Below are 88,910 nucleotides of genomic sequence, written 5' to 3'. Positions count from 1 at the left end.
CCTTTTTTTTGTGGTGTTTTGTTGCGGTGGGCGCGCCCGGCGTACCGATATCCGGGGGGGGGGGTCGGAGAACAAAAAGAGCGGAGAGGACACCCCCCCCCCCCCCCCCCCCCCCCCCCCGGCGTTACGTTTCTGCTCAACCGGCGCAGCGGTCAGCTGTCCTCGTGGGAGACCGCGCGGCGCGCGTCGGCGTCCAGGACGCCCCAGCTGATGAGCTGCTCGGTCAGGACCGAGGGCGACTGGTCGTAGATGACGGCGAGGGTGCGCAGGTCGTCCTGGCGGATCGAGAGCACCTTGCCGTTGTAGTCCCCGCGCTGGGACTGGATGGTGGCCGCGTAACGCTGGAGGGGGCCCGCCTTCTCGGGCGGAACCGTGGCCAGCCGCTCCAGGTCCAGGACCAGCTTCGGCGGGGGCTCGGCGGCGCCGCCCGGGGTGGTGCCCGGCAGCAGCTCCTGCACCGGCACGCCGTAGAAGTCCGCCAGCTCGGCGAGGCGCTGCACGGTCACGGCGCGGTCACCGCGCTCGTAAGAACCGACCACGACGGCCTTCCAGCGCCCCTGGGACTTCTCCTCGACACCGTGGAGGGAAAGGCCCTGCTGGGTGCGGATGGCCCGGAGCTTGGCCCCGAGCTGTTTGGCGTATTCGCTGGACATATAGCTCCCCGGCACTGGGTCGACGCGGCCGGCTTGGTTTCCGTGCCGCGCGGCTGGTAACTCACTGTGAGGTTACGCAGCGTTACACTCTCACGTCAAGCCGAACGGTCCGCACCGACTGTTCCTCGACGGCCGGGGCCGGTTGGGCCAAGGGGGTGAGGTGGGGCGCCCGAGGGGTGCCTGTTAGTGTTGATGGCGCAATCCCGACGTCCTTTAAGGTCCGTCCCGTGAGGCGGAGAAGGAGGTCCGTTTCGTATGGACAAGCAGCAGGACAAGCAGCAGGACGCGCAAGCGTCGGATGCGCGGCCCGTTCTCGAGGGCCCCGACATCGCGCGGGTACTGACCCGCATCGCCCACGAGATCGTCGAGCGCGCCAAGGGTGCCGACGACGTGGTGCTCCTGGGCATTCCGACCCGGGGTGTCTTCCTCGCCCAGCGGCTCGCCGTCAAGCTCGAGGAAATCACCGAGCGCAAGGTGCCGTGCGGCTCGCTGGACATCACCATGTACCGCGACGATCTCCGGCTGCACCCGCCGCGGGCCCTGGCCCGCACCGAGATCCCCGGTGACGGCATCGACGGCCGGCTCGTCGTCCTCGTCGACGACGTGCTCTTCTCCGGCCGCACCATCCGCGCCGCGCTCGACGCCCTGAACGACATCGGGCGGCCGCGTGCGGTGCAGCTCGCGGTCCTCGTCGACCGCGGACACCGCGAACTGCCGATCCGCGCCGACTACGTCGGCAAGAACCTCCCCACGTCGCTGCGGGAGACGGTCAAGGTCCTGCTCGCCGAGGAGGACGGTCGCGACACCGTGCTGCTCGGTGTGCGGCCGGCCGCCCCGGGCGAGCAGGAGTAGCCCGCGGGGCGTACGCCGCTGTCGTACGTCCCGCCGCCGCGCCCACGCCTGCCCGCTCGCGCCCTTCGGGGCCCCGCCACGAGCGCCTGCCGCCGCGGGCCCCGCCTCACCCGCTGAACTTCCCTACGGAGCCTGACAGATGAAGCGTCACCTCATCTCGGCCGCCGATCTGACCCGCGACGACGCCGTCCTGATCCTCGACACCGCCGAGGAGATGGCCCGGGTCGCGGACCGGCCGATCAAGAAACTTCCGACCCTGCGCGGTCGCACCATCTGCAACCTCTTCTTCGAGGACTCGACCCGGACCCGGATCTCGTTCGAGGCCGCGGAGAAGCGCCTGTCCGCCGACGTGATCAACTTCGCGGCGAAGGGATCGAGCGTCTCCAAGGGCGAGTCCCTGAAGGACACCGCCCAGACGCTGGAGGCGATGGGCGTGGACGCCGTCGTCATCCGGCACAGCGCCTCCGGCGCCCCCTACCGCCTGGCCACCTCCGGCTGGATCGACGCCCCGGTCATCAACGCCGGTGACGGCACCCACCAGCACCCCACCCAGGCCCTGCTGGACGCCTTCACCATGCGCCGCCGGCTGGTCGGCCGCGACGCCGGGCTCGGCCAGGACCTGACGGGCAGGCGCATCACGCTCGTCGGCGACGTCCTGCACAGCCGGGTCGCCCGCTCCAACGTCGACCTGCTGCACACCCTCGGCGCCGAGGTCACCCTGGTCGCGCCGCCCACCCTGGTGCCGGTCGGCGTCGAGACCTGGCCCTGCGAGGTGTCCTACGACCTGGACTCCACGCTGCCCAAGTCCGACGCCGTGATGATGCTGCGGGTGCAGCGCGAGCGCATGAACGCCGCCTTCTTCCCCACCGAGCGCGAGTACTCCCGCCGCTACGGCCTGGACGGCGAGCGCATGGCGCGGCTGCCCGAGCACGCCATCGTGATGCACCCCGGCCCGATGGTGCGCGGCATGGAGATCACCGCCGAGGTCGCCGACTCCGACCGCTGCACGGTCGTCGAGCAGGTCGCCAACGGCGTGTCGATCCGGATGGCCGTCCTCTATCTGCTGCTCGGTGGCAACGAGCCCGCCGTCACCCACACCCGTACCGAGGAGAAGTAAGAGCATGAGCAAGATCCTGATCCGTGGTGCGAAGGTGCTCGGCGGCGAGCCGCAGGACGTCCTGATCGACGGCGAGACCATCGCCGAGGTCGGGCAGAACCTGTCGGCCGAGGGCGCCGAGGTCGTCGAGGCGGCCGGCAAGGTGCTGCTGCCGGGCCTGGTCGACCTGCACACCCATCTGCGCGAGCCGGGCCGCGAGGACTCCGAGACCGTGCTGACCGGCACCCGCGCGGCCGCCTCCGGCGGCTACACCGCCGTGTTCGCCATGGCCAACACCTTCCCCGTCGCCGACACCGCCGGTGTGGTCGAGCAGGTCTACCGGCTCGGCCAGGAGCACGGCTACTGCGACGTGCAGCCGATCGGCGCCGTCACCGTCGGCCTGGAGGGCAAGAAGCTCGCCGAGCTGGGCGCCATGCACGAGTCCGCCGCCGGGGTCACCGTCTTCTCCGACGACGGCAAGTGCGTCGACGACGCCGTGATCATGCGCCGCGCCCTGGAGTACGTGAAGGCCTTCGGCGGTGTCGTCGCCCAGCACGCGCAGGAGCCGCGGCTGACCGAGGGCGCCCAGATGAACGAGGGTGTCGTCTCCGCCGAGCTGGGCCTGGGCGGCTGGCCCGCCGTCGCCGAGGAGTCGATCATCGCCCGTGACGTGCTGCTCGCCGAGCACGTCGGCTCCCGGGTGCACATCTGCCACCTCTCGACCGCCGGGTCCGTCGAGATCGTCCGCTGGGCCAAGTCCCGCGGCATCGACGTCACCGCCGAGGTCACCCCGCACCACCTGCTCCTGACGGACGAGATGGTGCGCACCTACAACCCCGTCTACAAGGTCAACCCGCCGCTGCGCACCGAGCGTGACGTGCTGGCGCTGCGCGAGGCCCTCGCCGACGGCACCATCGACATCGTGGCCACCGACCACGCCCCCCACCCGCACGAGGACAAGGACTGCGAGTGGGCCGCCGCCGCCATGGGCATGGTGGGCCTGGAGACCGCGCTGTCGGTGGTCCACGAGACGATGGTGGTCACGGGTCTGCTGGACTGGGCAGGGGTCGCCGACCGCATGTCCTTCAAGCCCGCCGAGATCGGGCAGGCCAAGGGGCACGGGCGTCCCGTCTCGGCCGGTGAACCCGCCAACCTCACGCTCGTCGACACGGCATACCGTGGGCAGGTGGACCCCGAGGGCTTCGCCTCGCGCAGCCGCAACACCCCCTACGAGGGACGTGAGCTGCCGGGCCGTGTCACGCACACATGGCTCCGGGGCAAGGCCACCCTCGTCGACGGGAAGCTCACGTGACACCTTTCATCCTGCTGGCCGCCGAGAAGAAATCGGCAGAGGTCACCGACTGGGCCGCCCGGCTGGGCTGGGTTCTCGGACTCGCCCTGTTCGTGGCGCTCGTCTACTGGCTGATGCGCGAGGGCTGGAAGTGGCGCGGCACGCTCCAGGGCGACCTGCCGGAGCTGCCCAGCGCGCCGACCGAGCCCGGCGAGGCCAGACTGACGATGAGCGGCCGTTACCACGGCTCGACCACGGCCGGGCAGTGGCTGGACCGCATCGTGGCGCACGGCCTCGGCACCCGCAGCCGGGCCGAGCTCACCCTGACGGACGCGGGACTGGACGTCGTACGCCCCGGAGCGGCGGACTTCTTCGTCCCGCGCGAGGCACTGCGTGAGGCCCGGCTCGACAAGGGCATCGCCGGCAAGGTCCTCACCGAGGGCGGACTGCTCGTGGTGACCTGGGAACACGGCGACAAGCTGCTCGACTCCGGCTTCCGCTCCGACCGTGCCGCCGAGCACGGCGAGTGGGTGGCCGCCATCAACTCCATGATCGAAACCAACAGCACGGAAGGCGCCGAACGATGACGACCTCCAACCAGGGAGCCGCCTCGCAGAGGCACAAGGCGGCTCCCGCCGTACTCGTCCTGGAGGACGGTCGTACGTTCCGCGGCCGCGCCTACGGGGCCGTGGGGGTGACCTTCGGCGAGGCCGTGTTCTCCACCGGCATGACCGGCTACCAGGAGACCCTCACCGACCCGTCGTACCACCGCCAGGTCGTCGTGATGACCGCCCCGCACGTCGGCAACACCGGCGTCAACGACGAGGACCCCGAGTCCAAGCGCATCTGGGTCTCCGGCTACGTGGTGCGCGACCCCGCGCGCGTGCCGTCCAACTGGCGCGCCAAGCGCTCGCTGGACGAGGAGCTGCGCCACCAGGGCGTCGTCGGCATCTCCGGCATCGACACCCGCGCCCTCACCCGCCACCTGCGCGAGCGCGGCGCCATGCGCGTCGGCATCTTCTCCGGCAACGCGCTGCCCGACGAGGGCACCATGCTCGCCGAGGTCCGCCAGGCCCCCGAGATGGCGGGCGCCGACCTCTCCGCCGAGGTCGCCACCAAGGAGACGTACGTCGTCCCCGCGATCGGCGAGAAGAAGTACACCGTCGCCGCGGTCGACCTCGGCATCAAGGGCATGACCCCGCACCGCATGGCCGAGCGCGGCATCGAGGTGCACGTGCTGCCCGCCACCGCGACCGCCGAGGACGTCTACGCCGTCAACCCCGACGGGGTGTTCTTCTCCAACGGCCCCGGCGACCCGTCCACCGCCGACCACCCGGTCTCCGTCATGCGGGCGGTCCTGGAGCGCGGCACCCCGCTCTTCGGGATCTGCTTCGGCAACCAGATCCTCGGCCGCGCCCTCGGCTTCGGCACCTACAAGCTGAAGTACGGCCACCGCGGCATCAACCAGCCGGTGCAGGACCGCACGACCGGCAAGGTCGAGGTCACCGCCCACAACCACGGCTTCGCCGTCGACGCCCCGCTCGACAAGGTGTCCGACACCCCCTACGGCCGCGTCGAGGTCTCCCACGTCTGCCTCAACGACAACGTGGTGGAGGGCCTCCAGCTGCTCGACCAGCCGGCCTTCAGCGTCCAGTACCACCCCGAAGCGGCAGCCGGCCCGCACGACGCCGCCTACCTGTTCGACCGCTTCGTCTCCCTGATGGAGGGCCAGCGTGCCTAAGCGCACCGATATCCAGTCCGTCCTGGTCATCGGCTCCGGCCCGATCGTCATCGGCCAGGCCGCCGAGTTCGACTACTCCGGCACCCAGGCGTGCCGGGTGCTGAAGTCCGAGGGCCTTCGGGTCATCCTCGTGAACTCCAACCCCGCGACGATCATGACCGACCCCGAGATCGCCGACGCCACCTACGTCGAGCCGATCACCCCGGGCTTCGTCGAGAAGATCATCGCCAAGGAGCGCCCCGACGCGCTGCTGCCCACCCTGGGCGGCCAGACGGCCCTGAACACCGCCATCGCGCTCTCCGAGAACGGCGTCCTCGCCAAGTACGGCGTCGAGCTGATCGGCGCCAACGTCGAGGCGATCCACAAGGGCGAGGACCGCGACCAGTTCAAGGTGGTCGTGGAGGCGGTCAACGCCAAGATCGGCCACGGCGAGTCCGCCCGCTCGGTCATCTGCCACACCATGGACGACGTCCTCAAGGGCGTCGACACCCTCGGCGGCTACCCGGTCGTCGTCCGCCCGTCCTTCACCATGGGCGGCGCCGGCTCCGGCTTCGCGCACGACGAGGACGAGCTGCGCCGCATCGCCGGCCAGGGCCTCACGCTCTCCCCGACCACCGAGGTGCTCCTGGAGGAGTCCATCCTCGGCTGGAAGGAGTACGAGCTGGAGCTGATGCGCGACAAGCACGACAACGTCGTGGTCGTCTGCTCCATCGAGAACTTCGACCCCATGGGCGTGCACACCGGTGACTCCATCACCGTCGCCCCGGCGATGACGCTCACCGACCGCGAGTACCAGATCCTGCGCGACATCGGCATCGCCGTGATCCGCGAGGTCGGCGTCGACACCGGCGGCTGCAACATCCAGTTCGCGGTCAATCCCGAGGACGGCCGCGTGATCGTCATCGAGATGAACCCGCGCGTGTCGCGGTCCTCGGCGCTCGCCTCCAAGGCCACCGGCTTCCCGATCGCCAAGATCGCCGCCAAGCTCGCCGTCGGCTACACCCTCGACGAGATCCCGAACGACATCACCCAGGAGACCCCGGCCTCCTTCGAGCCCACGCTCGACTACGTCGTCGTCAAGGCGCCCCGGTTCGCCTTCGAGAAGTTCCCGCAGGCCGACTCCTCGCTGACCACCACCATGAAGTCGGTCGGCGAAGCCATGGCCATCGGCCGCAACTTCACCGAGGCCTTCCAGAAGGCACTGCGCTCCCTGGAGAAGAAGGGCAGCCAGTTCACCTTCGTCGGCGAGCCCGGCGACAAGGCCGCCCTGCTGGCCGAGTCCGTCCGCCCCACCGACGGCCGGATCAACACCGTCATGCAGGCCATCCGCGCGGGCGCCACCCAGGAGGAGATCTTCGAGTACACGAAGATCGACCCCTGGTTCGTCGACCAGCTCTTCCTGATCAAGGAGATCGCGGACGAGCTCGCCGAGGCCGACAAGCTCACCCCCGAGCTGCTCGCCGAGGCGAAGCGGCACGGCTTCTCCGACCACCAGATCGGCGAGATCCGCGGCCTGCGCGAGGACATCGTCCGCGAGGTCCGGCACGCCCTCGGTGTCCGCCCGGTCTACAAGACGGTCGACACCTGCGCCGCCGAGTTCGCCGCGCGCACGCCGTACTTCTACTCCTCCTACGACGAGGAGAACGAGGTCGCCCCGCGCGAGAAGCCGGCCGTCATCATCCTGGGCTCCGGACCGAACCGCATCGGCCAGGGCATCGAGTTCGACTACTCCTGCGTCCACGCCTCCTTCGCGCTGTCCGACGCCGGGTTCGAGACCGTCATGGTCAACTGCAACCCGGAGACCGTCTCCACCGACTACGACACCTCCGACCGGCTCTACTTCGAGCCGCTCACCCTGGAGGACGTCCTGGAGATCGTCCACGCCGAGCAGCAGGCCGGACCGGTCGCGGGCGTCGTCGTGCAGCTCGGCGGCCAGACCCCGCTCGGCCTGTCGCAGGCGCTGAAGGACAACGGCGTGCCGATCGTCGGCACCTCCCCGGAGGCCATCCACGCCGCCGAGGACCGCGGCGCGTTCGGCCGGGTCCTCGCCGAGGCCGGACTGCCCGCCCCCAAGCACGGCACCGCCACCACCTTCGCCGAGGCCAAGGCCATCGCCGACGAGATCGGCTACCCGGTCCTCGTCCGTCCGTCGTACGTCCTCGGCGGCCGCGGCATGGAGATCGTCTACGACGAGACCCGGCTGGAGTCGTACATCGCCGAGTCGACCGAGATCAGCCCCACCCGGCCGGTCCTCGTCGACCGCTTCCTGGACGACGCCATCGAGATCGACGTCGACGCCCTCTACGACGGCGAGGAGCTCTACCTCGGCGGCGTCATGGAGCACATCGAGGAGGCCGGCATCCACTCCGGCGACTCGGCGTGCGCCCTGCCCCCGATCACGCTCGGCGGCTTCGACATCAAGCGCCTGCGCGCCTCCACCGAGGCCATCGCCAAGGGGGTCGGCGTGCGCGGCCTGATCAACATCCAGTTCGCGATGGCCGGCGACATCCTCTACGTCCTGGAGGCCAACCCGCGCGCCTCGCGCACGGTGCCCTTCACCTCCAAGGCGACCGCCGTGCCGCTGGCGAAGGCCGCCGCCCGTATCTCGCTGGGCGCCACCATCGCCGAGCTGCGCGCCGAGGGCCTGCTCCCGGCCACCGGCGACGGCGGCGAGCTGCCGCTGGACGCGCCGATCTCCGTCAAGGAGGCCGTCATGCCGTGGTCGCGCTTTCGCGACATCCACGGCCGCGGCGTGGACACCGTCCTCGGCCCGGAGATGCGCTCCACCGGCGAGGTCATGGGCATCGACTCGGTCTTCGGCACGGCGTACGCCAAGTCGCAGGCCGGCGCCTACGGCCCGCTGCCCACCAAGGGCCGCGCGTTCATCTCCGTCGCCAACCGCGACAAGCGCTCGATGATCTTCCCGGCCCGCGAGCTGGTCGCCCACGGCTTCGAGCTGATGGCCACCTCCGGCACCGCCGAGGTCCTCAAGCGCAACGGCATCCACGCCACGGTCGTGCGCAAGCAGTCCGAGGGCACCGGCCCGAACGGCGAGCGGACCATCGTCCAGCTCATCCACGACGGCGAGGTCGACCTCATCGTCAACACCCCGTACGGCACCGGCGGCCGCCTCGACGGCTACGAGATCCGCACGGCGGCCGTGGCCCGCTCGGTGCCGTGCCTGACGACGGTCCAGGCGCTCGCCGCCGCCGTCCAGGGCATCGACGCGCTCAACCACGGGGACGTGGGCGTCCGATCGCTCCAGGAACACGCCGAACACCTGACCGCGGCCCGCGACTAGCAGCCGAAGAGGGGGACACCGGAAACGGTGTCCCCCTCTGTATGAGGACGGAACATGTACAAGCTCTTCTTCCAGCTGGTCTTCAAGCGCCTGGACCCCGAGCAGGCCCACTATCTGGCCTTCCGCTGGATCCGCCTCGCGGCGCGCGTCCCGGTCCTGCGCACCTTCGTCGCCGCCGTGCTCGCGCCCCGCTACAAGGAACTGCGCACCGAGGCCCTCGGGCTGCGCATGCACGGCCCCTTCGGGCTCGCGGCCGGCTTCGACAAGAACGCGGTCGCGATCGACGGTATGTCGATGCTGGGCTTCGACCACGTCGAGATCGGCACGGTCACCGGTGAGCCGCAGCCAGGCAACCCCAAGCAGCGGCTGTTCCGCCTGGTCTCCGACCGGGCCCTGATCAACCGCATGGGCTTCAACAACGAGGGCTCCCTCGCCGTCGCCGCCCGCCTCGCCTCCCGCAACCCCGTCTTCAGGACGGTCGTCGGCGTCAACATCGGCAAGACCAAGGTCGTCCCCGAGGAGGAGGCCGCCGCCGACTACGTGAAGTCCGCCGAGCGTCTCGCCCCGTACGCCGACTATCTGGTCGTCAACGTCTCCTCGCCGAACACCCCCGGTCTGCGCAACCTCCAGGCGACCGAGTCGCTGCGCCCGCTGCTGACCGCCGTCCGCGAGGCCGCCGACCGTGCGGTGACCGCGCGCCGGGTGCCGCTGCTGGTGAAGATCGCGCCGGACCTGGCCGACGAGGACATCGACGCCGTCGCCGATCTCGCGGTCGAGCTGGGCCTGGACGGCATCATCGCCACCAACACGACCATCGCGCGCGAGGGCCTCGGTCTGACCTCCACGCCCGCCCTGGTCCAGCAGACCGGCGGACTGTCCGGCGCCCCGCTCAAGGCCCGCTCCCTGGAGGTGCTGCGCCGCCTCTACGCGCGCGTGGGCGACCGCATCACCCTGGTCGGCGTCGGCGGCGTGGAGAACGCCGAGGACGCCTGGCAGCGCATCCTGGCCGGCGCCACGCTGGTCCAGGGCTACAGCGCCTTCATCTACGAGGGGCCCTTCTACAGCCGCGCGATCCACAAGGGCCTCGCCGCCCGGCTGCGCACCAGCCCCTACGCCACCCTCGCCGACGCGGTCGGCGCCGACGTGAGGAAGCCCGTATGAGCCTCGACCCCTTCGGTACCCGTCTGCGCCGGGCCATGGACGAGCGGGGGCCGCTGTGCGTGGGCATCGACCCGCACGCCTCCCTGCTCTCCGAGTGGGGCCTGAACGACGACGTGGCGGGCCTGGAGCGGTTCAGCCGCACGGTCGTGGAGGCCACGGCCGACCGGATCGCCGTCCTCAAGCCGCAGATGGCGTTCTTCGAGCGCTTCGGCTCGCGCGGCGTCGCCGTGCTGGAGAGCGCCGTCGCGGAGGCCCGCGCGGCCGGCGCCCTGGTCGTGATGGACGCCAAGCGCGGCGACATCGGCTCGACCATGGCCGCCTACGCCGAGTCGTTCCTGCACAAGGACGCCCCGCTGTTCTCCGACGCGCTGACCGTCTCCCCGTACCTCGGTTACGGCTCGCTGAGCCCGGCCGTGGCGCTGGCCCGGGAGAACGGCACCGGTCTGTTCGTGCTCGCGCTGACCTCCAACCCGGAAGGAGGCGAGGTCCAGCACGCGGTCCGCGCCGACGGGCGCACGGTCGGCGCGACGATGCTGGCGCACCTGTCCGCCGAGAACGTGGGGGAGGAGCCCCTGGGTTCCTTCGGCGCGGTCGTCGGCGCCACCCTGGGCGATCTGTCGGAGTACGACCTGGACATCAACGGCCCCCTCCTCGCGCCCGGCATCGGCGCTCAGGGAGCCACCGCGGCGGACCTTCCCCGGGTCTTCGGGGCGGCCGTGCGCAACGTCGTGCCGAACGTCAGCCGGGGTGTGCTGCGGCACGGGCCCGACGTCAGCGCGCTGCGGGCGGCCGCGGACCGGTTCGCGGAGGAGATCCGGGAAGCGGTGGCCGCCGCCTGACCGCGCCTGGACGCGCGTTCGAGCGTCCGGAGTACGGACCGGGAGGGACTTGAGCCTGGATACATCCTCAAATCCGGGGCAGTATGTCGTAAATGTCCCGTCCTGACAGAGGCTGACCAGGACTTTTCCTCTGTTCTCGCTGACTCTGGCGGTGTGGACCGCTAGTCTCCGACGAGTGGGGGCACCTCCCACGCCCCTCAAAGGCAGTGGGGGAGGGCAACCGTGTTGCTCGTGCCTCCCCTGGTGTGGGGCGACTAGGTTCCTCACCGGTCCGTATCCGACAGTTCGACATCCGAGGTGACGTAGGCGTGGCTCTTCCGCCCCTTACCCCCGAACAGCGCGCAGCCGCGCTCGAAAAGGCCGCCGCGGCTCGCCGGGAGCGGGCCGAGGTCAAGAATCGACTCAAGCACTCCGGCGCCTCCCTGCACGAGGTCATCAAGCAGGGCCAGGAGAACGACGTCATCGGCAAGATGAAGGTCTCCGCCCTCCTTGAGTCCCTGCCCGGCGTCGGCAAGGTCCGCGCCAAGCAGATCATGGAGCGACTCGGCATCTCCGAGAGCCGCCGCGTGCGGGGCCTCGGTTCCAACCAGATCGCCTCCCTGGAGCGCGAGTTCGGCAGCACCGGTTCCTGACGCACGGGGCTCCCCGGGACCGTGTCCCGGGCATCCCGCGATTGCTGGAATAATCGCTGCATGGCTGCAACATTCCGGGGGACGACCCCCGAGCCCCCGGACGTACGTCCGCGGCTGACCGTGCTCTCCGGCCCCTCCGGGGTCGGCAAGAGCACGGTCGTCGCCCATATGCGCAAGGAACACCCCGAGGTCTGGCTGTCGGTCTCGGCGACGACCCGTCGGCCGCGGCCCGGTGAGCAGCACGGTGTTCACTACTTCTTCGTCACCGACGAGGAGATGGACAAGCTGATCGCCAACGGCGAGCTGCTGGAGTGGGCCGAGTTCGCGGGCAACCGCTACGGCACTCCGCGGGCCGCCGTGCTGGAGCGTCTGGAAGCGGGCGAGCCGGTGCTGCTGGAGATCGACCTCCAGGGCGCCCGGCAGGTCCGCGACTCGATGCCCGAGGCCCAGCTGGTGTTCCTGGCCCCTCCCTCCTGGGAGGAGCTGGTGCGCAGGCTGACCGGCAGGGGCACCGAGCCGCCCGAGGTGATCGAGCGCCGGCTGGACGCGGCGAAGGTCGAACTGGCGGCGGAGCCGGAGTTCGACGAGACGCTGGTCAACACCTCCGTCAAGGATGTGGCGCGTGAGCTGCTAGCCTTGATGGATGTTGTGTGATCGCACCGTGATCACTATCAATCTTTTCCCACCCATCGGAAGGTAGAGCGTGTCCTCTTCCATCTCCGCGCCCGAGGGCATCATCAACCCGCCGATCGACGAGCTCCTCGAGGCCACCGACTCGAAGTACAGCCTCGTGATCTACGCGGCGAAGCGCGCCCGTCAGATCAACGCGTACTACTCGCAGCTCGGCGAGGGCCTCCTCGAGTACGTCGGTCCGCTCGTCGACACCCACGTGCACGAGAAGCCGCTCTCGATCGCCCTGCGTGAGATCAACGCGGGTCTGCTGACGTCCGAGGCCATCGAGGGCCCGGTGCAGTAACCCGTTCGGGTGAGCGGTCGTACGATCTGCTCACAGCTGGTTTTTCCACAGGCCCGGCAGCACGTCTGCCGGGCCTGTGGTGTGTCATTGGGTTGACGTGGTTGACGTGGTTGACGCGGTTGTACGTTTCCGAGAACCCGGGGAGAGACGGTGGACAAGCCGAAGGTCGTGCTGGGGGTCAGCGGCGGCATCGCCGCCTACAAGGCCTGCGAGCTGCTCAGAAGGCTGACGGAGTCCGGTCACGACGTACGGGTCGTGCCCACCGCCTCCGCCCTGCACTTCGTCGGTGAGGCGACCTGGTCGGCCCTGTCCGGCAACCCGGTCTCCACCGAGGTCTGGGACGCCGTCCACGAGGTCCCGCACGTCCGCATCGGCCAGCACGCCGACCTGGTCGTGGTGGCACCGGCCACCGCCGACATGCTCGCCAAGGCGGCCCACGGCCTCGCCGACGACCTGCTGACCAACACCCTGCTCACCGCGCGCTGTCCCGTCGTCTTCGCGCCCGCCATGCACACCGAGATGTGGGAGCACCCGGCCACCCAGGAGAACGTGGCCACGCTGCGCCGCCGCGGGGCCGTCGTGATCGAACCCGCCGTAGGCCGTCTCACCGGCGTCGACACCGGCAAGGGCCGGCTGCCGGACCCCGGCGAGATCTTCGAGGTCTGCCGCCGTGTCCTCGCCCGCGGGGCCGCCGAGCCCGACCTGCGGGGCCGCCATGTCGTGGTGAGCGCAGGGGGTACCCGTGAGCCCCTCGACCCCGTCCGCTTCCTCGGCAACCGCTCCTCCGGCAAGCAGGGCTACGCCCTGGCCCGCACGGCCGCCGCGCGCGGGGCCCGGGTCACCCTGGTCGCCGCGAACACGGTCGGTCTGCCGGACCCGGCGGGCGTCGACGTCGTACCGGTCGGCGCGGCCGTCCAGCTGCGGGAGGCCGTTCTGAAGGCGGCCGCCGACGCCGACGCGGTGGTGATGGCCGCCGCCGTGGCCGATTTCCGCCCTGCCGCCTACGCCGCCGGGAAGATCAAGAAGAAGGACGGCCAGGAGCCCGAGCCCGTCGCGCTCGTGCGCAATCCGGACGTCCTCGCCGAGATCTCCGCCGAGCGCGTTCGCCCCGGACAGGTGATCGTCGGCTTCGCCGCCGAGACCGACGACGTCCTCGCCAACGGCCGCGCCAAGCTGGAGCGCAAGGGCTGTGACCTGCTCGTCGTCAACGAGGTGGGGGAGCGCAAGACCTTCGGTTCGGAGGAGAACGAGGCCGTGGTGCTGGGCGCCGACGGCTCCGAGACCGCCGTACCCCATGGACCCAAGGAAGCCCTCGCCGACACGGTGTGGGATCTGGTCGTGGCCCGACTGGGTGAACGGTCTGGATGAACCGCGTGTTTCGTCTGGAGCCTGGCTCGATTCGGGTGTGGCGCCCCTGTTCAAGCGTGTGCGACTTTGGGCAGAATGCCAGTGCCGCAGGTCACAGGGCTCCCGAGAGGCGAGACACCTGAGCCGGTGGCCTAGCGCGACCGATAAACTGTTCTCGGACGACGCCGGGCGCAGCCCCCGTCCCGTCCGCCCATGATCAGCCAGCAGCCGCTGCAACCCCAGGGAGCGTTGTGTCCCGTCGCCTGTTCACCTCGGAGTCCGTGACCGAGGGTCACCCCGACAAGATCGCTGACCAGATCAGCGACACCATTCTCGACGCGCTGCTGCGCGAGGACCCCACGTCCCGCGTCGCCGTCGAGACCCTCATCACCACCGGTCTGGTCCACGTGGCCGGTGAGGTCACGACCAAGGCCTACGCGCCGATCCCGCAGCTGGTCCGGGACAAGATCCTGGAGATCGGCTACGACTCGTCCAAGAAGGGCTTCGACGGCGCCTCCTGCGGCGTCTCGGTGTCGATCGGCTCGCAGTCGCCGGACATCGCGCAGGGCGTCGACACGGCGTACGAGTCCCGGGTCGAGGGCGACGACGACGAGCTCGACAAGCAGGGCGCCGGCGACCAGGGCCTGATGTTCGGCTACGCGTCCGACGAGACGCCCACCCTGATGCCGCTGCCCATCTTCCTCGCGCACCGCCTCTCCAAGCGGCTGTCCGAGGTCCGCAAGAACGGCACCATCCCCTACCTGCGCCCCGACGGCAAGACGCAGGTCACCATCGAGTACGACGGCGACAAGGCCGTCCGCCTCGACACCGTGGTCGTCTCCTCGCAGCACGCCTCGGACATCGACCTGGAGTCGCTGCTCGCGCCCGACATCCGCGAGTTCGTCGTCGAGCCGGAGCTCAAGGCGCTGCTCGACGAGGGCATCAAGCTCGACACCGAGGGCTACCGCCTGCTGGTCAACCCGACCGGCCGCTTCGAGATCGGCGGCCCGATGGGCGACGCCGGCCTCACCGGCCGCAAGATCATCATCGACACCTACGGCGGCTTCGCCCGCCACGGCGGCGGCGCCTTCTCCGGCAAGGACCCGTCCAAGGTCGACCGCTCCGCCGCCTACGCCATGCGCTGGGTCGCGAAGAACGTCGTCGCCGCGGGCCTCGCCTCCCGCTGCGAGGTCCAGGTCGCGTACGCGATCGGCAAGGCCGAGCCCGTCGGCCTGTTCGTCGAGACCTTCGGCACCAACAAGGTCGAGACCGAGAAGATCGAGAAGGCCATCGACGAGGTCTTCGACCTGCGTCCGGCCGCGATCATCCGCGACCTCGACCTGCTGCGCCCGATCTACGCCCAGACCGCCGCGTACGGCCACTTCGGCCGTGAGCTGCCCGACTTCACCTGGGAGCGCACGGACCGCGTGGACGCGCTGCGCACGGCGGCCGGCCTGTAAGGCCCGCACGGCTCCGCCGAGGCCCGGTGCCCCCGTTCTCGGGGGTGCCGGGCCTCGGCCTTTCGGCGGCGGCGGGGCGTCGGCGCGCAAACGGCTGGCACCGGCCCCGGACGATCTCTACGCTGAGAGCCGTCTCCCGGTGCGCAGGCCGCGGTTGCTTCGGTGGAGCACGCCCGGTGCGTGCGGTGAAACTGGAATCTCTACTCCTCCGCTGCCACCCCGATCTCGGGGGACGACGCCGACGTGGCCCGGTGCGCGGGCCGCGGATCCTTCCGGGAAACAATCCCTCGCAGGTTCGAATCCTGCTGCCGGTCCCCGACCGGTATGGCCGAGCGGTCCAAGGCAGACACGCCCCAGGGCGTGCGTGTTTCCGCGGCCGACCCGAACTCGGGCCGCGTCGGTGTCAGTGGCATTTGGTAAGAATGCAAGCGTGAGCGGGGAGAACGAGCCGGTGGAGGGCGGTGCCGAGGGGGCGCCGCCCGAGCAGCTCGCGCTCATTCGCGAGACCGTCCGCCGAGCCAACACCCCCAAGGCCAAGCCACGGACCTGGCGCGGGGCCGCCCTCGCCAAGGAACTGCCCGTCGCCCGCGTGCTGGTCGACAAGGGTGTGCTGCACCTCGACCGGTACTTCGACTACGCCGTGCCGGAGGAGCTGGACGCCGACGCCCAGCCGGGTGTGCGCGTGCGCGTGCGGTTCGGGGCCGGGCGGCACCGGGTGCGCGAGGGGCGCCGCGAGGGCGGCGGCCTGATCGACGGGTTCCTGGTCGAACGGCGGGCCGAGTCCGACTACTCGGGGCCGCTGGCCGCGCTCGCCCAGGTCGTGTCCCCGGAGCCGGTGCTCGGCGAGGAACTGCTCTCCCTCGCCCGGGCCGTCGCCGACCGGTACGCCGGCAGCCTCGCCGACGTGCTGCAGCTCGCCGTACCGCCACGCAGCGCGCGGGCCGAGCAGCGACCCTCGCCCGCACCGCTGCCGCCCCCCGCCCGGCCCGAGCCGGGCCCCTGGACGCGCTACGAGCACGGTCCCGCCTTCCTGGAGTCGCTGGCCTCGGGAGGCTCTCCGCGGGCCGTGTGGAACGCGCTGCCGGGCCCGTACTGGAGCGAGGAGCTCGCCCGGGCGGTCGCCGCGACCCTCGCCTCCGGGCGGGGCGCGCTCGTCGTCGTGCCCGACGGACGGGTCGCCGCGCGGGTCGACGCCGCGCTGACCGCGCTGCTGGGCGAGGGCCGGCACGCCCTGCTCACGGCGGACGCCGGGCCGGAGAAGCGGTACCAGGAGTGGCTGGCCGTTCGGCGGGGGAGCGTGCGGGCGGTCGTCGGGACCCGGGCCGCCATGTTCGCGCCCGTCCAGGACCTCGGGCTCGTCGCCCTCTGGGACGACGGGGACGACAGCCACAGCGAACAGCACGCGCCGCAGCCCCACGCCCGCGAGGTGCTGCTCCTGCGGGCCGCGCAGGACCGCTGCGGCTTCCTGCTCGGCGGGCTCAGCTGCACCGTGGAGGCCGCGCAGCTCGTCGAGAGCGGCTGGGCGCGGCCGCTGGTCGCCGGCCGCGAGCGGGTGCGGGCCCTCACCCCGCTGGTGCGCACGGTCGGGGACCAGGACCTGGCCCGTGACGAGGCCGCCCGCGCAGCCCGGCTGCCGACCCTGGCGTGGCAGGCCGTCCGGGAGGGGCTGCGGCACGGACCGGTGCTGGTGCAGGTGCCCCGGCGGGGGTACGTGCCGCGGATGGCGTGTGCCCAGTGCCGCGCGCCCGCCCGCTGCCGGCACTGCGCCGGGCCGCTCCAGGGCGGCGAGGCGGGGGCGACGCGGTGCGAGTGGTGCGGCAAGGAGGAGAGCGCGTGGCACTGCCCCGAGTGCGGGTCCTTCCGGCTGCGCGCGCAGGTCGTCGGGGCCCGGCGCACCGCCGAGGAACTGGGGCGGGCCTTCCCCAAGGTCCCGGTGCGCACCTCCGGGCGCGAACACGTGCTGGACACCGTGCCGGGGACCCCGGCGCTCGTGGTGAGCACGCCCGGGGCCGAACCGGTCGCCGAGGGCGGCTACGCGGCGGCGCTGCTGCTGGACGGCTGGGCGATGCTCGGGCGGCCCGATCTGCGGGCCGGTGAGGACGCGCTCAGACGCTGGATCGGCGCGGCCGCGCTGGTCCGGGAGCAGTCCGCGGGCGGCACGGTGGTGGTGCTCGCCGACCCCGCGCTGCGCCCGGTACAGGCGCTCGTGCGCTGGGACCCCGTGGGACACGCGGTGCGCGAGCTCGCCGAGCGGGCCGAGCTGGGCTTCCCGCCGGTCTCCCGGATGGCCGCGGTGTCCGGCCCGCCCGAGGTGGTCGCCGACTTCCTCGGCGCGGTCGACCTGCCCGCCGGGGCCGAGGTGCTGGGCCCGGTGCCGCTGCCGGTCACCCCGCCCGGCCGCCCGCGCCGTCCGGGGGCACCGCCGCCCGGCGAGCACTGGGACCGCGCGCTGGTCCGCGTCCCCACGGGGAGCGGGGCGGCCCTGGCCGGGGCGCTGAAGGCCGCTCAGGCCGCGCGCATGGCCCGGGGGAGCGCGGAGGGGGTCCGGGTGCGGATCGACCCTCCGGACATCGGCTGAGGGCGGTCCGCGCCACGGCGGTGCCGTACCCCGACACGACACTGCCCTCCCGGGCCGTCGTGCGGCGGGAGGGCAGTCGGAACCCGGACGTCAGCCGTTGCGGGGGCCGGGGAGGGTCGTCGGCCGCGGTTCCTCGCGCAGGGACGGGCTGCCCGCGGTCGGCTGGGTGGGCATGGAACGGGCCGCGGGAACGGTCGGCACGGCGGGCAGCCCGGTGGGGACGTTGACCGTGCGGGTGCCCGTCGACTCCGCGGTCTCGGCCTCGGCGGCCGCCTGGGGCGTGACGCGGCGGGAACCGTAACGGCGGTGCACCGCCTGCTTGGTGACGCCGAGCGCGGAGCCCACCGCGTCCCAGGAGAAGCCGAGCGAGCGGTCGAAGTCCACCGCGGCGGTCACCAGGGTCTCGACACTGTCCCGCAGTTCCTGGGCGAGGCGGACCGTGGGGGCGGGGGCGCGTCCGTAGACGACGAAGCCCGTGGAGGGGCCGGTGCGGCGCGGACGGTAGACGTTGCCCAGCTGGGCGGTGAGTGTGCGCAGTGCGTCCACCTGCCGGCGGACCCGCTCGATGTCCCGCACCAGCAAGTGCAGGCTGGCCCGAGCCTGGGCGTCGTGGGTTGCGTGGTCGGCCATGAACAAGCCTCTCGAACCGGCGTTGAGGAGAAGGATTCGGGGCGGAGAACAGCCCCTTGTGGTCAACTCTTTCTTGACCAACGCTCCTGAGCCCCGCTGGTCACGGGGTGGGGGCGTGCGGGCATATGCGTACGCCGCCCTGCCACCCGCGCACCCCCGCCGCCGGCTCCTCCCGAGAGGGCGCCGGATCCCGGCGGCATCGCCGCCTGCCGCGCCCCGGCGCAGGACCCTCTCATAGACTTGTGCGTTGCCCCGTCCGACCCCGCCCGAGAGGCCCCAGCCCACCCATGAAGCTTGTCTTCGCCGGTACCCCCGAGGTCGCCGTTCCCGCCCTGGACGCTCTCATCGCCTCCGGGCGGCACGAGGTGGCCGCCGTCGTCACCCGGCCCGACGCGCCGGCCGGGCGAGGACGCAGGCTCGTCGCGAGCCCCGTCGCCGAGCGGGCGGAGGAGGCCGGCATCGAGGTGCTCAAGCCGGTGAAGCCGCGCGACCCCGACTTCCTGGAGCGGCTGCGGGAGATCGCGCCCGACTGCTGCCCCGTCGTCGCCTACGGCGCCCTGCTGCCGCGCGTCGCCCTCGACATCCCCGCCCAGGGCTGGGTCAACCTGCACTTCTCGCTGCTGCCCGCGTGGCGCGGGGCCGCGCCCGTGCAGCACTCCCTCATGGCGGGCGACGAGATCACCGGCGCCTCCACCTTCCTGATCGAGGAGGGCCTGGACTCCGGCCCCCTCTACGGCACCGTCACCGAGGTGATCCGTCCCACCGACACCAGCGGCGACCTGCTCACCCGGCTCGCGTTCGCGGGCGCCGGGCTGCTCGCCGCGACCATGGACGGCATCGAGGACGGCGCCCTGAAGGCCGTACCGCAGCCCGCCGACGGCATCACGCTCGCGCCGAAGATCACCGTCGAGGACGCCCACATCGACTGGGCCGCGCCCGCCCTGCGCGTGGACCGGGTCGTACGGGGCTGCACGCCCGCGCCCGGCGCCTGGACCACCTTCCGCGGCGAGCGCCTGAAGCTCATCCACGTCACCCCCGTCCCCGACCGCACCGACCTCGGGCCGGGCCGTCTCGCCGTCGGCAAGAACAGCGTCCACGTCGGCACCGGCTCCTACGCCGTCGAGCTGCTATGGGTGCAGGCGCAGGGCAAGAAGCCGATGAAGGCCGCGGACTGGGCGCGTGGTGTGCGGATCGCGGAGGGGGAGACGGTCGGGTCCTGAGCCGCCCGGCCCCCGGCCGCGCGCGTATCCGTCCCGCGGCCGCCGTACCGGGCCTGGGCGCGGCCCGGTTCCCGCGCTCGCGCATCCGCCCGGCGGCGGCCCGGTTCCCGCTCTCGCGCGCCCGCCCGGCGGCCGACGTACGCTGGGCGCAGACCGTATACAGAAATCCGGAGCACCTTTTCGTGAGCGACACCCCCCGTCGGCCCCGTACGACCGGCAAGCCCTACCGGCGGCCCAAGAAGGACCCCGTCCGCATCCTCGCCTTCGACGCGCTGCGCGCGGTGGACGAGCGGGACGCGTACGCCAACCTCGTGCTGCCGCCGCTGCTGCGCAAGGCGCGGGAGAAGGAGGGCCCGGAGAACTTCGACGCGCGGGACGCGGCGCTGGCGACCGAGCTGGTCTACGGGACGCTGCGCCGGCAGGGGACGTACGACGCGATCATCGCGGAGTGCGTGGACCGGCCGCTGCGCGAGGTCGACCCGCCCGTCCTGGACGTGCTGAGCCTCGGGGCGCACCAGCTGCTCGGCACCCGTATCCCCACTCACGCGGCCGTGTCGGCCACGGTGGAGCTCGCGCGGGTGGTGCTCGGCGACGGCCGGGCGAAGTTCGTCAACGCCGTGCTCCGGAAGATCGCGCAGGACGACCTCGACGGCTGGCTGACCCGGGTCGCCCCGTCCTACGACGAGGACCCGGAGGACCACCTGGCCGTGGTGCACTCCCACCCCCGCTGGGTCGTCTCGGCGCTGTGGGACTCGCTGGGCGGCGGCCGCGAGGGCATCGAGGAGCTGCTCGCCGCCGACAACGAGAGGCCCGAGGTCACCCTCGTCGCCCGGCCCGGCCGGGCCACGACCGAGGAACTCCTCGGTGAGGAGGCCGCGGTGGCGGGTCGCTGGTCGCCCTACGCCGTGCGGCTCACCGAGGGCGGCGAGCCCGGCGCGATCGAGGCCGTGCGGGAGGGCCGTGCGGGTGTCCAGGACGAGGGCAGCCAGCTGGTGGCGCTCGCCCTGGCCAACGCCCCCATCGACGGCCCCGACGAGAAGTGGCTGGACGGCTGCGCCGGGCCCGGCGGGAAGGCCGCCCTGCTCGGCGCCCTCGCCGCGCAGCGGGGTGCCGCGCTGCTGGCCAGCGAGAAGCAGCCGCACCGGGCCGGGCTGGTCGCCAAGGCCCTCGACGGCAACCCCGGGCCGTACCAGGTGATCGCCGCCGACGGCACGCGACCGCCGTGGCGGCCCGGTTCCTTCGACCGGGTGCTGATGGACGTGCCCTGCACCGGCCTCGGCGCCCTGCGCCGCCGTCCCGAGGCGCGCTGGCGGCGCCGCCCGGAGGACCTGGACGGGTTCGGGCCGCTCCAGCGGGGGCTGCTGCGCACGGCTCTGGAGTCCGTGCGGGTGGGTGGGGTCGTCGGCTACGCCACCTGTTCGCCGCATCTCGCCGAGACGCGGGCGGTGGTCTCCGATGTGCTCAAGCAGTTCCCGGACGCGGAGCTGATCGATGCGCGGCCGTTGCTGGCGGGGGTGCCGGGGTTGGGGGACGGGCCTGATGTGCAGTTGTGGCCGCATGTGCATGGGACTGACGCGATGTATCTGGCGTTGATCCGGCGGGTCGGGGGTTGATCCGCGGGGCCCTGCGGGGCGGGGCGTAGGGGTCGGTTCTTGTCGGGGTGCGGGCGCGGGTCCGCTGCGGCTTTTGCGCAGTTCCCCGCGCCCCTTGGACGGGGTCTCGGGCCGTTGTTCGGGTGCGGGTCCGTTGTGGTTTTTGCGCGGTTCCCCGCGCCCCTTTGGAGGGGGTTCGGGTTGCATGTCCGGTGCGGGTTCGTTGTTGTTTTGCGCAGTTCCCCGCGCCCCTGAGTGAGGGCCCCGCGTGCTGCGGGGGTTAGTTTGCTGGGGTTTGTTGGGTGGTTTCCTGGGGGGATCGGGGGAACGTGGTGGGGTCTTCCTTCGAGAGCTGGTTGGGCCACCAGACCTTTGGGCCCACGTCGAGGAAGAGGGCGGTGACCAGGACCGAGCGGACGATGAAGGTGTCGATGAGGACGCCCAGGGCGACCGCGAAGCCGATCTCGGCGAAGGCGACCATCGGCAGGGTCCCCAGGGCGGCGAAGGTGCCCGCGAGCACCAGGCCGGCCGAGGTGATGACCGCGCCGGTCGCCGCGAGGCCCGTGACCACGCCCTGCCGCGTGCCCTGGCGCATCGCCTCCTCGCGGATGCGCGTGGTGAGGAAGATGTTGTAGTCGATGCCCAGGGCGACCAGGAACACGAAGACGAACAGCGGGAAGTCCGTCGACTCGCCCGCGTAGTCGAAGATGTGGCGGAACGCGAACGCGCTGATGCCGAGGGCCGCCGTGAACGACAGGATCACCGTGCCGATCAGCAGCAGCGGGGCGATCAGCGCCCGCAGCAGGACGCTCAGGATCAGCAGCACCACGAGCAGCACCAGCGGGATGATCACGATGTTGTCGTGCGTGGTCGCCTTGTCCATGTCGAGCAGCGCCGCCGTGCCGCCGCCGACCTGGGCGTCCGCGTCGGGCACCGCGTGCACGGCGTCCCGGACCCGCTCCACGGTCTGCTTCGCGGCCTCGCTGTCGGCCGGGTCGGTCATGGTCGCCTCGAACAGCACCTGGCCCTCGTGCACGGGTTTGGTGCCCGGTGGCAGCCCGAGCGAGGTCGGCACGACCCCTTCGGTCCCGGCGACGGCCAGTCCCACCTGCCGGGCCTGGGCCTCGTTGGAGATGATGACGAGCGGATCGCCGCTGCCTGCGGGGAAGTACTCCTCCGAGATCTCCTGACCCGTGATCGAGTCCGGTTTCCCGGTGAACGCGTCCGCGTTGGAGATGCCCTCCGCGCGCATCTGGATCAGACCGAGCGAGCAGACCCCCAGCACCAGCGCCGTGATCACCCAGACCATGCGCGGCCGGACGGACATCCGGCGGCCCATCTTGGCCCACACGCCCCGCTCGTGCGGGTTCGGGGCACCGAGGTGCGGGATCACCGGCCAGAAGATCCACCGGCCGAAGATCACCAGCAGGGCCGGGAACAGCGTCATCATCGCCACCAGGGCGACGGCCACACCGATCGCGGCGACCGGGCCGAGGCCGCGGGTGGAGTTCATCTCCGCCGCGAGCAGCACGAGCATGCTCAGCACGACGGTCGCGCCGGAGGCGATCACCGCCGGGCCCGCCCGGTGCAGGGCGAGCGCCATCGCCTCGTGCCGGTCCTCGTGCCGGCGCAGTTCCTCGCGATACCGGGCGACGAGCAGCAACGCGTAGTCCGTGCCCGCGCCGAACACCAGGACGGTCAGAATGCCCGCGCTCTGGCCGTTCACGGTCAGGCCCGCGTGCTCGGCCAGGAAGTAGATCACCGCCTGCGCGGTGAACAGCGCGGCGATCACCGCCACCAGCGGCACCAGCAGCAGGGTGGGGCTGCGGTAGGTGATCAGCAGCATCACGATGACGACGCCCATCGCGGCGAGCAGCAGCGTGGAGTCGATGCCCTCGAAGGCCTCCGAGAAGTCCGCCGAGGTGCCGCCCGGTCCGGTGATGTGCACCTGCATCCCGCCGCCGCTCTCCCCGACGACGTCCCGGATGGAGTCGACGGCGGGCGCGATCCGGTCCCAGCCCTGCTCGTCCATCGTGATCGGCACGTACACCTGCGCGGCCCGTGGGGCGACCTCGCGGTCGTAGACCGGCCCGCGCGTCTCGTCGCCGATGATCCCGTGCGCCGTGAGCTGCTTCAACTGCGCCACGTCGTCCTGGATCTGCGCCCGGTCCTCGACGGTGAGTCCGCTGTCACGGGCGTAGATCACGACGGCCGGGATCTGCTCGGGCCGGAAGTCCTTGGACGCCTCCAGCACCTGTGTGGACTCCGCGGAGCCCGGCAGCCAGGAGGCCGCGTCGTTGTCCTGCGCGTCGGCCAGCTTCGACGCGAAGGGCGCGGTGAGGAACAGCAGGATCAGCCAGAGCACGAGCACGACCCACTTGGCCCGCCGCCCGCAGACGAGATGCGCGATACCCCGGTTGCCTGTCATGGAGACCTCCGCACGAGCACTCTGGGCGCGCGCGTCCGTGTCCGATGTGCGGCTGCCGCCGCGTGGGCGCGACCAGCCCCACGGAACCCGCGGTCGAACCGATGCACAAGCCCCCCGGAACCCCTACGCTCCCAGGCCGGCGCAGCGCATAGGCTAAGGACATGGCCGCGCAGATCAACCCCAGCATCCTGTCCGCCGACTTCGCCCGCCTCGCGGACGAGGCCAGGGCGGTGGACGGAGCCGACTGGCTCCACGTCGACGTCATGGACAACCATTTCGTCCCGAACCTCACGCTCGGCGTGCCGGTCGTAGAGTCTCTGGCCCGTGCGACGGACACTCCGCTGGACTGCCATCTGATGATCGAGGCCCCCGATCGCTGGGCGCCCCAGTACGTGGAGGCGGGTGCCTCCTCGGTCACCTTCCATGTCGAGGCGGCCGCCGCTCCGGTGCGGCTCGCGCGGGAGATCCGGGCGAAGGGCGCCAGAGCCTCGATGGCGCTGAGGCCGGCGACGCCCATCGAGCCCTACGAGGACCTCCTGCCCGAGCTCGACATGTTGCTGATCATGACCGTCGAACCGGGCTTCGGCGGCCAGGCGTTCCTCGACATCATGCTTCCGAAGATTCGCCGCACCCGCGAGTTGATCAGCAAGCACGGCCTCGAGCTGTGGCTCCAGGTCGACGGAGGTGTCTCGGCCGCCACGATCGAGCAGTGCGCGGAGGCCGGCGCCGATGTCTTCGTGGCGGGTTCGGCGGTGTACGGGGCCGAGGACCCGGCCGAGGCGGTGCGGGCCCTGCGCGCGCAGGCGGAGCAGGCCACGGCCAAGGCCTCCTGGGCCTGTGACCACTGAGTAAGTCCTCCTTGGCATGCGACCACTCGGCCAAGGAAACGTGAACGGCGCCCATCAGGGCGGATCAAGTGCGCCGGATCTGCAAGGATGAACGGCGAATCCAGAGTGTGAACAGCAGTGAGGAGATCGCCGTGTCGGGTATGTCGGCGGGCCGGTCAGCCATGCGGATGGGACCCGCTGAGCTGGTGCAGGCGGCGGCCATGGCCCGCCGCTTCTACCTCGAGGGCAAGTCCAAGATCCAGATCGCCGAGGAGTTCGGCGTCAGCCGCTTCAAGGTGGCCCGGGTCCTGGAAACCGCCCTCGAACGGGATCTCGTACGCATCGAGATCCGCGTGCCGGCCGAGCTGGACGCCGAGCGTTCCGACGCTCTGCGCGCCCGCTACGGCCTGAGACACGCCGTCGTGGTCGAGTCCCCGGCCGAGGCCGAGGAGACCCCCGACCCCGAGAACCTCGGCGAGGTCGCCGCCGACCTGCTCGGCGAGCTCGTCAACGAAGGGGACGTCCTCGGCCTGGCCTGGGGCCGTTCCACGATCCACATGGCGGCGGCGCTGGACCGGCTGCCCCCGTGCACGGTCGTGCAGCTGACGGGCGTGTACGACGCCGGGACCGCCGAGCGCGGCTCCGTGGAGGCCGTGCGGCGTGCCGCGCAGGTCTCCGGCGGCGACGCGCACCCCATCTACGCGCCGATGTTGCTGCCCGACGCGGCCACCGCGTCCGCGCTGCGCAACCAGACCGGCATCGCCCGGGCCTTCGAGTACTTCGACAAGGTCACGGTCGCCTGTGTGTCCATCGGCTCCTGGGAGCCGGGCATCTCGACGGTGCACGACATGCTCAGTGACGAGGAGCGGGCCCACTACGCCTCGCTCGGTGTCGCCGCCGAGATGTCCGCCCATCTGTTCGACACGCAGGGCCGCCGGGTCGGCCGGGACCTGGGGGAGCGCTGCATCACGGTCAAGGCCGACCAGCTCCGCCGGATCCCCGAGGTCGTGGCGATCGCGGGCGGTCAGCGCAAGGCGTCCGCGATCGACGCGGTGCTCCGCTCCGGGCTCGTCACCTCCCTGGTGACCGACACCTCGGCCGCCGACTACCTGATGACCGCGGGCCCGACCCCCAAGCCCGCCCTCAACCGGGCCGACCCGGACGGAGTCTGACGGAGTGTGACCCGGGGACGGCCGTGGCAGCATCGACGACAAGCTGCCGCGGTTCGTCCCCCGGGCGCTGCCCTGCCCGCTCCCGCCGCTGACGGGGTGCTCCGGCACCAGGGTCGGCACGCCGACGAGCGCGGCTGCTCCGACCGCTACGACAGCTTCCGGGTGGTGCTGAGATGACGGCGTACGTAGTCGAGCTCGACCTCGACGGGGTGACGGACAAGGCGGGCCTGATGGACCGCTGTGCCGAGACCCTCGCCCTTCCCGCGTGGTTCGGCCGCAACTGGGACGCCCTCGCGGACAGCCTCGCCGACCCCGGCGTGTGGCCCGACGAGGTCGGCGACCGCGATCTGCTGCTGCTCGTGCGCGGCTGGCGGCCGTACGCCCGGGTCCGGCCGCAGGAGTGGGAGACCGCCCTCGACGTGTTCACCCAGGCCATGGGCGGCATGCCGGCCCTCACCGTGCGGCTCGCCCTTGGAGGATCCTCCCAATGACTCCCTGAACAGCCTGGACGAACCGACCGTGTATCGCGAACCAGTCGACATGGGACAATGAAGTACGTGCTCATTCCCCCTGGCTGACCTGTCCGGGGGCCGCCTCTGATCGACTGGGATGTGCAGCACGTGCGTTTCCTCAACGACGTCCAGCCCTCGTACGACCTGACCTACGACGACGTCTTCATGGTGCCGAGCCGCAGCGCGGTCGGCTCCCGGCAGGGTGTGGACCTCAGCTCCCCGGACGGCACGGGCACCACGATCCCGCTCGTCGTCGCCAACATGACCGCCATCGCCGGCCGCCGCATGGCCGAGACCATGGCGCGCCGCGGTGGTCTCGTGGTCATCCCGCAGGACATCCCGATCGAGGTCGTCACCGAGGTCGTCTCCTGGGTCAAGAGCCGCCACCTGGTGCTGGACACCCCGATCGTGCTGGCGCCGCACCAGACGGTCGCCGACGCGCTGGCCCTGCTGCCCAAGCGCGCGCACAACGCCGGGGTCGTCGTCGACGAGCACCACCGGCCGATCGGTGTCGTCACCGACCAGGACCTCACCGGCGTGGACCGCTTCACGCAGCTCGAGGTCGTCATGTCCAAGGACCTGCTGCTGCTCGACGCGGACATCGACCCGCGCGAGGCGTTCACCACCCTCGACACCGCCAACCGGCGCTACGCCCCGGCCGTGGACGGCGAGGGCCGGCTGGCCGGCATCCTGACCCGCAAGGGCGCCCTGCGCGCCACCCTCTACACCCCGGCCGTGGACGCCCAGGGCCGGCTGCGTATCGCGGCCGCCGTCGGCATCAACGGCGATGTGGCCGGCAAGGCCAAGCAGCTGCTGGACGCGGGCGTGGACACGCTGGTGATCGACACCGCGCACGGCCACCAGGAGTCGATGATCAGCGCGATCAAGGTGGTGCGGGCGCTCGACCCGCGGGTGCCGATCGTCGCGGGCAACATCGTCTCCGCGGAGGGCGTCAAGGACCTGATCGACGCGGGCGCGGACATCATCAAGGTCGGTGTCGGCCCCGGCGCGATGTGCACCACCCGGATGATGACCGGCGTCGGCCGGCCGCAGTTCTCCGCGGTGCTGGAGTGCGCCGCCGAGGCGCGGAAGTACGGCAAGCACGTCTGGGCCGACGGCGGTGTGCGTCACCCGCGTGACGTGGCGATGGCCCTCGCGGCCGGTGCCTCCAACGTGATGGTCGGCTCCTGGTTCGCCGGCACCTACGAGTCGCCCGGCGACCTCCAGCACGACGCCAAGGGGCGGGCCTACAAGGAGTCGTTCGGCATGGCCTCGGCGCGGGCCGTGCGCAACCGCACCTCCGAGGAGTCGTCCTACGACCGGGCCCGCAAGGCGCTGTTCGAGGAGGGCATCTCCACCTCCCGCATGTTCCTCGACCCGGCCCGGCCGGGCGTCGAGGACCTGGTCGACTCGATCATCGCGGGCGTCCGCTCCTCGTGCACCTACGCCGGCGCCAACTCCCTGGAGGAGTTCGCCGAGAAGGCCATCGTCGGCATCCAGAGCGCGGCCGGCTACGCCGAGGGCAAGCCGCTGCACGCCAGCTGGAGCTGACACTCCGACACCTTCCACGACGGCCCCCGCCACCCGGCGGGGGCCGTCGTCGTCCGTGCGCCCGACCGCCCCGCGGACCGTACGAAAACGCCCGAACGCAACACTCGACAGCCTTCGTGCAACGAAAGTCCACCGCTGTGCGAGGAACGCAACGATCTTGCGGACATGCGCAAGGTTGCTGCATTACGACGGCAACGTCCCGGCTCATAGGGTGCTGCGCTGTACGAGGTGTGGCGGGGAGTCCGCTCGGTGCGGTTCCCCGCGGGGCGGGGTGCCGCCGTGTCCCCGTCCCCCAGATCGGCAGCGATAAGGAGCCGCGCGTGCTCGACCAAGGCGCACCCATGCAGGACCGCAGAGAGACCGTTCCCGTGTCCCCCGGGATCGGTGCGCGCCTGCTGCGCAGGAAGCCCGTGGAACAGCTGGTCGCCGAGGGCGGCCAGGGTGAAGGGGGTTCGCTGCGGCGCTCCCTCGGGCTGTGGCAGCTCACCATGATCAGCATCGGTGCCACTCTGGGCACCGGTATCTTCGTCGTCCTCGGCGACGCCGTTCCCGAGGCCGGTCCGGCCGTCACCCTGGCGTTCGTCATCGCCGGTCTGACCGCCCTGTTCTCGGCCCTGTCCTACGCCGAGCTGGCCGGCTCCATCCCCGTCGCCGGCTCCTCCTACTCGTACGCGTACGCAACGATGGGCGAACTCGTCGCCTGGGTCTGCGGCTGGTGCCTGGTGCTGGAGTACGGCGTGTCGGTGGCCGCGGTCGCCGTCGGCTGGGGCGAGTACCTCAACGAGCTGCTCGACGGCACGATCGGTGTCACCATCCCCGCCGCGCTGTCCTCGGCGCCCGGCGAGGGCGGCATCGTCAACCTGCCCGCCCTGATCGTCGTCCTGCTGGCGATGGTGTTCCTGCTCGGCGGTGTCCGGGAGTCCGCCCGCGCCAACACCATCATGGTCGCGGTGAAGATCGTCGCTCTCGTGCTGTTCTGCGCGGTCGGCTTCATGGGCTTCAAGTCCGGCAACTACCAAGACTTCATGCCGCTCGGCATGGCCGGTGTCAGCGCCGCCGGTGCCACCCTGTTCTTCTCGTACATCGGCTTCGACGCCGCCTCCACCGCCGGTGAGGAGGCCAAGAACCCCAAGCGGGACCTGCCGCGGGCGATCATGCTCTCGCTGATCATCGTGACCGCGCTGTACGTGCTGGTCGCGGGTGTCGCCGTCGGCGCCTGGCACTGGACGAAGTTCGAGGGCTCCGAGGCCTCCCTCGCCACGATCATGAACGACGTCACCGGCCAGACCTTCTGGGGCACGCTGCTCGCGCTCGGCGCGGTCATCTCCATCGCGAGCGTGGTGCTCACCGTGCTCTACGGCCAGACCCGCATCCTGTTCGCGATGTCCCGCGACGGCCTGGTGCCCAAGGCGCTCGGCAAGGTCGACGTCCGCACCGGCACCCCGCGGCTGAACACCGTCGTCGTCTCCCTGTTCTGCGGTGTGCTCGCGGCGATGATCCCGCTCGGCAAGCTCGTCGACGCCACCAGCATCGGCACGCTGTTCGCCTTCGCCCTGGTCAACATCGCGGTGATCGTGCTCCGCTACAAGCGGCCCGGCCTGGAGCGCACCTTCAAGGTCCCGTTCGGTCCGGTGCTGCCGGTGCTGGGCTTCCTGTTCTGCGCCTGGAACATGTTCAGCCTCGACACCGTCACCTGGGTGGTCTTCGGGTGCTGGATGGCCGTGGGTCTCGTGTTCTACTTCCTGTACGGCGTTCGCCGTTCCCGTCTCGAGACGCCCGAGGCGTCCGTAGCTGAAGTGAAGTGAACCACCCGCAGTGCTGAACGATCTCGACGAACGCATCGTGCACGCCCTCGCCGAGGACGCCCGCCGCTCCTACGCGGACATCGGGCAGCTCGTCGGCCTGTCCGCGCCCGCCGTGAAACGGCGCGTGGACCGGCTGCGGGCGACCGGGGCCATCACCGGATTCACCGTGCGGGTGGATCCGGCGGCGCTCGGCTGGGAGACCGAGGGGTTCGTCGAGATCTACTGCCGGCGCAACACCTCGCCGGAGACTATTCAGCGGGGGCTTGAGCGGTACCAGGAGGTTGTGGCCGCGTCCACCGTCACGGGTGAGGCGGATGCGGTCGCTCAGGTCTTCGCCTCCGATATGCGGCACTTCGAGCGGGTGCTCGAGCGGATCGCCGGGGAGCCGTTCGTTGAGCGCACCAAGTCCGTGTTGGTGCTGTCGCCGTTGCTTCGGCGGTTCTCCTCGGGCTCGCCCACATGACCGCTGCGCGCGGCTAGCCGAAGTCCCCTCCTCGCGCAGGGCCCCTGCGGGTGCGGGTGCGGGTGCGGGTGCGGGGGTGCGGGTGGTGGGTGGCTTTCGCGCAGTTCCCCGCGCCCCTTAATGGTGGGTGTGGGTGGTGGTCGGCTTTTGCGCAGTTCCTCGCGCCCCTTTGTGGGTGGGTGCGGGTGGCGGGTGGGTTTTGCGCAGTTCCCCGCGCCCCTTAATGGTGGGTGCCGGTCGTGGTCGGCTTTTGCGCCAGTGCCCGCGTCCCTTGGAGGTGGGTGTGCTGGGGGTGTGGTCAGGGGCGCGGGGAACTGCGCGAACAGCCACCGACTGCCCGCGGATGGCCGATAGGCGGCAGAGGCAGCTGCGGCGTGGCTTTTTGGGGGCGCGGGGAACTGCGCGAACGGCCACCGACTGGCCGCGGACGGTCGACGAGGGGCGCGGCGAACTGTGCGGGTGGGGGGTGGGGGTCAGTCGGCCGGTTTGCGGGCCAGGGTGTTGTTGCCTATCGAGTTGTGCACGCTGAAGCTCACCGCGTCGGAGCGGTAGCGGTCGTCGGACCACTCGACGGGCCGGCCCTCGCGGGTAGTGGTCACCCGGCGAACCCGCAGCAGCGGACTCGTGCGGCGGATGCCGAGCAGCTCCGCGTCCTGCGCGCCCGCGGCGACCGCGTCGATCACATGCTCGCCGTACGCGAAGACCAACCCCGTCTCGTCGTACAGGCGTTGGGTGACCGACGGACAGTCGGGCTCGATCGCCACGACCGCGGGCGCGATCCAGTCGGCGTACACCGTGCGCTCCAGCAGCACCGGCTCGCCGTCCAGCCCACGCACCCGCAGCACGTGCAACACGGGCGTTCCCTCGCGCAGTTGGAGGCGTACGGCGTCCTCCTTGGAGGCGGCCCGGCGCTCCTGGGCGACGACATGTCCGGTCGCCTCACGGCCCATCGCACGCGCCCACTGGGCGAAGCTGCGCAGTTCGGCGAAGCTCTGGCTGCGGCGGCTGGCCAGCACCACGCGACGGGCGCCCTGCCGGGAGCCGATGAGTCCCTCGGACGTCAGCGCGGCGACCGCCTGGCGGACCGTGCCGCGCGACACGCCGTACTGGGCCGCGAGGTCCGTCTCCGCTGGCAGCAGGCTGCCGACGGTGTACTCCTCGCGGTCGATCGCGCGCCGCAGTGCCTCGGCGATCTCCTCGTGTCGTGCCGCCATGCTTCCCCTCTGAGTCGGTTGCTGTGCACAGCGTGACCAGCTTAAACGAGGGGCAGGGGTGCTCGGCGGCGGTCGGGAGTGTGCATGCAATCCGGGTTCAGGGTTCCGGCGCCGTTCACCGACGCGACATTCGGACCGGGCGTACTGAGGCCAACTTGTTCAGACAAGTTGATCCCGAACGTCTCCATCACCCTCGTGCGCCCCCTGGAGAAACCCGTGTCCGTGTCCCTGTCGAGAACCGCTCCTCTCGGCGCCCTCCTCGCCGTCGCCGCGCTCGCCCTGAGCGCCTGCGGCGCCGCTCCCGACAACGAGTCCACCACCGCCGACGGCAAGAACGCCGCCACCGCCACCTCCGGCGCCGACTTCGGCGGCATGGACGCCCTGGTGAAGGCGGCCAAGAAGGAGGGCACGCTGAACGCGATCGCGCTGCCCCGCGACTGGGCCAACTACGGCGCCCTCATCGACGGCTTCGAGAAGAAGTACGGCATCGAGGTCGAGGTCGAGGCCCCCGACGGCTCCAGCCAGGACGAGATCAACGCCGTCACCTCCCGCAAGGGCCAGGACCGCGCCCCCGACGTCCTCGACCTCGGCAGCTCCTTCGCGCTGAGCGCCGCCCAGCAGGGTCTGCTCGCGCCGTACAAGGTCGCGGCGTTCGCCGACCTCCCCGAGGGCCAGAAGGACGCGCAGGGCCGCTGGTACAACGACTACGGCGGCTACATCTCCATCGGCTGCGACGCGAAGCGCGTCAAGCAGTGCCCGCAGACCTTCGCCGACCTGCTCCAGCCGCGCTACAAGGGCCAGGTCGCCCTCAACGGCAACCCCACCAAGTCCGGCTCCGCCTTCGGCGGCGTCTGGGCGGCCGCGCTCGCGAACGGCGGCTCCTTCGACGACATCCAGCCCGGCCTCGACTTCTTCAACGAGCTCAAGAAGAACGGCAACTACACGCCCGTCGAGTCCACCCCGGCCACCGTCGAGAAGGGCGAGACCCCGATCAGCATCGACTGGGACTACCTCAACGCCGGTTACGCCGAGGAGTTCAGGTCCAAGGGCCTCGACTGGCAGGTGTCGGTTCCCTCCGACGGCCAGTTCTCCCAGTACTACTCCCAGGCCGTCAACAAGGACGCCCCGCACCCGGCGGCCGCCCGGCTGTGGGAGGAGTACCTCTACAGCGCCGAGGGCCAGAACCTGTGGCTGAACGGCTTCGCCCGCCCGGCCCTGATGCCCGCCATGGAGAAGGCCGGCACCCTCGACAAGACGGCCGCCGCCAAGCTGCCGAAGGTCGACGGGACGCCCTCCTTCCCGACCGAGGAGCAGCAGGGCAAGGCCAAGACCGTCCTCGGCGAGGGCTGGGCGAAGGCCGTCGCCGGATGACGAGCGCCCTCACGCGGGCCGACCCGGTCTCCGCCGCTTCGGTGAAGCGGCGGCGCCGGTCCCTCGGCTGGGTGGCCGTCGTCCCGCTGCTCGCCTTCACCGCGCTCGCCTTCGGGCTGCCCGCCCTGGCCATGCTGGACGGCGCGTTCACCGTCAAGGACCCGGCCACGGGCGCGACTTCGTACAGCGCCGACAACCTGACCCACTCGCTGCAGGGCGCCTACCTCACCGCCCTGCTCGGCAGCGTCGAGCTGTCCGCCGTCTCCGCCGCGCTCGCCGCGCTGCTCGGGCTGCTGATCGCCCAGGCCGTGGTCACCTCCCCGTTCCGCGCGCTGCGCGAGGCCGTGCTCACCGCCTCCGGCGTCCTCGCCAACTTCGGCGGGGTGCCGCTGGCCTTCGCCTTCGTCGCCACGCTCGGCAACGCCGGTGTGCTGACCCGGCGGTTCGGTCTCACCGACAAGGGCTGGGACCTGTACAGCTTCTGGGGGCTGGTCCTCGTCTACCTGTACTTCCTGATCCCGCTCATGGTGCTCACCGTCACCCCGGCCCTGGAGGGTCTGCGCTCCCAGTGGCGCGAGGCGGCGCAGAACAACGGAGCGACCCCCGCGCAGTACTGGCGGCACGTGGCCCTGCCCGTGCTGACCCCCACCCTGCTCGGCGGGTTCGTGCTGCTGTTCGGCAGCGCCTTCGCCGCGTACGCCACCGCCGCCGCGATGGTCGGCAGCTCCGTCCCGCTGGTCACCCTCCAGATCGCCGACGCGATCTCCGGGAACGTCCTGGTCGGCCAGGAGAACGTGGCGCTCGCCCTCAGCCTCGACATGGTCCTGGTCGCCGCCCTCGTCATGGCCGTGTACCTGCCCCTGCAACGACGGAGTGCCCGATGGCTCGCCTGAACCTGTGGCGGTGGGGTGTGCTCGGCCTCGCGGCCCTGTACTTCCTGGTGCCGCTCGCCGCGTCCGTGGTCTTCACCGTCGACGTGCCCGGCGAGGGCCTCACCTTCGACGCCTACACGCGGATCCTCTCCGCCGAGGGTTTCGGCGCCGGCCTGCTGCTCTCGCTGGGCCTCGCCGCCGTCACGATCGCCGTGGTCCTGGTCCTGATGGTGCCCGCCATGGTCGCGCTGCGCCTCGGCGCGCCCCGGCTGCGGCCGGTCGTGGAGATCGTGTGCTCGCTGCCGCTGGTGGTGCCGCCGATCGCGTTCGTCGCGGGCATCGGGACCGTCCTCAAGTGGGGGCCCGAGCATCTGTCCCGCACCCCGCTGTTCCAGACCTTCGTCGCGATCCAGAACGCCGACTTCCCCGTGGTGCTCGTGCCGGCGTACGTCGTGATGGCGCTGCCGTTCGCGCACCGGGCCCTCGACGCCGGGCTTCGGGCGGTCGACGTGCGCACCCTCGTCGAGGCCGCGCGCAGCTGCGGGGCCGGCTGGCCGCAGGCCCTCGTCCGGGCCGTGCTGCCCAATCTCCGCGGAGCGCTGCTCAACGCCTCCTTCCTCACCCTTGCCCTGGTGCTGGGCGAGTTCACCGTCGCCCAGCTGCTCGGCTTCCAGCCCTTCGCCGTGTGGATCGTGAACGCCAGCGGCTCCCAGGCACAGCTGTCCGTCGCCGTGTCCGTGCTCAGCCTGCTCGTCACCTGGGCCCTGCTTCTCGTGCTCGCCGGCATCGGCGGGCGGACCCGTACTACCTCCCGGGGATGAACCCATGACCGTTCTCGACAAGACAGCGACGCAGGCCGAAGCCTCCGCGGCACCGGCCGCCACCGTCGAATTCCGGCGCCTGAGACGGCAGTTCGGGGCCACCGTCGCCCTCGACGGCCTCGACCTGACCGTCCGCCCCGGCGAACTCCTCGCCCTGCTCGGCCCGTCCGGCTGCGGCAAGACCACCGCGCTGCGCATGCTCGCCGGATTCGAACACCCCGACTCCGGCGCGGTGCTGGTGGACGGCGAGGACATCACCGCGGTCCCCGCGCACCGGCGCGACGCGGGCATGGTCTTCCAGTCGTACAGCCTCTTCCCGCACCTCAGCGCGCTGGACAACGTGGCCTTCGGGCTGCGCATGCGCAAGGTGCGCACGGCCGAACGCCGTTCCCGCGCTGCCGAGTTGCTGGACCTGGTCGGCCTCGCCGACAAGGGCGAGCGTTATCCGCACCAGCTCTCCGGCGGGCAGCAGCAGCGCGTCGCGCTGGCCCGCGCCCTCGCCCTGCGCCCGCGCGTGCTGCTGCTCGACGAGCCGCTGTCGGCGCTGGACGCCAAGGTGCGGCTGACCCTGCGCGAGGAGATCCGGCGCCTCCAGCAGGAGCTGGGCATCACCACCCTGTTCGTCACGCACGACCAGGAGGAGGCGCTGTCCATCGCCGACCGTGTCGCCGTGATGCGCGCCGGCCGGCTGGAGCAGTGCGCCGCGCCCGCCGAGCTGTACGGCAGGCCGGCCACCGCCTTCGTCGCCGAGTTCGTCGGCACGATGAGCCGCCTCCCCGGCACCGTCCGGGGCACCGACGTGGAGGTGCTCGGGCAGCGGCTGCCGATCGACGGGGACGCCCCGGCCGGCCGTGAGGCCGACGTGCTGGTGCGGCCCGAGGCCGTGCGGGTGCGCGCCGAGGAGCGGGGCGGCGCCGAGGTCGTGGCCACCGCCTTCCACGGCGCGGTCGTCCGGGTCACCGTGCGGCTCGGCGACGGCACGGAGGTGAAGGCGGACCTGCCCGCGTACGAGGCCGCCGGGCTCGGAACCGGAGCCGTCGTAGGCGTGTCACTGCCGGAGCGCCCGGTGCTGGTGGCGGAACGTACCGCCCGGTGACGAAAGAGAGAGCCCCCCACACCATGACCACCCCCCACGCCGACATCGCCAACCTCCCACGCCCCGAAGCCGGTTCCGCACGGCGGCCCTGGGCCGTGCTGTTCGACATGGACGGCACGCTCGTCGACACCGAGCGGCTGTGGTGGGCCGCGGTGGAGCGGGTGGCGGGCCGGACGCTGACCGAGGCGGACCGCCCGCAGGTGCTCGGCCGGGCGGTCGAGGACACCGCCGCCTGGCTCGCCGCCACCACCGGCCGTCCGGCCGACGGCCTCGCGGCCGCGCTGCACCGGGAGTTCGCCGACCGCGTCCGCACCGGCATCGTGCCCCGGCCCGGCGCGCTCGGCCTGCTCGACGCGCTGGCCCGCGAGCGCGTCCCCACCGCCCTGGTGACCGCCTCCCCGAGGGAGATCGCCGACACCGTCGTCGAGGCGCTGGGCGGCGCGGGCCGCTTCGACGTCTCCGTCACCGCCGACGACACCGGCCGCACCAAGCCCGCCCCCGACCCGTATCTCGCGGCCTGCCGCGCCCTCGGCGTCGACCCCGCGCACTGTGTGGCCGTGGAGGACACCGAGACCGGCGTGGCCTCGGCCGAGGCGGCGGGCTGTACGGTGCTCGCCGTGCCCTCGCTCGCGCCGATCGACAGCGCGCCCGGCCGGGAGGTCGTCGACACCCTGGAGGGCGTCACCCCGCAGGGGCTGCGCGGCATGCTGCCGCACCGGCTGCGGGTGATGACCTGGAACCTGTGGTGGGGCGGCAGCCAGGTCGACGACCACCGGGCCAAGCAGCTCGCCGCCCTCGCGGAGAGCGGCGCCGACGTGGTCGGACTCCAGGAGACCTTCGGCACCGCGGCCCAGGAACTCGCCGAGGCGCTCGGCTGGCACCACCACCGGGCGGGCGAGAACCTCGGCGTCATCAGCCGGTACCCGATCACCGCCCGCTTCGGCGATCCCGAGGTCGGCTTCTACGGCGCGGCCGGGGTCCGGATCGACGTGGCGGGCAGGCCGGTCGACCTCTGGACGGCCCACCTCGACTACACGCCCTACGGCCCGTACGAGGCGGCCTTCGACGGGCTGGAGACGGCCGGGCTGATCGCGCACGAGGGCGTACGCCTGGCCCAGATGCGGGACACGCTGCGGCGCATCGAGGAGGCGGCCGAACCCGGTGTGCCGGTGGTACTGGTCGGCGACTTCAACTGCCCGTCCCACCTGGACCGGCCGGACGTCGCCTGGCCGGTGACCCTGGCCGCCGAGGAGGCGGGGCTGCGCGACTCCTACCGCGAGGCCCGCCCCGACCCGGCGGCCGACCCCGGCCACACCTGGTCGCCGGTCCACACGCTGCACGAGGACGGCAGCGGCCGCCCCGAGCCGCAGGACCGGATCGACTTCGTCCTGTACCGAGGGCTCACGGTGCTGGACTCGCGGACCCTCGTCCGGGGCACGCCGCGCTGCTGGCCGGACGTGGCCGCCAACGAGTGGCCGTCGGACCACGCCGCGGTGATCACCGACTTCTCGGTGCCGGTGGCCGGTGTCACCGAAGGCACCCTCACGCCTCGGTGACGGTCTCCGGTGCCGTGCCGGTGGCTGGTGTTACCGGGGGCAACCATTGCGACCTGAGGGGTCGTCCCGTAGGTTGTGCCGCACTTTCTACCCGCGGGTAACACCCGGGTGAGTCCGGCCCACCGACCGTCCTGCCGCACCGGGGAGTCCATGCGCCCGCCCTTCGGCCGTCACGCCACCGTCCGATCCCGGATCGTGGCGCTCGCCGTCGCCCCGGTGCTCGCCCTGATGACGCTGTGGAGCTTCACCATGGTGTCCGTCACGGGCGAACTGCGGGCCCTGGTACGGCTGGAGGGCGTCTACGAGGACTTCGGCACCCCCGTCGACACGGCCGTCGGGCAGATCCAGATCGAGCGCCGCTACGCCGCCGCCTACCTCGGCGCGCCGCACAGCAACGACGCGGCCCTGGATCTCATGGCACAGGAGCGCCGCACCGACCGGGTGGTGGCCGCCCTGCGCGACGCCGTGCGCGAGGGCGACCGCGACCGGCTGTCCGACCGTCAACGCCAGGTCCTCGACGCCATGGTGAGCGCGGCCGGACGGCTGGACGGCCTGCGTGAACGGGTGCTCTCCCGGCAACTGTCCTGGGAAGCGGCGGTGGCGGAGTACAGCGCGCTCGTCGAGCCCGGCTTCGACGTCCAGTCCGCCCTCACCGCGCTCCAGGCAGGACAGCTCGCGCGCGAGGCACAGGTCGTCATCGAGCTGGTGCGGGTACGCGAGTTCGTCTCGCGGGAGGACGCCCTGGTCGCCGGGGCGCGGGCGGCGGGCGGGCTCACCGACGCCCAGTACGACACACTGACCGCGACCATCGAGGACCGCCGGATCTTCGAGCGGACCTACGTCCCCGATCTGCCGGCCGACTCGCGTGCCCTGTTCACCGGGTTCCGGGCCGGGGCGCTGCACCGGGAGCTGACCCGGGCCGAGGACGCCCTGCTGCGGGCAGGTGCGGACGGGGCCGGGCGGGCCGTCGCCGCGGACTCCTGGCGCACCACCACCGACCGGGCCGTCCGCCAGTACATGCTGCTGTGCACCGCGTCGGCCGAGAACTCCGCCGAGCGCGGGCGGTCCTTCGCCTACCGCGAGCTGACCAAGGCGGCCGTCGTCGGGGCGCTGGGGCTGGCCGCCGTAGGCCTGTCGCTCTGGTTCGCCGTACGCGGTGCCCGGCGGGTCTCCCGGCGGCTGGAGGCGCTGCGGGACGCGGCCGACCTGGCCGCGGGCCAACTCCCGTACGTCATGCGGCGGCTGGGCGCGGGGGAGGACGTGGACGCGGCGGCCGCGGCGCCGCCGCTGGCCGACGCCACGGCGGGCGGCGACGAGATCGCCCAGGTCGGACGCTCCTTCGACACAGCCCGGCGCGCGGCGGTGGAGGCCGCCGTCGTCCAGGCGGCCCTGCGCCGCGGGCTGTTCGCGGTGCTGCTCACCATCGCCCGCCGCAACCAGGCACTGGTGCACCGGCAGTTGAAGCTCGTCGACTCGCTGGAGCGGCGCACCGAGGACCCGGACGTGCTGCGGGAGCTGTTCCGCATCGACCACCTGACCACCCGGATGCGGCGGCACGCGGAGAACCTGATCATCCTCGCCGGGGCGGCACCCGGCCGTCGCTGGCGCAATCCGGTGCCCGTCGCCGACGTGGTCGCCTCCGCGGTGGGGGAGATCGAGGACTACGCACGCGTGGAGGTGCCGCCGATGGAACGCGTCGGTGTCGCCGCGGACGCCGTCGCCGACGTGGTGCACCTGATCGCCGAGCTCGTCGAGAACGCCACCGTGTTCTCGCCGCCGCACACCCGCGTCACCCTGCGCACCGGCCGGGCCGGGGGCGGCTTCGTCCTGGAGATCGACGACCGGGGGCTCGGCATGGACGCCGAGCAGATCGACGAGGCCCACCGCACCATCACCCGCCCCGACGCCTTCGACCCCACCCGCCACGACCGGCTCGGCCTGTACGTCGTCGGCCGCCTCGCCGCCCGGCACGGCATCACGGTCACCCTGCGCGACTCGCCGTACGGCGGGACGACGGCGGTGGTGCTGCTGCCGAGCCGGGTGCTGGCGGAGGCGGGGCCGGAGCGGGGCGTCGGTGCGGGGGGCGGCGTAGCGGAGGGGGCGGGCGCGCGGGACGTCGCACGCCAGGCGGATCAGGACCGCCCCGAGCCGACCCCCGCCCAGGTCCCCACTCCGACCCCCACGCCGACCCCCACGCCGACCCCCACCCCGGCCCCCCAGGGAGCCCCCACCCCCCTCCCTCAAGAAGCCCCCACCTCCGCCCCGCCCCTCCCTACCCGCGTCCGCCAGGCCTCCGTCACGGCCCGCCCCGCGCCCGCCCCCATGCCCGCCCCGGCGGAGCGCGAGGTGACGGCCGAGGAGATGCGGGCCGTGTTCGGCGCGTTCCAGCGCGGACTGGACCGGGGACGCCGGGGGCTGCCCCTGCCCACGGACGACGGCCCCGCCGCGGACGACGGGCCGCACAGCCACACCGGGAAGCCGAACAGCCACACCGGGAAGCCGCACAGCCACACCGAGGAAAGGGACGGACAACGACCATGAGCACTGAGCCCACCCAGCGGCCCGGCACGGACCTCGGCTGGCTGCTCGACGACCTCGTGGCCAGGACCGGCCAGGTCCGCCAGGCCGTGCTGCTCACCGCGGACGGTCTCCCGCTGAGCACCTCGGAGGGCATGCCGACCCGCGACGTGGAGCACCTCGCGGCCGTCTGCTCCGGCTTCCACGGGCTGGCCCGCTCGGTGGGGGAGCGGTTCGAGGCGGGCGAGGTGCGGCAGACGATGGTGATGCTCGACGACGCCTACCTCTTCGTCACCCCGGCCGGTGACGGCACCCGCCTCGCCGTGCTCAGCGAGGCGGCCACGGACGTGGGGCAGCTTGCGCACGAGATGGCGCTGCTCGTCCGCCGGGTCGGCCGGCACATGAACGCCGGCACGCGGTCGGCGGCCGACCCGGGGACCCCCTGATCCGGTCGTGTCCGACGAGCACTGGTACGAGGACGAGACGGGCGCGATGGTGCGCCCCTACACGGTCACGCACGGGCGGACCCGGCCCGCGCGGGGCATCAGCGTCGATCTGCTGTCCCAGGTCACGGCCCTGGAGCCGGAGGCGGGCGGCAGGCCGGGCGTCGACCACGCGCGCACCCGGCTGCTCGCCCTGCTGGGGTCCCGCCCCCGCCCGGTCGTGGAGCTCGCGGCGGACGCCGATCTGCCGCTGACGGTCGTCCGGGTGCTGCTGGGCGACCTGGCCGAGGCCGGTCTCGTGCGGATCGACGCGCCCCGACGGGCCGCCGGCCCCGCCGCACAGGCCGACCCCGAGCTGCTGCGCGAGATCGTGGACCGCCTGCGCGATCTGTGAACCAGGACGTCCCGCCGTCCCCACCTCTTCGGCAGGCGATCCGCGATCCGTGAAACCCACGACGCCCGCCGCCCGGGCCCCGGTGCCGTCGCCCGCCCACACCACCCCTGAACAGGCACATCGGCCGAATCCGGCCCAGGCCGCCCGCGCCCGGCGATCCCGGTTCCCGCCGGGCGGGGCGAGAGGCGCGCGAGGGGCGCGCAACGAATCGCCGCGAGAGCCCCGACGCACGCAACGATCAGCGCACCGGCGCGCAACGGCTTCTCCTTGTCCCGGTCGCTCGGCCACCCGTACCTTCTATGTGGCCCCCACACCCATTCGTCCCGGTGAGGAACACGCATGCGCACCGCCCTGCTCCAGAGCTCCGGCCGCCCCGGCTCGACCGTCGAGAACCTCAAGGTCCTCGACGAGGCCGCGGGCCGCGCCGCCGCCGCGGGTGCCGGGCTGCTCGTGACGGCGGAGATGTTCCTCACCGGCTACGCGATCGGCGACGACATCGCCCGGCTGGCCGAGCCCGCCGACGGCGAGGCCGCCGACGCGGTCGCCGAGACCGCGGCCCGGCACGGCCTGGCCGTCGCCTACGGCTACCCCGAGCGGGACGGCGACACGGTCTACAACGCGGTCCAGCTGATCTCCGCCGAGGGCACGCGACTGGCCAACTACCGCAAGACCCATCTCTTCGGCTGCTTCGAGCGCGACCACTTCACCCCGGGCGACACCCCGGTCGTCCAGGCCGAGCTGAGCGGCCTCACCGTCGGCCTGATGATCTGCTACGACGTGGAGTTCCCGGAGAACGTCCGCGCCCACGCCCTGGCCGGCACCGATCTGCTGCTGGTGCCCACCGCGCAGATGCACCCCTTCCAGTTCGTCGCCGAGTCGGTCGTACCGGTCCGCGCCTTCGAGAACCAGATGTATGTCGCGTACGTCAACCGGGTCGGGCCCGAGGGCGAGTTCGAGTTCGTCGGCCTGTCCACGCTGGCCGGCCCCGACGGAGTCGCCCGCACCCGCGCCGGCCGCGACGAGCAGCTCGTCCTCGCCGACGCCGACCCGGTGTTCCTCGCCGAGTCCCGCGAGAACAACCCGTATCTGAAGGACCGGCGTCCCGGCCTCTACGGCTCCCTCGTCTGAGCCGCTCCCCAAGCCTCCCCCCAGTCTCGTTCCGCGCAAGGAGTCCGTACCCCATGACGTCCACCGTGCCCAACGCCGTCGAGCACGTCGACGAGCCGCAGCAGCCGCCGATCACCATGTTCGGCCCGGACTTCCCCTACGCCTACGACGACTTCCTGGCGCACCCGGCGGGCCTCGGCCAGATCCCCGCGACCGAGCACGGCACCGAGGTCGCGGTCATCGGCGGCGGCCTGTCCGGCATCGTCGCCGCGTACGAGCTGATGAAGATGGGCCTCAAGCCCGTCGTCTACGAGGCCGACCGGATCGGCGGCCGACTGCGCACCGTCGGCTTCGACGGCTGCGACGATTCGCTCAACTGCGAGCTGGGCGCGATGCGCTTCCCGCCGTCCTCCACCGCCCTCCAGCACTACATCGACCTGGTGGGCCTGCAGACCCGGCCCTTCCCCAACCCGCTGGCCGAGGCGACCCCCTCGACCGTGGTCGACCTCAAGGGCGAGTCGCACTACGCCGAGACGGTCGACGACCTGCCCCAGGTCTACCGCGACGTCGCCGACGCCTGGAACCGCTGCCTCGAAGAGGGCGCCGACTTCTCCGACATGAACCGCGCGATGCGCGAGCGGGACGTGCCGCGCATCCGCGAGATCTGGGCGAAGCTCGTCGAGAAGCTGGACAACCAGACCTTCTACGGCTTCCTGTGCGACTCCGAGGCGTTCAAGTCCTTCCGCCACCGCGAGATCTTCGGCCAGGTCGGCTTCGGCACCGGCGGCTGGGACACCGACTTCCCCAACTCCATCCTGGAGATCCTCCGCGTCGTCTACACCGAGGCCGACGACCACCACCGCGGCATCGTCGGCGGCTCGCAGCAGCTGCCGGAGCGCCTGTGGGAGCGCGAGCCGGAGAAGATCGTCCACTGGGCGTACGGCACCTCGCTCGCCACACTGCACGAGAACGGCGAGCCCCGCCCGGCCGTGACCCGGCTGCACCGCACCGCGGGCAACCAGATCACCGTGACGGACGCGGCCGGCGACATCCGCACCTTCAAGTCGGCGATCTTCACGGCCCAGTCCTGGATGCTGCTCTCCAAGATCGCTTGCGACGACGCGCTGTTCCCGATCGACCACTGGACCGCCATCGAGCGCACCCACTACATGGAGTCCAGCAAGCTCTTCGTGCCTGTGGACCGCCCCTTCTGGCTGGACAAGGACGAGGAGACCGGCCGGGACGTCATGTCGATGACGCTGACCGACCGCATGACCCGCGGCACCTACCTGCTGGACGACGGCCCGGACAAGCCCGCCGTCATCTGCCTGTCCTACACCTGGTGCGACGACAGCCTCAAGTGGCTGCCGCTGTCCGCGAACGAGCGGATGGAGGTCATGCTGAAGTCGCTCGGCGAGATCTACCCGAAGGTCGACATCCGGAAGCACATCATCGGCAACCCGGTGACTGTCTCCTGGGAGAACGAGCCCTACTTCATGGGCGCGTTCAAGGCCAACCTGCCGGGCCACTACCGCTATCAGCGCCGCCTGTTCACGCACTTCATGCAGGACCGGCTGCCCGAGGACAAGCGCGGCATCTTCCTCGCCGGCGACGACATCTCCTGGACGGCCGGCTGGGCCGAGGGCGCCATCCAGACCGCGCTGAACGCGGTGTGGGGCGTCATGCACCACCTCGGCGGCGGGACCGACGCCACCAACCCCGGCCCCGGCGACGTCTACGACGAGATCGCCCCGGTCGAGCTGCCCGAGGACTGACCGGGCCCGCGCACCGAGGCGCGGGCGGCCGGACCGAGACGCCGGCCGCCCGCGCCTTCTCGAACACCGGGGAGTCCGTCCCCGGAGCAGCGCGCCGCGCTCAGTCCCGCAGCGGCGTGAGCAGCATCCGCCCCGCGAAGCCCACGGCCGCGTCCAGCCGCTGGGTGAACTCCCCGGCCACATCGGGGAGCCGGCGCAGCGCCCACAGGGCACGCGCGGCGGCCCAGGTGGCGTCGCGGGCGCGGTCCAGGCTCCAGGCGCCGATCAGATGCGTGAGCGGGTCGGCGATCTGGAGCAGGTCGGGACCCGGCATCAGCTCCTCGCGGACCCGCTCCTCCAGCGTCACGAGGAGCTCGCCCACCCGGTCGAACTCGTCCTCCAGCTCGGCGGGTTCGCACTCCAGACTGCGGCAGGCGTCCACCACGGCCAGCGCCAGATCGTGCCCGATGTGCGCGTTGATCCCCGCGAGCGCGAACTGAAGGGGACGTACTCCGGGATGGCGGCGGAGCTGGAACAGCGGCCGCCAGCAGGCGGGCGGACGGCGGTCGTCGGCGGCCGCGTCCACCGCGTCCAGATAGCGCCGCGCGAACCGCACGTCCAGGGTGACCGCGGCGGCCGGGTCGGTGAACCGGCCCGTGTCGATGTGCCGGTCGACCTCCTCGGTGACGGCCAGATAGACACGGTTGAACACGGCGACCCCGTCCCGTTCGGGAAGCGCCGCGTCCAGCGCGCGCATCCGGGAGACGACCGTGTCGACGGGTGTGGTGAACTGTTCCAACTGCGCCATGGGGGCAGGGTCCCAGCCATAGGCTGACCGGAGTGCCGGCGGGCCCGACGCTTCCCCAGAACGGGGGAACGTCCCCCGCCGCGCGGGAGGGGGAGAACACTGTGGCAGGCTCACGCGCCCGTCGGCTGACCGAGCGCAGACGGGCGGTGCGGCGCCACGCGCTGGTGGGCGCCGCGTCGTTGGTGGTGGCCGTCGGCACCGTCACCGGCCTGGTCGCCGCCGCCGACGACCGGTCCCGCTCCGACGAGGCCCGGCCGCCGCGGCTGACCGGAACACCCCGCGTCGCGCAGCCCTCGGTCCGCCCGTCGCCGTCCCCGTCCACGTCGCCGAGCCCGTCCCCCTCGCCCAACGCGTCCGAGAAGCGCGTCCGGCCCCGGGTCACGACGAAGGCGCCGTCTCCCGCACCGAGCAGGACGCCCAGCGCCGCTCCGGCCGACGCCCGGCTGTACCGGCATCCCGACTCCCAGGTGCTCGCATGGGTGCGCGCCCACCCCGACGACCCACGCCGGCCGGTGATCGAGTCGCGTATCGCCGGGCACCCGGCGGCGGTGTGGTTCGCCGACTACACGCCCGGTGCCATCACCGACCGGGTCGCCGCCGTGACCTCGGGCGGCGCCGCGCAGGGCCGCGTGCCGGTCCTCGTGCCGTACGTGATCCCGGGCCGCGACTGCGGCGGGTACTCCGGGGGCGGGGCGCCCGACCTGGCCGCCTACGACGCCTGGATCGACGCCTTCGCGGCCGGATTGGGCTCGGGCGAGGTCATGGTGATCCTGGAACCCGACTCCGTCGCCGACTCCGACTGCCTCAGCGAGGACGAGCGCACCGGCCGCTTCGCCTCGCTCGCACGCGCGGGCCGGGTACTGAAGGCGGCCAACCCCCGTGCCCGTGTGTACTTCGACGCGGGCCACTCCGACTGGAACACCGCCGCCGAGCAGGCGGCCCTGCTGCGCCGGGCCGGCGCAGCCTCGCCGGTGTCCTCGGACGGCGTCTTCAGCAACGTGTCCAACTTCCAGGCCACCGCCGAGGAGATCGCCTACGACCGCCGGGTGCTGGACGCCCTCGGCGGCCCGGCCGGCCTCGGGGCCGTCATCGACACCAGCCGCAACGGCAACGGCGCCCCGGCCGACGGCGAGTGGTGCGACCCGGAGGGCCGAAGCCTCGGCCGCACCCCGGACCTGGCCACGGGAGAGGCACGGATCGACGCCTATCTGTGGGTCAAGCTGCCGGGGGAGTCCGACGGCTGCAAGGGCACCCCGGGCACCTTCACCGCCTCCTACGCCTACGAACTGGCCCGCTGACCCCCCTCACCCGGAACGGGCGTGCGGGCGGCCGGCGAACCGGTGTGCTGAGCGGGCGCTTAGGATGTGGTGGTTGAACCGTCCACCACAGGAGACCCTCTCGTGACCGCCGAAGCCCCGACCGCACCCGTCCTGTCGTACGGCCGGCTCATGCCCGTCACCGTCCACTTCGACGACCTCGACGCCCTCGGACTGCTGCACAACGCCCGCTATCCGCTGCTCGTGGAGCGCGCCTGGGCCGAGCTGTGGCAGGGGCACGGCATCACCTTCGAGGGCGACTGGGCGGCGGCCGGGGACGCCTGCAACGCGGTCAAGGAGCTGACCATCGGCTACGACGCCCCCGTCACCCGCCCCGGCACCTACGCCGTGCACCTGTGGCTGGACCGCCTCGGCACCACGGGCCTCACGTACGGCTTCCGCTTCTGCTCGGCCGACGGCGCCACGACCTACGCGCACGGCACCCGCGTCCTGGTCCGGCTCGACGCCGCGACCCTGCGCCCGGCGCCGTGGAGCGAGGGATTCAGGGCCGCGGGCCGGGAACTGCTTCGGCCGGCCGGCTGACCTTCGGACGGTTGCGGTCCCCGGCCCGCAGCACGCCCGCGAGCGGGGCCAGCGCGCCCGCCAGCACCGTCACCACGGCGAACGACACCGTCAGGCTGGTCACCTGGGCCAGACCGCCGGTCGCACCCGGCGCCACCAGCCCCGAGGTGTACGTGATCGTCGCGACACCGGCGATGGCCAGGCTGGGGTTGGGCCCGCTGCGCCCGGCCGCCGCGAAGCACAGCGGGACGACGACCGCGACGCCGAGCCCCATCAGCGCGAAACCGGTGATGGCCACGGCCGGGTGACCCGCCAGCACGATCAGCAGCCCGCCGAGCCCGGCGACCACACCGCCCGCGCGGACCGTACGGACGGCGCCGTACCGGTCGACCACCTTGTCGCCGGCGATCCGGGCCAGCGCCATCGTCAGCGTGAATCCCGTGGTGCAGGCGGCGGCGAGGCCCGGTGAGGCGTCCAGCCGGTCCTTCAGGTACACCGCCGACCAGTCGAGGCTCGCGCCCTCCGCGAACACCGCGCAGAAGCCGACCGCCCCGATCAGCAGGGCCGGGCGCGGCGGCAGGGCGAACCGCGGCGGCGGCTCCTCGTCCTCGGCGGGCTGGAGGTCCAGCACCCAGGCGCAGGCCACGAACCCGAGCACGGTCAGCACGCCCGCCGCCACCACGTGGTGCAGCCGGGCGTCCACGTCGAGATGGGCGGCCAGCGTGCCGCCCACCGAGCCGATCAGGGCGCCCGCGCTCCACATGCCGTGCAGGCCCGACATGATCGACCGGTCCAGCCGGTTCTCCACCTCCACGCCCAGCGCGTTCATCGCGACGTCCGACATGCCTGCCGTGGCGCCGAAGACGAACAGCGCGAGACAGAGCGTGACCAGGTTCGGCGCCTGGGAGGGCAGCACCAGCGCCAGCGTCCACAGCGCGAGCAGCCCGCGCAGGGCGGTACGGGCGCCGAAGCGATGGGTGATCCTGCCCGCGAGCGGCATGGCCAGCGAGGCGCCGAGCGCGGGGAACGCGAGGGCCAGACCGAGCTGTCCGGGACCGACCGAGGCATGGTCCTGGATCCAGGGCACACGGGTCGCGAACGAGCCGGTCACCGCGCCGTGCACGGCGAACACGGCGGCCACCGCGTAGCGGGCGCGCACCACCGCGCGCCGGTCGACGACACCGGACACCACGTCGTCCATCATCCGTCCCTCCCCCTGGGCCGGCCCCTGCGGCCCGCTCCGCCGCCGTAAACTATCAGGGACCCTGCCTGATAGATAGTGGATTCGACGGGCCCTCCATGGCTCCGGCCCGGCGGCCCGCGCAGGAAGCCTTTGTCAGCCGGCCGTGATCCTTACGGCCCCGCGCGTCTGGGAGGATCCCGGCATGGCCGCATCCCCGAGCACCGCCCGAGCCCTCAACGACCGGCTCGCCCTGCGTCTGCTGCAGGAGGAGGGCCCGCTCACGGCCCCGCAGCTCAAGCGGCTCACCGGACTGTCCCGGCCGACGGTCGCGGACCTCGTCGAACGGCTCACCGCCGCCGGGCTCGTCACCGTCGTCGGCGAGGCCGGGGAGCAGCGGCGCGGCCCCAACGCCAGGCTGTACGGCATCGTCGCCGACCGCGCCCATCTCGCCGCCCTGGACGTGCGCACCGAGGGCGTCACCGTGCTCGTCGCCGACCTGCTGGGCCGCGTGCTCGCGGAGGCGGCCGTGCCGATCGGCGGGGACACCGGCACCGGGTCCGCGGTCGAGCAGTCCGTGGCCCTGGTCGAACGGACGCTGAAGGAGGCCGGTGCGGACCGGCTGCACACGGTCGGGATCGGCGCGCCCGGCCTGATCGACCCGGCGGGCGGCGAACTGCGCGACACCACCAAGCTGCCCGAATGGCACCGCCGTCTGGTGGCCGCCCTCCAGGAACGGCTGCCCGAGGCCCGGGTAAGCGTCGAGAACGAGACCAACCTCGCGGCCCTGGCCGAGCAGCGCGAGGGTGCCGCCCGCGACCGTGACACCTTCGTCCTGCTCTGGCTCGGCCACGGCACCGGCGCGGCCGTCGTCCTCGACGGTGCCCTGCGTCGCGGCGCCTCCGGCGGCACCGGTGAGATCGGCTTCCTGCCCGTCCCCGGCACGGACGCCCTGCCCTCGCGCACGGACTGCGGCGGCGGCTTCCACGCCCTGGCCGGAGCGGAGGCGATCGAGCGGCTGGCGGACGAGCACGGGGTGCGGGGAGAGGCGGCCGGGGCGGAGCCCCGGGCCGCCGCACAGGTGCGGGCGGCCGTGTCAGAGGGCTCCGGTGCCTTCCTCGACGCCCTCGCCGCGCGGCTCGCGATCGGGGTCGCCTCCGTCGTCGCGGTGCTCGACCCGGGCTGCGTCGTCCTCGGCGGCGAGATCGGCCGGGCCGGGGGAGAGGAGCTGGCCCGGAGGGTCGAGGAGCAGGCCCGTCGTATGTCGCCGCTGGACACCGAGGTCCGCCCCGGCGCACTCGGCGGCGCCGCCGTCCTGCGCGGCGCGCTGCTCACCGCCCGCGACCGCGCCCAGGACGAGCTGTTCGCGCCACGGGAGCGGTGAGCCCCGCCCCCGCTCCGGGCCCACCGCCGTTTCCCGCCCGGCGTGACGCCGATACCCGCCGGCCCGTCGGGCGGCACGGGAGCAGCGCGCCTCGCACCAGCCCGTTCCCGCCCCCACGGGACCCCGAGGGCCGCCCGCCCGCGCCCGTCTCAGGCCCTCCGCCCGCCGAACCTGCGCTCCAGGTAGGCCTCGAACGTGCCCTTGCCCACGGAGTGCTCCGGGGTGAGGTGGCCGCCCGCGCGGAAGGCACGGTAGGCGGCGCCCCACAGGGGCACGTTCAGCGGGGCCCGGCGGCGGCCCCTGGCGGCCAGGTAGGAGCGGGTCAGTGACTCGAAGCCGCGCACCTCGGGCCCGCCCATGTCCTCGACCCGGCCCGCGGGAGCGCCGACGGCCAGCTCCGCCAGCCGGTCGGCGACCTCGGCGACCTCGATCGGCTGGTCGCTGACACCGGCGGGCAGCGGCATCACCGGCGACTTGGCCAGCGCCTCGAACAGCTGGACCAGCAGATCGTGGAACTGGGTCGCGCGCACGATCGTCCAGCCCAGCCCCGACTGCTCGACGAGCCGTTCCACGACGAGCTTGGTCCGGTAGTAGGGGAAGGGCACCCGGTCCACCCCGACGATCGAGATGTACACCAGATGGCCGACCCCGGCCCGCCGCGCCGCCTCGATCAGATGCGCCGCGGCCTTCTCGTCGGCCCCGCCGCGCGGCGAGGTCGCGCAGTGCACGATCGTGTCGACACCCGTCACGGCCGCGTCCAGACCGCTGCCGCCCTCGAGCAGGTCGACCGCGTACGGCTGGGCGTGCCTGCTGAGCACCCGTACCTCGTGGCCGTCCGCCCGCAGCCGCTCGGTGACGAGCCGGCCGAGGGTTCCGGTACCGCCGGTCACCAGGATCGTGGTCATGCTGTTCAGCCCCTTAGGGAGGTCCGGCACCCCTCGTCGGGCGCCCTTCACCAGCTATGACCGGACGGCCCCCGGAAATGTGACAACCCGGGGGCGGCGTTTCAGGAACCGGTCAGCTGGCGCCGCAGGAAGTCCAGCTTCTGCGGGTTCAGTACGTTGTGCACCTCGCTGATCAGTCCGTCGCGCTGCTCGACCGCCGCCACCGAGACGATCTGCCCGCCCTCCCAGGCGATCAGCGCGGCAGCGCCGTTGACCTCGGCCGTCGTGAAGGTGATCCCGCTCAGGTAGCGCTCGGAGATGCCCAGCAGGAAGCGGACGACCTTGTCGCGGCCCTCGATCGGCCGCAGGGCCGCGCTGACCTTGCCGCCGCCGTCGCTGAAGAAGGTGACGTCGGCGGCGAGGATCTTCTCCAGGCCCGCCAGGTCGCCGTCGCGGGCCGCGTTCATGAAGGAGACGACCAGTTCCTCCTGGAGCTCCGGCGCCGGCTCGAACCGGTGTTCCTCGTCGGCGATCCGGCGGACCGCCCGGCGGTAGACCTGGCGGCAGTTCGCCTCACCGAGGTCCAGGACGCCCGCGATCTCCCGGTGGCCGTAGCCGAACGCCTCGCGTAGCACGTACACCGCGCGCTCGGTCGGGGTCAGCCGCTCCAGCAGGACGAGCATCGCCACGGACACGGCCTCGCGCTGCTCGGCGGACTCCAGCGGGCCGAGCGTGCCGTCGGAGGTGACCACCGGCTCCGGCAGCCAGGTGCCGGTGTAGGTCTCGCGCCGGGCCCGCGCCGAGGTCAGCCGGGTGAGGCAGAGGTTGGTGACGACCTTGGCGAGCCAGGCCCCGAGACGGTCGATCTCCGCGCGGTCGGCGCCGCTGAAGCGCAGCCAGGCGTCCTGGACCGCGTCCTCCGCCTCGTCCGCGGAGCCGAGCAGCCGGTAGGCCAGGCCGAACAGCCGGGGTCGGTGCGACTGGAACTCGTCGGCGAGCGCGGTGACGGTCATGCCTTCACCCTGCCACGAAGGCCTCCCCGCCGGAGAGACGGGGAGGCCTGGGCGGCGGGGAGACCTTCGTGGTGCGCAGCCTTCCGGCGGTGCGGGCTTGAGAAGACCCGGCGGCGGGGCAAGGGCCGTCGTCACCCGCCGCCGGGCCCGTCCATCGGGGTTCAGCAGGCGCCGAGGTCCTGCCACACACCCCATTCACCGGTGGTGCCGGGCTCCTCGCCCTGCGTCCACCACTTGGCCTTCCACGAGTGCCCCTTGTGGGCGACCGTAGTGCCGCCGCCGTAGGTGCCGGTCGCGCTCCAGGCCGGGGCCGTGCAGGTCCCGCCGGTGGGCGTGGGGGTCGGGGTCGGGGTCGGGCTGCCCGTCGGGGTCGGCGTGGGGGTCGGGGTGGGCGTGGGCGTGGACGTGCCCGGGTCCACCACGGTGGTGCCCCGCGCCAGGTCGTCGGCCAGCGCGTACGTCTTCCCGCCGAAGGTCACCGTCCAGTTGGACGGGGTGGAGACCGGCAGGTAGTACACGAAGTCCAGTTCCACCGAGGCGCCCGGCGCCAGCGTCTGCCAGGCCGGCAGCTTCAGCGACACCCGGTTGTACGGGCCCTTCAGACCGCCGACGTTGCTGCCCGAGTGGTCGCTGCGGATCACCGACGTGCCCCAGCCGGACTGGTCCTTGGCGTTGGCGGGCGCGGAGGTGCCGTAGTCGAACTGGAACTCCGTGCCGCCGGGCAGCGTCACCGACGTGCTGTTGGTGATCTTCAGCTTGGGGCTGATGGGGTAGTTGGAGTCACCGAGGGGGAACTGTCCGAATTCCACGTCGATGTCGATCGCCTGGGACGGAAGAGCGATCGTGGAACGCTTGGCTCCGTACGGAGCCGCGGACTTGAACTTCTCGTACATCGCCGTAGTCAGGGTCGAGCCCGGCTCGTACTGGCCCTTGGCGGCGTTCCACCGGTAGTCGCCGGCGAGCTCCCAGATCATGGTTCCGCCGAGGCCGCCCGCGACGACGTAGTCCGCCTTGGCGTTCACCGACTGCTCGTCCTCGGTGGACAGGAACACCTTCTTCTCGGCGTTCCACAACCAGGGCGCGACCAGGGTGGAGTCGTACTTGCGGGCGTAGGTGCCGGTCAGCCTGGTGTCGGCCGGGAATCCGTACTTAGTGACATAGTCGCCGACGACACCCTTCTCAAGGTTCTTGGCGTGCCACATAGGATTCGAACCGGCCGGTGATTCCTTGCCGTTGGTGTCCAGATCGTGCCAGAGGTTGTCGATGCCGCTGGCACCGTCACCGCACTTGGTGAGGCCGGACCCGGCCGGACAGGTGGTCGTCGCCGCCTTGCCCCACAGACCGTCCGTACCGCCGGTGACGTTCTTGAATCCGCGGGTGTAGTACGGCAGGCCGATGTTGATACGGCCGGCCGGCATCGAGCCGCGGAAGTAGTGAACGGCCCAGTCGGTGTTCAGATATCCGATTCCCCCGTACTGGGAGGTGGAATACACGCCGGCGGCGGCGAGTTCGGCGTCCTTTCCGTCGTCGAACAGCGAGGCGTTCGGGCCGACGTACTCGTTCCAGGCGCCGTGCAGGTCGTAGGACATGATGTTGACGTAGTCCAGGTACTTCTGGACCTGGAACGTCTCCATACCGCGCAGCAGATATCCGGAGGAGGGAGCGGCGACCGAGAGGAGGTAGTGCTTTCCGTCGGCGGCGCCGGCGCGGTCGAGCTTCTCGCGCAGCGTCTTCATCAGGGCCGCGTAGCCCTTGACCAGGCCCGCCCGGCGGGCGTTGGAGAGGGACCAGTCGAGCGGGTTGCCCGCGTCCTTCATCGTCGTCGGGTACTCGTAGTCGATGTCGACGCCGTTGAAGCCGTACTTCCTGATGAACTCGACGGACGAGTCGGCGAAGGTGTCGATGCCCGCCTGGTTCACCGAGCCGTCGGCGTTGGTGGCCATCGAGTAGAAGCCGCCGGAGTTCACCCGGCTGCCGTCGTCGGCGAAATAGCCGCCGGTCTCGGCCCAACCGCCCACGGAGATGAGGGCCTTGACGTTCGGGTGCTGCTTCTTGAATTTGTTCAGCAGGTTGAAGTGGCCCTTGTAGCCGAATGCCGGGTCCATCTCGGCGCCCGCCACGCCGGGCCAGGTCATTCCGGTCGCGGAGTTGTTCGCGCCGTCCGATCCGACGGAGATCTTGTGGGAGCCGTCGATGTGCGCGAAGGCGTAGTTGAGATGGGTGACCTTGTCCCAGGGAATGTCGGAGGCGAGGTAGGCGGGGGTCCCGTCCTTGCCCGTGCGCCAGCCGGTGAAGTAGCCGATGACGCGGCGCTGGTGGTCGGCACCCATCTTCTCGCGCCCGTCGGCGTCGTAGACGGAGCAATAGGGAACTTCGACGCCGGGCGTCCGGTAAAGGCCGTCCGGGCGACAGGAGTCCTGGTCGGCGGCGTGGGAGACGGTGGCCGGGAGGCCGGCCAGCAACAGACCCGCGGCCGCGGCGGCGGCCGCGAACAGGGCGGGTCTCGCTGTGTTGCGCGAGGGGGACATCAAGTCGGTTCCTCTCCACGGAAGTTGCGCAGACCCTAGAGAGGACTAGACCAATGCGTCAATAGGTATGGACCAATCTGGTGCCCCGGTGAATCTTGAGCCGTCGTCGAGCGTTCTGTGAGCGACCCCACAAACATCACCCGCATGGACGAGTGCTCTCCGTGGCAGACTGGCCCTGTACCAGTAGCAGCGCACTCCGGGGTCGGTGAAAGTCCGAACCGGCGGTTACAGTCCGCGACCCGGTCGCCTCCAGCGGCCGGTTGACCAGGTGAAATTCCTGGACCGACGGTTAAAGTCCGGATGGGAGGCAGTGCGCGGCGGGCGAGCACATCTTGTGCGCGTCGCCGTACCGGTTCGCCTTTTGGGCGAACTCTGTCCGGCGTCGCTCCCGGTGTTCTCGTGCGCTCTCTCTGTCGTCATCGACAGGCCCCGGAGTCCGTGCCCGAAGAGGCAGGAGGACCCGGGAAGTGTTCACCGGAATCGTCGAAGAGCTGGGTGAAGTCACCGGCGTCGAGACTCTCGACGACGCCTGTCGCTTCCGGCTGCGCGGACCCGTCGTCACCGAAGGCGCCAAGCACGGTGACTCCATCGCGGTGAACGGCGTGTGCCTGACCGTCGTGGACCACGAGGGCGACGAGTTCACCGCCGACGTCATGGCAGAGACCCTCAAGCGCTCCAGCCTGGGCGCGCTCACCGTCGGCTCGCGCGTCAACCTCGAACGGCCCACGGCCGTGGGCCACCGCCTCGGCGGCCACATCGTCCAGGGCCACGTCGACGGCACCGGCGCGGTGGTCGGGCGCAGCCCCTCGGAGCACTGGGAGATCGTCACGATCTCCCTGCCCGCCGACCTCGCGCGCTACGTCGTCGAGAAGGGCTCCATCACCATCGACGGCATCAGCCTCACCGTCGTGGAGGTGGGCGCCGACTACTTCACCGTCAGCCTCATCCCCACCACGCTCGCGCTGACCACGCTCGGCCACAAGCAGGCCGGCGACCCGGTCAACCTCGAGGTCGACATCATCGCCAAGTACGTCGAGCGTCTGCTCACCACCGGCCGGGGGGAGGGGGCGTGAACTGGCTCAACTCCGAGGCGTTCGTCCTGTTCGACCAGCGCATCATCTGGTCGGACATGGCGGGCAACGTCCTCGGACTGATCGCCCTCACCCTCGGCTGGCGCCGCTCGGTGCTGACCTGGCCCGTGCAGTTCCTGGCCGGTCTCATCCTCTTCGGCGCCTTCTACGGCCACCTCACCGGCAGCGCCGGCAAGCAGGTCGTGGTCATGCTCGTCGCACTGTACGGCTGGTGGCGGTGGAGCCGCCGGGGACGGAGCACGGACGGTCACATCTCCGTACGCTTCGCCACCTGGACCGAGCGCGGCGCCATGGCCGCAGCGGCAGCCGCCGGCACCGTCGCCGTCGCCCTGCTGTTCGAGGCGTATCCGAGCCTGTCCTGGGATCCCTGGCCGGACGCCTACATCTTCGTCGGCACGATCGTCGCCATGTACGCGCAGGCACGCGGCATGGTCGAGTTCTGGCTCGCCTGGCTGCTCGTCGACGTCGTCGGCGTGCCGCTGAACTTCGCCAACGGTTACGCGTTCTCCGGTTTCGTCTACGTCATCTACGGCGCGCTCGTCCTGTGGGGCCTGCGCGACTGGTGGCTGCGCTCCCGCAACGGTGCGCGGCCGGCCCTGGAAGGAGCGCCCGCATGAACACCACCCCCGTCCTCTACAGCACCGACGACCTCGACGACTTCGTCCTCGACCCGATCGAGCGCGCCATCGCCGACATCGCGGCCGGCCGTCCGATCGTCGTCGTGGACGACGAGGACCGCGAGAACGAGGGCGACCTCGTCATCGCCGCCGAGCACGCCACCCCCGAGATCGTCGCCTTCATGATGAGCGAGTGCCGCGGTCTGATCTGCGCCCCCATGGAGGGCGACGAGCTGGAGCGTCTCCAGCTCCCGCAGATGGTCGCCGCCAACACCGAGTCGATGCAGACCGCGTTCACCGTCTCCGTCGACGCCTCCGCGGTCTACGGCGTGACCACCGGCATCTCCGCCTCCGACCGCGCCACCACGCTCCAGCTGCTGGCGAGCGGCACCGCCCAGGCCGACGACTTCGTCCGCCCCGGCCACGTCTTCCCACTGCGCGCCAAGCCCGGCGGCGTCCTGACCCGCAACGGCCACACCGAGGCCGCCGTCGACCTCGCCCGCCTCGCGGGCCTGCGTCCGGCCGGCGCCATCGTGGAGATCGCGGGCGAGGACGGCACCATGCTGCGGCTGCCCGAGCTGATCCCGTTCGCCCGCAAGCACGGCCTGACGATCATCTCCATCGAGGACCTGATCGCCTACCGTCGCTCCACCGAGCCCACCGTCCGCCGCGAGGCCGAGACCCGGCTGCCCACCGCCCACGGCACCTTCACCGCCGTCGGCTACCGCTCCACCGTGGACGGCGTCGAGCACGTCGCCCTCGTCCACGGCGACCTCGGCGACGGCAAGGACGTGCTGGTCCGGATGCACTCCGAGTGCCTCACCGGCGACATCTTCAGCTCCCAGCGCTGCGACTGCGGCCCCCAGCTCGACGCCTCCCTGGAGCGCATCCAGGCCGAGGGCCGCGGCGTGGTGGTCTACCTCCGCGGCCACGAGGGACGCGGCATCGGCCTGATGTCCAAGCTGCGCGCCTACGAGCTCCAGGAGCGCGGCCGCGACACCCTGGACGCCAACCTCGAACTCGGTCTGCCCGCCGACGCCCGCGACTACGGCGCCGGCGCGCAGATGCTGAAGGACCTCGGCGTCGTCAGCGTCCGGCTGATGACCAACAACCCCGACAAGACCGACGCGCTCGTCCGGCACGGCATCGAGGTCAGCGGGCGCGAGCCGATGCCCGTGCACGCGGGCGAGCACAACCTCCGCTACCTGCGCACCAAGCGGGACCGGATGGGACACGATCTGCCCTGGCTGGACACGCCCGCCGCGGCAGCCCCCGCGTCGACGTCCACCTGCAAGAACCAGTAACCGACCGGCCATCTGCGACATCCGGCAACAGACCAGCGAGGAGACACAACACCGTGAGCGGCAAGGGCGCACCCAACCTGTCCGTACGCAACGTCGGCGACCTTAGGGTCGCGGTGATCGCGGCGCAGTGGCACGAGAAAGTGATGGACGGACTGGTCGACGGCGCCCTGCGCGCCCTGCACGACCTCGGCATCGACGAGCCGACCCTGCTCCGGGTCCCCGGCGCCTGGGAGCTCCCGGTCGTCGCCAAGGTCCTCGCCGGCCGCGGCTACGACGCCGTCGTCGCCCTCGGTGTCGTCATCCGCGGCGGCACCCCCCACTTCGAGTTCGTGTGCCAGGGCGTCACCCAGGGCCTGACCCAGGTGTCCGTCGAGACCGGCGTCCCCGTCGGCTTCGGTGTGCTCACCTGCGACACCGAGGAGCAGGCCCTGGACCGGGCCGGTCTGGCCGGCTCCAACGAGGACAAGGGGCACGAGGCGGTCACCGCCGCCGTCGCCACCGCGGCCACCCTGCGTTCAGTATCTGAACCGTGGCGCTGACAAGTGCCGGGGACCGCGTAGGGTAAGGGCCACCATGTCCAAGAAGACGTTCGAGGAGCTCTTCACCGAGCTCCAGCACAAGGCCGCCACCGGCGACCCCGCCACCTCCCGCACCGCCGAACTCGTGGGCAAGGGCGTCCATGCCATCGGCAAGAAGGTCGTCGAGGAGGCCGCCGAGGTCTGGATGGCCGCCGAGTACGAGGGCAAGGAAGCGGCAGCCGAGGAGATCTCCCAGCTGCTGTACCACGTCCAGGTGATGATGGTCGCCCGCGGCATCTCCCTCGACGACGTCTACGCCCACCTGTAAGCACCCCGCACCCGTCCGCCGCAAGACATCACGCAAAGGAAGCCGACCTCATGCTGCGCATCGCCGTCCCCAACAAGGGTTCCCTCTCAGGCCCTGCGGCGGACATGCTGCATGAGGCCGGCTACCAGCAGCGCCGGGAGTCCAAGGAACTGCGGATCGTCGACCCGGAGAACGAGGTCGAGTTCTTCTACCTCCGCCCCCGCGACATCGCGATCTACGTCTCCTCCGGCCGCCTGGACATCGGCATCACCGGGCGCGACCTGCTGATCGACTCCGGCGCCAACGCCGAGGAGATCCTCCCGCTCGGCTTCGCCCGCTCCACCTTCCGCTACGCCACCAAGCCCGGCACCGCCAAGGGCGTCGAGGACCTCGGCGGCATGACGGTCGCCACCTCCTACGAGGGCATCGTCGCCAAGCACCTCGCCGACAGCGGCATCGACGCCTCGGTCGTCCACCTCGACGGCGCCGTCGAGACGGCCATCGAGCTGGGTGTGGCCGAGGTCATCGCGGACGTCGTCGAGACCGGTACCTCGCTGCGCAACGCGGGCCTGGAGGTCATCGGCGAGCCGATCATGAGGTCCGAGGCGCTGGTCGTCCGGCGCACCGGCGCCGACCCCGACGACCCCAAGGTCCAGCAGTTCCTGCGCCGCCTCCAGGGCGTCCTGGTCGCCCGGACGTACGTGATGATGGACTACGACATCCGCGCCGAGCACCTGGAAGCGGCCGTCGCCATCACCCCCGGCCTGGAGGGCCCGACCGTGTCCCCGTTGCACAACGAGGGCTGGGTCGCCGTCCGCGCCATGGTGCCGACCAAGGAGGCGCAGCGGATCATGGACGACCTGTACGCCATCGGCGCGCGGGCCATCCTGACCACCGCCATCCACGCCTGCCGGCTCTGACGGGCGCGCTCGACATGTCGGAACTTCCCGCCCTCCCCGTCACCTTCCGGCCCGGCCGCACCCGTGCGGTGCTGCTCACGGCCGCCACCGCGATCTTCGTGGTCGTCTCGGCCGTCGCCCTGCTCCTGGAGCGCCTCAGCCCCGGTGAGCGGATCAGCTTCGTGTTCACGGCCGCCCTGCTCTCCGGCGTCGTGGTGATGCTGGCCCGGCCCAAGGTCGTCGCCGACGAGAACGGCGTCACCGTCGTCAACTTCGCCAGCACCCGCCGACTGGGCTGGCCCGAGATCGTCCAGGTGAACCTGCGCGTCGGCGACCCCTGGGTGTTCCTCGACCTCAGCGACGGCACCAGCCAGCCCGCCATCGGGATCCAGCCCGGCATCGCGAAGGAGCAGGCCATCGCCGACGCGCGGACGCTGCGCGCGCTCGTCGAGGCCCGCTCCGGGCACGACCCCGAGGCGTCCCGGAGCTGACGTGCGGGGTGATCCCGGGGCCGACTCTGGGGCGTTCACCCTGCCGCACGGGCCCGTGTCTTGATTAATCTGGTGGCGGAGGCGTTTTCGCTGCGCCTCCGCCCCTGTGGCACCGCCCGGTGCACAGGGGTTCCTGCTACCCGAGGAGTGACCCTCTCCGGCGATGGACGGATCGTCCTGCAGTACCTGCGCCGCCCCCTGTCGACATAGCACGCACCCCTTCACCGGAGTCCGTGCCCTTGCGCAGGCGGTGGCATCATGAGCACCCCCCTGCTGCTCCTCGCAGCCGCGTTCCTGCTCATCCTGGCCAACGGCTTCTTCGTGGCGGCCGAGTTCGGTCTGGTGACCGTCGAACGCCCCGAGGCCGAGAAGGCCGCCGCCGAAGGCGACCGCCGCGCCCGTACGGTCGTGGAGTCGCTGAAGGAACTCTCCTTCCAGCTCTCCGGCACCCAGCTCGGCATCACCATCACCTCTCTCGTCGTCGGCATGCTCGCCGAACCGGCCCTGGCCGAGCTGCTCGACGGCCCGGTCACCGCGCTCGGCGTACCCGAGGGAGCCGTCTCCGGCGTGGCCGTGATCATCGGCATGCTGTTCGCCTCCGCCGTCCAGATGGTCGTCGGCGAACTGGTGCCCAAGAACTGGGCCGTGTCCCGCCCGATGCAGGTCGCGCGCTTCGTCGCCGGCCCGCAGCACGCCTTCGCCCGGCTGTTCCGGCCGGTGATCGCCGGGCTCAACGCGGTCGCCAACCGGCTGGTGCGCGCCCTCGGCGTCGAGCCCACCGAGGAGCTGGCCTCCGCCCGCACCCCCGGTGAGCTGGTCTCCCTGGCCCAGCACTCCGCCCAGGCCGGCGCCCTGGAGCAGGACACGGCCGACCTGTTCGTGCGCACCCTGTCGCTGGCCGAGCTGACCGCCCAGCATGTGATGACGCCCCGGGTGAAGGTCAGCGCCCTGCAGTCCTCCGCCACCGCCGAGGACGTCGTCAACCTCACCCGCGCCACCGGTCTGTCGCGCTTCCCCGTCTACCGGGAGAAGATCGACGAGATCGTCGGCATGGCGCATCTGAAGGACGCCCTGGCGGTGCCCGTGCAGGAGCGGCTGCGCACCCCGGTCGCCCGGATCGCCCGGCCCGCGCTGCTCGTTCCCGAGACCCTCCCGGTGCAGCCGCTGCTGGCCCGGCTGCGCAGCGAGCAGCCCATCGCCGTCGTCGTCGACGAGTACGGCGGCACGGCAGGCGTGGTCACCCTGGAGGACATCGTCGAGGAGATCGTCGGCGAGGTCCGCGACGAGCACGACGGCCAGGACACCCCCGAGCTCGCCCCCGCCCCGGCGGAGGACGGCCGGCCCGCCTGGGACGTGGACGGCAGCTGCCGTGTCGACACCCTGGCGCGGATAGGCCTGGACGTGCCCGAGGGCCCCTACGAGACCGTCGCCGGTCTGGTCGCCGATCTGCTCGGCCGTATCCCGGCCGCCGGTGACCGGGCCGAGCTGCCCGGCTGGCGGCTCTCCGTGCGCCGGGTCGGTCACTACCGGGCCGAGCGGGTGCGCCTGGTGCGCACCGCCGCCGTCCGGGAGGCCGCCCGATGAGCGTCCTGCAACTGCTGTTCGCCGCGCTGCTGGTCCTCGCCAACGGCTTCTTCGTCGGCGCCGAGTTCGCCCTGGTGTCGGTGCGCCGCAGCCAGATCGAGCCGCTCGGCACCGCGCGGGCCCGCCAGGTGCTGCACGGCCTGGAGCGGCTGCCGCGGATGATGGCCGCCGCCCAGTTCGGCATCACCATCTGCTCCCTGACACTGGGCGCGGTCGCCGAGCCGACCGTGGCGCATCTGCTGGAGCCCCTCTTCGAGCGGATGCATCTGCCGCACGGCGTGATCCACCCGCTCGGCTATGTCATCGCGCTCGCCGCCGTGGTCTTCTTCCACCTCGTCATCGGCGAGATGGTCCCGAAGAACCTCGCCATGGCGGCCCCCGAGAAGGCCGCGCTCTGGCTGGCCCCCGGCCTGGTCGCGTTCGCCCGGGTCTGCGGGCCGGTCACCCATGCCCTGGGCTACTGCGCCCAGGCCGTCCTGCGTCTGTTCCGGGTCGAACCCAAGGACGAGGTCGAGGCGGTCTTCACCAGCGTCCAGCTCGGCCGGCTCGTCGAGGACTCCGGCCAGGCCGGTCTGCTCGACCCGGAGGAGCAGGAACGCCTGGAGGACGCCCTGGAGCTGGCCTCCCGCCCGGTGACGGACGTGCTGCTGCGCGGCGAGTCCCTGGTGACGGTGGGCCCGTCGGTCACCCCGGGCCGCATCGTGGAGCTCACGGCGAGGACGGGCTACTCCCGCTTCCCCCTCGCCGCGGACAACGGGGTCTACATGGGGTACGTCCACGTCAAGGACGTCCTCGACCTGGAGGACTCCGACCGAGCCGTCCCGCAGCACGTCTGGCGCCATATGACGACCCTCCGGTCCGACCTGCCCCTCGACGACGCCCTCACGGTCATGCGCCGGGCGGGGACCCACCTCGCCCAGGTGGCCGACGCCTCGGGCCGGGTGCTGGGCCTGGTCGCCCTGGAGGACGTGCTGGAGCTGATCGTCGGCGAGGTGCGGGACCCGGCCCACCGGGCTCCGGCACCCTCCCCGGCACCGGTCTCGGCCCCGGAGGTACGGGTCACCGAGCCGAGGCCGACGGGGGAGCCGGAAGGAGTGCTGGCCTCGTAGCCGCGCCGCCGGGGGTGCGGGCCGGGTCGACGGCCCGCCCGCACCTCACGCGGTACGGTCCGGCGCGCCGGGTCTCCGACGGCGGGCCGTACCGGCCCGCGGATCTCCCACGGCGGGTCGTACCGGCCCTACAGGGCCGACGGGTCCTGCGGGCCGCGCCCCGACAGCACCTCGCCGTAGGCCTGCATCAGATCCGGCAGCCGTAGCGTCGCCAGGTCGTCCCTGGACAGGGTGCCGGGGTAGGCGGACAGCCGCAGATCCCGGTACGCGCAGCTCTTCTCGTACAGGGTCCGCAGGAAACGGCCGTTGCCCAGCTCGTCGATCCACCCCTGGTCGACGACGTGCCCCGCGATGGACCGCAGTTCGTCGATCGCCTCGTCGTCCCAGGCGTCGCCGTTCTCCGCGGCCAGCACCTCGCCGATCGCGGTGAGTTCGAGCGGCCGGTAGGAGGGGAAGTCGACCCGGGTCGTGAACCGTGAGGACAGCCCGGGGTTGGCGGCGAGCAGCCGGTCCATGCCCTCGGGGTAGCCGGCCAGGATCACCACGAGATGGTCGCGGTTGTCCTCGGCTCGCTTCAGCAGCACCTGGAGGGCCTCGTCGCCGTACGCGTCGCCCTTGCCGTAGCCGGAGTTGGAGAGCGAGTAGGCCTCGTCGACGAAGAGGACGCCGCCGAGCGCGGAGTCGATCAGCTCGTTGGCCTTCACGGCGGTCTGCCCGAGGTACTCGCCGACGAGGTCAGCCCGCTGGGCCTCCACCAGATGGTCGCCGCCCAGCAGGCCGAGGGCGTAGAAGACCCGGCCGAGAATGCGGGCCACCGTGGTCTTGCCGGTGCCGGAGGGGCCGGAGAAGACGAAGTGCCGCTTGGGCGGCTGGACCGGCAGCCCCTGACCGGTCCGCAGCCGTGCCATGTTCAGCTGCGCGGACAGGGCCTTGACCTGGCGTTTCACCGGCTCCAGGCCCACCATGCGCTCAAGTTCCGCGAGCGCCTCGTCGAGTAACGCGGGGTCCGTCGGGCCGGCGGGCAGCGGCCCGGAGGGCACCACGGTCTTCTCGCGTACGGCCGGGTCGGTCACGGCGGGCAGCGGCGCGGCCGGCGGCAGCAGATCGGGCTCGGGCAGCCGAAGGTCACGGCCGTCCATGCCGAAGAGCGGGTCGAGGACGTCCATCCCGTCCACGCTGTCCTGCCCGGCCCCGGCCAGGGTGATGGCCGCCAGGTCGGCGGTCTCGTCGTAGCCGTCGCCCTCGGAGATCGCGGCGAGCCGGGCCGAGGTGTCCATGAACGCGGGATCGACGCGGTGCACGGCCCGGTACAGCGGCAGCGCGGCCGCCGAGCGGCCGGTGCCCTCGTGGGCGCGGGCCAGCCAGTAGCGCAGCTCCTTGCGCTGCGGCTGCTCGCTGCGGCAGCGCATCAGCGCGGCCGACAGCAGCGGCTCGGCCTGTCCGTACATCTCCAGCCGCACCCGGGCCATGCCCCCGAACAGCCCGGCCTCGATGCCGAGCAGCGGGTCGTCGATCAGCGAGTCGGTGTGCCGGACGAGCTGCTCCCAGTCCTTGACCAGATAGGAGCGGCAGGCGTGCAGGAACCGCACCTGCGGGTCGGCGTCCACGGGCGGCAGTCCGGCCAGCGCCCGGTCCAGCTCGGGCACATGGCGTCCGTCCAGCCAGTGCGAGGCGTGCGCGAGCAGCAGATCGCGCGGACTCTCCAGCACCGGCTGCACCCACCAGCCCAGCCAGTACCAGGAGTTGAGCGTGCGCCTGTGCCGGGCGCGCTGTTCGCCGAAGCGGTCGCGGTGCCGGAACATCCGCAGCAGCGCGGTCGTCGTGTCGACCCGCAGCGCGTGCAGTCCGAGCCAGCCGTCCGCCATCCCGGGGTCGAGCCGTACCGCGGAGCGGAATTCCTCCTCCGCCTGCGGATAGGCGCCCATGGTGTAGGCGTCGACACCTCGCAACCAGGCGAGGTCGGCCGGGGCCTCGGGGCCCTGCATGCCGAAGTCCATCACGTCCCCCACAAGCCGTGCCCCCGCTGGTTCACCGGCGGGCGCTCGCCCGTCGGCCGTCGTGCTCGAACCGCCGTGCCGCGGACCGGAGTTGCCCGACGCGACCCTCGTACGAAGGTCGCTCCGAGGGCATCGTACCTGCGTGGGTGTCGCCCGCCGAAGGGTGCGGCACCGGCCGTTCGGTGCGCCGGGAGCGGGCGGGGGCGCACCCCCGATTCGGTGACCGAGGGTGAGTATGCGGCGCCTCACAGCGCTCGGCCGGGGGTGTGAGGGCAGAACGAAGCCCCCGGTCACGGGGGAACAACCGGGGGCTTCGCGTCGATGGGGCGCCCTTTCGGTGCGCACATTGAGAACGTAAGTCCTGTACGGCCTGACGGTCAAGCGGAGTTGGGGCACCGATCAAAGTTCAGGTGACGCGATCTTCACCGTTCCGCCATGTCTACAGTCACTTACGGAGTGTCACATGACGGCGTCGGCAGCGGGTCCGGGCAGCACCTCGTATCCCGCCGGCACCTGCCGCACCACGAGATCGGCAAAGGGGCGCGAAGGGTCCCCGGCGAAGTGCCGCCGCTCCGCCGGGACCCAGCCGTCCCAGAACACGCGCTGCTCCGCACCGTCCCGCGCCCGCCCGCGGGCCCACGCCTCCCGAGGCGGCATCTCCATCCACAGCAGCCGCGCGAGATACGGCCGCAGCGCCCGGCGCCCCGCACCGACCCCCTCGATCAGCACCACCTCGGCCGACGGCAGCTCCCGCGGCGGACCGAAGCGCCGCGCGCTCCAGTCGTACGGCCGGTACGCGGCCGGTTCGGCCCGGGACAGCGGCTCGACGACCTGCCGCAGCACCCGGTCCGTCCAGGCGAACAGCTCCTCGTGCGTGGCGATGTCGTCCAGGCGCAGCACCGGCACCCCGCCCAGCGCCCCGGCCAGCCGCCCGGCGAAGGTCGACTTACCGGAACCGGCGTGTCCGTCGACGGCGACCAGCCGGACGGGTCCGCAGGACGGCGGAAGGGCCCGCAGACGGCGGGCGAGCTCGGGCAGCGAGGACGGGTTCACCCGCCCATCATCCCCGCCGCTCCCGCCATGCCGAGGTCCAGGTCATGCCAGTGGTCGAAACCAATATTGGTGGCCGCGGCATGCCCCCAGATGCTGGCTGGAGCAGGGTGCCTGCGGCCATAGTTGGCGGACGCAGCCATGCATCGGGCCCGCCCCGACTCGGACACCTGGGAGTCACACACCCATGAGCAGAGCCGAACAGCCGTCCCGCAGAAGCGTTCTGGCCGCTGCCGTCGCCGCCGCGGTCGTCACCGGCGCGGGCCCGGCGGCGGCCGACACCGCGGCCGGGACCCGCACCGGCACCGAGGGGGCGGCGGGCGCCGACCACCTCGTCGACAACCGCGCCTGGACCACCTGCACCGACTGGCGCTCGGGCACCGCCCGCGGCACCCGCGCGGTCGCGGGCGCCCGCCCGGCGCTCGTGCTCGCCACCCCGGCCGGCACCGCCGAGTACACCGACCCGCACACCGGCACCACCGCCGCGTGGGAGTACGCGACCTGGACCTCGCCGCTCCACGCGCTGTCCGTCCCCGCCACCGAGGTCATCGCGTCCTGGAACGCCGACACCCCGGCCGGCACCTGGATCCAGGTGGAACTGCTCGGCACCTACTCGGACGGCACGCAGACTCCGTGGTACGTGCTGGGCCGATGGGCCGCGGGTGACGAGGACATCCGGCGCACCTCGGTCGACGACCAGAGCGACGGCCGCAGCAGCGTCTGGACCGACACCTTCGCGATCGACGACGCCTCGACCGGCCTGCGGCTGGCCTCCTACCGGCTGCGGCTGACCCTGTACCGCCGTCCCGGCACCAAGGCCACCCCGGCCGTGTGGCGGCTCGGCGCGATGGGCTCCGACGTCCCCGACCGCTTCACCGTGCCCGCCTCCACCCCCGGCCTGACCAGGGAACTCGGCGTCCCGCGCTACTCGCAGGAGATCCACAAGGGCCAGTACCCCGAGTACGACAACGGCGGCGAGGCCTGGTGCAGCCCGACCTCCTCGCAGATGATCGTCGAGTACTGGGGCGCCCGGCTCGGCGAGGAGCAGCTGTCCTGGGTCGACCCGGCCTTCGCCGACCCGCAGGTGTGCCACGCGGCGCGGTACACCTACGACTACCAGTACGCGGGCTGCGGCAACTGGCCGTTCAACGCCGCCTACGCCGCCACCTTCCGGGGCCTTCAGGGTGTGGTCACCCGGCTGCATTCGCTGGCCGACCTGGAGACGCTGATCGAGGCCGGCATCCCGGCCATAACGTCCCAGTCCTTCCGCGCGGACGAGCTGACCGGCGCCGGGTACGGCACCTCCGGACATCTGATGACGGTGATCGGCTTCACCGCCGAAGGCGATGTGATCGCCAACGACCCGGCCTCGCCGAGCAACGAGGCGGTGCGCCGGATCTACCTGCGCCGCGAGTGGGAGAACATCTGGCTCCGCACCAAGCGGTACAACGCCTCCGGCAAGGTCGCCTCCGGCACCGGCGGGGTCTGCTACCTCTACTTCCCGGCCCACCCGACCCCGCGCCAGCGCCGGGCGCTGGCGGCGGTGGGGGTGCGCTGAACGCGGCCGGGCGGGCCGCCCCTCGCCGGGGACGGCCCGCCCGGCTGTGAGCAAGCTCTCGGCCGCAAAAGCCGCCTCTGGTGGCAAGGTGGACAGCATGACCACGAACGCAGCCGCCTCCGCCCGGGTGACCACGGGCGGGCCCACGGAGGACGACGGCCCGAAGATCGCCGAGCACGTCATGGGCTGGATCCTCGTCGTGGTCGTCGCGATGCTGGTGACCCGGCTCGGTCTGCTCTGACGCGATTCCGCCCGCCCCCGGTGCGGCCCGCGCAGGCTGCGAGAGCGGTGCTCCGCCCGCCCTGGCTCGTTCCACCCGGTCACCGCTGTCCGTTCCGCCGGATAGAGAACCTCTCAGCCGGAGTAGGTCCTCCTGCCCCGGATCGAGGCGCTTTGTCACCCGTTGCGGGAGCCCCCGGGACCCAACTCCGGCCGCTGTGACCGGCACTCGGACCTCTGTGACCTGAACCACCCATGACCTGACATACTGCGGGGGTCCCGCCGCCCGTTGGATTTCAGGTTCGAAATTGGACATCAGTCACCAGCGTGACGCCGCCCGCCCGAGGGTCCGCGGCACCGACCGCTCGCTGGCGCGCCGCGCCGAACTCATCGCCATCGGGCGCAAACTGTTCGCCGACACGTCCTACGACGCGCTCTCCATGGACGACATCGCCCGCCAGGCCCATGTCGCCAAGGGCCTGATCTACTACTACTTCCAGTCCAAGCGCGGCTACTACCTGGCCATCGTCGAGGACTCGGTCGCCGACCTGGTCGGCTTCGCCGCGAGCGGGCTCGAACTGCCCGCGGTGGACCGGGTGCAGCGGACCATCGAGGGCTATCTGCGCTACGCCGAGCACCACCACGCCGCCTACCGCACCATCGTCAGCGGCGGCGTCGGCTTCGACGCCGAGGTGCACGCCATCCGGGACGGGGTGCGCGAGGCGATCGTGTCGACCATCGCCGAAGGGGCGTACGGCCGCCGGGAGATCGGGTCCGTGGCCCGGATGGGGCTGCTGGGCTGGGTCTGCGGTGTCGAGGGCGCCACGCTGGACTGGATCGACCGGCCCGGACTGTCCCGCGACGACATGCGCGAACTGCTGGTGAAGATGCTCGGCGGCACTCTGCGAGCCATCGAGGAACTCGACCCGGCCCACCCGGCCCCCGAGCCCGCCCGGCGGCCCGTGTGAGCGGGGCGGGAGCGTCGCTCCCGCCCCACCCCGCGCCGGAACCGGGTCAGTTGATCGCGCGGATCAGCTCACCGTTCGCGGTGTCCCCGCTCAGCTCCCAGAAGAAGGTGCCGCCGAGGCCCTGGCCGTTCTTGTAGGCCATCTTCCCCGCGATGGTCGCCGGGGTGTCGTAACTCCACCAGTTGCTGCCGCACTTGGCGTACGCGGTGCCGCCGACCGTGCCGGTCACCGGGCACTTGGTCTTGAGGACCTTGTAGTCCTCGATGCCCTGCTCGTACGTGCCCGCCGCCGGACCTGTCGCCGTGCCGCCCGGCGCCGCCTTGGTCACTCCGGTCCAGCCGCGGCCGTAGAAGCCGATGCCGAGCAGCAGTTTGGAGGCCGGGATGCCGAGGCCCCTGAGCTTGGCGATGGTCGCCGAGGTGTACAGGTTGGCCTTCGGGATGCCGCTGTAGGAGTTCAGCGGCGAGTGCGGGGCGGTGGGGCCCGCGGCGTCCCAGGCGCCGAAGTAGTCGTACGTCATCGGGTTGTACCAGTTGACGTACTGCGCGGCGCCCGCGTAGTCGGCGGCGTCGATCCTGCCGCCGGCGGTCGCGTCGGCGGTGATCGCGGCGGTGACCAGGTTGCCGGAGCCGAACTTGGCGCGCACCGCCTGCATCAGGTTTTTGAAGGCCGCCCGGCCGCTGGTGTCGCAGCTCGCGCCGCAGGCGTTGGGGTACTCCCAGTCGATGTCGATGCCGTCGAAGACGTCCCGCCACTTGGAGTTCTCGACCAGGTCGTAGCAGGACTGGGCGAAGGCCGCCGGGTTGCGGGCCGCCTCGCCGAAGCCGCTGGACCAGTTCCAGCCGCCGAAGGACCAGAGGACCTTGAGGCCGGGGTGCTTCTTCTTGAGCTTGCGCAGCTGGTTGAAGTTGCCGCGCAGCGGCTGGTCCCAGGTGTCGGCCACGCCGTCCACCGACTCGGCGGCGGTGTAGGCGCGGTCGGTGGCGGCGTAGCCGTCGCCCATCACGCACTTGCCGCCGGTGACGTTGCCGAAGGCGTAGTTGATGTGGGTCAGCCGGGAGCCGGAGCCGGAGGTCTCGATGTTCTTGACGAAGTACTTGCGGTCATAGGTGCCCCATTCGGTGAAGTAGCCGACGACCTTCGAGCCGGCGGCGGTCTCGGCCGCGGGGGCGGTCGTCGTCGCGGTGGCGGTGCCCGCGCCGGCCAGCAGTCCGGCGCCGAGCACGCCGCTACAGAGCGCGGCGACAAGGGTACGCAGGGGAGTTCGCATCGGTGTCTCCTCGTGGGGGAGAGGGGGACATGCGCCGGCACGGCCGCCCATGGGCAGGGCTGCCCTATTGGCATGGACGCGATAAATGCCGGTGATCCGACACCGTAGGAGGACTAGACCACTGCGTCAATGGTGCGTACCAATCCCGTCGGTTGTGGGATTACCAGAAGTAAGCGCTCGTTAACCAGTGACTCGCGGCCGCCGATCGGGCATACTCACAGCGCCGAGCCGCTGGTCAGCAGCCTTCCGAGACCCGGAACTGCGAGCATCGACCGGCACCCAGCCAGACCAGGCGGTGCCGCCCACACGACGGGCCGGGCCGCCCGTGCCCGACAGGGAGGAGAGCGTCGCCATGCCCGACCGCGCCCCGCAGCCGGTGGATCGTCAACTGCCCACGGACGAGGCCCGGGATCTGATCTCGCTCGTCCGTGACATCGCGCAGCGCGAGATCGCTCCGGCGGCGGCCGAGGAGGAGGACGCCGGGATCTTCCCCCGCGAGACCTTCACCCTGCTCTCCCGCTCGGGCCTGCTCGGCCTGCCCTACGACGCCGAGTACGGCGGCGGCGAGCAGCCCTACGAGGTCTACCTCCAGGTCCTCGAAGAGCTCGCGATGGCCCGGCTCACGGTCGGTCTCGGGGTCAGTGTCCACACCCTCGCCTCCTACGGGCTCGCCGCCTACGGCACCAAGGAGCAGCAGACCGAGCACCTGCCCGCCATGCTCGGCGGCGGTCTGCTCGGCGCCTACTGTCTCTCCGAGCCCGCCTCCGGCTCCGACGCCGCCTCGCTGCGCACCAAGGCCGTGCGCGACGGCGACGACTGGGTGATCAGCGGCACCAAGGCGTGGATCACCCACGGCGGCATCGCCGACTTCTACACCGTGATGGCCCGCACCGGCGAGGACGGAGCGCGTGGCATCACCGCGTTCCTGGTGCCCGGCGACGCCGAGGGGCTGAGCGCGGCCGCGCCGGAGAAGAAGATGGGCATGAAGGGCTCGCCCACCGCCCAGGTCCACCTCGACGGCGTCCGCGTCCCCGACAGCCGCCGCATCGGCGAGGAGGGCCAGGGCTTCTCCATCGCCCTGTCGGCGCTCGACTCCGGGCGCCTCGGCATCGCCGCCTGCGCCATCGGTGTCGCCCAGGCCGCCCTCGACGAGGCCGTGGCGTACGCGAAGGAGCGCCGCCAGTTCGGCCGCCCGATCGCCGACTTCCAGGGCCTGCGGTTCATGCTCGCCGACATGGCCACCCAGATCGAGGCCGGCCGCGCGCTGTACCTGTCGGCGGCACGGCTGCGCGACGCGGGGCTGCCCTTCGCCAAGCAGGCGGCCATGGCCAAGCTGCACTGCACGGACACCGCCATGAAGGTCACCACCGACGCCGTCCAGGTGCTCGGCGGCTACGGCTTCACCGCCGACTTCCCGGCCGAGCGGTTCATGCGCGAGGCGAAGGTGCTTCAGATCGTCGAGGGCACCAACCAGATCCAGCGAGTGGTCATCGCCCGTCACCTCGCGGGTCCGGAGACCCGCTGAACTGACCGGGCCGCACCACGGGCGCCGCGAGCCGCACCCACTCGGGGTCGTGGCGCCCCGGCAGTGTGCGGCCACGGCTGGCCCAGGCGCGCATCAGATCGCGGTAGATGGGCGGATCCGCGGGCGGCGGCGGCGCGGCCATCGGCGGCGGAAGCGGAACCGATTCTGCCAAGGCCGGCACGAAGGATCGGAGCTGACGCCCGGTGGCGGTACGGGTGGGGGTCATACCGGTCCAACGCCGCGGGAGGGCCAGGGGTCACGGTCGGCATGCCCGGCCGCGCCTTCACGAGTGACACATCCGCGAGCCGCGGGCGCACACGCGTGCGGTCGTTCCCCGGGCTGATCTGCTCGCCCCCGCTCGCCGCCGGAGCCGCCGAGCCGCCGCGCAACGCCCCAACACGCCGTCTGCGCATGGGTAGTTGAGGAATCGGCACACCTGCCCCTGAGCTCGGCCACCCTCACCTGGCCGCGGGCACAGCCGGCTTTGGTCACCCTCGCCCGGCTGCGGACACACCGAACCCGCACCACGGCGGTCTGCGAGCCGTGGTGCGGGGCAGTTACCGGTGCTGGACGCGAAGAACGCGAAGAACGCGAAGAACGCGGCTCAGGCGGCCTGGCGTCGCATCGAGGGGACCCGCATCGGGCGCGAGCCCGGTCCGCCGACGTGCGAGAAGGGCTGCATCCGCCAGTCGAGTCCCTGCGGGAGCGTCAGCAGCAGCGCGGTGTCCTGCTCCTGCGGCTCGAAGGTCTCGTCGGCCGGGCGGGCCTCGGTGGCGCCGCGGCCGGTTCCCGGGCACACCGTGAGCCCGAACGGGTTCCACGGCGACGCGCACAGCGCGTGCTCCGGCAGGGACTCCTCGTCCGCCAGGAGCGCGATGGGCTGCGCGCAGTCCGGGCAGATCACCCGGAACATCTCGAAGGTGTCGTACGTGTCGTCGAAGTCATCGCCGAAGGCGTCGGATTCGACGCCCTCCGGAGTGGGCTCGACGACCGGCTGCTGCCGCTTGGGCGCGGTACGACCAGGACGCTTAAGACTCTGCATGGGTTCTCCCCCTCGGGCTGGGCCGTGAAGGCACTGCGGCCTCGACCACAGCAAGCACTTCCCGTCCGGCATCGGGGGTAACCACGAGAGCATCACGGACGTCACCCCGGGCTTGTGGTGTTCGTCACACGGCGTTCGAAAGTGCAGGAAAACGGCGTGTCGGGGCCCCCGATCCGCTCCGGATCCGCCCCCTGTCCGCTCCGGCCGGGCTCTGCCGAGCCTCTGTCAGATCACGAACCGGGCATGACCACGGCTGTCGAGGTATCCGAGGAGATCAAGCGCACTGTAGGTTCTTGCGCCATGGAGGAGCTGGACCGTCAGATCGTGCAGCTGCTCGTCAAGGACGGGCGGATGAGCTACACAGACCTCGGCAAGGCCACGGGCCTGTCCACGTCGGCCGTGCACCAGCGGGTGCGCCGGCTGGAGCAGCGTGGTGTCATCCGCGGTTACGCGGCCGTGGTGGACCCCGAGGCCGTCGGGCTGCCCATGACCGCCTTCATCTCGGTCAAACCCTTCGACCCCAGCGCCCCCGACGACATCGCCGACCGGCTCGTCGGCGTGCCCGAGATCGAGGCGTGCCACAGCGTCGCGGGCGACGAGAACTACATCATCAAGGTCCGTGTCGCCACGCCCCACGAACTGGAGGGCCTGCTGGCCCGCGTCCGTTCGCTGGCCGGGGTCTCGACGCGCACGACGGTCGTGCTGTCCACGCCGTACGAGGCGCGACCCCCGCGGATCTGACGACGGGTCCTACGGGCGTACGGAGGTCGCGGACGCACCCCGGCCCCCGCTCCCGGCCCGCTGCTCCCGCCCCCGGCTCCTGCGTACGGCGGTCCCCGGCCCTGCCCGGTCCTGCGAACGTGAGGCGTGTCCGGCGCCCTGCGTGCGGGGCGGTCCGTCCGAGGCGCGAGACTGTTCCCCATGAGTGAGCGCACCGCCCCGCCGAAGACCGTCCTGCTCCGCCGCGGAGAGGTCCACAGCCCCGCCGACCCCTTCGCCACCGCCATGGTCGTCGAGCGCGGCCAGGTCGCGTGGGTCGGCTCGGAGGGCGCGGCCGACGCCTTCGCCGACGGCGTCGACGAGGTGGTCGACCTGGACGGGGCGCTGGTCACCCCCGCGTTCACCGACGCCCATGTGCACACCACGGCCACCGGCCTCGCCCTGACCGGACTCGACCTGTCCGGGGCCCCTTCCCTGGAGGCCGCCCTCGGGCTGGTGCGGGAGTTCGCCGCCGCGCGTCCCGGCGACCGGGTCCTGCTGGGCCACGGCTGGGACGCCGCCCGCTGGCCCGGCGGCCGCCCCCCGACACGCGCTGAACTGGACGAGGCCACCGGGGGACGCCCTCTGTACCTCTCCCGGATCGACGTCCACTCGGCGGTCGTCACCACCGCGCTGCTCGACATGACCCCCGGCGCCGACCGCCCGGACGGCCCCCTCACCGCCGACGCCCATCACGCCGTACGGGCCACCGCGCTGTCCTCGGTCACCGGGGTGCAGCGGGCCGAGGCCCAGCGGGCGGCCCTCGCGCACGCGGCCTCCCTCGGCATCGGCTCCGTCCACGAGTGCGGCGGCCCGGAGATCTCCTCCGAGGACGACTTCACCGGCCTGCTGCGGCTGGCCGGTGAACAGCCCGGGCCGCGGGTCGTCGGCTACTGGGCGGAGAGGGACGTCACCAGGGCGCGCGAGCTGGGCGCGGCCGGGGCCGCGGGCGACCTGTTCGTGGACGGCGCCCTCGGCTCCCACACGGCCTGTCTGCACCAGCCGTACGCCGACGCGGGTCACACCGGGACCGCCTACCTCGACGCGGCGGACGTGGCCGCCCATGTGGTCGCCTGTACCGAGGCCGGGCTCCAGGCGGGCTTCCACGCCATCGGCGACGCCGCGGTCGGTGCCGTCGTGGAGGGCGTGCGCGCCGCCGCCGAGAAGGTGGGGCTCGACCGTGTCCGGGCCGCCCGGCACCGCGTCGAGCACGCCGAGATGCTCACCCCCGAGGACATCGCGGCCTTCGCCGAGCTGGGCCTGACCGCGTCCGTGCAGCCCGCCTTCGACGCGCTGTGGGGTGGCGAGGACGGCATGTACGCGCGGCGGCTGGGCGTCGAGCGCGCCCGCACCCTGAACCCGTACGCCGCCCTGCTGCGGGCCGGTGTCCCGCTCGCCCTGGGCTCCGACAGCCCGGTCACCCCGCTCGACCCGTGGGGCACGGTCCGTGCCGCCGCCTTCCACCGCACGCCCGAGCATCGTGTCTCCGTGCGCGCCGCCTTCACCGCCCACACGCGCGGCGGCTGGCGGGCGATCGGCCGGGACGACGCGGGCGTCCTGGTGCCGGGCGCCACCGCGGACTACGCCGTGTGGCGCACCGGCGAACTGGTGGTGCAGGCCCCCGACGACCGGGTCGCCCGCTGGTCCACCGACCCCCGCTCCGGCACGCCCGGCCTGCCCGACCTGACCCCCGGCCGTGAGCTGCCGGTCTGCCTGAGCACGGTCGTCGGCGGGCGGACCGTCTACGTACGGCCGGGCGAGTGATCTGCGGCGGCGGGCGGTCCGCGGACCCTGCCCGCCGCCCGCCGCCCCACCTGCGCGTCCTCCCCGCTGCCTGCCGCGCCCGGCGTGGATGCGCAGGTCAAAGGGCTGTTGACAGGCCGCGGCCCGGGGCGGGTAGGTTCTGCGAGTCCACCACAGGACCCCCGACCGGGGCACGTTCGCACACTCGCCGCCCCGCCGCTGGGTCGGGACGGTGCACCGCACGGCACCGCCACCGGGAGCCAGGCCCAGCGCCCGCGCAGCGGCGAGAGAACGTTCCGGCCGGTCGGGAGGTGTGACCCGGGTGGGGCCCGGACGCTCAGTAGACAACGGCTCTCGGTCGATCCGCAGCCAGCGGGTCCCAGGCCGGCCCGAAGGGCGCCGGGCCCCCATCCGCTGCCCCGCCGGGTCCCAGGCCCGCCCGAAGGCCGCCCGGGCCCCCTCCGCTGCCCTGCCGCCCCGGCCGCTCTTGTGACATCGCCACGAGCATACGAACGCCAGTCACGTCATCGCAGGACGCGGCCACTATGGTGGACGCCTGCGCATGGACACGAAGGGGCAGCAGTGAACGACGGCGACGCGACCGGGGCGGGACAGCTCCAGGGCAGGCGTTTCGGCCCGCTCGGTACGGCCTTGGTGATCATTCCGACCTACAACGAGGCGGAGAACATCAAGTCGATCGTGGGGCGGGTGCGGGCCGCGGTACCGGCGGCGCACGTCCTCGTGGCCGACGACAACAGCCCCGACGGCACCGGCAAGCTGGCCGACGAACTGGCCGCGGGCGACGAACAGGTCCACGTCCTGCACCGCAAGGGCAAGGAGGGCCTCGGCGCCGCCTACCTCGCGGGCTTCCGCTGGGGTCTCGAGCGGGACTACGGCGTGCTGATCGAGATGGACGCCGACGGCTCCCACCAGCCCGAGGAACTGCCCCGGCTGCTGACCGCCCTCAAGGGCGCGGACCTGGTCCTCGGGTCGCGCTGGGTGCCCGGCGGGCGCGTGGTGAACTGGCCGCGGACCCGTGAGTTCATCTCCCGGGGCGGCAGCCTCTACTCCCGTGTCCTGCTGGACGTCCCGATCCGGGACGTGACCGGCGGCTACCGCGCCTTCCGCCGCGAGACCCTCGAAGGGCTCGGCCTGGAGGAGGTCGCCTCGCAGGGCTACTGCTTCCAGGTCGACCTGGCCCGCCGCACGGTCAAGGCGGGCTACCACGTCGTCGAGGTGCCCATCACCTTCGTGGAGCGCGAGCTCGGCGACTCCAAGATGAGCCGGGACATCCTGGTCGAGGCGCTGTGGCGGGTGACGACCTGGGGCGTGGGGGAGCGGGTCGGCAAGGTCGTGCACAAGCGACGGCCGTAGCGGCCGCCGTCGGGATCCCGCCGGCGTCGACAACCCCTCGGGCCGGGCTTATCCCGGCCTGAGCCGCGTAGAGGCACACTGGACGCATGACAACAGGTGCCCCGACCCCGACCCAGCCGGCGAGGCCCCGCCGGTCCCGGCTGCGCAGGTTCCTGCCGCTGGGCATCGCCGTATGGCTGGTCCTGGAGATCTGGCTGCTCACCGTGGTCGCGGACGCGGCCGGCGGGTTCACCGTGTTCCTGCTGCTGCTCGCCGGGTTCCTGCTCGGCGCGGCGGTCGTCAAGCGGGCCGGCCGCCGGGCGTTCCAGAATCTCAACGAGGCGGTGCAGCGCGGCGGCACCCCCACGGACGGCGGTGGCAACGGCTGGATGATGCTGGGCGGCCTGCTGCTGATGCTGCCGGGTCTGATCTCCGACGTGTTCGGCCTGCTCCTGCTGATCCCGGTGGTGCAGAAGGCCGTCGGCCGTTCCGCGGAACGCACCTTCGAGCGCAAGCTGCGTACGGCCGGCGCGGGCAGTCTCGGGGACGCCTTCCAGCAGGCCCGTATGCACCGCCCCGACGGCAAGGTCGTCCAGGGCGAGGTCATCCGAGACCAGCCGAGCGGAGACACCCCGCAGGAACCGCGCCCGCCACTGACGCGCTGAGGCACCGAACATGACGAAGGCCCCCCGGTCACCGGGGGGCCTTCGTCATGTTCGCCGAGACTTCGCACTCCGGACATACGGTGTCCGGTTCGGGCATGCGCAGACCGCGGGCGCCGTACGTCGAAACGTACGGCGCCCGCGGTCATTGTCGGCATGCGCTGCCGCAGCCTGGTCCGCCGGGACCTATGCGGACTTGCGGCTGTCCCGGGGGTGAACGGCGATGTTCATCGCCCCGGAACGGAGAACCGCCAGGCGCTCCTCGAGGACCTCTTCGAGTTCCTCACGGGTGCGCCGCTCCATCAGCATGTCCCAGTGCGTACGCGCGGGCTTGGCCTTCTTCTCTTCAGGGCCGTCGCCATCCACGAGGAGTGCGGGGGCCCCGCAGACCTTGCACTCCCACTCCGGCGGGATCTCCGCCTCGACCGAGAAGGGCATCTCGAACCGGTGCCCCTTCTCGCATGCGTACTCCACGGCCTGGCGCGGGGCCAGGTCGATGCCGCGGTCCGTCTCGTAGCTGGTCACCACGAGGCGCGTGCCGCGAAGAGCTCGCTCACTCATGAATCGTGCCTCCCGGGCTTGTCGCCCACAGGACAGGTGTCGCTGTCGTCGTCATCCGGTCAACGTCCGGTCGGCGGTAAAGATTCCCGTCCCGCTTCCGTTCCGGGTCGTGCGTCGCCGTCGTAGCCGCAGCCTTGTCAACCAGTGCAGTACCCACCGGCGCCCGGTTTGTCACCTCTGCTAGGAGATGTCACCCGGCGTTTCTGAATCTTTGACGCGCAGTAACGGTACGCCTGGCAGGCCAAAGGCGTACACTACCGCCCTTTCGCCCTGAGTGCTAAATCTTCTCGGGAACGGGATTGCCCGCGTCGCCGATCGCCCGCCGCACCGGAACCCGCGCGAGCAGGACGAATCCCAGGACGAAGAAGGCCACGAGCGAGATGATCGCGTCCCGATAACTGCCTGTCAGCTGGAACGTCAGCCCGAACAGCAGCGGTCCCAGCCAGCTCATCCCGCGGTCGCTCAGCTCGTAGGCCGAGAAGTACTCGGCCTCCTTGCCGGGCGGGACCAGGTGGGAGAACAGCGAGCGGGACAGCGCCTGGCTGCCGCCCAGCACCAGCCCGATCCCGGCCGCCAGCACGAAGAACCACACCGGCTGCCCGGCGGGCAGGAAGTAGCCCGCGGCCAGGGTGACCGTCCAGGCGACCAGCGACCCGAGGATCGTCCGCTTGGCCCCGTAGACACGAGCCAGTCGGCCCAGTCCCAGCGCGCCCGCCACCGCGAGCACCTGGACGAGCAGCACCGCCGTGATGAGCGTCGACTGCTCCAGCCCCAGCTCCTCCGAGCCGTAGACCGAGGCCTGGGAGATCACCGTCTGGATACCGTCGTTGTAGACCAGATAGGCCAGCAGGAAGCCCAGCGTCAGCGGATGGCGGCGCATGTCGCGGACCGTGGCGGCCAGCTGCCTCAGACCCGGGGCGGTCGCCTCGCGCGCCGGGGTGCGGCGGTCGCGCAGCCGGCGCAGCGGGATCAGCGCGAAGGCGCCCCACCACAGGCCGGCCGAGGCCAGACAGATCCGCACCGCCATGCCCTCGGACAGGCCGAAGCTGTCGTGGGCGAGATAGAGGACGAGATCGGCGACCAGCACCAGGGCGCCGGCCGCGTAGCCGAACGCCCAGCCCCGCGAGGAGACCCTGTCCCGCTCCTCGGGGGTGGCGATCTGCGGCAGATAGGAGTTGTAGAGCATCATCGCGACGGACTGCGCGGCGTTCGCGACGATCAGCAGGGCGCCGCCGAGCAGATAGCGGTCGCCGTCCAGGAAGAACATCCCGGCCGTCGCCCCGGCCCCGATGTACGCGGCCACCCCCAGCAGCGGCTTCTTGCGGCCGGTGCGGTCCGCGGCGGCGCCCACCAGCGGCATCGCCAGCACGGAGACGATCACCGAGAGGGACACGGCGTAGGGGAAGAACGCTCCTGCGCGCACCGGGATGCCGAGCGGATGCACGAACCCGTCGGCGCCCGCCGCGTTCTCGGCCACCGAGGTCAGATAGGGGCCGAGGAACACGGTGAGCACACTGGTCGAGTAGACCGAGCACGCCCAGTCGTAGAAGTACCAGCCGCGCTGTTCGCGCCGCCGGTCCGCGGCCTCGTCGACGGCCGCCGTCCCCACGGTGTCGGTCCCCACGCGCGCCCTCACTTCCAGGTACTCACGCCGCGCGCGGGCGCCGTCCGGGGCGTCAGACCCAGACGCCCCGGTCCTCCATGACCTTGCGCAGTGTGTCGATGTGATCGGTCATGATGCCATCGACACCGAGGTCCAGGAGCCTGTGCATCCGCTCGGGTTCGTTGATCGTCCACACATGCACCTGGAGGCCGCGTGCGTGGGCCGCGCGGACGAAGCGGTGGTCGACCACCTTGACGCCCGACTGGGACTCAGGAACCTGCGCCGCGACCGCCGAGGCGCGCAGCCCCACGGGCACGCCCCAGGAGCGCAGCCGCAGGTTCAGCACCCCGCGCGTGCCGAACGAGGTGGCCAGGCGCGGTCCGGCCAGCCGCTGGGCACGCACCACCCGCGCCTCGGAGAAGGACCCGACACAGATCCGGTCCCAGGCGTCGGTGCGATCGATCAGCTCCAGGAAGGGGCGCAGCGCCGGCTCCGCCTTGAGGTCGACGTTCCAGCGCACCTGCGGGAACTCCTTCAGGAGCTCCTCGAACAGCGGCACCGGCTCCTGCCCCGCCACCCGCGCCCGCCTGACCTCGGCCAGCGTCAGGTCCCCGATCCGCCCCGCTCCGTCGGTCACCCGGTCCAGCGTCGAGTCGTGGAAGGCCACGATGCTGCCGTCCCGCGTGGCGTGGACGTCCGTCTCGATGTACCGGTAGCCCAGCTCGACCGCGCGCCGGAACTGGAGCGTGGTGTTCTCCAGGCCGTCGGCCGCCCCGCCCCGGTGGGCGAAGGGTATGGGGCCGGGGTGGTCGAGGTACGGGTGGCGTATACGGGTGCTGGTCACGGACGCAGTATGGCTCCTCGGGGTTGACCGGTGGCAACGACCGTGCTGCCGTCCGATGCCGGGGGAACGGCGAAGACACGCAGGAAGAACTGGGCCAGCGGGCCGATGGACAGCGCGTACAGCAGCGTGCCGACGCCGATGGTGCCGCCCAGCGCGAAGCCGGACACCACGACTGCGACCTCGATCGCGGTGCGCATCAGCCGGATCGAGCGGCCCGTGCGCCGGTGCAGTCCGGTCATCAGCCCGTCGCGCGGGCCGGGGCCGAAGCGGGCGGCGATGTACAGGCCGGTGGCGACACCGTTGAGCAGGACACCGGCCAGCATCAGGGGCACCCGGACGGTCAGCCCGTGGACCTCGGGGAGGGCCGCGAGGGTGGCGTCCATGGCGATGCCCACCACGAAAACGTTGGAGACCGTGCCGAGTCCCGGCCGCTGGCGCAGCGGGATCCACAGCAGCAGCACCGCCGCGCCCACCACGATCGACACCACGCCGATCGTCAGGCCGGTCAGCTCGGCCAGGCCCTGGTGCAGGACGTTCCACGGCTCCAGCCCCAGGCCCGACTCCACCAGGAGGGCGGAGCTGGCGCCGTACAGGGCGAGGCCGGTGTAGAGCTGGATCAGGCGGCGGACGAGCCCGCTCCGAGTGGCGCCTTTCGTGTGCAAGATGTCCCCCTGGTGGTGGAAGTGGCCTGGCGCATGACACTCTGTGGCTTGGGAACCAGTGCCATCCATGGCCAATTCCGGGAAGGTGGACTGAAAAGCATGGCCCAGTGGACCTCCGCCGTCGGGGCGGCCCAGCTCGCCCGGCTCCTCAAGTCGCAGCAGGAGCGCCCCGCGGGCCCCGGCACCCGCCGCCCGCCCGCCTACCGCGCCCTCGCCGACGGCATCCGGCTGCTGGTGCTGGAGGGCCGCGTCCCGGTGGCCGCCCGGCTGCCCGCCGAACGGGAACTGGCCCTCTCGCTGTCCGTCAGCCGCACCACCGTCGCGGGCGCCTACGAGGCGCTGCGCGCCGAGGGCTTCCTGGAGTCCCGGCGCGGCGCGGGCAGCTGGACCGCCGTGCCCGCCGGGAATCCGCTGCCCGCGCGGGGCCTGGAGCCGCTGCCGCCCGAGGCGCTCGGCTCGGTGATCGACCTCGGCTGCGCCGCCCTGCCCGCCCCCGAGCCCTGGCTCACCCGCGCCGTCCAGGGCGCTCTGGAGGAGCTGCCGCCGTACGCCCACACGCACGGCGACTACCCCGCCGGGCTGCCCGCGCTGCGCGCGATGATCGCCGAGCGGTACAGCGCGTGCGGCATCCCGACCATGCCCGAGCAGATCATGGTGACGACCGGCGCGATGGGCGCCATCGACGCCATCTGCCATCTCTTCGGCGGCCGCGGCGAGCGCATCGCGGTCGAGTCGCCCTCCTACGCCAACATCCTCCAGCTCATGCGGGAGGCCGGGGCCCGCCTGGTGCCCGTCGCGATGGCCGAGGGGCTGACCGGCTGGGACATGGACCGCTGGCGCCAGGTACTGCGCGAGGCCGCGCCGCGCATCGCGTACGTCGTCGCCGACTTCCACAACCCGACCGGTGCCCTGGCCGACGAGGACCAGCGCCGTCAGCTGGTGGAGGCCGCCCGCTCGGCGGGGACCGTGCTGGTCGCCGACGAGACGATGACCGAGCTGTGGCTGGACGAGGAGATCGCCGCGGCCATGCCGCGTCCCGTGTGCAGCTTCGACCCCGCCGGGTCGACCGTGATCACCGTCGGCTCGGCCAGCAAGGCCTTCTGGGCCGGTATGCGCATCGGCTGGGTGCGCGCCGCCCCGGACGTCATCCGCAGCCTGGTCGCCGCCCGCGCCTACGCCGACCTGGGCACGCCCGTGCTGGAGCAGCTCGCCGTGAACTGGCTGTTCAGCACCGGCGGCTGGGAGTCCGCCGTCGAGGTGCGCCGCGCCCAGGCCAGGGAGAACCGGGACGCGCTGGTCACGGCGGTCCGGCGGGAGCTGCCGGACTGGGAGTTCGAGGTGCCGCAGGGCGGTCTGACCCTCTGGGTGCGCGCCGGTGGCCTGTCGGGGTCGCGGCTCGCCGAGGCGGGGGAGCGGGTCGGCGTACGGGTGCCGTCGGGGCCGCGGTTCGGGGTCGACGGCGCGTTCGAGGGCTATGTGCGGCTGCCGTTCACCGTCGGCGGAGCCGTCGCGGAGGAGGCGGCGGTACGGCTGGCCGCGGCGGCCCGGCTGGTGGAGAGCGGGGCGACTGCGGGCGCCGAGGCGCCCAGGACCTTCGTGGCCTGAGGCCCGGAACGACAGGAGAGCCGGGGCGGGGGGACCCGTCCCGGCTCTCGGCTGTGCGGCGTCGGCTCAGCTCTCCGCGGCCATGGCCTCCGTCGGCACCTTGTTGACGGCCGCCTCGCCGATCGGCACCTTCTCGACCGGCACCTTCGTGACGGGCACCTTCTCGAAGGGAGTGTTGTCGGCCGAGGCGCCGGCCAGGGAGACCATGGCCACGGGCACGCTCTCCACGGGGACCTTCTCGACGGGCAGCACGGGGATCTTCCCGGCCGGCGTCACCGGGACCGCCATCGGTTCCGGCGGGGCGTCCGCCGGTCCCGGCCGCGCGTCCGCCCGCTCCGGCGGGACGTCCACCGGTTCCGGCTGCCCGTCCACCTGCTCCGGCAGAGCCTCCGCGGGCATCTGCTCCGGCAGAGCCTCCGCGGGCCCCTGCTCCGGTACGGCGTCCGCGTCCTGCGGGCGGGGCGGCAGCAGGTCGATGACGGCCTGGCGGTGGGCGTCGCTGGTGGCGTCGTCGTAGGGGTCGGGCGTGGCGGGCACCTGGAGCCTGAGCACCGGGCCGGTGCCCAGACGGGCGTAGCCGCGGCCGGGCGGCACCTGGGGGACGGGCGTGGTGTGCGGCGGAGCTCCCAGCACCGACCGGAGCTGCTCGGCGGTGGCCGGTCCGAGCACGACACGCGCGCGCGTGTGCTGTCGTACGGCGTCGCCGAGCAGGTCGAGATGGTCGAACTGTTCGGCCACCACCACGGTCACCTGGGCGGCGCGGCCGTGCCGCAGCGGCAGCTGGAGCAGGGACAGCGGGTCCGGCCGCCCTTCGGCGGGGACATGACCGAGCGCTCCGGGGCGGTCCAGCAGGATCCACAGCGGACGCCGGGTGTCCTCGGGCGGCGGCTGTCCGGCCTGACGGGCGCGGTTCAGCTCGATGAGCCGGCGTTCGGTCTCGTGCGCCGCCCACTCCAGGGCGGCCAGCGCCCCGGACGCGCCGCACTCGACCGCGAGGACGCCCTCGCGGCCGGTGAGACAGGCGTACTCGCCGGTGCTGCCGCCCTCGACGATCAGTACGTCGCCGTACTGGAGCGCCTGGAGGGCGATCGAGCGGACGAGGGTGGAGGTGCCGCTGCCGGGCTGGCCCACGGCCAGCAGATGCGGCTCGGTGGAGCGGATGCCGGTCCGCCACACGACGGGCGGGACGTCGCGCCGCTCCTCCCCGTGGGTGAGGGGGAGCGTGCGCGGGACCTCGCCGGGATCGGTGAAGCCGAGGACCGTCTCGCCGGGTGAGGTGACGAACCGCTGGGCGGCGATGTCGGTGGGCAGCGGGGCCAGCACGGTGACCGTGAGCTGGTTGCCCTCCTCGTCCCAGAGGAAGTGGTACTCGCGGCCGCGCCCCGACTTGGCGGTGAGCAGCTGCTCGATCCGGGTCCGGGCGGCCGGTTCGCCGTCCGTGAAGTACGCCGGGTAGCGGACCACGAGGTGGCTGATCCGGCCCGAGTCGTCGAACTCGAAGCCGGACAGTCCCTTCTCCCAGTCGCCGCCGTGGGTGTACAGCGGGTCCGGGTCCTCGGCGGCCGAGAAATAGGGGACCAGGGCCTCGTAGAGCGCCTGGAGGCGCTCCGTCTGGGACTCGTCGGGGCCCTCGGGGGCGGGCGGGGTGCGGTCCCTGCCGTGCCAGGCCGCGGCCGCCATCAGGGTGATGACGGCCAGCAGCGGGCCGTACGGCACCAGCGCGACGACCAGGACCACCGACGCCACCAGGAACAGCAGCGGTCCGCGTTTGTCCTTGGGGGTCTCGGTCCACCTGCGCCGTCCGGCGGATGCCAGCCGGCGCAGACCGCGGGTGATCGTGATCAGCGGATGGAGGACGTCGGTGGCGCTGTCGGCCGCCGTCCGGGCCAGCTCCCGGCTCCGGGCGATCTGTGTGCTGCCTGTGCTCAGGATGCGGGGGAGGGGGCGCCGGGCCACTTCTGTCTCCTGATGGTGCGTACGGACGGGAACTGCGGCGTCAGAACTTGATGCCGCCGAGCAGGCTCGCCAGGCTCTCGCCGCCTGCCTTGATGCTCGGCGCGATGGCCGTACTGGCCAGATAGAAGCCGAAGAGGGCCGCCACGAGGGCGTGCGACGCCTTGAGTCCGTCCTTCTTGAAGAAGAGGAAGACGATGATGCCGAGCAGGACCACGCCAGACATGGACAGGATCATTTGAGTTCTCCTGGTTCGCGGGGACAGTCACCATGAGTACTTCCAGGCTCACAGGATGTATCCATACGATAAAAGGTGCAAATGAGGGAAATTCTCAATATTTCCCCCAGATGGCGGAGTCATGGAGGCGTCGCCTGAGCAGGCAAGTTGCGTCGAACGGGTCTCGCGGTGATCTTTGCCTCGGGCGGCTCCGGTCATGTGCGCCCGTAGCCAGTACCCTGGCGATTCACCTGAACGGCTGTAAGGAAGGGCGGACCGGCCCATGAGTGAAGCCCCCGACCCCGAGGTCGTGGAGCTCGCGACCAAGATCTTCGATCTGGCCCGGCGGGGGCGGACCGAGGCACTCGTGGCGTATCTGGACGCGGGAGTTCCGGCCAACCTCACCAATGACCGCGGCGACTCCCTCGTGATGCTCGCCGCCTACCACGGCCACGCGGACGCGGTGCGCGAGCTGCTCGCCCGCGGGGCCGAGGCGGACCGCATCAACGACCGAGGCCAGACCCCGCTCGCGGGGGCGGTCTTCAAGGGGGAGGAGGCTGTGATCCGGGTCCTCCTGGAGAACGGCGCCGACCCGGCAGCGGGTACGCCGTCGGCCGTCGACACCGCACGTATGTTCGGTAAGGCGGACTTGCTCACACTGTTCGGAGCGCACTAATCCGAACGCCCTGACCAGGGAATACAGGGTCCCTGGCGGGTTACGCAACGGAATACGGGGGAGGCGGTACAAGGCCGCCGGATATTTCGGTCGCGGCATCGAAGAGCGCCGAGTCATCATGACGTCGTGATTCACGGACGCGATGGCTGGGCAGGTGTTGCCGCACCGCGCGGGCCGTGATGCGGTCCGCATGGGCCACCGACGAGAGGCAGAGGAAGATGGTCTACAGCAAGCATGAGACGGCGGGCGCCCCGACGTGTTGTCACGCGGCCAGGTAAAGCACGTTTCCCGGTTGCGTCGACGCTTGATGTGAGGCTGTTTCCCATGTTCGATCCGGTCATAGCGCCCAGCGGCACGCTGCTCGGCCTGCTTCAGCGGGGCCGCGGCGACGGCACACTGCACGCGCTCACCGCCCCGCGCGCCGAGGCACTCGCGGCGCTCAACCACTGTGTGGTGCGCGACCCCCGCCACGACTGGCAGGTGGAGAACCGCTCCCTGTACTACGCCCGTCTGTACCTCGACCTGGGCGGCGAACTCGACACCATCGAGGCCCATCTCTTCGACCCCGAGGACGTCCTCGACACCGAGGACTGCCGCACCGGCCTCGCCCTCGCGGTCCTCGGCCATCTCGCCTCCTACGGCAGGCGCGACGCGCTCGAACTGCTGCGCAGGTACGCCGCCCACGGCACCAACTGGGCCTGGGCCCTGGACGAACTCGCCCTGCGTGACGACGACGCCGGACTGCGCTCGCTCGCCGCTCCCGTGCTCGCCCGCTTCCCGCGCGATCCCGAGGGCGACGCCGAACTGGCCGTCACCGTGCGCGACGCCTTCGAGCCACGGCCCTGGCGGCTGTGGGCCGACGACTCCCGCGACTGGATCGCCACGCGCGTGCGTGCCGCCCAGGAGACCGGCTGCTTCGACCGCTGGCAGCGCCAGATGCGGCCGTCCGGGCCACGCCCGGGTTGGAGCGTCCAGGCGGTGTTCGACTGGGCCCAGCAGGGCATCGAACGCGGCACCGCCCTGCATGTCCCCGCCGCCCGCTGCCTCAGCGCCGTGGCCGGGCCCGAGGACCGCCCCGAGATCCTCGAAGCCGCCCGGACCGGCACCGAAGGTGCCCGCTGCACCGCCCTGCGCTATCTCGCGGACAGCGACGACCCCGCCGCCCTCGACCTGATCGAGCAGGCCGTCATCACCGGCCCCACGCCGGTCGTGGAGGCCGCCGTCGAGTCCTACGAGCGGATGGGCAGCGTCGCCGCCGTGGAGCGCGCCCGCCGCTGGGCCCACCGGCCCGACCCGCTCGGCGCCGCCGCCGGACGGATGCTCGCCTGCCGGGGCGGGGCCCAGGACAAGGACCTGGTCCTCGGCGCCCTGCGCGAGGCCGTACGGGGCGAGGGGCCCGACGGGCCCACCCTGTGGACCCTGGTCGACGGCACCGGCCGGCTCGGCATCGCCTGCGCCGCCCCCGTCCTGCGCCATGTCTACCGCGAGACGGCGTCCTCCCATCTGCGGGGCCGGGCCGCCCGCGCCCTCGCCGCCACCGACCCCGCCTTCGCCGCAGGATTCGCCGTCGAATGCCTGTGGGACTGCGAGGAGAGCACCCGCGAGATCGCCGCGCGGCACGCCGAGACCGGTGACACCCGCGTGGTCGACCGGCTCCGCCGGCTCGCCGCCGACCCGGCCGAGGAGGCCGAGGTCCAGACCGCCGTACGCAGCCGTATCGGCACCGAGACACCCCCGGCCTGAGCCCGGGCACCGGTACGGGGCATGTGACGCCTTTGGCCGGAAAACCCCGTACGAGCAACACAACGGGCGGTTCCCGGCCCGCCGGGTGAACAAGGGATGACCCGCGGGTCAGGCGCGCATGGACGCCGCCTGACCCGCTCGGGTGTGCAGCTCAACGCTCATGGGACGTTTTCGAACCGGAAAGATCCACGTTGACGCGTCCACGTCCGGTACGGCGACAACACCCGTATGCGTGTCGTCATCGTGACCGAATCCTTTCCCCCCGATGTGAACGGCGTGGCCCACTGCGCGCTCCAGACCGCCCGGCACCTCGTCGACCGCGGTCACGCTCCCCTCGTCGTCGCACCGGCCACCGCCGCCGGTACCGGACCCGAGGCCGACGCCCATGCGCCGTGCCCCGTCGTCCGCATCCCGTCACTTCCGCTCCCGGGCTACCCCCAGGTCCGCGTCGCCCTCCCCAGCCGACGCGTCGCGGGCGCCATCGCCGACCACCGCGCGGACATCGTCCACCTGGCCAGCCCCTTCGTCCTCGGCGTCCGCGGCATGTCCGCCGCCGCCAGGCTCGGCGTGCCCGCCGTCGCCGTCTACCAGACCGACCTCGCGGCCTACGCCCGCACCTACATCAGCGCCGGTGAGGCGGCCGCCTGGCGGCGTATCCGCTCGGTGCACGCCGCCGCCGACATCACCCTCGCGCCCTCCAGCCACTCCCGTGGCGACCTGGAGGCCCACGGCGTGCCCCGCGTGCACCTGTGGCCGCGCGGCGTCGACACGGTCCGCTTCAAGCCCGAGCTGCGCGACGAGAACCTGCGCCGCGAACTCGCCCCGAACGGCGAACTGATCGTCGGCTACGTCGGCAGGCTCGCCCCCGAGAAGCAGGTCGAACTCCTCGCCGGGGCCTGCGCCCTGCCCGGCGTACGCGTCGTGGTCGTCGGGGACGGGCCCAGCCGGGCCCACCTGGCCGAGGCCCTGCCCGGCGCCGTCTTCCTCGGCCGCCGCACCGGCGACGACCTGGCGAGGATCTTCGCCTCGCTGGACGTCTTCGCGCACACCGGCCCGTTCGAGACGTTCTGCCAGACCGTGCAGGAGGCCATGGCCAGCGGCGTGCCCGTCGTCGCCCCCGCCGTCGGCGGCCCCCTGGACCTCGTCGACCACGGCCGCACCGGGCTGCTGGTCCCGCCCCGCGACGCCGACGCCGTACGCGACGCCGTCGTGCGGCTGGCCGCCGACCCCGCCGCACGCGCCGCCTACGGCGCCGCCGGACGGGCCACCGTCGAGGGCCGCACCTGGGCCGCCGTCGGCGACCGGCTGATCGGGCACTACGAGAACGTGCTGCTCGCCCGGAAGGCGGTGCTGGCGGCATGACCGGTCAGTCGCTGCGGATCGTGCGCGTGGCGAACTTCGTCGCCCCCGCCTCCGGCGGCCTGCGCACGGCCCTGCGCGAGCTGGGCAAGGGCTTCAGGGCCGCCGGTCACGAGCCGGTGCTCGTCGTACCCGGCGACCGGCACACCGACCAGGACACCGAGCAGGGCCGCGTGATCACCCTGCCCGGCCCGATGCTGCCCGGCACCGGCGGCTACCGCGTCCTCACCGACAAACGGCGCGTCGCCGCCGTCCTGGAGGACCTCGCCCCGGACCGCCTGGAGGTCTCCGACCGCACCACCCTGCGCTGGACCGGCCGCTGGGCCCGCCGTGCCCGGGTGCCCTCGGTGATGGTCTCCCACGAGACCGCCGACGGCGTGCTGCGCACCTGGGGCCTGCCGGAGCGGCTCTCCCGGCGGGCCGCGGACTCCCTCAACGTCCGCACCGCGCACGTCTACTCCAAGGTCGTGTGCACCACCGAGTTCGCCGAGCGGGAGTTCGTCCGCATCGGCGCCCGCAACGTCGTACGGGCCCCGCTGGGTGTGGATCTCATCGCCCGCCACCCGGCCCTGCGCTCGGCGGCCCTGCGGGCCCGCTACGCGCGCGTGGACGAAACGCTGCTGGTGATGTGCTCCCGGCTGTCGGTGGAGAAGCGGCCCGGGACCGCTCTCGACGCCCTGGAGGCGCTGCGCCGCCGCGGGGTGCCCGCGGTGCTGGTCGTCGCCGGGGACGGGCCGCTGAAGCCGCGCCTGGAGCAGCGGGCGCGCGAACACGGCCTGCCGGTGACCTTCCTCGGCCATGTCTCCGACAGCGGGCTGCTCGGCGCGCTCCAGGCCTCCGCCGACGTGTGCGTGGCGCCCGGACCGGCCGAGACCTTCGGGCTCGCCGCCCTGGAGGCGATGGCCTGCGGCACGCCCGTGGCCGTCAGCGCCACCTCCGCGCTGCCCGAGGTGATCGGCTCCGCCGGGGCCGCCGCCGCCGACCACGGGGACGCCTTCGCGAAGGCCGTCGCCGGCCTGCTCGACCGACCCGACACCGAACGCCGGGAGGCCGCACGCGCGCGTGCCGAGTGCTTCGGCTGGGGCACCGCGGTGGAGGCCTTCCTCGCCGCGCACGAGGCGAGCGTCCTCGCGCCCGGGGACCCGGTCCTGCCCGGAGGCACGGCATGAGACCCGTCCGTTTCGTGGCACTCGGGGACTCTCTCACCGCAGGCGTGGGCGACCGGGTGGCGGACGGGTGGCGCGGCTGGGCCGCGCTGCTCGCCGACGGACTCGACCCGGAGGCCGTGGAGTTCACCAACCTCGCCGTCAGCGGGGCGCAGACCCGCGACATCGTGGAGTCACAGCTGCCCGTCGCGCTGGGCCTGAAGCCGGACCTCGCCTCGGTCCTCATCGGGGTGAACGACACCCTGCGCTGCACCTTCGACATCCACGCCGTCGCCGCCCGTCTCGACCGGGCGTACGCGGCGTTCGCCGAGCAGGGCACGGTCGTCCTCACCGCCTGTCTGCCCGACCCGGGGGCGATGCTCGGACTGCCCGGCTCGCTGGCCCGCCCGCTGGCCCGGCGCCAGCGGGCGGTCAACACCGTCGTGCACGCCCTGTCCGAGCGGTACGGGGCCCTGCATCTGCACGCCAGTGAGGGCGGCTGGCTGACCGACCGGGCCCTGTGGAGCGCGGACCGGCTGCACCCGGGCGAGCGCGGGCACCGCCAGATCGCCCTGCGCTTCCACGAACTGCTCGTCGAGGCGGGCCTCGCCGACGGGAAACCGCCGGAGGCGGAACCTCAGCTCGCGGCACCCACCCGGGTGGCCAGCCTGCTGTGGCTGGCCACCGCGGGCACCGCGTGGGTGGCCCGGCGCTGCACCGACCTGCTGCCGCAGCTGCTGCGCCTGGCGGCCGACGAGACGCGTCACCGTGTCCGCGGTACCAGCGCCCGGCTCGACCTGGGCGCCGCCCACGCGGTGGCCATGGCCCTGGCCGCGCTGTCGGTGGGGGACGGGCCGGAGCCGGAGGCCGCGTAGGACGGTCGGCCGAGGGGCGTCCGCACCGGTCCGGGCCGGTGGGGGCGCCCCTTGCCGTTCGCGGGGACGGCCCGGGCGGTTCGGTGGCGACTCGACGGTGGTTCGGGGGTGGCTCAGTTGCGGCGTGCCAGCGCGCCGGCGGTTCAGCGGTGGCTCATTTGCGGCGTGCCAGCGCGCCGGTAGTTCGGCGGTGGCTCATTTGCGGCGTACGGGCACGAACCGTACCGGCGTGCCGGGTGCCGCCTGCGCGGCGGCCGGGAGGTCGGCGGCGCGGACGACGGCGGCGACCGGGTAGCCGCCGGTGGTGGGGTGGTCGGCGAGAAACACCACAGGCCTGCCGTCCGGCGGTACCTGGACCGCGCCGAGCACCATGCCCTCGCTCGCCAGCTCACCCGCGCGGGCCCGCTCCAGGGCGGGCCCCTCGGTGCGCAGCCCGATGCGGTTGCTCGCCGCGGAGACGCGGTACGCACGCGTGGTGAGGTCGCGCAGCGCCCGCGCGGTGAACCAGTCGTCGCGCGGGCCCGGGGTCACCCGCAGCACCAGCTCGGCGGGCGGGGCGGGCTGCGGGGGGGGGGGGGAGGGGGGAGGGGGGGGGGGGGAGGGGAGGGGGGGGGGGGGGGGGGGGGGGGGGGGGGGAGGGGGGGGGGGGGGGGGTGGGGTGGGGGGGGGGGGGGGGGGGGGAAGGGGAAGAGTA

77 protein-coding genes, 1 pseudogene and 1 riboswitch are annotated in these 88,910 nt (G+C 72.3%); of the genes and pseudogenes, 58 read left to right on the top strand and 20 right to left on the bottom strand.

The genetic code is table 11. From position 1 onward, the window contains the following. Positions 1-152 precede the first annotated feature (152 nt). The gene (gene bldD / locus ACZ6SQ_RS02685) at positions 153-653 is read right to left on the bottom strand and encodes a transcriptional regulator BldD (protein WP_469555993.1); all 501 of its coding nucleotides are present in this window, start codon (positions 651-653) and stop codon (positions 153-155) included. Positions 654-908: 255 nt separating this feature from the next. Here bldD and pyrR point away from each other — a divergent pair, with 255 nt between their 5' ends. The 14 genes from pyrR to ACZ6SQ_RS02615 all read left to right on the top strand — a co-directional run bounded on the left by pyrR (position 909) and on the right by ACZ6SQ_RS02615 (position 17,927). Beyond that, positions 909-1,505: a bifunctional pyr operon transcriptional regulator/uracil phosphoribosyltransferase PyrR gene (pyrR, locus tag ACZ6SQ_RS02680; protein WP_386384400.1), complete on the top strand. Its 597-nt coding sequence runs from the start codon at positions 909-911 to the stop codon at positions 1,503-1,505. A gap of 139 nt (positions 1,506-1,644) precedes the next feature. Next, a complete protein-coding gene (locus tag ACZ6SQ_RS02675) occupies positions 1,645-2,622 on the top strand; it encodes an aspartate carbamoyltransferase catalytic subunit (protein ID WP_386384398.1) in 978 nt (325 codons plus the stop codon). A 4-nt stretch (positions 2,623-2,626) separates the two neighbouring features. Further along, positions 2,627-3,913 carry a dihydroorotase gene (locus ACZ6SQ_RS02670; protein ID WP_469555990.1) on the top strand — a complete coding sequence of 429 codons (1,287 nt, stop codon included), beginning with the start codon at positions 2,627-2,629 and terminating at the stop codon, positions 3,911-3,913. Further along, positions 3,910-4,479 carry a PH-like domain-containing protein gene (locus tag ACZ6SQ_RS02665; protein WP_469555987.1) on the top strand — a complete coding sequence of 190 codons (570 nt, stop codon included), beginning with the start codon at positions 3,910-3,912 and terminating at the stop codon, positions 4,477-4,479. Before ACZ6SQ_RS02670 ends, ACZ6SQ_RS02665 begins: the two co-directional genes overlap by 4 nt. Beyond that, entirely contained in the window at positions 4,476-5,633 is a 1,158-nt protein-coding gene (carA, locus tag ACZ6SQ_RS02660) for a glutamine-hydrolyzing carbamoyl-phosphate synthase small subunit (RefSeq protein ID WP_469555986.1), read from the top strand. The genes ACZ6SQ_RS02665 and carA overlap by 4 nt, the downstream gene beginning before the upstream one ends. After that, positions 5,626-8,934 carry a carbamoyl-phosphate synthase large subunit gene (gene carB / locus ACZ6SQ_RS02655; protein ID WP_469555982.1) on the top strand — a complete coding sequence of 1,103 codons (3,309 nt, stop codon included), beginning with the start codon at positions 5,626-5,628 and terminating at the stop codon, positions 8,932-8,934. The genes carA and carB overlap by 8 nt, the downstream gene beginning before the upstream one ends. A gap of 54 nt (positions 8,935-8,988) precedes the next feature. Next, on the top strand, positions 8,989-10,095 hold the full coding sequence (locus tag ACZ6SQ_RS02650; protein WP_469555981.1) for a quinone-dependent dihydroorotate dehydrogenase: 1,107 nt from the start codon (positions 8,989-8,991) through the stop codon (positions 10,093-10,095). After that, positions 10,092-10,934: an orotidine-5'-phosphate decarboxylase gene (gene pyrF / locus ACZ6SQ_RS02645; protein WP_469555978.1), complete on the top strand. Its 843-nt coding sequence runs from the start codon at positions 10,092-10,094 to the stop codon at positions 10,932-10,934. Before ACZ6SQ_RS02650 ends, pyrF begins: the two co-directional genes overlap by 4 nt. Positions 10,935-11,242: 308 nt before the next feature. Next, positions 11,243-11,566, top strand: a complete 324-nt coding sequence (locus ACZ6SQ_RS02640; RefSeq protein WP_003977346.1) for an integration host factor — start codon at positions 11,243-11,245, stop codon at positions 11,564-11,566. Between the two features lie 60 nt (positions 11,567-11,626). Then, the gene (gmk, locus tag ACZ6SQ_RS02635; RefSeq protein WP_386384388.1) at positions 11,627-12,220 is read left to right on the top strand and encodes a guanylate kinase; all 594 of its coding nucleotides are present in this window, start codon (positions 11,627-11,629) and stop codon (positions 12,218-12,220) included. 49 nt (positions 12,221-12,269) lie between these two features. Then, positions 12,270-12,542, top strand: coding sequence for a DNA-directed RNA polymerase subunit omega (rpoZ, locus tag ACZ6SQ_RS02630; RefSeq protein ID WP_009187588.1), 273 nt, complete (start codon positions 12,270-12,272; stop codon positions 12,540-12,542). A gap of 150 nt (positions 12,543-12,692) precedes the next feature. After that, positions 12,693-13,910 carry a bifunctional phosphopantothenoylcysteine decarboxylase/phosphopantothenate--cysteine ligase CoaBC gene (gene coaBC / locus ACZ6SQ_RS02625; RefSeq protein ID WP_469555975.1) on the top strand — a complete coding sequence of 406 codons (1,218 nt, stop codon included), beginning with the start codon at positions 12,693-12,695 and terminating at the stop codon, positions 13,908-13,910. A 230-nt stretch (positions 13,911-14,140) separates the two neighbouring features. Further along, on the top strand, positions 14,141-15,349 hold the full coding sequence (gene metK, locus ACZ6SQ_RS02620; RefSeq protein WP_469555973.1) for a methionine adenosyltransferase: 1,209 nt from the start codon (positions 14,141-14,143) through the stop codon (positions 15,347-15,349). Positions 15,350-15,779: 430 nt separating this feature from the next. Further along, positions 15,780-17,927, top strand: a complete 2,148-nt coding sequence (locus ACZ6SQ_RS02615; protein WP_469555971.1) for a primosomal protein N' — start codon at positions 15,780-15,782, stop codon at positions 17,925-17,927. A 90-nt stretch (positions 17,928-18,017) separates the two neighbouring features. Here ACZ6SQ_RS02615 and ACZ6SQ_RS02610 read toward each other — a convergent pair whose 3' ends face one another. Further along, on the bottom strand, positions 18,018-18,557 hold the full coding sequence (locus ACZ6SQ_RS02610) for a hypothetical protein (protein ID WP_386384378.1): 540 nt from the start codon (positions 18,555-18,557) through the stop codon (positions 18,018-18,020). A gap of 287 nt (positions 18,558-18,844) precedes the next feature. Here ACZ6SQ_RS02610 and fmt point away from each other — a divergent pair, with 287 nt between their 5' ends. Next, a complete protein-coding gene (fmt, locus tag ACZ6SQ_RS02605) occupies positions 18,845-19,777 on the top strand; it encodes a methionyl-tRNA formyltransferase (RefSeq protein WP_386384376.1) in 933 nt (310 codons plus the stop codon). 182 nt (positions 19,778-19,959) lie between these two features. Continuing rightward, positions 19,960-21,390, top strand: coding sequence for an RsmB/NOP family class I SAM-dependent RNA methyltransferase (locus ACZ6SQ_RS02600; protein ID WP_469555966.1), 1,431 nt, complete (start codon positions 19,960-19,962; stop codon positions 21,388-21,390). Positions 21,391-21,649: 259 nt separating this feature from the next. Here ACZ6SQ_RS02600 and ACZ6SQ_RS02595 read toward each other — a convergent pair whose 3' ends face one another. Then, positions 21,650-23,797: an MMPL family transporter gene (locus ACZ6SQ_RS02595; protein ID WP_469555963.1), complete on the bottom strand. Its 2,148-nt coding sequence runs from the start codon at positions 23,795-23,797 to the stop codon at positions 21,650-21,652. 161 nt (positions 23,798-23,958) lie between these two features. On the opposite strand from ACZ6SQ_RS02595, the gene rpe reads away from it, so the two are divergent. The 6 genes from rpe (at position 23,959) to ACZ6SQ_RS02565 (ending at position 30,127) form a co-directional block, all read left to right on the top strand. Next, positions 23,959-24,645, top strand: coding sequence for a ribulose-phosphate 3-epimerase (rpe, locus tag ACZ6SQ_RS02590; protein ID WP_469555960.1), 687 nt, complete (start codon positions 23,959-23,961; stop codon positions 24,643-24,645). 107 nt (positions 24,646-24,752) lie between these two features. Further along, positions 24,753-25,796: a sugar-binding transcriptional regulator gene (locus ACZ6SQ_RS02585; RefSeq protein WP_469555957.1), complete on the top strand. Its 1,044-nt coding sequence runs from the start codon at positions 24,753-24,755 to the stop codon at positions 25,794-25,796. 173 nt (positions 25,797-25,969) lie between these two features. Further along, positions 25,970-26,287, top strand: coding sequence for a barstar family protein (locus tag ACZ6SQ_RS02580; RefSeq protein WP_469555954.1), 318 nt, complete (start codon positions 25,970-25,972; stop codon positions 26,285-26,287). A 129-nt stretch (positions 26,288-26,416) separates the two neighbouring features. After that, positions 26,417-27,859, top strand: a complete 1,443-nt coding sequence (locus ACZ6SQ_RS02575) for a GuaB1 family IMP dehydrogenase-related protein (RefSeq protein ID WP_469556611.1) — start codon at positions 26,417-26,419, stop codon at positions 27,857-27,859. 320 nt (positions 27,860-28,179) lie between these two features. After that, positions 28,180-29,664: an amino acid permease gene (locus tag ACZ6SQ_RS02570; protein ID WP_469555952.1), complete on the top strand. Its 1,485-nt coding sequence runs from the start codon at positions 28,180-28,182 to the stop codon at positions 29,662-29,664. A 10-nt stretch (positions 29,665-29,674) separates the two neighbouring features. Further along, on the top strand, positions 29,675-30,127 hold the full coding sequence (locus ACZ6SQ_RS02565) for an Lrp/AsnC family transcriptional regulator (RefSeq protein ID WP_205385847.1): 453 nt from the start codon (positions 29,675-29,677) through the stop codon (positions 30,125-30,127). Positions 30,128-30,600: 473 nt separating this feature from the next. Here the strand turns inward: ACZ6SQ_RS02565 and ACZ6SQ_RS02560 are convergent, their stop codons facing one another. Then, positions 30,601-31,341: a GntR family transcriptional regulator gene (locus ACZ6SQ_RS02560; RefSeq protein ID WP_469555951.1), complete on the bottom strand. Its 741-nt coding sequence runs from the start codon at positions 31,339-31,341 to the stop codon at positions 30,601-30,603. A gap of 216 nt (positions 31,342-31,557) precedes the next feature. On the opposite strand from ACZ6SQ_RS02560, the gene ACZ6SQ_RS02555 reads away from it, so the two are divergent. The 10 genes from ACZ6SQ_RS02555 (at position 31,558) to ACZ6SQ_RS02510 (ending at position 43,293) form a co-directional block, all read left to right on the top strand. Further along, positions 31,558-32,712 (top strand): ABC transporter substrate-binding protein, encoded by a 1,155-nt coding sequence (locus ACZ6SQ_RS02555; protein ID WP_469555947.1) that lies wholly within the window; start codon positions 31,558-31,560, stop codon positions 32,710-32,712. After that, entirely contained in the window at positions 32,709-33,605 is an 897-nt protein-coding gene (locus ACZ6SQ_RS02550; RefSeq protein ID WP_469555945.1) for an ABC transporter permease, read from the top strand. Before ACZ6SQ_RS02555 ends, ACZ6SQ_RS02550 begins: the two co-directional genes overlap by 4 nt. Then, entirely contained in the window at positions 33,593-34,405 is an 813-nt protein-coding gene (locus ACZ6SQ_RS02545; protein ID WP_469555943.1) for an ABC transporter permease, read from the top strand. The genes ACZ6SQ_RS02550 and ACZ6SQ_RS02545 overlap by 13 nt, the downstream gene beginning before the upstream one ends. Before the next feature lie 4 nt (positions 34,406-34,409). Further along, on the top strand, positions 34,410-35,501 hold the full coding sequence (locus ACZ6SQ_RS02540; RefSeq protein ID WP_469555941.1) for an ABC transporter ATP-binding protein: 1,092 nt from the start codon (positions 34,410-34,412) through the stop codon (positions 35,499-35,501). A gap of 23 nt (positions 35,502-35,524) precedes the next feature. After that, on the top strand, positions 35,525-37,057 hold the full coding sequence (locus tag ACZ6SQ_RS02535; RefSeq protein WP_469555939.1) for an HAD-IA family hydrolase: 1,533 nt from the start codon (positions 35,525-35,527) through the stop codon (positions 37,055-37,057). A gap of 150 nt (positions 37,058-37,207) precedes the next feature. After that, entirely contained in the window at positions 37,208-39,598 is a 2,391-nt protein-coding gene (locus ACZ6SQ_RS02530; protein WP_469555937.1) for a sensor histidine kinase, read from the top strand. Next, positions 39,595-40,020: a roadblock/LC7 domain-containing protein gene (locus ACZ6SQ_RS02525; protein WP_469555934.1), complete on the top strand. Its 426-nt coding sequence runs from the start codon at positions 39,595-39,597 to the stop codon at positions 40,018-40,020. Before ACZ6SQ_RS02530 ends, ACZ6SQ_RS02525 begins: the two co-directional genes overlap by 4 nt. Before the next feature lie 7 nt (positions 40,021-40,027). Then, positions 40,028-40,411, top strand: coding sequence for a DUF742 domain-containing protein (locus ACZ6SQ_RS02520; protein WP_389336336.1), 384 nt, complete (start codon positions 40,028-40,030; stop codon positions 40,409-40,411). A gap of 339 nt (positions 40,412-40,750) precedes the next feature. Then, positions 40,751-41,539, top strand: coding sequence for a carbon-nitrogen hydrolase family protein (locus ACZ6SQ_RS02515; RefSeq protein ID WP_469555931.1), 789 nt, complete (start codon positions 40,751-40,753; stop codon positions 41,537-41,539). A gap of 53 nt (positions 41,540-41,592) precedes the next feature. Continuing rightward, the gene (locus ACZ6SQ_RS02510; protein ID WP_469555928.1) at positions 41,593-43,293 is read left to right on the top strand and encodes a flavin monoamine oxidase family protein; all 1,701 of its coding nucleotides are present in this window, start codon (positions 41,593-41,595) and stop codon (positions 43,291-43,293) included. A gap of 100 nt (positions 43,294-43,393) precedes the next feature. Here the strand turns inward: ACZ6SQ_RS02510 and ACZ6SQ_RS02505 are convergent, their stop codons facing one another. Further along, positions 43,394-44,080, bottom strand: coding sequence for a DUF5995 family protein (locus ACZ6SQ_RS02505; protein ID WP_469555925.1), 687 nt, complete (start codon positions 44,078-44,080; stop codon positions 43,394-43,396). A gap of 161 nt (positions 44,081-44,241) precedes the next feature. Between ACZ6SQ_RS02505 and ACZ6SQ_RS02500 the strand changes: the two genes are divergently transcribed. After that, positions 44,242-45,378, top strand: coding sequence for a glycoside hydrolase family 6 protein (locus tag ACZ6SQ_RS02500; protein WP_469556609.1), 1,137 nt, complete (start codon positions 44,242-44,244; stop codon positions 45,376-45,378). 102 nt (positions 45,379-45,480) lie between these two features. Next, complete coding sequence (locus tag ACZ6SQ_RS02495) at positions 45,481-45,939, top strand: acyl-CoA thioesterase (RefSeq protein ID WP_469555922.1); 459 nt, start codon at positions 45,481-45,483, stop codon at positions 45,937-45,939. Here ACZ6SQ_RS02495 and ACZ6SQ_RS02490 read toward each other — a convergent pair. Then, complete coding sequence (locus ACZ6SQ_RS02490; protein WP_469556607.1) at positions 45,899-47,119, bottom strand: MFS transporter; 1,221 nt, start codon at positions 47,117-47,119, stop codon at positions 45,899-45,901. The two genes, ACZ6SQ_RS02495 and ACZ6SQ_RS02490, sit on opposite strands and share 41 nt — an antisense overlap. Before the next feature lie 184 nt (positions 47,120-47,303). Between ACZ6SQ_RS02490 and ACZ6SQ_RS02485 the strand changes: the two genes are divergently transcribed. Next, the gene (locus tag ACZ6SQ_RS02485; RefSeq protein ID WP_469555919.1) at positions 47,304-48,482 is read left to right on the top strand and encodes an ROK family transcriptional regulator; all 1,179 of its coding nucleotides are present in this window, start codon (positions 47,304-47,306) and stop codon (positions 48,480-48,482) included. 149 nt (positions 48,483-48,631) lie between these two features. On the opposite strand, the gene ACZ6SQ_RS02480 is transcribed toward ACZ6SQ_RS02485, so the two are convergent. The 3 genes from ACZ6SQ_RS02480 to ACZ6SQ_RS02470 all read right to left on the bottom strand — a co-directional run bounded on the left by ACZ6SQ_RS02480 (position 48,632) and on the right by ACZ6SQ_RS02470 (position 52,910). Beyond that, complete coding sequence (locus ACZ6SQ_RS02480; RefSeq protein ID WP_469555916.1) at positions 48,632-49,387, bottom strand: SDR family oxidoreductase; 756 nt, start codon at positions 49,385-49,387, stop codon at positions 48,632-48,634. Between the two features lie 101 nt (positions 49,388-49,488). Next, positions 49,489-50,379, bottom strand: coding sequence for an RNA polymerase sigma-70 factor (locus tag ACZ6SQ_RS02475; RefSeq protein WP_469555914.1), 891 nt, complete (start codon positions 50,377-50,379; stop codon positions 49,489-49,491). Positions 50,380-50,540: 161 nt separating this feature from the next. Then, positions 50,541-52,910 carry a chitinase C-terminal domain-containing protein gene (locus tag ACZ6SQ_RS02470; RefSeq protein ID WP_469555911.1) on the bottom strand — a complete coding sequence of 790 codons (2,370 nt, stop codon included), beginning with the start codon at positions 52,908-52,910 and terminating at the stop codon, positions 50,541-50,543. A 184-nt stretch (positions 52,911-53,094) separates the two neighbouring features. Further along, a riboswitch (FMN riboswitch) is annotated at positions 53,095-53,225 on the top strand. A 149-nt stretch (positions 53,226-53,374) separates the two neighbouring features. Between ACZ6SQ_RS02470 and ACZ6SQ_RS02465 the strand changes: the two genes are divergently transcribed. From ACZ6SQ_RS02465 to ACZ6SQ_RS02425, 9 genes are all read left to right on the top strand, one after another. Next, on the top strand, positions 53,375-53,980 hold the full coding sequence (locus ACZ6SQ_RS02465) for a riboflavin synthase (RefSeq protein ID WP_386384338.1): 606 nt from the start codon (positions 53,375-53,377) through the stop codon (positions 53,978-53,980). Further along, positions 53,977-54,615 carry a nicotinamide mononucleotide transporter family protein gene (locus ACZ6SQ_RS02460; protein WP_469555907.1) on the top strand — a complete coding sequence of 213 codons (639 nt, stop codon included), beginning with the start codon at positions 53,977-53,979 and terminating at the stop codon, positions 54,613-54,615. The genes ACZ6SQ_RS02465 and ACZ6SQ_RS02460 overlap by 4 nt, the downstream gene beginning before the upstream one ends. Next, entirely contained in the window at positions 54,612-55,919 is a 1,308-nt protein-coding gene (locus ACZ6SQ_RS02455) for a bifunctional 3,4-dihydroxy-2-butanone-4-phosphate synthase/GTP cyclohydrolase II (RefSeq protein ID WP_469555905.1), read from the top strand. Before ACZ6SQ_RS02460 ends, ACZ6SQ_RS02455 begins: the two co-directional genes overlap by 4 nt. Before the next feature lie 53 nt (positions 55,920-55,972). Beyond that, positions 55,973-56,458, top strand: a complete 486-nt coding sequence (gene ribH / locus ACZ6SQ_RS02450; protein ID WP_386384332.1) for a 6,7-dimethyl-8-ribityllumazine synthase — start codon at positions 55,973-55,975, stop codon at positions 56,456-56,458. A gap of 34 nt (positions 56,459-56,492) precedes the next feature. Next, complete coding sequence (locus tag ACZ6SQ_RS02445) at positions 56,493-56,765, top strand: phosphoribosyl-ATP diphosphatase (RefSeq protein ID WP_026249121.1); 273 nt, start codon at positions 56,493-56,495, stop codon at positions 56,763-56,765. 50 nt (positions 56,766-56,815) lie between these two features. Then, positions 56,816-57,664: an ATP phosphoribosyltransferase gene (hisG, locus tag ACZ6SQ_RS02440; RefSeq protein ID WP_386384328.1), complete on the top strand. Its 849-nt coding sequence runs from the start codon at positions 56,816-56,818 to the stop codon at positions 57,662-57,664. Positions 57,665-57,678: 14 nt separating this feature from the next. Beyond that, on the top strand, positions 57,679-58,134 hold the full coding sequence (locus ACZ6SQ_RS02435) for a PH domain-containing protein (RefSeq protein ID WP_469555900.1): 456 nt from the start codon (positions 57,679-57,681) through the stop codon (positions 58,132-58,134). A gap of 258 nt (positions 58,135-58,392) precedes the next feature. Continuing rightward, entirely contained in the window at positions 58,393-59,718 is a 1,326-nt protein-coding gene (locus ACZ6SQ_RS02430) for a hemolysin family protein (RefSeq protein ID WP_469555896.1), read from the top strand. Next, on the top strand, positions 59,715-60,827 hold the full coding sequence (locus ACZ6SQ_RS02425; protein WP_469555893.1) for a hemolysin family protein: 1,113 nt from the start codon (positions 59,715-59,717) through the stop codon (positions 60,825-60,827). The genes ACZ6SQ_RS02430 and ACZ6SQ_RS02425 overlap by 4 nt, the downstream gene beginning before the upstream one ends. Before the next feature lie 128 nt (positions 60,828-60,955). Here ACZ6SQ_RS02425 and ACZ6SQ_RS02420 read toward each other — a convergent pair whose 3' ends face one another. Together ACZ6SQ_RS02420 and ACZ6SQ_RS02415 are read right to left on the bottom strand one after the other, a co-directional pair. Continuing rightward, positions 60,956-62,824, bottom strand: coding sequence for an AAA family ATPase (locus ACZ6SQ_RS02420; protein WP_469555891.1), 1,869 nt, complete (start codon positions 62,822-62,824; stop codon positions 60,956-60,958). A gap of 459 nt (positions 62,825-63,283) precedes the next feature. Beyond that, positions 63,284-63,877: a uridine kinase family protein gene (locus ACZ6SQ_RS02415; protein ID WP_469555886.1), complete on the bottom strand. Its 594-nt coding sequence runs from the start codon at positions 63,875-63,877 to the stop codon at positions 63,284-63,286. Between the two features lie 184 nt (positions 63,878-64,061). On the opposite strand from ACZ6SQ_RS02415, the gene ACZ6SQ_RS02410 reads away from it, so the two are divergent. From ACZ6SQ_RS02410 to ACZ6SQ_RS02400, 3 genes are all read left to right on the top strand, one after another. Further along, positions 64,062-65,432 carry a peptidase C39 family protein gene (locus ACZ6SQ_RS02410; protein WP_469555883.1) on the top strand — a complete coding sequence of 457 codons (1,371 nt, stop codon included), beginning with the start codon at positions 64,062-64,064 and terminating at the stop codon, positions 65,430-65,432. Between the two features lie 97 nt (positions 65,433-65,529). Beyond that, on the top strand, positions 65,530-65,673 hold the full coding sequence (locus tag ACZ6SQ_RS02405; protein ID WP_469555880.1) for an SCO1431 family membrane protein: 144 nt from the start codon (positions 65,530-65,532) through the stop codon (positions 65,671-65,673). A 286-nt stretch (positions 65,674-65,959) separates the two neighbouring features. Continuing rightward, positions 65,960-66,619, top strand: coding sequence for a TetR/AcrR family transcriptional regulator (locus ACZ6SQ_RS02400; RefSeq protein WP_469555877.1), 660 nt, complete (start codon positions 65,960-65,962; stop codon positions 66,617-66,619). A gap of 46 nt (positions 66,620-66,665) precedes the next feature. Here the strand turns inward: ACZ6SQ_RS02400 and ACZ6SQ_RS02395 are convergent, their stop codons facing one another. Next, positions 66,666-67,889 carry a glycoside hydrolase family 18 protein gene (locus ACZ6SQ_RS02395; protein ID WP_469555874.1) on the bottom strand — a complete coding sequence of 408 codons (1,224 nt, stop codon included), beginning with the start codon at positions 67,887-67,889 and terminating at the stop codon, positions 66,666-66,668. 352 nt (positions 67,890-68,241) lie between these two features. On the opposite strand from ACZ6SQ_RS02395, the gene ACZ6SQ_RS02390 reads away from it, so the two are divergent. Next, positions 68,242-69,414: an acyl-CoA dehydrogenase family protein gene (locus ACZ6SQ_RS02390; protein WP_469555871.1), complete on the top strand. Its 1,173-nt coding sequence runs from the start codon at positions 68,242-68,244 to the stop codon at positions 69,412-69,414. 604 nt (positions 69,415-70,018) lie between these two features. Here the strand turns inward: ACZ6SQ_RS02390 and ACZ6SQ_RS02385 are convergent. After that, a complete protein-coding gene (locus ACZ6SQ_RS02385) occupies positions 70,019-70,456 on the bottom strand; it encodes a hypothetical protein (protein ID WP_386384306.1) in 438 nt (145 codons plus the stop codon). Positions 70,457-70,756: 300 nt separating this feature from the next. Here ACZ6SQ_RS02385 and ACZ6SQ_RS02380 point away from each other — a divergent pair, with 300 nt between their 5' ends. The 4 genes from ACZ6SQ_RS02380 to fxsA all read left to right on the top strand — a co-directional run bounded on the left by ACZ6SQ_RS02380 (position 70,757) and on the right by fxsA (position 74,976). Then, complete coding sequence (locus ACZ6SQ_RS02380; RefSeq protein ID WP_386384404.1) at positions 70,757-71,197, top strand: Lrp/AsnC family transcriptional regulator; 441 nt, start codon at positions 70,757-70,759, stop codon at positions 71,195-71,197. 180 nt (positions 71,198-71,377) lie between these two features. After that, positions 71,378-72,979, top strand: a complete 1,602-nt coding sequence (locus tag ACZ6SQ_RS02375) for an amidohydrolase (RefSeq protein WP_469555867.1) — start codon at positions 71,378-71,380, stop codon at positions 72,977-72,979. Positions 72,980-73,540: 561 nt separating this feature from the next. Next, entirely contained in the window at positions 73,541-74,332 is a 792-nt protein-coding gene (locus ACZ6SQ_RS02370) for a polyprenol monophosphomannose synthase (protein ID WP_469555864.1), read from the top strand. Between the two features lie 86 nt (positions 74,333-74,418). After that, positions 74,419-74,976: an FxsA family membrane protein gene (fxsA, locus tag ACZ6SQ_RS02365; protein ID WP_469555862.1), complete on the top strand. Its 558-nt coding sequence runs from the start codon at positions 74,419-74,421 to the stop codon at positions 74,974-74,976. 183 nt (positions 74,977-75,159) lie between these two features. On the opposite strand, the gene ACZ6SQ_RS02360 is transcribed toward fxsA, so the two are convergent. The 4 genes from ACZ6SQ_RS02360 to yczE form a co-directional block, all read right to left on the bottom strand. Then, on the bottom strand, positions 75,160-75,534 hold the full coding sequence (locus ACZ6SQ_RS02360; RefSeq protein WP_009187548.1) for an RNA polymerase-binding protein RbpA: 375 nt from the start codon (positions 75,532-75,534) through the stop codon (positions 75,160-75,162). A gap of 277 nt (positions 75,535-75,811) precedes the next feature. Further along, positions 75,812-77,158, bottom strand: coding sequence for an MFS transporter (locus ACZ6SQ_RS02355; protein ID WP_469555859.1), 1,347 nt, complete (start codon positions 77,156-77,158; stop codon positions 75,812-75,814). A gap of 52 nt (positions 77,159-77,210) precedes the next feature. Beyond that, positions 77,211-77,981 (bottom strand): glycerophosphodiester phosphodiesterase, encoded by a 771-nt coding sequence (locus tag ACZ6SQ_RS02350; RefSeq protein WP_469555855.1) that lies wholly within the window; start codon positions 77,979-77,981, stop codon positions 77,211-77,213. Beyond that, positions 77,978-78,643: a membrane protein YczE gene (yczE, locus tag ACZ6SQ_RS02345; protein WP_469555852.1), complete on the bottom strand. Its 666-nt coding sequence runs from the start codon at positions 78,641-78,643 to the stop codon at positions 77,978-77,980. The genes ACZ6SQ_RS02350 and yczE overlap by 4 nt, the downstream gene beginning before the upstream one ends. Positions 78,644-78,742: 99 nt before the next feature. On the opposite strand from yczE, the gene ACZ6SQ_RS02340 reads away from it, so the two are divergent. Further along, the gene (locus ACZ6SQ_RS02340) at positions 78,743-80,248 is read left to right on the top strand and encodes an SCO1417 family PLP biosynthesis transcription factor (protein ID WP_469555849.1); all 1,506 of its coding nucleotides are present in this window, start codon (positions 78,743-78,745) and stop codon (positions 80,246-80,248) included. A gap of 66 nt (positions 80,249-80,314) precedes the next feature. On the opposite strand, the gene ACZ6SQ_RS02335 is transcribed toward ACZ6SQ_RS02340, so the two are convergent. Together ACZ6SQ_RS02335 and ACZ6SQ_RS02330 are read right to left on the bottom strand one after the other, a co-directional pair. After that, complete coding sequence (locus tag ACZ6SQ_RS02335; protein WP_469555847.1) at positions 80,315-82,204, bottom strand: ATP-binding protein; 1,890 nt, start codon at positions 82,202-82,204, stop codon at positions 80,315-80,317. Between the two features lie 40 nt (positions 82,205-82,244). Then, complete coding sequence (locus ACZ6SQ_RS02330) at positions 82,245-82,439, bottom strand: hypothetical protein (RefSeq protein ID WP_356694637.1); 195 nt, start codon at positions 82,437-82,439, stop codon at positions 82,245-82,247. A gap of 262 nt (positions 82,440-82,701) precedes the next feature. Here ACZ6SQ_RS02330 and ACZ6SQ_RS02325 point away from each other — a divergent pair, with 262 nt between their 5' ends. The 5 genes from ACZ6SQ_RS02325 to ACZ6SQ_RS02305 all read left to right on the top strand — a co-directional run bounded on the left by ACZ6SQ_RS02325 (position 82,702) and on the right by ACZ6SQ_RS02305 (position 88,216). Next, positions 82,702-83,094 carry an ankyrin repeat domain-containing protein gene (locus ACZ6SQ_RS02325; RefSeq protein WP_469555844.1) on the top strand — a complete coding sequence of 131 codons (393 nt, stop codon included), beginning with the start codon at positions 82,702-82,704 and terminating at the stop codon, positions 83,092-83,094. A 324-nt stretch (positions 83,095-83,418) separates the two neighbouring features. Beyond that, positions 83,419-84,837: a HEAT repeat domain-containing protein gene (locus ACZ6SQ_RS02320; protein WP_469555842.1), complete on the top strand. Its 1,419-nt coding sequence runs from the start codon at positions 83,419-83,421 to the stop codon at positions 84,835-84,837. A gap of 228 nt (positions 84,838-85,065) precedes the next feature. After that, positions 85,066-86,199 carry a glycosyltransferase family 4 protein gene (locus ACZ6SQ_RS02315; RefSeq protein WP_469555840.1) on the top strand — a complete coding sequence of 378 codons (1,134 nt, stop codon included), beginning with the start codon at positions 85,066-85,068 and terminating at the stop codon, positions 86,197-86,199. Continuing rightward, positions 86,196-87,365 (top strand): glycosyltransferase, encoded by a 1,170-nt coding sequence (locus ACZ6SQ_RS02310; protein WP_469555839.1) that lies wholly within the window; start codon positions 86,196-86,198, stop codon positions 87,363-87,365. Before ACZ6SQ_RS02315 ends, ACZ6SQ_RS02310 begins: the two co-directional genes overlap by 4 nt. Beyond that, the gene (locus ACZ6SQ_RS02305) at positions 87,362-88,216 is read left to right on the top strand and encodes an SGNH/GDSL hydrolase family protein (RefSeq protein WP_469555837.1); all 855 of its coding nucleotides are present in this window, start codon (positions 87,362-87,364) and stop codon (positions 88,214-88,216) included. Before ACZ6SQ_RS02310 ends, ACZ6SQ_RS02305 begins: the two co-directional genes overlap by 4 nt. 195 nt (positions 88,217-88,411) lie before the next feature. Here ACZ6SQ_RS02305 and ACZ6SQ_RS02300 read toward each other — a convergent pair. Beyond that, a pseudogene (locus ACZ6SQ_RS02300) lies at positions 88,412-88,807 on the bottom strand (5-oxoprolinase subunit C family protein); the annotation flags it as partial. Positions 88,808-88,910: the final 103 nt, after the last annotated feature.

It is taken from the genome of Streptomyces sp. NPDC048600 (assembly GCF_055587025.1).
This window is presented reverse-complemented; position numbering and strand designations above follow the sequence as displayed.

Bases quoted from the DNA above. Each gene is read 5' to 3' on its own strand.
- bldD (WP_469555993.1), bottom strand. From the start codon at position 653: ATGTCCAGCGAATACGCCAAACAGCTCGGGGCCAAGCTCCGGGCCATC.
- pyrR (WP_386384400.1), top strand. From the start codon at position 909: ATGGACAAGCAGCAGGACAAGCAGCAGGACGCGCAAGCGTCGGATGCG.
- ACZ6SQ_RS02675 (WP_386384398.1), top strand. From the start codon at position 1,645: ATGAAGCGTCACCTCATCTCGGCCGCCGATCTGACCCGCGACGACGCC.
- ACZ6SQ_RS02670 (WP_469555990.1), top strand. From the start codon at position 2,627: ATGAGCAAGATCCTGATCCGTGGTGCGAAGGTGCTCGGCGGCGAGCCG.
- carA (WP_469555986.1), top strand. From the start codon at position 4,476: ATGACGACCTCCAACCAGGGAGCCGCCTCGCAGAGGCACAAGGCGGCT.
- ACZ6SQ_RS02650 (WP_469555981.1), top strand. From the start codon at position 8,989: ATGTACAAGCTCTTCTTCCAGCTGGTCTTCAAGCGCCTGGACCCCGAG.
- pyrF (WP_469555978.1), top strand. From the start codon at position 10,092: ATGAGCCTCGACCCCTTCGGTACCCGTCTGCGCCGGGCCATGGACGAG.
- gmk (WP_386384388.1), top strand. From the start codon at position 11,627: ATGGCTGCAACATTCCGGGGGACGACCCCCGAGCCCCCGGACGTACGT.
- ACZ6SQ_RS02610 (WP_386384378.1), bottom strand. From the start codon at position 18,557: ATGGCCGACCACGCAACCCACGACGCCCAGGCTCGGGCCAGCCTGCAC.
- fmt (WP_386384376.1), top strand. From the start codon at position 18,845: ATGAAGCTTGTCTTCGCCGGTACCCCCGAGGTCGCCGTTCCCGCCCTG.
- ACZ6SQ_RS02595 (WP_469555963.1), bottom strand. From the start codon at position 23,797: ATGACAGGCAACCGGGGTATCGCGCATCTCGTCTGCGGGCGGCGGGCC.
- rpe (WP_469555960.1), top strand. From the start codon at position 23,959: ATGGCCGCGCAGATCAACCCCAGCATCCTGTCCGCCGACTTCGCCCGC.
- ACZ6SQ_RS02580 (WP_469555954.1), top strand. From the start codon at position 25,970: ATGACGGCGTACGTAGTCGAGCTCGACCTCGACGGGGTGACGGACAAG.
- ACZ6SQ_RS02560 (WP_469555951.1), bottom strand. From the start codon at position 31,341: ATGGCGGCACGACACGAGGAGATCGCCGAGGCACTGCGGCGCGCGATC.
- ACZ6SQ_RS02550 (WP_469555945.1), top strand. From the start codon at position 32,709: ATGACGAGCGCCCTCACGCGGGCCGACCCGGTCTCCGCCGCTTCGGTG.
- ACZ6SQ_RS02545 (WP_469555943.1), top strand. From the start codon at position 33,593: ATGGCTCGCCTGAACCTGTGGCGGTGGGGTGTGCTCGGCCTCGCGGCC.
- ACZ6SQ_RS02540 (WP_469555941.1), top strand. From the start codon at position 34,410: ATGACCGTTCTCGACAAGACAGCGACGCAGGCCGAAGCCTCCGCGGCA.
- ACZ6SQ_RS02535 (WP_469555939.1), top strand. From the start codon at position 35,525: ATGACCACCCCCCACGCCGACATCGCCAACCTCCCACGCCCCGAAGCC.
- ACZ6SQ_RS02530 (WP_469555937.1), top strand. From the start codon at position 37,208: ATGCGCCCGCCCTTCGGCCGTCACGCCACCGTCCGATCCCGGATCGTG.
- ACZ6SQ_RS02525 (WP_469555934.1), top strand. From the start codon at position 39,595: ATGAGCACTGAGCCCACCCAGCGGCCCGGCACGGACCTCGGCTGGCTG.
- ACZ6SQ_RS02515 (WP_469555931.1), top strand. From the start codon at position 40,751: ATGCGCACCGCCCTGCTCCAGAGCTCCGGCCGCCCCGGCTCGACCGTC.
- ACZ6SQ_RS02510 (WP_469555928.1), top strand. From the start codon at position 41,593: ATGACGTCCACCGTGCCCAACGCCGTCGAGCACGTCGACGAGCCGCAG.
- ACZ6SQ_RS02505 (WP_469555925.1), bottom strand. From the start codon at position 44,080: ATGGCGCAGTTGGAACAGTTCACCACACCCGTCGACACGGTCGTCTCC.
- ACZ6SQ_RS02490 (WP_469556607.1), bottom strand. From the start codon at position 47,119: ATGGACGACGTGGTGTCCGGTGTCGTCGACCGGCGCGCGGTGGTGCGC.
- ACZ6SQ_RS02485 (WP_469555919.1), top strand. From the start codon at position 47,304: ATGGCCGCATCCCCGAGCACCGCCCGAGCCCTCAACGACCGGCTCGCC.
- ACZ6SQ_RS02480 (WP_469555916.1), bottom strand. From the start codon at position 49,387: ATGACCACGATCCTGGTGACCGGCGGTACCGGAACCCTCGGCCGGCTC.
- ACZ6SQ_RS02475 (WP_469555914.1), bottom strand. From the start codon at position 50,379: ATGACCGTCACCGCGCTCGCCGACGAGTTCCAGTCGCACCGACCCCGG.
- ACZ6SQ_RS02455 (WP_469555905.1), top strand. From the start codon at position 54,612: ATGAACACCACCCCCGTCCTCTACAGCACCGACGACCTCGACGACTTC.
- ACZ6SQ_RS02445 (WP_026249121.1), top strand. From the start codon at position 56,493: ATGTCCAAGAAGACGTTCGAGGAGCTCTTCACCGAGCTCCAGCACAAG.
- hisG (WP_386384328.1), top strand. From the start codon at position 56,816: ATGCTGCGCATCGCCGTCCCCAACAAGGGTTCCCTCTCAGGCCCTGCG.
- ACZ6SQ_RS02435 (WP_469555900.1), top strand. From the start codon at position 57,679: ATGTCGGAACTTCCCGCCCTCCCCGTCACCTTCCGGCCCGGCCGCACC.
- ACZ6SQ_RS02430 (WP_469555896.1), top strand. From the start codon at position 58,393: ATGAGCACCCCCCTGCTGCTCCTCGCAGCCGCGTTCCTGCTCATCCTG.
- ACZ6SQ_RS02425 (WP_469555893.1), top strand. From the start codon at position 59,715: ATGAGCGTCCTGCAACTGCTGTTCGCCGCGCTGCTGGTCCTCGCCAAC.
- ACZ6SQ_RS02420 (WP_469555891.1), bottom strand. From the start codon at position 62,824: ATGGACTTCGGCATGCAGGGCCCCGAGGCCCCGGCCGACCTCGCCTGG.
- ACZ6SQ_RS02410 (WP_469555883.1), top strand. From the start codon at position 64,062: ATGAGCAGAGCCGAACAGCCGTCCCGCAGAAGCGTTCTGGCCGCTGCC.
- ACZ6SQ_RS02405 (WP_469555880.1), top strand. From the start codon at position 65,530: ATGACCACGAACGCAGCCGCCTCCGCCCGGGTGACCACGGGCGGGCCC.
- ACZ6SQ_RS02395 (WP_469555874.1), bottom strand. From the start codon at position 67,889: ATGCGAACTCCCCTGCGTACCCTTGTCGCCGCGCTCTGTAGCGGCGTG.
- ACZ6SQ_RS02390 (WP_469555871.1), top strand. From the start codon at position 68,242: ATGCCCGACCGCGCCCCGCAGCCGGTGGATCGTCAACTGCCCACGGAC.
- ACZ6SQ_RS02385 (WP_386384306.1), bottom strand. From the start codon at position 70,456: ATGCAGAGTCTTAAGCGTCCTGGTCGTACCGCGCCCAAGCGGCAGCAG.
- ACZ6SQ_RS02380 (WP_386384404.1), top strand. From the start codon at position 70,757: ATGGAGGAGCTGGACCGTCAGATCGTGCAGCTGCTCGTCAAGGACGGG.
- ACZ6SQ_RS02375 (WP_469555867.1), top strand. From the start codon at position 71,378: ATGAGTGAGCGCACCGCCCCGCCGAAGACCGTCCTGCTCCGCCGCGGA.
- fxsA (WP_469555862.1), top strand. From the start codon at position 74,419: ATGACAACAGGTGCCCCGACCCCGACCCAGCCGGCGAGGCCCCGCCGG.
- ACZ6SQ_RS02360 (WP_009187548.1), bottom strand. From the start codon at position 75,534: ATGAGTGAGCGAGCTCTTCGCGGCACGCGCCTCGTGGTGACCAGCTAC.
- ACZ6SQ_RS02340 (WP_469555849.1), top strand. From the start codon at position 78,743: ATGGCCCAGTGGACCTCCGCCGTCGGGGCGGCCCAGCTCGCCCGGCTC.
- ACZ6SQ_RS02330 (WP_356694637.1), bottom strand. From the start codon at position 82,439: ATGATCCTGTCCATGTCTGGCGTGGTCCTGCTCGGCATCATCGTCTTC.
- ACZ6SQ_RS02325 (WP_469555844.1), top strand. From the start codon at position 82,702: ATGAGTGAAGCCCCCGACCCCGAGGTCGTGGAGCTCGCGACCAAGATC.
- ACZ6SQ_RS02320 (WP_469555842.1), top strand. From the start codon at position 83,419: ATGTTCGATCCGGTCATAGCGCCCAGCGGCACGCTGCTCGGCCTGCTT.
- ACZ6SQ_RS02315 (WP_469555840.1), top strand. From the start codon at position 85,066: ATGCGTGTCGTCATCGTGACCGAATCCTTTCCCCCCGATGTGAACGGC.
- ACZ6SQ_RS02310 (WP_469555839.1), top strand. From the start codon at position 86,196: ATGACCGGTCAGTCGCTGCGGATCGTGCGCGTGGCGAACTTCGTCGCC.
- ACZ6SQ_RS02305 (WP_469555837.1), top strand. From the start codon at position 87,362: ATGAGACCCGTCCGTTTCGTGGCACTCGGGGACTCTCTCACCGCAGGC.